This is a genomic window from Flavobacterium sp. MMLR14_040 (assembly GCF_033657265.1).
Classification (GTDB): Bacteria; Bacteroidota; Bacteroidia; order Flavobacteriales; family Flavobacteriaceae; genus Flavobacterium.
Genome location: NZ_JAWVWO010000002.1, coordinates 460,402 through 558,408, shown reverse-complemented (window position 1 = coordinate 558,408; position 98,007 = coordinate 460,402). Strand labels below are relative to the sequence as shown.

The window sequence follows — 98,007 nt, the reverse complement described above, 5'->3', positions numbered from 1 at the left end:
CAGAGTAGTTAAGCCCGCCTGCGCAGATGGTACTGCAGTTATGTGGGAGAGTATGTCGTCGCCTTTCTTTGAAAAACCCTATCCAAAACGGATAGGGTTTTTTGTTTATAAAGAGTTTTTGATTTGTACACTACCCACATCAAAGTCTATATCCTACAATTTCTTATTCTGTATTATTATAATTGTAAATTTGTTGCTTTAATTATTTTAGGAAATGAGAGAATTAATTGATGTAATAAATGCTTTTCAAGAATTAGATTTTGAAACTGAAGAAGCTATAAAGAAATATTTTATTGTAGAAAGATTTAAAAAAGACCAGTTCATTATTGAAGAAGGTAAGGTATGCAGTAAAATATATTTTATTAAATCTGGTGTAGTTCGTAGATTTTCTTTAGAAGATGGCATAGAAGTTACAAAATGGATTTATACAGATAATCAGTTTGTAACTTCTTTAAGTAGTTTTTTTGAGCAGAAGCCTTCATTCGAGAGTTTACAAGCTTGTGAAGAAACTATTGTTTATTCCTTACTATATTCAGATGAATTGATTCTATTGAAATATCCTTTGTTTTCGCAGTTTCATATCAAGCAGCTCAGACTTTATCTTTCTAAAATTAATGAGTTTCACCATATATTCAGGATTATGAATGCGCAGGAAAAATATGAATATTTACTGGAATCATTTCCACAAATTATTTTAAAAGCCAAATTAAAACATATCGCTTCACTAATTGGAGTTAGTCAGGAAACCATAAGTAGAATTAGAGCTTCGATTAATTGACTTTAGATCAATAAAATTCATTTATTTTTTTTCAACATTTGCCATTATTAAATAAATGGAAATTGGAAAAAAATATAATAGGAAAAGCAATAATCGGTAAGAATGTGCATATTGGCAACTTTTGTACAATTGATGATGATGTAATAATTGGTGATAATACCTGGATTGGTAATAATGTTTCTATTCTTAAAGGAGCTAGAATTGGAGAAAGTTGTCAAATACATTCGGGAGTTATACTAGCTGGAATTCCACAAGATTTAAAATACAACGGTGAAAACACGTTATTAGAAATAGGTAATAATAATATTATACGTGAATTTGTAACTATCAACAAAGGTACTTCATCAAAAGGAAAAACATTTATAGGGAATAACAACTTGATAATGGCTAATGCGCATATCGGACATGATTGTTTTATTGGAAATAATTGTATTATAGGATTTAGTGTTGGTATAGCTGGTGAAGTCAAAATAAGTGATTGGGTAAATATTAGCGGTTTAAGTGCCATTCACCAATTTTCAATTATTGGCAAGCATTCCATGATAAGTGGATTAAGTCGTATTGTAAAAGATATTCCGCCATATATAACCGCAGGACGTGAACCTTTAAGGTATGTTGGTTTAAATCTTGTTGGTTTGAAAAGGCGAGGCTTTACAGTAGAAAAAATAAATGAGTTAAAAGATATTTATAGAATCCTTTTTCAAGAGAATAGAAATACAACCCGGGCTTTAGAATTTATAGAGAATACGTTTGAAAAAACTATGGAACGGGATGAAATTATTGGTTTTGTAAAATCATCAAAAAGAGGAATTATTAAAGGCTTTAATTCTTAATCTTTTCACTTAAATCCTTTTTTCAAAATTGAATTTGCATTCTTAGTTTTTTTAGAAGGTAAAATTGAACAACATTGATCATTTTCAATCATAGGATTCCAATCTTCTTCAAAATTGTTGGCCGTTGTACTTTGAGCTGCAAATATTTTTTCTTTAATATATTCCAAAGCTTCAGTCTTATTTAATTGATGTGACCATGAAATACGATTTTTAGAATTGTAACCCGGACCATAACAGTCATATTCAGCATAAAAAGTAGTCTTCCAATTATTGTACGCTTTATGTTCAGGATCTTTTGACCATACTGACCAGCCTTCAGGTATAATATGTAATTCTTCATAACAGTGAATAAAAACTACATTTGCACCAGCTCCCCATGGTCTTCCTAAAGAAACTTTTGTAGCAGCTTCTTTTGCATACGGCATTATAACACAATCTTTAAATACAAAGCCATACTTGTTTTTTCCAACATCCTGATTACTGGCTGTAATGTATGAATCTCTTTTGCTTTGTATAAAACAGTTTTCAAATAAAGCGATACCCGAGCCAAAAATAAAATCTGTAGTACCGTCAATGATACAATCCTTAATATATGTCCTTTTGTTTGCCTTAAGATAAAAAGTGTCCTGAAAGCCGCTTATTTTGCAATTGTGAAATATAGTTCTGTCGCCATTTACCATTAAAGCAACTGCCTGACCTCCTTTTTTATATTGTAGCAAATTACTGTCTATAGTATTTTCAAAAGTGATATTTTCGGCATAAAAATCATTTGCTTCAATTAGTGTACTGAATGATTTGCTAGTACCACCGGCAATTTCTGCATAATCATCATAACTAAGAATTGTATTTTCATAGGATTCTCCGAGTAATGTCACATTTTGTTTGGCTGAAATTAATTTTAGTTTTTCTTTGTAAATTCCAGCTTTTACATAAATAATAATACGTTTTATGCTATTGTCAGGAACGGCATCAAACGCATCTTGCACCTTAGTAAAATTTCCACTTCCATCTTTAGCAACAATGATGTCGTAAATCTGCTTGTTTTTTTGTGAAAATAATGCATTGCTAAAAACAAATACAAGTATAGAAATGGTTTTAATTATTTTTTTCATTTTGAGTACAAGAATTTAATTATAAAAGAATTCCCAAGCTAATCTAACTTGGGAATTATAAATCAAATTAATTATTGAGAAACGACATTTTTTACTTTATGTCCAAACACTCCAAAATAAAGAATGATAGCAAAGCATATTAGTGGAATAATATACCCTGATTGAATGTCATCGTGCTTCATATCAATTAAAGTTCCCATTCCATATGGTAAAATTGCACCACCTACGATTGACATCACCAGCCATGAAGAACCAGTTTCTGTATTTGATTTTAATCCAACCAATCCTAGTGAAAAGATAGTTGGAAACATAATTGACATAAAAAATCCAATTCCACCAAGTGCATAAATTACATAAATTCCAGTTCCGTAAATTGCTACCAAACAAAGAAAGATACTAATAACACAATAGATTGAAAGCAAGACGTAATCTTTTACGAACTTCAAAAAGAAAGTTCCAATAAAACGGCCGGCCATAAAAAGGAAGCCATAAATACCCAAATAATATCCTGCAGTTTTTTCATCTAATCCTGCTCCTTGTTGCGCAATTCTAATAAAAAAGCTCGTGATGCAAACTTGCGCACCTACATAGAAGAATTGTGCAACAACCGCCCAACTTAAATGAGAAAATTTTAAAACAGAGAAAAAACCTGGTTTAACTTCAACTTCTGTGTGTTGTGGTTTCATCGAAGGTAAATGCATAAAGTAGAACAATATGGCGACTAGAACCAACACACTTCCCAAAATGATATAAGGTAATTTTACAGCAGAGGCTTCTTCTAATAAGTAAGCTGCTTTTGTAGCATCCGGCATCGCTGCCATTTGTTCTGGTGTATGTGTTTTTCCCGATAAGATAAATAACGAACCAACAATTGGTGCAACCATTGCCGCTAAGCCGTTAAATGACGCTGCTAAATTCAATCTTTTTGAAGATGATTCCGCAGGTCCTAAAATAGCAGCGTATGGATTTGCACTTGTTTCTAAAATGGTCAATCCACATCCAATTACAAATAAGGCAAACAAGAATAATTCGTATGTTCTCGTATTTGCGGCAGGAACAAATAGAAAAGCTCCAGTCGCAAAAACTAGTAGTCCGGTAATAATGCTGTTTTTATAACCAAACCTTTTAATCAGCATTCCAGCAGGAATCGCCATTATAAAATAGGCAAAAAACACAGCAGTGTCAATTAAAGTAGATTGACGATTGTTTAATTCACATGCTTTTTTAAGATGCGGAATTAAAATAGAATCCAGATTATGTGCCATTCCCCAAAGGAAAAATAAACTGGTAATTAAAATAAAAGGCAAAAGATATTTATTTCCTGTTCCTTTTTCTGAAGTGGCGGCTTCATGTTGATCGCCTGTTTGGTTGGTTATTTGCATTAGATAGTTTTTTTGTTAAAGGTTCAGAGACGCAATGGTTCAAAGGCTCAGAGGTAAAAGCTAATTCTAGTTGATCAACTTTGTTCCTTTGTCACTTTAAATCTTTGTACCTCAAATTAAAGATTCTTTTTAACTAATAATAAGTGATCGCATACAAGAACCACCTCACCACGTTGATTGATAATTTCTACATGTTCTGTAACGGTTCCCATATCTGGTTTTTTGGCTTCTCCTTTTTCAGAAATTGTAATTTCAGAATGAATAGTGTCGCCAATATGAACCGGTTTTACAAATCGCATTCTATCGTATCCCTTAGAAAAAGCTTCAGGATTTATTTCTGATGCGGTCAGACCTATTCCGATACTAAAAACCATAGTTCCGTGCGCAATGCGTTGTCCGAAAGGTTGTGTTTTACACCATTCTTCATCCATGTGATGTGGAAAAAAATCTCCGGTATGACCTGCGTGAACCACAAAGTCGGTTTCCGTTATAGTTCTTCCAAAAGTGACGCGCTTGTCGCCAATTTGATAATCTTCAAAAAAGGTTGATTTGAAATACATAGTTTTTTTATTTTTCTTTCACCATATAAGTTATATAAGTTCATTTAATCACTTTGTGTGAAGCTTAAAAGAGCTTATTTAATTAGTGGTTTATTAATTCTTTTGATTGCAACTTATATGATTTTAAATTTTTCTTTGCGCCAATTGAGTAAAATGAATTTATATAACTTATATGGTAAAATATAATTCATTAAGTGAAACTCCGCCGCTTTCATTACTAATGTAACAAGCTTCTACAACTTTCATGGTGTCTAAAACATCTTGAACGCTTGCCAACAATTTGGTATCGGAACCTTCTTTGAATCGCATTAGGTTTGACATCGTTCCGATAAAAGCTTCGGGAAACCATGATCCTTCCAATTCGATTTTTTTCCATTCGTATTCGCCATTTTTATTTTGTAATGAATATTCAAATTCGTCTGGCAAACCATCAGGATAATTCATTAATAAACCCATTTTTGCTTTAATAGCACCTTTTGTTCCTTCCCATTTAATATAACTTTCTTCGTGTTTTGGACCAAAATGGTGATCGTGGTTTGTATTAATTACAACATGTTTATCTTCTCCGTAATCTAAAATAATCGTCGATCGGCTTGAGGATAATTTTTTTAAAGGATGTTTCGCTGTTTTTGCCATCACACTTTTTGGATTTCCTAAAAAAGAACGAATGCAATCGATATAGTGAACACTGTGAAAAAGAATTTCCAATCTTGGATGTTCCTTAATAAGCGGAAACAATTCCCAAGGTGTATTCACGGTAACTTTAAACTCTAAATCATACAAATCGCCTATAATTCCCTCATTGACTAAATGCCTTGCAGCGCTTACAAAAGAGGCAAAACGCAATTGAAAATTGATTCCGGCAACTAATTTTTTTCTTTCACAAACGGCAACAATTTCTCGGGCTTGCGCCAAATCATTTCCCATTGGTTTCTGAATAAGTACCGCCGCACCATCAGGAAGTTGTTCCAGAATTTCGATGTATTGATCAGGCAGCACCGTAATATCATAAACAGCATTTGAAGGCGCATTTTTTACGGCATCAGCCACATTTTCAAAAACATGCTCAATTTTAAATTGTTTTGCCAGATCATGCGCTTTCGAAATCGTTCTGTTTGTAATGCCAAAAACGTTAAAACCCGCCATTTCATAAGCAGGCAAATGGGCATCTTTTACAATTCCGCTTGCGCCAATGATGATAATGGGTTGGTTTGTTTCCGGTAACTTAGGTTTATATGGAATATTCATATCTAATATTTTTTGAGTTAATCTTTTGTCAAAGTTTAAAACTTAACAAAGATGTCAGTTCGCTATATTTTGAATTTCATTTTGAGTTTCTTCTAATAATTTTTCTGATGAAATATCACATTCAATTGCCTTCAAAACCATTTGGTCTATTAACTCCGCGACTTTTGGCCAAACCGGAGTTTGTGGTAAAGTCAAGGCATTTTCGTGAAGCATTTCAAGTTTATGATAAAACGGAATCATTTTGTTGATTTCTTCATCTTTCCAGGTTGATTTTCTACAGCCAATTCCACCTTCATTTGTCAATAATTTATCGCTTTCTGGAGATGTGGCAAATCGTAAAAAATCATAAGCAAGTTCTTTCTGTTTACTTCCAATGCCAATTGTATACAACCAATAAACATTTAGAGATGCTGTTTTGTGATTTGGGTAGAAGGGAAGTTCCGCAATATCAACTTTGCCTTTTACTTTTGATTCTTCTATTATTTCACACATTGACGCAAAACCAAACCAATTAATTGCCATTGCGGCTTGTCCTTCGGCGAAAGCCAAACCCGCTTCTACAGAACCAAAACTTTTTGATTTTGGATGCACTGCATTTTTATTGTTTACAATATTTCTATAAAAATCCAGCGCTTCAATTGCTGCAGTTTGATTGATATTAATTTTATTTTGATGATCTAATAACGATCCGCCTCGTGTCCATAATTGCAGGCAAAAATCAAAAACCATATTATGTCCATCGGGATAATTGGCAAAAACACAGCCGTGTAGATTCTCTTCCGGACGATTAAAAAACTCTGCTATTTGAACAAATTGGTCCCATGTTTTTGGGGGATTTAGTTCATAGCCAAATTGATTTTTAAAGTTTTGTTTTTCGGTTAAATCTTCAAATAAATCTTTTCTAAAAATTACGCATTCCGGACCATCGTGAAAAGGAAGTCCGTAAACGCTATTATTTATTTTCTGTAATTTTAATAGAGATTCGTGCCATCCTTCCGGATAATCCTGCGGAGGATTTTGGTCGATAAAGGATGTTAAATCCAGAACCGCTTTTTCATTTGCAGCATCAAAAATCCAATCAGTATTAATATGTGCAATATCCCAGGTTCCGTTTTTTAAACCTTTTTTAGTTATGGTTTCTTCATAAAGATCATGTAATTCAAGAGGGATCATTTCGGCTTCAGCCTGAATATTATTTTTGAGGCAAAACAAATCCCATAACTTTTGAAGCGTGCTCTCAAAAGGATCAAATTTTCTAACTGCAATTTTTATTTTTTTCATTTATACAGCTATAAATTCTTTAATAATCTTTTCATTATCCTGACCTAATTTGGGAGAACCTTTTCCCGAAGTCAAATATTCGCCATCAATTTTAATCGGACATCTTGTGGTTTGGTACGAATACCCATCCAGCATTTCGACTTTTTGTGTAAAATCTAAAACTTTAAAACCTTCTTCGGCAAAAAGTTGTTGATAGTTTAAAACTCCGGCACACCAAATATCTGCCGGTTCTAAAATATTTAACCAAAAATTGGTGTCTTGAGTTTGTAAATGTTCTGCCAGAATATTTTTGATTTCATCTCTTAAATGAAATTTATTTTCGGGAAATTGTAACAAAGCATCACATTTTAAAAGTGAAGCCAAAACCGGAATTGAGCCCATCGCCAAAGCTAAAAATCCATTATTGGTTTTATAAATTCCGTAAGGCGCACCCAAATAAGCATGTGCATTATTGGTTTTAGTTCGAACAGGCAATTCGCCACCATCATTAAAAAATGTGGTAATAGTTTCAAATTGAAAATCAAAAGCAGATTCTAACATACTCACCTGAACACAAGCTCCGACATTTTGCGTCGCTTTTCGATATAAAGCCGCTAAAATTCCTTGTGCCAAATGAGCTCCCGCCAGCATATCGACAATTGATAATCCCATCGGTACCGGACCATCTTCCTGATTTCCGCTCAGCCAGGTCAACGCTGTAAGAGATTGCAATAACAAATCCTGTCCGGGTAAATCTTTTAAATTTGGATGATTGCCAAAACCAGAAATCGATCCGTAAATTACATTTGGATTTATTTCTCTAACTGCTTCATAACTCAATCCCACGCGTTCCATCACGCCAGGTCTGAAATTATGCATGACAACATCGGCCTTAGCCAATAATTTTTTTAATTTTTCGAGTTCTTCGGGTTGTTTAAAATCAATGGCGAACGATTCTTTATTTCTGTTAATGGTATGAAAAACAGAAGATTCTCCGTTCATAATCAAATCAGAAGTATATAAAGTTCTGCAAATATCTCCCGTTCCCGGTTTTTCAATTTTTATAACGCGCGCACCCAAATCAGCCAAGCGTAAACTCGCCGACGGACCAGAAAGAAACTGGCTAAAATCTACTATTAAATAATCTTCTAATGGTTTCATCTATTCGCTTAAAAATTGTTCGTGTATTTTTATATTATCTTCTCCAACAGATGGAGCGGCTTTTGTGCTGGTTAAAATTTTTCCGTCAAGCTGAATGGGACTTCTCGTTGTAACTAATTTTTCTCCGGCAGAATTCTGAACCGTTTGTTTCAATTGTAATTCATTTACAAAAGATTGATTGTCTAATTCCTCATAATTGAGAACTTTTCCGCACCAGATTCCTTCTTTCTGAAGCAAATTCAACCAATAATCCGAAGTTTGAGTTATTATTTTTTCGGCTAATAATTCTCTGATTTCATCTCTAAAAGTAAACCAGTCTTGTTTATCAGCATATTTCGTTAAATCAACTCCCAACGTATTTCCAATAAAAATTAAATCGCCCATTGCGAGCGAAATAAAACCATCCTGAGTTTGATAAACACCATAAGGTGCGCTCAAAAATGCATGCGCACTTCCTTTTATATCGCCTCTTTGCGGTAATTGTCCACCATCATTTAAGAAGGAAGTAATCGCTTCAAATTGTACGTCCAAGACAGATTCTAATAAACTTACTTCCACCAAAACACCTTTTCCGGTTTTGGCTCTTTTCAACAATGCCGCTAAAATTCCCTGAACAAAATGATTACCGCACATTAAATCGGCTACAGCCAAACCAAACGGAACCGGTCCCTGACTTTTTCGACCGCTTAACCAGCTCAATCCGGAAAGCGATTGCAACAATAAATCCTGTCCGGGTTTCTTAGCCCACGGGCCAATATTGCCGTAACCTGTAATTGTCCCGTATATTATTTTCGGATTAATAGTTAGGGTTTCATTAAAATCCAAACCTATTTTTTCCATCACGCCAGGTCTGAAATTATGCGTCATAATATCCGCTTTGGCTATTAATTTTTTAATGAGAATTAAATCTTCAGGATTTTTAAGATCGGCAGCAAAAGATTCTTTATTTCTGTTAATCGTATGAAATAGTAAACTGCTGTCGTCAACAAAAAGATCTTTGATGCTTAATTGTCGGCAAGCCTCGCCTTTTATTGGTCGTTCAATTTTAATAACGCGCGCACCTAAATCGGCCAATTTTAATCCGGCAGAAGGTCCCGCCAAAAATTGGCAAAACTCTAAAACAACTAATCCTTCCAGTGGTTTCATGCTGTAATTAAATTTAGGGATTTCGCATAAAGCGAATTCATTACTTCTAAAACCAAATCTTCATCTCCGCCTTTCATCAAATAATCACGAACCACATCGCCCGCATGATCCTGGAAATACATATGTCCCGAATATCTTGGACGCAAAAATGCTCGTTCTAAAGCAGGTAAAGTGTTTTTGAAATAATCATGTGTTACCGAATTAATCCTTTTACTTTTCCAGGCCTGAAGATGCCCCGGTTGTCCGCCATTATCAGCAAAAATATTTTGTTGTGTATGAGAAGATCCTGTGAATTCAGCATATTTAATTGCTTCGGGAATGTGTTTGCTAAAAGAAGAAACTGCCAATCCGGTTCCGCCCAAAGAGCTAATCATGGGCTGATTATTCAAACGAACTAAGTCATAAAAATGAAGCAATTTTTTACCATAACCCGTTCTCGAATAATTAGAATATCCGTAAGCAAATGGGCAATAGGCAATTTCATCTGAATTGACCATGGCTTCATAAACCTGAATCGGGTTTCGGTTAAAATTTGCAGGATCTATTAATTGAGCTAATTCCCGAAACATTTGTAAAGCTTTTTTTCCTGTTTCCGGAGAAATTACTTTTTCTGTAGATTGAAATGGAGCTTCGCCCAAACTACAGCAAAACATATAAAAACTCATTAAAACATCAACCGGAATTCCTGCAAAAGCAACCAATCCTTTTTTGGCAAGAGCCAATAATTCATCGTAAGTCTGCGGTACCTTTAATCCTTTTTTTTCTAAAATATCCAAACGCGCCGCCGCAACCGGAGTGGCTGCGTCAATTGGCAACGCCCATAGTTTTTCGTTAAAAACGTAGCTTCCGTAAGAACGTCCAACTGTATTTAATTCCTGATCTTTTATATATTCTGATGATAAATAATCTGATAAAGGCAAAATGGTTTTTGAGTGTGCACCAAAGCCTGTCCAAGGGTGATCGATTACAAGCAAATCAAATCTTTTGGCTAAATCTTCGATAGAAGCATCGGCGAATTCTTGTAAACTTCTTTTCTCCCAGGTAATTTCAACTCCGGGATTTAGTTCTGTAAATCGCTGAGCTGTAGCAACCATTGGTAATAAACCTCTTGTATGATTCCAGGTTATCCCTTTTAATATCGTCATTTTGGTAAATTTATAGTGATGATTTTTATTTGAAAAAATAATAAATGTAAAAAATACAATTACAAAAATAGAAATAAGATTGAATTGAACAATAGCTGGAGAGTTTATTAACACTGATTTTTTGAAGTATGTTAATCTTAATGGTAATTTTTTTACAAACGGTGTAAAAAATGTTATAATTTATTAAAGTTTACTCATTTTAGGGCATTCATATGAAAATATATCTCAAATATTAATATTAAAATATACTTTTGTAATTGTGGTTTTTACATTTATTAAATTAGAATGATTTTTTGAATGCTAGAGCTACATCAAATACTAAATGACTTAATAATTATAACATGTTTTCATTAAAAAATAAAAAAGCGGTAGTAACCGGAGGAGGCAGCGGAATAGGAAGAGCGATTGCAACTTTGTTCGCAAAACAAGGAGCAGAAGTTCATATTATAGATTTAACAATCGAAAGCGCTCAGGATGCATTAGACGAAATTTTAAAATCGGGTGGAAGTGGTTTTTCTTATGCTTGTAATGTGGCAAATCAGGAAGAAGTAAAAGCAACATTCGAGAAAATAGGAAATATTAATATTCTTATCAATAATGCCGGAATCGCTCATGTTGGAAAAGTAGATACAACGCCAGCAGCTGATTTTGATCGTGTTATGGATGTCAATGTAAAAGGAGTTTATAACTGTTTGTTTGCGGCAATTCCACAATTCAGACTTTCAAATGGAGGTGTAATTATCAATATGGCATCCATCGCGGCGTGGGTTGGTATTCCGGATCGTTTTGCTTATTCAACAGCAAAAGGTGCCGTAATGGCCATGACATTATCTGTTGCAAAAGATTATATAGGAGAAAATATTCGTTGTAATTCAATTTCTCCCGCAAGAGTTCACACCCCATTTGTTGATGGCTTTATTTCGAAAAACTACGCAGGCAAAGAAGCAGAAATGTTCGAAAAATTATCACAATCGCAACCAATCGGCAGAATGGGGAAACCAGACGAAATCGCGGCTTTGGCTTTATACTTATGCAGCGACGAAGCCGGATTTATCACAGGCTGCGATTACCCAATCGACGGAGGATTTATCAAGTTAAATAACTAGCTAAGATACTAAGTTGCTAAGGTTCTGAGATACTAAGTTAAAAAAACAGAGCCTTTGCATATTAGTACTTTAGCATCTTAAAAAATAAATGAATTATATTAATAAAGTTGCTAAGTTTTTAAGTAGCTAAGAAAAAAACTTAGCATCTCAGAACCTTAGCAACTTAGTAACTTAAAAAAAATATGAAATTAATACGTTTTGGAGAAATCGGAAAAGAAAAACCGGGAGTTTTAATTGGTGAAAAAAGATATGATGTTTCGTCAATTGTAACAGACTTTAACGAAAGTTTTTTTGAAGAAAATGGTTTAGAAAAATTACAAAAAGCATTAGAAAGCAATCCGACTTTACCAGAAGTTGATGCAAATGTACGTTTAGGTTCTCCGGTGGCGAGACCTTCAAAAATAATCTGTATCGGATTGAATTATGTAGATCACTGTAAAGAAACCGGTGCACCAATTCCAACCGAACCTATCATCTTTTTTAAATCAACAACTTCATTATGTGGTCCTGACGATGATGTAATTATTCCAAAAAACAGTGTAAAAACAGACTGGGAAGTGGAACTTGCATTTGTAGTAGGAAAAAAAGCAAGTTATGTTGAAGAAGCAGAAGCTTTAGATTATGTTGCAGGGTATGCTTTATTGAATGATTATAGTGAAAGAGAATTTCAAATCGAGCGTGGCGGACAATGGGCAAAAGGAAAAGGATGCGACACTTTTGCGCCTCTTGGACCGTTTTTGGCGACAAAAGATGAAGTAAAAGATGTTGATAATTTATCAATGTGGCTTAGTGTGAATGGTAAAAAATACCAGAACAGTAACACGTTGAACTTAGTTTTCAAAATTCCATTTTTGGTACATTATTTAAGTCAGTTTATGACATTACTTCCTGGTGATATCATTAGTACAGGAACGCCTCCGGGAGTTGGTTTGGGTATAAAACCAGATCCAATTTACCTAAAAGCGGGTGATGTTGTAGAACTTGGAATCGAAGGCCTGGGTACAAGTAAACAAACTGCGGTGGCTTACAAAAAGTAATTATAAACTCGTTTGGTGTAATTATTTTTAACACATAGAAACATAGATTTTGTATACTCAAAAAGACGTTTCACTAGTTTTAATAAACATAGCTATGTGTGGAAACTAGTTTCTTTTATCTTCTTTTTTAGAAGAAAAACCTATGTTTCTATGTGTTTGAATTTTAATGCATTATGCTTAAGGGAGTTAAAAAAAATTTAAGATGAAATTTATAGTATGTGAAAAACCACAGGAATTTATTCTGAAAGAAAAACCAATTCCCGAACCAAAAGACGGAGAAGTTTTACTGAAAATAAAAAGAATAGGAATTTGTGGTACTGATATTCACGCTTTTGGCGGAACGCAGCCTTATTTTGAATATCCAAGAATTTTAGGTCATGAACTTGCCGCAGAATATGTAAAAGGAAATGCCAAAGGCTTTGAACCTGGCGATAAAGTAACTTTTATTCCGTATTTCAACTGTGGAAAATGTGTTGCCTGCAGAAACGGATTGACGAATTGCTGCGTAAATATTAAAGTTTTCGGAGTACATATCGATGGCGGAATGGCAGAATATGTAACTATTCCGGAGCAATATTTACTTCACGGTCAAGGTCTTGATTATGATCAATTGGCATTGGTTGAACCATTGGCAATTGCAGCACACGGAGTTCGAAGAGCGGATGTAAAACCAACCGATACTGTTTTAGTAATGGGCGCAGGACCAATTGGTATAGGATTGATTCAGTTTGCTAAAATAGCAGGAGCAAAAGTAATCGTGATGGATATCAACGAGTACCGATTGAATTTTTGTAAAGAAGAACTTCACGCAGATGAAACAATAAATCCTTTACACGACGATGTTGCTCAAAAACTGGCAGAAATTACAAATGGCGATATGGCCAATGTTGTGATTGATGCAACAGGAAACAGAAACGTCATGAACAGTGCTTTCAATTATATTTCGCACGGTGGAAGATTTGTTTTGGTCGGACTTCAAAAAGGAGAATTGAGTTTCAGTCATCCTGATTTTCATAAAAGAGAATCAACGTTAATGAGCAGCAGAAATGCGACTATTGAAGATTTCGAATATGTAATGGATTGCCTGAAAACAGGAAAAATTGATCCAAAAAAATACATTACACACCGAACCAATTTCTCCCAAATGATTACCGATTTTGGACAATTAATTGATCCAAAAAATAATGTAATTAAAGCGTTGATTGAGATAGAATAAAAGTATAGTTTAAATTAAAGTTTCACGAACAGTTTGTCATTCCTAGGAACGAGGAATCTCCGCGAGAAAATCGACAAAGATTGGCGAAATTCCAGAAGGAGCTTCTTACGGAGATCCTTCCTTCGTCAGGATGACAAAACTGAAAAAAAATTAAACACATAGAAACATAGTTTTTATTCGAGAAAAGTAAATCAAAAGAAACACGTTTCTCACACATAGCTATGTTTGTTAATGCAAGTGAAACGCCTTTTTTAGCGTAAAAGAAATCTATGTTTCTATGTGTTTAAAAAAAACTAACTATTTGCTAAACCCTTAAATAACCACAAAAAATGGATTTAAATTTAAAAAATAAGATAATCGTTGTTTCTGGTTCTGCTGGAAAACAGGGAAGCATCGGAGAAACGATTCTTAACCGAATTGCAGATGAAGGCGGAATTCCTGTAATAGTGGACAGAAACAACAGAGGTTTTGCTTACGCAGAAGCCATTCAGAAAAAAGGAATTGATGCATTATTTGTACAAACAGATGTTACCAATCCTGATGAAGTGGAAAATGCCGTAAAGAAAATCGTGGAGAAATACGGAAGAATTGACGCGGTAATAAACAACGTTGGTGTAAATGACGGCGCAGGTTTAGATTCGACTTACGAACAATTTATGGATTCGTTGAAACTGAATGTAGTAAGTTATTTTTTATTGGTAAAATATGCACTTCCATACCTAAAAGAATCAAAAGGAAATATTTTGAATATTGGTTCAAAAGTTGCTTTAACCGGGCAAGGCGGAACTTCAGGTTACGCTGCTGCGAAAGGTGGAGTTTTAGGATTAACGAGAGAATGGGCGGTTGATTTAATTCAATTTGGAATTCGTTCGAACGCGATTATTATTGCCGAAAGTTATACGCCGGCATACGAAGACTGGATTGAAACATTACCCGACGGCGAAGCGGTTTTGAAAAAAATCAATAAAAGTATTCCGTTTGAGGGAAGAATGACCAAAACAGAGGAAATTGCAGATACGGCACTTTTCATAATTTCAGATCGTTCTTCGCACACAACAGGACAATTTGTTTTTGTTGATGGTGGATACGTGCATTTAGATCGAGCATTAATCAACGATGTAAATTAAAAATCATGAACCGAATTGATGCACATCAGCATTTTTGGAAATTCGATCCCGTAAGAGATAGCTGGATTGATGAATCGATGCAGAAAATTCAAAGCGATTTTTTGCCCGAAGATCTTTTACCGTTGCTTCAGGAAAATCAGTTTTCAGGTTGCGTCGCTGTTCAGGCAAGTCAGTCAGAAGACGAAACTAATTTTTTAGTAAATCTGGCAGCAAAAAATGATTTCATAAAAGGAGTTGTAGGTTGGGTCGATTTGCGCGGTGTAACAATCGAAGAACGATTAAATCATTTTTCTTCCAATAAAATAATTAAAGGATTTCGACATGTTGTTCAGGGCGAGCCCGATGATTTTATGCTGAGAAAAGATTTCCAAAACGGAATCTCAGCTTTAAAACAATTCAATTTCACCTACGATATTCTCATTTTTCATCGGCAATTACCCGCTGCGATAGAATTGGTAAATCAGTTTCCGGATCAGCCTTTTGTGATAGATCATATTGCAAAACCCGATATAAAATCAGGCGATATTTTGTCTTGGAAAAAAGGAATTCAGGAAATTTCAAAGGCTGAAAATGTCTTCTGTAAAATCTCAGGAATGGTCACAGAAGCCGATTGGAAAAATTGGAAAACCGATGATTTAAAACCTTATTTAGATGTTATTTTCGAAAATTTTTCTGCCGATAAATTAATGTTCGGATCAGATTGGCCGGTTCTCAATGTAGCTTCCAATTATGCACAAGTTGTAAAAACTTTAGAAGATTATATGGCTCAATTACCTGTCGAAAATCAGAATAAAATTTGGTATGAAAATGCAATATCATTTTATAAGCTTTAATGCAAAAGCAGTTAAAAGTTTTAAAAAAAAAGCCTTCAGATTGATAAAATTTGAAGGCTTTTTTCTGTTTTTAGCAATTAATTTTTAGAATTTCTATAGATAAGGTCTATTTTAAATTTATTTCAGAAAGTTCATTTTCAGCTTCTTTTTTTACAGATTAATTTGCTCAGTTTCTATCTAATTTTCATGTATTTACGCATGTTTTTGAGAATTCTTTTTCATCAATTTTAATACTCTTTTTATATCTGCATTAATTGTTAATATTTAGTTTTCAGTTGAATAGCTTCGTTTTGATAAAGGATAGTACAGGATAGTTATGTTTTTTACATTCTCTTATTTTACACAACAAGATTACAACCAAAACAATTATAGATGTCGAATACAAATACCAAACATATGAATTTTAAGCACGTGAGCTACCTTTGGGATGAGGCCAAAGCAGCAGCCTTGGCAGGGGATGAAGTAGCGCTTTTCATTTATCGTTCTAATTTACTTGGAGCCGATTTAAGATTGACCAATTACGGAGGAGGAAATACTTCGGTAAAAATCACCGACAAAGATCCTTTAACGGGAGAAAGCTCAGAAGTAATGTGGATCAAAGGATCAGGAGGCGATATCGGAACCTTGACAAAATCAGGCTGTGCGGCATTGTATTTAGACAGGCTTCGTAATTTGGAAAATGTGTATAGAGGCATTGAATTTGAAGATGAAATGGTGGAACTTTTCAACCACTGTATTTTTGATCTGGCTTCAAAAGCACCATCGATCGACACACCATTACACGGATTTTTACCCTTCAAACATATCGACCACTTGCATCCTGATGCGGCTATTGCAATCGCAGCGGCCAAAGACGGAGCCAAAATTACCGAAGAATTATTTGACGGAGAAATTGGCTGGGTAGGCTGGCAGCGCCCGGGTTTTGACCTTGGATTACAACTGAGATCTTGCCTTGAAGAAGCAGAAAAAAAAGGGAAAAAATTAAGAGGTATTATGTTAGGCTCCCACGGACTTTTTACCTGGGGCGATACTTCATACGAAAGTTACATCAACACTCTTGAAGTAATCGAGAAATGTGCCACTTACTTAGAAGATAACTACGGAAAAAAACGTCCTGTTTTTGGAGGACAAAAGATAAACAGTTTACCGGAAAACGAACGTAAACTAAAAGCCGCGAAAGTGGCTCCGATTTTGAGAGGATTCTGCTCGTCAGAGCGCCAGATGATTGGACATTATACCGATGATGCAAGGGTTTTGGAATTCATTAACTCCAATGATTTAGAGAAATTAGCGCCGCTAGGAACATCTTGTCCGGATCACTTTTTAAGAACCAAAATCAGTCCATTAGTTCTGGAATTGGATTCAAACGAAGATTTATCGGATGTAAACGCCATCAAAGCAAAATTACAACCGGCTTTTGAAGGCTACAGAGCCATGTACAAGGATTATTACAACAAATGTAAAAAAGATAATTCACCGGCAATGCGTGACCCAAATCCTGTGGTAATTTTATATCCTGGAGTGGGAATGTTCACTTTTGCCAAAGATAAAACAATGGCACGTTTGGCATCAGAATATTATGTGAACGCGGTAAACGTCATGAAAGGTGCAGAAGCGGTTTCAGAATATACCTCACTTCCACATCAGGAAGCTTTTGATATCGAATATTGGTTATTGGAAGAAGCAAAATTGCAAAGAATGCCAAAACCAAAAGCACTTTCAGGAAGAGTTGCCCTTATCACCGGTTCAGCCGGAGGAATAGGAAAAGCAATCGCCAAGAAATTTGCTCAGGAAGGCGCTTGTGTTATCATTAACGATATCAATGAAGAAAGACTCGATGAAGCTACAAAAGACTTCATAAAAGCTTTTGGAAAAGATGCCATATCCAGTACATTATTGAATGTTACAACTGAAAGCAGTACAGAAAAAGCCTTAGACGAAGCCTGTTTGGCTTTTGGAGGAGTGGATATTGTGGTAAACAACGCTGGAATCAGCATTTCAAAATCTATCGCAGAACATACGCTCGAAGAATGGGACAGATTATACGACATTCTGGTTAAAGGACAATTTATAGTTTCAAAAGCCGGAATCGAAGTAATGCGTAAACAGGGATTCGGTGGAGACATTGTAAACATTGTATCGAAAAACGCAGTTGTAGCGGGACCAAATAACCCAGGTTACGGATCGGCAAAAGCGGCCCAGGCACATTTAACGCGTCTTATGGCTGCGGAATTGGGCGCAGATAAAATCCGTGTGAATACGGTAAACCCTGATGCCGTAATTTCAGATTCCAATATTTGGTCTGGAGGCTGGGCAGAAGGACGTGCAAAAGCATATGGCATTACGGTGGAAGAACTGCCGGCGTATTACGCCAAACGCACACTATTAAACGAAATCATATTACCCGACGATATTGCCAATGCATGTTTTGCTTTTGTGGGCGGTTTACTGGATAAATCGACAGGAAACGCACTAAACGTAGACGGCGGTGTATCAATGGGTTTCTATAGATAAAAATAGTTTTTTTTTTAAGTTTGTTTAAGCAAAAGTGGTTTTTTGTGATCTAGCGTCCGGCATTGTCGGACGTTATTTTTTTATTTGAAGCTTATTTTTTTACCGCAAAGACCGCAAAGATTTTTATCCAGGAATGCTTTTGAAAAGCAAAAAAGTTCGCAAAGCTAAGTCAATAGCTTTGCGAACTTTGCCTTTATATATAAAAACTAAGAGTAAAAAAACCTTGCGCTCTTTGCGGTAAAAAAATAATGTGTAAAAAACACACTTATTTTAACGATTTGCAGGAAGGTACAGGACACTTATATTTTAGTCTTACTTTAAATTGCTACCAATTAGTGATAAAAATGTTAAAATAGTTGAGAATATAAGTTTTTGATTCATAAAATTTATAGTTTGAATTATTTTTAAGCATTATAAAATTAAAAAGACAAAATGCGTTTATCAATCCTACATAAAATATTTCTAGCTTTTTTAGTAACATTTTCTGTTGCTTCCGCTTCGGCTGCTGAAATTTGGGTTTCAACAACCGGAAAAGATACAAATCCTGGTACAAAAGAAAATCCCTTGGCAACCGTGCATATGGCAATTAGAAAAGCCAGAGAATTGCGTCGCCTAAAAGATCCTTCTATAAAAGATGGTATTCATATTATAGTTCAAAATGGAACGTATTATTTAAATGAACCCTTGTTTATAAGACCCGAAGATTCCGGAACTGCCGAAAGTCCAACGACAATTGAAGCGGATATAAATGCAAGACCAATAATTAGCGGAGGTTTTGAAATTAAAAACTGGAAAAAAGGCGCAACGATAAATGGAGTAAAAAAAGCAAATATTTGGGTAGCCGATGCACCTCAAAAAGCAGGTGAAATTATCAATTACAGACAACTTTGGGTTAACGGAAAAAAAGCCATTAGGGCCAAAAGTACATCTGGAAACCAAATGGACAGAATTCTTTCTTGGGATTCTGCAACAGAAACTTGCTGGATTCCTTTTAAAGATAAATCCATAAAGTACGAACCCGGAATGGAAATGTTTATCATTCAATGGTGGTCAACGGCTAATCTTCGAATCAAAAATATTGAAGTTCAAAAAGACAGTGCAAGACTTTCATTTGAACAACCAGAAAGTCGTATTCAAAGCGAACATCCGTGGCCGGCGCCGTGGATTTCAAAAAATAACGGAAATTCAGCCTTCTTCTTAAACAACGGAGTCTCCATGTTGAACGAACCTGGCGAATGGTTTTTGGATAAAAAAAATGCCAAAATCTATTATATACCGAGAGAAAGAGAAGATTTAACTTCAGCAAAAGTTACGGTTCCGGTTCTGGAAAATTTAGTCGAAATGAAAGGAACAATCGATTCTCCGGTTCATCATTTTAATTTTAAAGGAATCTCTTTTCAATACAGCAACTGGCTTCGTCCTTCACAACAAGGTCATGTGCCATTGCAAGCCGGAATGTATTTATTGGATGCTTATAAATTGAAAGTTCCCGGAACTCCAAATCAGTCAAATCTGGAAAATCAGGGTTGGGTTGGAAGACCAAGAGCAGCCGTTGAAGTTAATTATGCTCATAACAATCAATTCGAATCTTGTCGTTTTGAACATTTATCTTCAACCGGATTAGATTTCAATAAAGGCACAAATCACAATATAATTAAAGGGAATTTATTTAAAGATATTGGCGGAAACGCTATGAGTATTGGTGTTTTTTCTGAAGAAGCTTTCGAAGCCCATTTACCATTAATAATCAAAGACGAAAGAGAAATTTGTTCCGATGAAACAATTGCGGACAATTTAATCACCAACGTTGCCAACGAAGATTGGGGATGCTTAGCAATTGCAGCGGGTTTCGTAAAAAATCTAACGATTGAACACAACGAAATTTCGGATGTTGCCTACAGCGGAATTTCAATGGGCTGGGGTTGGACACACACTAAAAATGTGATGGAAAACAATAAAATCCTCGGAAATAAAATTCATCATTATGCCAAACATTTGCATGATGTTTCTGGAATTTACACACTTTCATCTCAGCCAAACAGCCGAATAGAAGAAAATTATATTGATAAAGTGTACAATAGTCCATACGCACACGATCCGTTTTTGTGGTTGTATTTGTATACAGATGAAGGAAGTGAAGGATTCACCATTAAAAATAACTGGATTGCCGAAAAGAAAATCCTAAAAAATCATAATGGTCCAAAAGGAAATATTTGGGAACGTAATGATCCATATGTAAGCACGAAAATAAAAGAGGCTGCCGGAATCAGAGCACCATACAAAGACTTAGAAAAAGAGGTTGTAATCGATGAAAAATGGGGAATGCAGGAAATGCCAAAACCGTATGCGATCGAATTAATAGGTTCTGATTTTGATATTGAAAAAATCAAATCGACTTTGGTTGGCTTTAGAATTGTGGGTCAGGAATTGTACCAATGGAAAAATCATTTGGTGATTTACGGAAAAATGAATCAGCCGGAAAGAACAAAAAGAAAACTGGCTTTGGCTTTTCCTTCTTTAGAAATTAAAATCTATGATAATCTGGTTTACGATTTCCAAAATTTTGAAAGATGTAAAGATTCTAAGCCGGCATCAGAATGGGAAAATATTGTTTTAACAGCCAATTTAGTGGATGATCCAAAACTGCAAAAAGAGTATGTAGATTATCATATCACACAATTTGAAAAATGGCCGGAAATTGCAAAAGGATTCTGTAATGCCGATTTTCAGCAATTGCAGGTTTTCAAAAACGGAAGACAATTGATGTTGGTAATCAGTATTCCGAAAGGTGAAAATCTGGATAAACTGAATCCGAAAACAACAGAAAATAATCCACGTGTAGACGATTGGAATAATTTAATGAAAAAATACCAAACCGGAATCGAAGGCGCAAAACCAGACGAAACCTGGATTTTTCTAAATAAAATAAATTAAAATATTTAGCCACAGATTAAAAGATTAACACAGATTAAAAATCTTTTAGAATCATTTAATGTGTGGCAAAAAAAATAAATTCAAAGTTGAAAATAGGCTTTTAGACAGAATCTAAAATCTAAAATCAACAATCTAAAATATATATTCATGTTAAAAATTGCCATTTTAGGTCTCGGAGAAGGTCGAAGTACAATGTCGGCAGCTTTAAAAAGCTCAAAATTAGAGCTTGTAAAAGTATGCGACAGAAATGAAGAATTGTGCAAACAAAGAGCAAAAGAATTTGATTTTCATTCGTACACAACAAATTACGATGATTTATTAAAGGATTACGCAATTGATATCATTGCCATTTATACACCGGATCATCTACATGCCGATCATGTAAAACAAGCCTTACTTCACGGAAAACATGTAGTTTGTACAAAACCTTTTATCGATAATCTTGCCGATGCAAAAGAATTACTAACCTTGAGCGAGAAAACAGGAAAGAAAGTTTTTATTGGTCAAAGTTCACGGTTTTTTGAACCGGCGAAAAGACAAAGAAATGATTTTGAAGCAGGAATAATCGGTGATTTAATTACAATCGAAGCGCATTATCACGCCGATCATAGATGGTTTTTAGAAAAAGAATGGTCGTTATTGCAATCTTTCAAATGGCTTTATGGCGGTTTAAGCCATCCTGTAGATTTCATCAGATGGTATTTGCCCAATATTGAAGAAGTGATGGGCTACGGAATGATTAGCAGCAACGGAAGTGTGGCGGGATTAAAAAATGAAGATACAATGCATTTTATTTTCAAAGCAACCGATGGAAGAATTGCGCGCGTTAGCGGTGTGTACACATCACCAACACAACCCGCACAAAGAGATAGCGGAATGAGTACAATTTTACGTGCAACCGAAGGCGCAAGCCAGGCCGATTATCACGAATTGCGTTATGCTATTACAGACAAAACTGGCGAAGAAAAAGTAATAACCTGGGGCGATGCGACCTTAAAACATTATTTCCGTTTTGAAGGACAAAGTCACCACGCAGGAGAATATCAAAATTATCTGGAATATTTTGTGGATAGTATCGAACAAAATTTCACGGCCTATCCTGACATGAAAGAAGGTATCGGAACTGTGGCTTTATTACAGGCAATGGACAAATCTTTACAAACCGGACTGCCAGTTAAAATAGCTGATGTTTTAAAAGAATATGAGCTATGAACAGTATTTACGATAAGTTAACCACCTTAGATTTTATCATTGTTGCCGTTTATTTAGTAGCCTTATTAATTATTGGTTACGTGGTAAGTGTCAAGCAAAGCAAGAAAAACGAAACACTTTTTCTGGCTGGGAATTCCTTAAAATGGTACAGTATCGGGTTTAATATGTGGGGAACCAATGTTGGTCCGTCCTCCTTATTGGCCTTCGCGAGTATTGGTTATGCAACCGGAATTGTAGCCGGAAATTTTGAGTGGTATGCTTTTGTTTTCTTACTGCTTTTGGCCATGGTTTTTGCACCGCGTTATATTGCGAGCAAAGTCAGCACTATGCCGGAATATATGGGAAAACGTTATGGCGACAGTACACAAAATATTTTGGCCTGGTATGCTTTAGTAAAAATCCTGGTAAGTTGGTTATCGTTAGGACTATTTAGCGGAGGAATTTTGGTACGCCAAATTCTCGGAATTCCGATGTGGCAAAGTGTTACCGTTTTAGTTATTTTCTCGGGAATTTTTACTTTTGCCGGAGGTTTGAAAGCCATTGCAAAAGTGAATGTTTTTCAGATGCTTTTATTAATTGTTGTTTCACTTACATTATCTTATTTAGGATTACAAAAAGTGGGAGGCATCGGCGCCTTAATTGCCAAAACGCCTCCTAATTTCTGGAATTTAGTACAACCCGCAAGCGACGCACATTATCCGTGGCCGGCTATTTTGTTGGGATATCCGGTTGCGGCGGTTGCTTTTTTCTGTACCGATCAATCAATGGTGCAGAGTGTTTTGGGCGCGAAGAATTTGGAGCACGGACAATTGGGCGTAAATTTCATCGGCTGGCTGAAAGTATTGGCTTTGCCTTTGTTTATTTTACCGGGAATTCTGTGTTATGTTTTATATCCGGAATTAGGCAAAAATTCTGATCTGGCATATATGACAATGGTGACTAATTTATTCCCAAGTGGAATGAACGGTTTGGTAATTTGTGTCATGATTGCCGTTTTGGTGGGAACAATTGGTTCATCACTAAACGCATTAAGTACCGTTTTTACCAATGATATTTATGTAAAGAAAATAAATCCGACAGCGACTATCAGGGAACAAATTAAAATTGGACGCATTACAATTGCAGCCGGATGTTTATTCGCTATTTTGATTGCCGTTGCCATTGATAATATAAAAGGACAAAATTTGTTCAATATTTTTCAGGCCGTTTTAGGATTTTTGGCGCCTTCATTATCTGTAGTTTTTCTTTTGAGTATTTTTTGGAAACGTACCACAAAAAAAGCTGTAAACGCAACATTATCCTGGGGATCCGCTTTTAGTTTATTTGTTGGAGTTTTATATTTATGGGTTTTTCCTGCTGATAAATATCCGGTTTGGCCTCACTTTTTATTAATTTCATTTTACATTTTTGCTACATTATTAGTATCAGCCATTATTATTTCATTAGCAGATAAAAATCCTGAGATTAATTTTTCAGATGAAACTGATATTCCTAAAACTAGTAAGAAAGTCAAATTGTTGTTTGGTTTATTGGGATTGACGATTTTGGCTTTGTATTTGGTTTTTAATGGGAATTAATCTCAAACTATTTATTCAACATGGCCAGTGGTTTCAACCAGGGGAAACATAATATGATAAACGTGATGTTTCCCCTGGTTGAAACCACTGGCTATGTTTAGATAATAATTAAATAAAAAAAACACATAGCTTTTCAATTTTAGAAAACTATGTGTTTTTTTATGAATGAAATGCCTTTTAAACCACTTTTGCTATTTGTGTGTTTACACGAATATTATTAAGAGCGCTCAAACCTGGTGTTTCATAAGTGTTAAACTCTAAATTAACGCCCGGTCTAAATATCAGACAATGTGTTGAACCTCCAAAATGGAACATCCCCAGCTCGTCGCCTTTTTTTACAATGTCGCCAGCTTGTACTTTTATTTCGCAGCTGGAAACTTCTGCCATACCCACAGGCATTACACACATAAGTCCAATGGCCGGATTGTCTGCCTCAATAAATATAACTGCTCTGGTGGCAACTGCAGTTAAAAAAGGCTGTGAATTGTTGGGAGCACTCGAATCGGCTCCCTCTGGATTGTAAAAACCCTGATATAGATTTTCTAAATAATAAGAACCGTTTATAACAGCCGTTTTTACGATTTTACCGTTTACAGGACTGTGCCAGCGGTGGTAGCTTAAGGCACTCAAAAATGCTTGATAAACTGTTCCTCCATCAAACTGGGGTGCTAATTCATCAAAATTCATCATGTTTTCTAACGAATAAGGCTGTCCTTTTAACCAAAATTGATCCGACAAAGCTACGTTAGTTGCCACTTGCAAAGGTGCCGACTCACAGGCATTTACAATAATGGAATCATCATTGGGCTGAGTAACAGGGCGCACATTTGGGCAAAACAATCTAGTAAAAAAATCGTCCCAACTATTGAATCCATAATATACGTCTGAAGGGTCAGACTGAAAAACATCAGAAAATGTGGCGTTGGCAGGAATAGGATTCGGTTCTAGACCTAAAGCTTCCTGAGCAACTTGCATCATTTCGGATTGTGCTAATTCGCTTAACCATGCAATTACGTTTTCTGTAGGGTCATTTTCTATCAAAACATATCTGGAATCTTCCGAAATCAAAAATTTAGACCAATAGTTTAATATTTTTTTTAACTGCTGATTGACCAATGTGTTTGAAAAAACATCATACCCAAAATTGGTTGCCATTGGCCAGGCTAAAAGTGCATTAATAGGAAAGCCAATCATGCCTGCAGGTGTTTGATTTCCTGGAGCACCGGTTTGGTAAGCTTCGGGAGCAGTTTGCATAATTCCGTTGAGTAAAACAAGGAAATCCTCAAAAGTGATAGGCTCCGGTTCCCAAAGTAAAGGGGTTCTTTGTTTTAAGAAATGAGCTTCGGCAAACATTCCCTGCACATTCGCGTACAACACAGGATCTGAATACACTAGATTTTGAAATTCCACAATTTCAGGAATAAGCGGTGTTGGATTTTTTTTGGTATTTTTTTTGATTTTCAGAATCCAATCTTCGATAATTTGTGGGTTTTGGGGTAACCAACCTCCCAGTAATTGTTTTGCTTTGATAAATTTAGTTGTTTCCATAGTCTTTTGGATTAAATTTATAACGAAGGTATTTTAGAAAATAAGCCAAAAATTTTAAATAGTTACAGGAGCTTATTTTTGTGTTATGAAGAGCTATATTGTTGATAGGAAACTAAAGACTGTGAAAATATCATTTAAAAAAAACAAATAGCATCTCTACAGAATGCTTTATATTTTTTGTGAATTGCCCCCAGTTTTAACTGGAGGTATATGTAATAAGAATGGAAAAAGGCTTTAGCCAAATATCTATAATTTAGCTAAAGCCTTTTGAGCTTATATTATTTCTCATCCAGCTAAAGCCGGAGGCAATTAAAAATTAATTTTCAACTTTCTTTCTCTTCTCCAAATTAGGTAAAAATCCAGTAATAACTCCAATCAAAGGCAGAAACGCACAAATCTTAAATACATATTCAATACTCGTTGCATCGGCGATTTTTCCTAAAATAGCAGAACCCAAACCCCCCATTCCAAAAGCGAATCCAAAGAAAAGGCCGGCAACAAGTCCAACTTTCCCAGGCATTAATTCAGTGGCATAAACTAAAATGGCAGAGAATGCAGAGGAAAGAATAAGGCCAATGATTACAGATAAAGTTCCAACCCAAAATAAAGAAACATAAGGCAATAACATGGTGAAAGGAGCAACGCCTAAAATTGAAACCCAGATTACATATTTTCTACCGAATCTATCTCCAATTGGTCCGCCAATTAAAGTTCCGGCAGCAACTGCACCCGAAAATAAAAATAAATAAACCTGAGATTGCTGAATGCTGATGTGAAATTTATCGATCAAAAAGAAAGTGTAATAACTTGTAATACTGCTCATATAGAAGTATTTCGAGAAAATTAAAACCAATAAAATGATCAGTGAAGTAGTTACAGTTCTTTTCGATAAATGATGTGTTTCAATTTGATGAGATGATTTATTGGCATTTCTTAAAGATAAATGCTCGCTGTACCAAAGTGCAATTTTATACAAAGCAAAAATCCCAATAATCGCGATAATACAAAACCAAGCCACAAAAGATTGTCCGTGTGGAATAACGATAAATGCCGCCAACAAAGGTCCAATAGCACTTCCTGCATTTCCTCCCAATTGAAAAATAGATTGCGCCAATCCTTTTTTTCCGCCCGAAGCTAAATGCGCAACCCTTGAAGATTCCGGATGAAAAATCGAAGATCCAATACCTATTAAACTAACTGACATTAACAAATAAGTAAAGTTTGTAGCAATCGAAACCAGAAAAAGCCCAACCATTGTAAAACACATTCCAATTATTAAAGAAAAAGGTTTTGAATTTTTATCCGTATACATTCCCACAAAAGGCTGTAAAATCGAAGCAACAATTTGATAAGTAAAAGTAATAATTCCGATTTGAGAAAAACTTAAATTAAAATTTTCCTTTAAAAGCGGATAAATCGAAGGAACAACAGCCTGTAAAAGGTCATTAATTAAGTGAGAAAAACTAATGATGAATAAGATCGAATAAGTGGTTTTTTTAAGTATATCAGGATTTGCTTTAATAGTGTCCATGAGTTATTTTTTGATTTTTAAATAAGTTAAAAACAACAGCTGTATTATTTTTTACAAAGGTCAAAAGAATATTTGTGTCAGAATTGCTATATTTGGACAATGAATAACCAGATTCGGACATATCGATTAGCACAGGATTATGGATACCAATTGAATCCATCGATACCTGTTATAGGTTACACTGAAATGGTTAACAATGAAATGTGTATCTCGCACTCGCATCCCAGAGGGCAGCTTATTTATGCTACCCGTGGTGTAATGAATGTTGTGGTTGGAAATAATATTTGGGTTGTGAATCCGCTACAGGGCTTGTGGCTTCCTGGTGGCGTAGAACATCAGGTAACTTTTCAGAAAGACGTTAATTATTACAGTGTTTTTATCGATCCGTCGGCAATGAAAGGATTACCAATAAACAGTTTTTCCTTTGATATTCCGATGTTTTTAAAACAGCTTATTTTTAAAATTATTTCTTTTGGAACTGATGGAAATCTTACCCCTTCACAACGAAGAATCAGCGATGTTTTTTTAGATGAATTAGCTTTAATTGAACCAAGTGCCACTTTTTTGCCAACAACCAATCACGAAAGATTACAAAAAGTAGTTGAACTTTTACTGAACGATGTTGCAAGTAAAAATACGATTGATTATTACGCCGAGATCTCCTTTATGAGCACCAGAACTTTATCCCGATTATTTATTAAAGAATTGGGAATGAACTTTAGCGACTGGCGCACCCGATTAAAATTATTAGAAGCCATAAAACGTTTGGGCGAAAAACAATCCATAAAAGAAATCGCTTTTAATTTGGGTTACGAAACCACAAGTGCTTTTATTTATATGTTTAAAAAGCATTTGGGGAAAACACCTTCCAATTATATTTTAGAAGATCAAAACGATTCGGAAAAGATGATTGCTTAAATCATAATCCTAAATCAGAACGTGGATAAAACGAATTTACTTCGTAAAGACGCTGATAAAAACGAATTTATATTTTATAGAATAAAAAAAAATCGCATCAATCCGTGTCTTCGCGATAAAATCTGTTTCATCAGTGTTCATTAAAAATTTCAACATCGTTTTTTTTAGTACTAAAAAAGTGATAACTCATAATTTTTCCCTTAAATAATTATCAAAAATTCCTGTTTGTTATGAAATAACAGGACACTACAGGTTGGCAAATGTGGAAATAACACTTATCTTTAGCTCCAAAAAAAGATAAATGCAAAGCCGATTTTCCATATTTAGATTTTTGTTTGTTTGTGTTATTTTATTTCCTGTGGCTTTTTTGTTCGCTCAGGAAAAAACAAAAGAAGCGACATGGATCTGGTATCCAGGTGATTTTGAAGTTTTGTTAAGCAATAAAATGCAAGTAAGACGTACCGAACGAGAAGCAGTATTTCCGCCGCTTTGGCAATATTACAGTCCATATGCCTTGGTAACTTTTCAAACAGAAGTAGATATTCCACAGTCAGACGAGGTAAAAATTTATACAGAAGGATCTTTTCAATTACTTTTAGATGGCGTTCAGGTTTATGGACAGCCAAAATCATTAAAAATCCCTGCCGGGAAACACAAAATTTCGTTTAAAGTATACAATCAGGAAGTGCTGCCGGCTATTTATATTGATGGTAAATATGTAAAATCGGATACATCCTGGAAGGTGACCAATGAAGATAAACTTTGGATTGACGAAACAGGGAAAGCACAACAATCAGGCACACCATGGATGCCTGTTGGTTTCTGGAATTTCAATTCACCGGAAAGTAAACCTTCTGAATTTAAACTCACAACCAAACCTTTAAGTGCAAAGAAAATAGAAAAAATAGGAACTGGTCAATTAGTAGATTTTGGTAAAGAAACTTTTGGTTATATCAAAATTCACGGTTTAAAAGGAAAAGGGAAAGTAGCACTTTATTATGGTGAATCTCGTGAAGAAGCGCTCGATTCTGCCAAATGTGAAACCTTAGATCATTTGTCTTTTGATGGAAAACAATCTGAAACTTACACACATGACGGATCAAAAGCATTCCGCTATGTTCAGGTACAAGCAGATGCAACGGTCAAATATGATTCTATTTCGATGCTTTATGAATATTTACCATTAGACTATCGTGGTGCATTCAAATCTTCGGATGAACAATTGAATCAAATTTGGGATGTGTCGGCTTACACGATGCATTTAACAACTCGCGAGTTTTTTATAGACGGGATTAAACGCGACCGTTGGGTGTGGTCTGGTGATGCTTATCAAAGTTATTTAATGAATTATTATTTATTCTTTGATTCGGCTTCGGTAGAACGAACGTTGTTAGCACTTCGAGGAAAAGAACCTGTAACGGCACATATTAATATCATTATGGATTATTCGCTGTATTGGTTTGTAGGTGTTTACGATTACTATTTGCACACGGGCGATACGAAGTTCATTAAAACTTTTTATCCACGAATGAAATCATTGATGGAATTCTGTTTAAAAAGAAGAAACACAAACGGATTCCTGGAACCATTAGAAGGTGATTGGGTTTTTATTGATTGGGCAGACGGATTACCAAAAACCGGAGAGGTTAGTTTTGAGCAAATGCTTTTAGCAAGAAGTCTTGAGGCCATGGTAGTTAGTGCAGAAATTGCAGGTGAAAAGGATGACCAAAAACAGTATCAAAAATTAGCTGATGATTTAAAAACAAAATTGTATGATGTGTTTTGGGACAAGAAAGAAAACGTCATGAAACACCAGCGAATAGATGGTAAAATGCAAAATATAGTAACCAGATACGCTAATATGTTCGGTATTTTCTTTAATTATTTTGATGAAGAACAAAAGCAAAGTATAAAAAAGAAAGTTTTACTCAATGATGATATTCTTAAAATTACAACACCATACATGCGTTTTTATGAGTTGGAAGCCTTATGTGCGATGGGCGAACAAGATTATGTGTTGAAAGAAATGAAGGATTATTGGGGAGGAATGTTAAAAGAAGGCGCAACTTCTTTCTGGGAAGAATACAATCCAACCAAAAAAGGAACAGAACATTTAGCAATGTACGGACGCCCTTATGGAAAAAGTCTCTGCCATGCCTGGGGTTCCAGTCCAATTTATTTATTAGGAAAATATTATTTGGGTATAAAACCAACTGCTCCCGGTTATGCTGAATATGAAATAAAACCTAATTTAGGTGGCTTACAATGGATGCAGGGAAAAGTACCAACACCAAATGGTGAAGTTGAATTGTATTGCAGCACCAAAGAAATCAAAGTAAAAGCAGCGGAGGGCGAAGGAAAATTGATTTTCGAAAGTTCAGGCAAACCAAAAACAAATTCAGGAACGATTACAACATTGGCTAAAAATAAATATCAATTAATTGTTCAGCCGAATATGGAGTATAAAGTGAGTTATAAAGCGATTTGAGTTCTTGGCAATTAGTTAAATATCTAGTCTGTCATTCCGACTGAAAGGAGGAATCACACTCGTAACCACAAAGATTGTCGACTATTGTTGCGGAATTTCTAGTGCGATTTCTCCCTTTGGTCGAAATGACAAAAAGTAAAAAATAAAAACCAATGTTTTCAAAAAACACAAAATACAATTTCAAATTAAAAACAGCTTTCTTAATGCTGTTGATCATCTGTATTCAAGCTTCAGCACAAAATTCAAGCTGGACACCAGCATCTTTTGAAATTGTAAAATCAAAATACAAAACTTTCAAAACAACACAATATGCTCATGTTTTTTCAGGCAGCAAAAATAATATTGTTCGTTTAGCACCGGATTTGCAAGATTTACAAGGTATTCAACTTCCTTTAGAATCATATAAAAGCGGAACAAATTCTCCTTTACAATTAAAATTTAGAGAGCCTGTTAAGGTTATAGTTGGTATTTTTCAGGAAAACAATTCAGAATATCTTCAGTCAAATAAACTTGAAAACGCAAAATTGGTTTTAAAAAACGGATTAACCATTACAGGATTACCTTCGGTGAATGTATATGCACTTTCTTTCCCAAAAGGAAAACAAACAATAAATCCTGGAACTGGATTATTTGCAATTTTGGGAGTTATAAAAGATACCCAAAAATTAAGCTTCAGAAATGCAGAATTGCCAGACGGTAAACTTTGGAATCCGACTTTTATAGTCGAAGGATTTTCAGATGAAAAACCACTTTTCGAAATTGTCGGTGGAGAAAACAAAGCTGTTGTAGACGAAGGAATGCCCGGAACTGAAGGGATTCAGGGTGGTTTTGAAGGCGGAAGAGTAGTAAAAGTGGGCGAAACATATCATATGTTTCCAACAGAAAGAGCCGGAGAAATAGGAGTTGACTATTATTATGATCGTGTAAAAACCCGAATTGGACACTGGACAAGTAAAGACGCCATTCACTGGAAGAGAGAATCAACAATTTATCAGGCAAGCGGAACTTACGCCATAACCGAAGACGATAACCCAATGAATGATCGCCGTGCCGCAATTTGGTCGTACATGCCGGTTTTTAACGAAAAGGCAAACAAATGGTACGGCTATTATTTAGCTTACACGGTGAGTAAAACGATAGAACCAAATCATTCTTTCGGAAGAATCTGGCGTTGCGAATCAACTGTTGACGGAATCAATGGAATTGGCGGTCCGTATAAAGATATGGGAATCATAATGGAACCGGGATTAGACTCAGAACCATGGGAAGGACGTCAAGGCGTGGCTTCTTTTTTTCCGTATAAAGTGGGCGATAAATATTTTGGATTTTACAGCGGCGCTTACCCTTTTAATTCATGGGCAGATTATCCGAAGAAAACCGGAAAAGGCTGGTTTGTGGCTTTGGCCGAATCAAAAAGTTTAGAAGGTCCGTGGTCGAGAATAAAAGACGGAAGCAATCCTATAAAATCAATGCATCCGTTTTTTGTAGAAAATCCAATTGTGAGTCAGTTGCCAAACGGTTTGTACATCGCCGTTTTTGATGGAGGCCCGGACGGTTGGGGACATCATTTACCGAATATGATGGGTTATTCCTTATCAAAAGATGGGAAAAACTGGAGTGAAGCAAGATATCTTCCCATAGAAACAAAAGTCGATAAATGGTGGGATATCATGAGAACGCCGCTTTGCCTAATCCCCGAAGGGAATGACGTTTACACAATTGTATACGCTGCCATAGATTTGAAAAAAAGATTTCACCCAATGGGAATGGTAAAAGTAAAGTTAAACAAAGACGTAATGGAATCTCGATTGAAAGATTTAGAATAAAGAGCAGAGAACCAAGAGGAAAGGAAAGAGGAAAGAGTCAAGAATATAGAGAATAGAATATAGAGAAACTTTGCGACTCCGCGGCTTTGCGAGATTATTTCACCAACTTGGATTCATAAAGATTAAAAAAAACTTAGGGCCTTAGCGCCTTCGTGGCAAAACAACATAACGAATGAAAATTAAATACCTAATCATCACCATTACATCACTTTTCCTCACCAGTTGCGCAACGACTAAATATAAGAAAAGAGAAATCAACGAAACCGTTATGCAGGAGATTTACAACGAAATCAAAACGCCTTATAAATACGGTTTGGTAATGGTGCCAACAGACAACTCATACAAAATGGATTGTCCGAGCGTTTTCAGAAAAGACGGAAAATGGTTTATGACGTATTTAATTTACGATGGAAGAGGTTACGAAACCTGGCTGGCAGAAAGTGATGATTTATTACATTGGAAACATTTAGGAAAAGTAATGTCTTTTTCAGAAAATGAACAACATTGGGACGTTAACCAAAAAGCAGGATATATTTCATTGCAAGACCCAACCTGGGGCGGAAGCTACGAATGGGAAAAATACGATGACAAATATTGGATGAGTTATTTTGGCGGAAACACCAAAGGTTACGAAGCCGGAGTTCTTTCAATCGGGATGGCATACACGAAAGAGTCGCCTACAAAACCGCATGAATTTCAAAGATTAGAAAATCCAGTTTTAACACCAAAAGATAAAGACGCCAAATGGTGGGATAATAGTACCATGTACAAAAACAGTGTGATTAGTGATAAGGACAAAGTTACAGGACACAATTTTATCATGTATTACAATACCCGTGGGGATAGTTTAAATCCTGCTAAAGGCGCAGAGCGCATTGCTATGGCTGTGTCAAACGATATGAAACACTGGGAACGTTATGGGGATAAACCTTTAATCAATCATCATAAAGGAATCTCAGGAGATGCCTATATTCAGCGTATTAATGATACTTGGGTGATGTTTTATTTTGGAGCTTTTTGGACGGGTTGGAATCAGGGTGCATTTAACCGTTTTGCCGTTTCAAACGATTTAATTCACTGGAACGACTGGAAAGGCGAAGATTTGATCAAATCATCTGAACCTTATGATGATATGTTTGCGCATAAATCATTCGTAGTGAAGCATGATGGTGTCGTGTATCATTTTTATTGCGCCGTAAACAAAGCCGAACAAAGAGGAATTGCAATTGCAACTTCTAAAGATTTAGGGAAAAGCGAAATGAGTTTCGTTGCGCCGCCAGGGAAAAAAGAGAAGAAGAAATAGTTTTCAGTCGCAGTCGCAGTTTACAGTGGTGGTGATTAAAGATGTAGTCCCTACGGGACATTTAGTTAGAGGGTAGTTTTTTTACCAACATTAAATTCCTAACGGAATATCTCGTAGAGATTAAATATTGGTAGCAAAATATTATTCGCAAAATGAATTTTGTCCCGTAGGGACTACACAAGATAAGTAGGCAATAATGAATAATATAAAAATAATGTCAATTCATATTCATCAATTTTTCAGGTTTCGATTTTCGATTCACAAATTGCATTTCACCTTTTACATATTACTTCTAACAATTAGCGCACAAGCACAATTGGTTACAGGTGAACCTGCCGGAGTGCCACGTGTTCCGCAAAAATACAGCAATGTGCCTTGGGAAAATCCGTTGATAACAAGTATCAACAGACAAGCAGCAAGGGCAACAGGATATTCATATAATTCTGTGGCAGATGCTTTGGAAGGAAACAGAAATAAAAGCAGAATTAAAATATTAAATGGCGAATGGGATTTCAAATTTGCCAAAAACCTTCAGGAAGCACCGCAGGATTTTTATAAGGATGAGGTAAAAAACTGGGATAAAATCGAAGTGCCATCCAATTGGGAATTGAAAGGATACGGAATGGCGATTTATAAAAGTGCCGTGTATTCGTTTCGCCCTGTGAATCCGCCTTTTGTTCCTAAAGACGATAATCCGATTGGGTCGTACCAACGAAAATTTACGATGCCGGAAAATTGGGATGGCATGAACGTTACGCTTCACTTTGGCGGTGTGAGTTCTGCTTTTCAGGTTTGGATAAATGGCGACTTTCTGGGTTATGGTCAGGACAGTTTCAATTCATCAGAATTTAACATTACACCTTACCTTAAAAAAGGAGAAAATATTTTATCAGTTCGTGTTTTTCGTTACAGCGACGGTTCTTACTTAGAAGATCAGGATCACTGGCGTTTAAGCGGAATTCAGCGTGAAGTTTACATTATGGCTGAGCCTAAATTACGTATTCAGGATTTCTTTTATCAGACCAAATTAGACAAACAATATAAGGATGCCGTCTTTCAATTGCGTCCGAGATTGGAGAATTTTACCGGAGACACGATCAAAAATCACACTTTCGAAGTACAATTATACGATCCTCAGAATAAACCTCTATTCGACAAACCATTAAGCAGAAAAGCAATTGATATTATCAGCGAAGTTTCTCCGCGACTGGACAAAGTACGTTTTGGTTTTTTTCAGGAAACAATCAAAAATCCTTTAAAATGGAGTGCCGAAGAACCAAATTTATATACTTTGATTATGACGCTCAAAAATCCTGACGGAAGTATTAGCGAAGTGAAAAGCTGTAAATTAGGTTTTCGTTCGATCGAATTCTCGAAGACGGACGGTAAAATGCTCATCAACGGAAAAGAAACTTATGTATATGGCGTAAATCATCACGGGCATCATCCCGTTCGCGGTGAGGCAGTCAATCATCAGGATTTGGAAGAAGATGTGAAATTGATGAAAAAATTCAATTTTAATTTTGTGCGTACCAGTCACTTTCCAGACGATCCTTATTTCTACGAATTGTGCGATAAATACGGATTAATGGTGATGGACGAAGCCAATCTGGAAACGCACGGATTAGGTGGTTTTTTAAGTAACGACCAACAATGGACACACGCGTATTTAGAACGTATGACCCGAATGGTGGAGCGCGATAAAAACCATCCAAGTATTGTAATGTGGAGTTTGGGTAATGAAGCAGGAAAAGGTCCAAACCATGCAGCTATGGCTGGTTGGACACACGATTACGATATTACACGTCCGGTGCATTATGAACCAGCACAGGGAAATCCGAGATTAGAAGGCTATATTGATCCGCTTGATCCTCGTTATCCAAAAACAGTCGATCATTCACATCGATTTGAAAATCCGCAGGATGAACCTTATGTAGATATTGTAAGTCGTTTTTATCCGGGTGTTTTCACCCCTAAATTTTTAGTAGATCAAAATAAAGATACACGACCAATTCTTTTTGTGGAATATTCGCATTCTATGGGAAATTCAACCGGAAATCTAAAAGAATTATGGGATGAATTCCGCTCAACACCAAGAGTAATTGGAGGCTGTATCTGGGATTTAAAAGATCAGGGTTTGCTTAGAAAAGATCCAAAAACCGGCCAGGAATATTTGGGTTACGGAGGCGATTTTGGAGAGAAAAAACACGACGCCAATTTCAATATCAACGGACTTGTTGCGGCAGACGGCCGACCAAAAGCGGCAATGTATGAAAACAAATGGATTTACCAGCCTGCCGTTTCCAGTTTAGATTCTGATTCTAAATTAAAAATCCACAACCGTCAGGTGGTTCAAAATTTGAGTGCTTTTATTCCAGTTATAAAAATTCTTGAAAACGGAAATATAATTAAAGAAGTAGTTTTAAAACCGATTGATATTTCGGCAGGAAGTGATTTTGTTTTAGATGTAAACAAATATCTTCCGAAGATGAAACAAGATGCGGAATATTTTCTGAACATCGAATTTCAACTTCAAAAGGATGAGTTTTGGGCTTCGAAAGGATATGCCGTTTCAACAGATCAGTTTCTTTTGAAAAAGAAAGAAGCACCAACATCAATTTCCAATTCAAAAGAAAAAATAGTAGTTTCAGAAACCAATACAGCATATAACATTCAAGGTAAAAGCTATCAAATCAGTATTAGCAAGACAAATGGTGCTTTGACTTCCTATAAATTTAATAATGACGAACAGGTGTTTGCTCCGTTATTACCTAATTTCACGCGACCACTTACGGATAATGACCGCAAGGGATGGAAACCTCACAAAGTACTGAAACAATGGTATAATGCTGTTCCGAAATTGATGGACGTTGAGATGGAAAAATCAGATAATGAAATTAAAATTAGCAGTAAATATGAAGTGATTAAGGACAGTGCGCAGGTTTATGTCGATTATGTGATAAATTCAAGCGGAATTATTGTGGTCAATTACAAATTACAAGCCAATAAAAAGTTACCTAATATTCCAAAAGTCGGAATGCAAATGGGCGTTCAAAGACAATTCGACCAAATTTCGTGGTACGGAAAAGGAGAACTGGAAAATTATTGCGATCGTAGCTTCGGGTTTACTGTCGCAAGATATTCGTTACCAATAAATCAGTTTACGGAGCCTTATATCAAACCTCAGGAAAACGGAAACCGTACCGAAGTGAGATGGATGTCATTAACAAATCCATCAAAAAATAAAGGTTTATTAATTTTGACAGAAGATAAAGTTTTACAAATGAGCGCGTGGCCGTATACACAGGCAAATTTGAATGAAGCCAAACACACTTTTGATTTAAAAGATCCCGGTTTCTTAACTTTGAATATCGATTTATTGCAAATGGGAGTGGGAGGAAACGACAGTTGGTCGCCGGTTGCAAGACCAATCGAAAAATATGAGATTCCGTCAGGAGATTATGAATACAGTTTTTATCTGGTTCCGTTTTCAGCAACGAAAAATGGATTGGAAGAAAATTTGAAGAAGTTTAAATATTAGTAATGGATCATTTTAAAAATAAATGACACAAGAAATTCAACACAAATTATCAAACATAGCCCGAGCGTCCCAATGGTTGAAACCATTGGCTATGTTTTATAATGACAAATTTAAATCCCACAGGTTTGTAAAACCTGTTAGGTCTTTACTATTAATAAGTATAGGTTGTCATCTCGACGAAGGAGAGATCACACTAGTGGTTCGACAAAGATTGGCCATCCTCTGTGCGGAGTTTCGTGTGTGATCCTTCCTTCGTCAGGATGACAAAAAAGAAAAAATAAACAATACAATGTTTCAAAAAAAATACCTTTTTTTAATGTTACTTTTTGTGGGAATCCTTTCCGCACAGGAACTTCATAAAAAAGAAACAACCGAGTTTCAGCCTACAATCGAATCCTCAAAACCTTGGGTATATTGGTATTGGATGAAATCGGCATATTCTAAAGCGGGAATTACAGCCGATTTGGAAGCGATGAAACAAGCCGGAATTGCAGGCGCGTATTTAATGACCATTAAAGGCCCGGCAAATCCGCCCTTAATAGATCCGCCGGTTTTGCAATTAAGTCCTGAATTTTGGGATATGATTCATTGGGCTTTTAAAGAAGCCAACCGATTAGGTTTAAAAATGGCTTTTCATGGAGCCGATGGTTTCGCCGTTGCCGGCGGTCCCTGGATTACGCCGGAAATGTCAATGCAAAAAGTGGTTTGGTCTACGACAGAAGTCGACGGTGGAAAATCGATTAATACAAAATTACCCGTTCCGGAACATTACAAAGACTATTATAAAGACATCGCAACTTTTGCCATTCCGATAAAAGAATATCAAACTAATTCACAACAACAATTACCAAAAGTTGCGACTTCAAACAATACAGATGCCTCATTTTTGGCTGATCCTAAAAAAGAGGAGAATTTCAAATTTGCCGAAAAAGGTTGGATTCAATATCAATTTGAAAAACCGTTTACATGCAAATCAATCGTGATTGAAACAAAAGGAAGAGATTTTCAGCCACAACGTTTAATTATTGAGGTGAGCGATGATGGAGTTAATTTTAAATTCCACGAAAGATTGATTGCTCCACGTCACGGTTGGCAGGATATGGATTTTGCTCACACACATACCATTACACCCGTTACAGCAAAATATTTCAGATTTGTGTATGATCCTGCTGGTACAGAACCTGGTGCTGAAGATTTGGATTTTGCAAAATGGAAACAGAATTTGAAAGTGAGTAAAATTACGCTTTCAAATCAGGCATTGATTGATAATTTCGAAGGAAAATCAGGAGCCGTTTGGCGTTTAAGTCCGGAAATTTCTGCAAAACAAATTCCGGATTCTGATTCATTCAAAAAATCGCAAATTACTAATATTTCAAATTTTGTTGATGCCAATGGAAATTTGAACTGGAAAGCACCCAAAGGAAAATGGAAAATTATCCGAATGGGACATACTTCAACCGGACATGAAAATGCTACGGGTGGAGCAGGAAAAGGTTTGGAAGTAGACAAATTTAATCCCGAATTAATTCGTTTTCAACTCGATCATTGGTTTGGTGAAATGGTTCGCACAATTGGACCTGATTTGGCGGCTAAAACTTTAGAAATCTTGCATTTTGATAGTTGGGAATGCGGAAGCCAAAACTGGTCTTCGGTTTTTCAGGCTGAATTTCAAAAAAGACGAGGTTATAATTTAGTTGATTATTTGCCTGTAATGGCGGGAATTCCAATTGAAAGTGCCGATGTTTCAGAGAAAGTTTTGTATGATGTTCGTAAAACAATTGCCGAATTAGTAGCGGATAATTTCTACGGAACTGTTGCCCAAATTGCTAAAGAAAACAACGTAAAATTAAGTTCAGAAAATGTTGCGCCAACAATGATGAGTGATGCTTTATTGCATTATAAATATGTTGATTATCCGGGAGGAGAATTTTGGCTAAAAAGTCCAACGCACGACAAACCTTTTGATATAATTGATGCCATTTCTGGCGGACATATTTACGGAAAAGATATTATTCAGGCAGAATCTTTCACGGCTTTGCGAATGGATTGGGACGAACACCCGGGAAATCTAAAAACAGTAGCAGACAGAAATTATGCTTTGGGAATTAACCGATTATTTTACCATGTTTTTGTTCATAACCCTTGGACAGATCGAAAGCCCGGAATGACTTTAGACGATATCGGAACTTTTTTCCAAAGAGATCAAACCTGGTGGAAACCCGGAAAAGCATGGTTTGAATATTGTCAGCGTGTTCAGTTTCAATTGCAAAAAGGAAAACCGGTGATCGATTTAGCTGTTTTTATTGGCGAAGATTTGCCTTCGCGTTCTTTTGTGCCGGATCGTTTAATGCCGTTTATTCCGAATGTTTTTGGTGCGGCAAGACTGGAAAGCGAAAAAATACGTCTCGAAAATGAAGGTCAGCCAACAGCAAAAATGCCTAAAGAAGTCACGTATTCTAAAAATATTACTGATTTATCGCAATGGGTAAATCCATTAAATGGTTATCAATACGATTCATTCAATGCAGATGTTTTAATAAATAATGCTAAAGTTGTAAATGGAAAAGTTTCGTTTGGTAGCGGAATCGAATACGGTGCTTTATTATTTCCTGGAAGTCATAAAATGGCTCCGAATAAAATGATTTCTTTGGCTGCAGCCGAAAAAATGTTGGAACTAATAAAAGAAGGAGCAACCATTTTTGTTGATGAGAAACCGAATTTGCAACCGGGTATGCATTCTAATGAAGATCATGAAAAATGGCAGAATGTTATTGATGAAATCTGGACAAATAATGCCAATACATCTTCATGGAAAATCGGAAAAGGAACCATTATTAAATTGCCGTATTTAGGAAATGATTTTGCATCAATCGGAATTGAGCAAGATGTTTATTTTCCAAAATTAAACCGAGCCGATTCAGAAACTATTGCATGGACGCACAGAAAATCTCAAAGTGAAGAAATCTATTTTCTTTCGAATCAAAAAGCAGAAAAAAGAAGTTTCGAAGCCTCTTTTCGCTTAAGCGGGAAAATACCGGAATTGTATAATCCTGTAACGAATAAAACGACTATTTTATCTGATTGGAAAATAGAAAACGGTAGAACTAGTATTCCGATTGTATTAGAAGCAAATGAATCTTGTTTCATCATTTTTAAAGAAAAAACTAAAGAAGCGTCTTCAAATAAAAAGCAAAATTATGTTGATTTAGAAACAGTTCAGACTTTAGATGAAAATTGGGAATTGCAATTTGATGTAGAATTTCACGGACCAAAAGAAATTATTAAGACAAACAAGCTTTTTGATTGGAGTACTTCTGATAATGATAAAATTAAATACTATTCCGGAACTGTTATTTATAAAAAAGGTTTCGTCTGGAAAGGAAAAACCAACGAGAAATTCTGGCTTGATTTAGGATCAATTGCTAATATTGCTGAGGTAACTGTAAACGGAATTAACTGCGGAACAATTTGGACTTTTCCCTACAATGCAGATATTTCTGAAGCCTTAAAAAAAGGAAAAAACAGCATAGAAATTAAAGTAACCAATACATGGGCAAACCGATTAATTGGTGATGAAAAATTGCCAAAAGAACAAAGATTAACGTGGACAACAGCGCCTTTTAGATTACAGGAAGGAATTTTATTAAAAGCGGGATTGTTAGGGCCAGTTACTATTTTGAAAGAAAAAAAAGAAAAAGAAATAGCCACAGATTAAAGGAATTTTACAGATTAAAAATCCTTTTAAATCTTTTAATCTGTGCCAAAAGAAAATGAATATTAAGTAGGAACATGTCGCTCCTACGGAGCTATTTTTCGAGGTGTTTCTTTTTATAAACATATCGTCCCGATGGTACGAAAAAGCTCCGTAGGAGTGAAATATTTATAGAAAAAAACATTTAAAGATTGGTTTAGCTCCAGAGGAGCGACATATCTAGATAATTTAAAGAATAAAATAAAATGAAAGATTTTAAACACATTTTTGTTGCCTTAATTGCGCTTTTGGCAAGTTCCCAAATCAATGCAAAAATCAAATTACCTGCGTTGTTTTCAGATAATATGATACTGCAGCAAAAATCAAACGCACCAATGTGGGGCTGGGCAGAAAAGAATGGAAACGTGATTATTAAAACATCATGGAATTCTAAAAGCTATAAAGCAAAAGCCGACAATCAGGGAAAATGGAAAGTGGATTTACAAACCCCAATTGCCGGCGGACCATTTACAATTGAAGTTACGGAAGGGACAGAAAAAGTAACGGTGAAAAATGTTTTGATTGGCGAAGTTTGGTTGTGTTCAGGACAATCGAATATGGAAATGCCTTTGAAAGGATTTCAGGGGCAGCCTGTAAAAAATGGCAATGAAATTATCGTAAGATCAACCAATAAAAATATTCGTTTAATCACAATTCCGCGTGCGACGGTATTAGAACCTTTAACTAATTTTGAAGGAAAATGGGAAGTGGCTTCTCCAAAATCAGCATCAAATTTTAGTGCGACGGCCTGGTATTTTGGTTCGCTTTTACAGGAAGTTTTAGATGTTCCGGTGGGATTAATTCATGTTTCGTACGGAGGTTCAAGTATGGAAGCGTGGATGAATCAGGAAATGCTAAAGGATTTTGCAAGCGCTAAAATTCCAACAACAAAAGAAGAATTGGCAAAAGATCCAAATCGTATTCCGACAACTTTATTTAACGGAATGCTTTCGCCTGTAATTGGTTACGGAATCAAAGGCTGTATTTGGTATCAGGGCGAATCGAATTACGAAAGAGCTGCTGAGTACAAAGAACTGATGAGAAAAATGGTAAGCAGTTGGAGAGCGTTGTGGAAACAAGGTGATTTTCCGTTTTATTACGCTCAGATTGCGCCGTTTAATTATGCGCAATTCCATCCAAAAGACTATTTAGAAAAATACAATTCGGCTTATTTAAGAGAAGCACAATTGAAAGCTTCAAAAGAAATTCCGAATTCGGGAATGGCAGTTTTAATGGATGTTGGTGAAGAAAATAATATCCACCCGATGGATAAAGAAAAAGGTGGAAACCGATTGGCTTTTCAGGTTTTGGCAAAAACGTACGGAATTGAAGGTTTCGAATTTGAGAGCCCGAAATATAAGTCAATGGAAATAAAAGATGGTTCGGTAACGGTTTCTTTTAATGATGTTGCGAACGGAATTACATCTTATGATAAAGAAGTTACGGGCTTTGAATTGGCGGGAGAAGACAAAATATTTTATCCTGCTAAAGCTGTAGTGAGAAGAAAATCTGTGGTTTTGACTTCTGATAAAGTCGCAAAACCAGTTGCGGTAAGATATTTATGGAAAGATTTTGCAAAAGCTGAATTGTTTAGTGGCGGCGGTTTGCCGGTTTCGTCTTTTAGGACGGATGAATGGTAATTTCTGCACGCTCCTGCAAGGTTTTCAAAACCTTGTAGGTGTCTGATTCGAACACTGGAATCTAAAATAAATACCTACAAGGTTTTGGAAACCTTGCAGGAAACGTAAAAAAATGAAAAACAAAATTTACATATTCTTTTTCTTCATTACGCTTTTCGCGAAAGCGCAAATTCCTGTGCTTGAAAATTACAATCAAGTCTGGAATAGACAAAGCCAAAATTCATCAGAATCGATGCCTTTAGGCGGTGGCGATATTGGTATGAATGTTTGGGTAGAAAAAGGCGATCTGTATTTTTATTTTTCTCGTAGCGGAACTTTTGATGAACATAATGCATTATTAAAATTGGGTCGCGTAAAAGTGAGTTTAACGCCAAATCCATTTAAGGATAATGAAGGTTTTAGGCAAGAATTGGTTTTAAAAGACGGTTATATTTTAGTTGCTCAGAATAATACCAAAATCAAACTTTGGGTTGATATTTTTAAACCCGTAATTCATCTGGATTTAGAAAGTACAACGCCGCTTAAAATGACGGCTTCTTATGAAAGCTGGCGTCATTTCAATCGTCCTTCAAAAGGAAAAGCAAACAATGCGAATTCATATAAATGGGCACCGCAGGGAGAGATTTTTACCTTTAAAGATTCTGTTTCATTTGAAAATAATGGTGTCAAGTTTTATCACAGAAATAGGGAACAAACCGTTTTTGATGTTGCCGTCAAACAACAAAAAATGGAATCAGTAAAAGATCAAATGATGAATCCATTGGTAAATCTGACTTTTGGTGGATTCATGACGGGAACTAATTTGAAGTCTGACAGAACGTATTCAGGAAAATATCAGGATACCGATTTTAAAGGATATGCACTTTCGAGTATAAAACCTTCGAAGAAAGAAGAACTTCAAATTCATTTGTTTACGAATCAATCTTTGGAACGATCTTCTTGGGAAAACGGTTTGCAGCATCAAATTTCGGACTATAAAATCAACTCCCAGAAAGCAGAAAAAAATACGAGCAATTGGTGGAATAATTTCTGGAACCGCAGTTTTATTTATATCCAAAAAAGTAATTCTGCTGAAAAAGATTCCGTTTATCAAATCGGAAAAAATTATCAATTGTTCCGCTATATGTTAGGATGCAATGCTTACGGAAAATATCCAACCAAATTCAACGGCGGATTATTTACTGTTGATCCGGTTTTTACCAATCCGGATTTAAATTTCACACCCGATTTCAGGAATTGGGGAGGCGGAACAATGACGGCGCAAAATCAGCGATTGGTTTATTTTCCGATGCTAAAAAGTGGTGATTTTGATATGATGAAATCGCAATTGGATTATTACCTGAGCTTGCAAAAAAATGCCGAATTGCGTTCGCAGGTGTATTGGAAACACGGCGGTGCAGCTTTTACAGAACAATTAGAAAATTTTGGCTTGCCAAATCCAGCCGAATACGAATGGAAACGCCCCGCAGATTACGATCCGGGAATGGAATATAATGCGTGGCTGGAATATGAATGGGACACGGTTTTTGAATTCTGCCAAATGATGCTGCAGCAAAAAGAATTTGCACAAGAAGATATTCAAAAGTACAATTCCTTCATTATAAGCTGTCTTCGATTTTTTGATGAACATTATCAATATCTGGCCAAACAAAGAGGCAGAAAAGCATTGGATGGAAATGGAAAACTGATTTTATTTCCTGGCTCAGGTGCCGAAACTTATAAGATGGCCAATAATTCAAACAGTACCATTGCCGCTTTGCAGGTAATTACGGAAAAGCTTTTAAACCTTTCGGCCGAACAATTATCTAAAGAAGAAGTGGAATATTTAAAAGGTTTTCAAACCAGAATTCCGCCTTTGAATTTTGGTACAATCGAAAATCACAAAGTTTTAGTTCCGGCAAAATCGTGGGAAAGAGTGAATAATTCTGAAGTGCCACAATTATATCCCGTTTATCCGTGGGGAATTTATGGTGTTGGAAAACCAGATTTAGAAACGGCTTTGAATACCTGGAAATATGATGCCGATGCCATGAAATTTAGAAGTCATGTTGGCTGGAAGCAAGACAATATTTTTGCTGCAAGATTAGGTTTAACCGAAGAAGCAGCAAAATACAATCTATTAAAAATGAGTGATTCAGGCAGAAGATTTCCGGCATTTTGGGGTCCGGGTTTCGACTGGGTTCCGGATCATAATTGGGGAGGCGCAGGAATGATCGGTATACAGGAAATGCTTTTGCAGGAAGCAAATGGAAAAATTTATCTTTTTCCGGCATGGCCAAAAGACTGGAATGTTCATTTTAAATTACGTGCCACTCAAAATACAATTATTGAAGTTGAACTTCAAAACGGAAAAACAAAAATTATAAATATAAGTCCGAAAGAAAGAGAAAAAGATATTATAAATCAGCTCGGGATTTCGATAGAAGAAAAGAAAAAATTACACTAACTAGTAGCACCAACCACAATGATCAAAAAAATAATAAGCGCCGCAGCCTTGTGCCTTTTTTTAGCCACAAACGCACAGGCGCAATCTTCTGAAAAACAAATTGTAAAAGTTGATTTTGATTTTTCGGGACGAAGAGTTGAAGAAGTAGGCGACCCAAATTATAGTTCATGGCCCATAACCGAACAAACCGAAGCGGAGAAATCTTTTAATAATGTAACATTCAAATTAAAAGGAAATTTTTCTTCGAAATGGTTTAAGGTCGGAATGAGCGCACCATTTTACAGTCGGTTAACAAGTGACGGTTTGGTTACGGATAAAAGTCTGGAACTTACCATCAGCAGATTAAAATCAGGACAACATTCGCTACTGACTTTTCATAATACTTTTGACAAAATCGACGGAAAAACATTTGCGCCGATAAAAATTTATGTAGATAATAAATTGGTTGAAACCATAATTCCTACTAACAGAGAGACTTCGACTATTAATTCTGCTACGGCGTACATTGAATTTAAGGCGCAGGCAGGAAAAAATGTGGTGATTCGTTTTGAGTTAGACTCAAAAGCACCTGATTTAATTCAGCAAATGATCATTAACGGATTTGAAATTGATACGCCAAATCTTAAAAAACAAGCACATACGCCAAAACCGGAAAACCGAGACGAACATGTTGTTTTGGGTGATAAATTTATGCTGAACTGGAAAGCTTCAGGCGATGCCGTTTCTCATCATTTATTTTTTGGAACAGATCAAAAAGCAGTTACAAATGCAACTGAAAAATCACCGGAATTTAAAGGAAAACAAACCGATACAAAATTTGCGGTTTCAGATTTATACAGCATGACAACCTATTACTGGCGTGTTGATGAAGTTGATGCAAAAGGAAATACAACTTTGGGAACCGTTTGGTCATTTAAACCTGCACAATTGGCTTTTTCGGGAGCAGAAGGTTACGGACGTTTTTCCGTGGGTGGAAGAGGCGGAAGAGTTGTTGAAGTTACCAACTTAAATGACAACGGTCCCGGAAGTTTCCGAAATGCGGTAAATGAAGGAACCGGTCCAAAGACAATTGTATTTAATGTTTCGGGAAATATAAAATTAGAAGATCGTTTGGTTGTCAATAATCCGTACATCACAATTGCCGGACAAACAGCGCCGGGTGAAGGAATTACGATTAGCAAAGCGCCGGTTGGTTTGACCGGAAATGATGGTATTATCCGATTTTTGAAAGTGAGAATTGGAAGTGGAAAAACCTACGACGGAATGGGACTTACAGGTGCCAATCATAGTATTATAGATCACTGTTCGATTAGCTGGACAATCGACGAATCATTCAGTTCGCGTAGTGCGCACAATATTACTTTACAACGAACTTTAATTTCTGAAGCGTTGAATGTTGCCGGACATGACAAATATGAAGTGGGAAAAATGCACGGTTTTGCAGCAACGATTGGCGGCGATATTGCTAGTTTTCACCATAATTTACTGGCTCATAACTACGGAAGAAACTGGAGTATTGGCGGCGGTTTAAACGGAGACGGATATTATACAGGAAGACTGGATATTAGAAATAATGTCGTTTACAACTGGGGACAAAGAACAACTGACGGAGGTGCCAATGAAGTAAATTTTGTGAATAATTATTATAAACCAGGCGTTTCAACTAAGTATTTTTATGCTTTAAATGCGCAGCATGAAGGTGTTGGAAAAGGAATGCAGCGTTATTATTTTGATGGAAATATTATGCAGGGTCATTTTGATGAAAAAAATCAGGAGAAAGGCAGAACATCTACTATTTCGCACAATGAAATTGTAAAATATGAGACGTTTGTTGATAAGCCATTTTTTGAATCTTATGTAAAAACAGAAACGGCAAAAGGCGCTTACAAAAATGTCCTTTCGGATGTTGGAGCGAGCGAACCATTTTTTGACAAACACGATAACCGAATTATTGAAGAAACTTTAAAAGGAACTTTTACTTATAAAGGAAGCAAAAGCGGTTTAGGGGGAATGATCGATTCTGAAAAAGATTTAGGAGATTTAGGTGAATATGCAAGTGAAAAACGTCCTGAAAATTGGGACACAGATCATGACGGATTGCCAAATTGGTGGGAAACTGCAAAAGGTTTAAACGAAAATTCTAAAGCAGACGATTTTGCAGATACGAATCTTGATGCAGACAAAGATGGTTTTACACAACTGGACGAATATTTAGACTGGATGGCACAACCACATTTCTTTATTAATTCAGGTGAAACGAAAGGACTTTCTGCACAGGATTATTTTAAAGGATATGAAAACAAGCCAGTTTATACTTTTTCAGATCTTAAAAATGGAAAGGTCGTTTTAAAAGGAAAAGACATTCAGTTTACGGCAATAGAAAAAGGATTTGCTTCGGTTGTAATTACTGTCAAAGATGCTGAAGGAGATTCGATGAGTCGAACTATAAATTTCTTTGTAAAATAATGGCACGCGGATGACACGGATTTAAACGGATTGTCGCGGATTTTAAATAATAATGCGATTAAAAGAAATCTGCTCAATCTGCCAAATCTGAGAGCGAATTATTCCACGCAGATTTAGCAGATAAAAAATCCGCGATAATCCGCGTTTTGCTTTAGCAATCCGTATCATCCGCGTACCAATTCATCATCACAATACAAAATATTCAAATGAAAAAGAATATCATCATATCAACGTTTTTAATTTCAACTTCATTTTTTGCTCAGAATAAAGGTTTAGTTGCCAATTCAAACAGCCCGTATTCTAAATTGCAAAGTGTAAGTTTAGAAGATGTAAGATGGACAGATGGTTTTTGGAAAGAACAATTTGATGTTGAAACCAAAAACACATTGCCTTATATGTGGGATTTGTATCATAACGATTCGATTTCACATGCTTATAAAAATTTTGAAATTGCAGCAGGAGAAAGCAAAGGAACGTTTAAAGGGCCTTCTTTTCATGACGGAGATTTTTATAAAATTTTTGAAGGAATGGCTGCAACATATGCCGTAACCAAAGACAAGAAGTTAGACGCAGAAATGGATAAAGCCATTGCGCTTTTTGCAAAAGTACAGCGCAAAGACGGTTATATTCACACGCCGGTTTTGATAGATGAGCGATGGGGAACTTTAGGCCCGGAAGAAGTTAAAAAACAATTGGGTTTTGAGAAATACAATATGGGCCATTTAATGACGGCAGCTTGTATTCATTATCGCGCTACCGGAAAAACTAATTTTTTGGATATTGCAAAAGGCGTTGCAGATTATCTGTATAATTTCTACAGAAAAGCTTCACCAGAATTGGCGCGAAATGCCATTTGTCCGTCGCATTATATGGGAATTGTCGAAATGTATCGTACAACCAAAAATCCCAAATATCTGGAATTGGCTAATAATCTCATTGATATTCGCGGAACCACAAATGATGGAACGGATGATAATCAGGACAGGATTCCGTTTAGACAGCAAACCACTGCAATGGGTCACGCTGTTAGGGCAAATTACCTTTATGCCGGTGTTGCCGACTTATATGCCGAAACCGGAGAAAAAAAATTATTAGACAATTTAGAATCTATTTGGGATGATGTAACCTATAGAAAAATGTACATAACTGGAGCTTGCGGCGCTTTGTACGATGGAGTTTCGCCAGACGGAACATCTTATAATCCAACCGATGTGCAGAAAATTCATCAGGCTTACGGAAGACCGTTTCAGTTACCAAATGCTACGGCTCACACAGAAACCTGCGCCAATATTGGAAACGTTTTATGGAATTGGCGAATGCTTCAAATTACGGGTGATGCCAAATATGCGGATATTGTGGAGTTGGCACTTTATAATAGTGTTTTATCAGGAATGAGTTTAGAGGGAACAAAGTTCTGTTACAATAATCCGTTGAATGTTTCTAAAGATTTGCCTTTTAAGCAAAGATGGAGCAAGGAACGTGAAGGCTATATTGCACTTTCTAATTGTTGCGCACCAAACGTGACCAGAACTATTGCTGAGGTTAGTAATTATGCGTACAGTTTTTCAAAAGAAGGATTGTATGTGAATTTATACGGAAGTAATTCTTTAAAAACAACTTTACCAAACGGCGAAAAAATAGAAATAGAACAGCAAACGAATTATCCCTGGGATGGAAAAATTACTTTGAAAATTATAAAAGCCCCAAATTCAGCATATGATTTTTTACTCAGAATTCCGGGTTGGAGTCAAAATGCGGAAATTTCAATAAATAATAAAAAATTAAATGCTGATGTTGTTTCGGGAACTTATTCGAAAATAAATCAGAAATGGAAAAAAGGAGATATTATCGAATTGAATATTCCAATGCCGGTTGAATTAATGCAGGCAAATCCTTTGGTGGAAGAAATAAAAAACCAAATTGCCGTAAAAAGAGGTCCAATTGTTTATTGTTTAGAGTCAAATCAGCTTCCTGCAAATACAAGTATTAATGAGGTTGTTTTAAATGCTAATTCTCAATTTACAACAAGTTTTATAGAATTAAATAATAGAAAACTGCTGACTATAAATACAACTTCAATTATAGATCAGAACTCAGATTGGAATAAAAAGCTCTATCAGCCTTTATCTGCGAATAAAACTAAAGAATATAACTTAAAATTGATTCCATATTTTGCTTGGGGAAATGATGGGAAAAGCGAAATGACGGTTTGGATGTCATATTAAAAGTTTATATTAAACGATTACAAAATGCTATTAATAAGAATTTACGGTTAAAAGTTAAAATGCTTAATAAATATCAATAAAAATTAACATTTGGTCTTTTAAAGAATGGTTTTTTATTTTCTGTAAGTTTTTTATTCAGATTTGTATTGTTTATTTTAATTCTTTCTTATAAAAATATTAAATGTAATGTGTTTAAAGTCAGTGATAGACGGACTGTTTTTTAATGAATAAATAGCTTACAATTAATTTTGCTGATTATTTTTCGGTTTTCTACTCAAAAAAGGTTTGGATATTCAATAATGTTCAAACCTTTTTCTTGTTTTTTTCTGTACGTACATTTTTTCTTTCTTTTTTTTATTAATATTGTTTTTTTAGATAGTTTTTTTTCAGATAATACTATTGAAACAGGATAGCACAGGACACTTGTAATACGCAATCGTTATATTTTTGGATCACAAATAAATAAATGTATTTTTAACATTTAACCTTTTAATGTTAAAACAATCAGAATACAATATTTTTTTTATTTGAAAAACTGACTAAACTAATAACCTAACCAAAACAAAAACATTTATGAAACAAGCACTTTTAAAGAGATGTAGTTTTCTTTTGTTTGCACTAATGAGCATAGTGAGTTATGCTCAAACTTCAAACACTGTAACCGTAACCGGAACAGTTACTGATAATGTATCAGGATTGCTTCCCGGGGTGAATGTAACAGAGAAATCTACAAAGAATTCGGTTACGACTGATTTTAATGGTTCATATTCAATTAAAGTTAAGCCAAATGCAACTTTAGTTTTTTCTTTCATCGGAATGAAAAAACAAGAAGTAGCCCTTGCAGGTCGTACAATAGTAAATGCTAAACTAGCAGAAGATTCTAATGAATTGAATGATATTGTAGTTATTGCATATGGTACACAGAAAAAGAATAATATTACAGGAGCTATTGTAAATTTAAAACCGCAAGAGTTTCAGGATTTACCTGTGTCAAATTTATCTGAAGCATTGAGAGGTTTGACTCCAGGCTTAAGTGTATCAGGAGGAGCAGGTCGCCCAGGTGATGCTGCCGCTATTGCGATACGTCAAAATTTCGGGTTTTCAAAAGATGGTAATTCAGGTGTTCCATTAATAGTTATTGATGATATGGTTCAAATTGATCCTGCAAATGGAAAACCAACATTGGATACCTTTAACCAATTGGATCCTTCAGAAATTGAAAGTATTACAATCCTAAAAGATGGTTCTGCTGCAATTTACGGATCTAGGGCTTCCCAAGGAGCTGTTATCGTAAAGACCAAAAGAGGGAAATCTGGAAAACCATCGTTTACTTATTATAGTCAATATGCATTTAATGATGCAGTAAGCCATGCTAAAACAATGAATGCTTATGAGCATGGAATTTGGAAGAATAGATTTTTGAATTCTAATTTGGAAGCTGATAAAACTAAATATTTTTCTGCTGCAGAGCTTGAGCAAATGAAAGGTTTGGATTATGACTGGCTTAAAGAAGCTTGGAAACCAGCTATACAGCAAAGACAATCACTTTCTGCAAGTGGAGGAACTGAAAAAGCAACTTATTTTGCAGGTATTACCTACTTTGATCAAGGTCCTAACTTAGGAGAACAAGATTATAAAAAATGGAATTTCAGAACTGGAACTACTATAAAAATCTCTAAAGATTTAGAATTTTCTGCTTCGGTTTCGGCTATTACAACTGATGTCACTAAATCATTCTCTAAAGGATCAGCGAATTTAAATGACAGCAGTTTTGGTTCTTTAGGAGCAGGAGAACAAGCAGATTATGGTTATCTATTACACATGCCTAAATACATTCCTTGGGAAACTACAGTAAATGGCAAAACATATTGGATGTCTCCTTTTGCGCGTACAGATCGTAATTTAGGAAGTGCAAATTCTAACACGACTATTGCAGGATGGAACTACTTTGCGGGTTTAGATGCTGGAAAACAAATAGAAGAGCAGTTTTCATATAATGTGAATCTGTCCCTAGAATATAAACTGCCATTTCTAAAAGGCTTAAGTGTAAAAGGAAGTTTTGCAAGAAGCCAATCTAGCAACTATACAGAGCAATATCAATTGCCTTATGATTTAGCGAGAATAACAAATTACCAGTTAGCTGATAATCATTTAGAAAATCCTAATTCATTATACGCTGTTGAAACAAATACCCGTGGTTCTAGAGTTTATTATACTACAGATTTGGATAAATTAGTGCAGGCAAACTTTTTTGCAACATACGCTAGAACTTTTGGTAATCATAATGTATCTGCGATGTTCGGTTATGAGCAATCAGAAGCATGGAACAAAAATGTTCGTTTGGCTTATGAGGGAACATCAAAAGACTTTTTAGGAAATAGTACTACTGCCGGACCGATAAGTACAAACTCGCAGGCTGTAAAAGTAGAGTCAGGAACACAGTCTTATTTAGGACGTGTAAACTATAGTTTTAAAGACAGATATCTTGTTGAGTTTATTTTTAGAAGTGATGCTTCTACTAAATTTGCTCCGGAAAATTACTGGGGCTTTTTCCCAGGCGCGCAATTAGGATGGGTTGTATCTAAAGAAGATTGGTTTACCGATAACGTTTCCTGGATAAATAATTTCAAAATACGTTACTCAATTGGAAAAACTGGTAAGGATAATATTGATTACTGGAGATGGTTGCAATTTTATGAGCCATTGCCAGACAAAGGAGCTCAATTTGGATCTAACGGAGGTCTTTTAGGAGGAGGAATTACGCCACGTCCAAATCCAAATAGAAATGTACATTGGGATACTACTATTCAAAATAACCTTGGTTTTGATCTTGCTTTCTTAAAAAACAGATTACAAGTTACAACTGATTTTTATTATAATAAATCTTCAGAGATGCTGATCGGATTAGCTGGGGAAGCAGGTACGCCAATTACTGTTGGAGGTGGTTTTGCCGAGGTAAACTACGCAGCTGTGGACGCATGGGGATCTGAATTTAGTTTAAATTGGAATGATAAAATAAAAGATAATTTTAGTTATAATGTTGGAGTAAATTTCGGATTTAATAATAACGAGGTTAAAAAATATCCTGAAATTGCCAGAACTGATGCCAATACTAATATAACACAAGTCGGTAACTCTACATTTTTCCCAGTATGGGGATTCAATACATGGAAACAAACTTCAACTGGTGATGGTATCTTAAGAACAGACGAAGATGTAGCTAATTATTGGAATTATTTAACAGAGAGAGCAACTGTTGTAGGAGGTGTTCCTTCTTATATGGGTATTACTAACGTAGCCTCTATGCGTAAAGGGATGCTAGCTTATGAAGATACGGCAGGTGTTTATAACGCATCAACAGGAACTCAGGCAGGAGCTGATGGTAGAATTATGAGAAATGAGGATTATGTTAAGTTGGCAAACAACAATAGAACATACGGTTTTACAACTAACATGGGTTTCAAATATAAAACGGTTTATTTCAAAACGCAGATTCAAACTACTTGGGGAGGTTACAATTCTATTGATTTAGTAAAACAAGGTACTTCATCTGCTCATAATGATTGGGCTCATGAATCTTTCTGGAGAGACATGTATGACGCTACTGATAATCCTAACGGTAAGTATCCTAATATGGGACAACAAGACTATATTTTTGCTCCATCTGATTTTTGGCAATTAAATACTTTTAGATGTGTAATTAGAAATATCACTGTAGGATTTGAACTTCCAAAAGAAGCAATGAAACAGCTAAATATTCAAAAAGCTACTTTAGGAATTACAGGTAACAACCTTTGGGATTTGTATAATCCTTATCCAGATCATTATAGAAATATGTATGATGATTCATCTTCCAGATATCCAACACTTAGAACCTGGTCAATTAATTTGAATGTGTCATTTTAATTTTAATTAAAAAACAATTATGAAAGCAAAATTTTGTACATATATAATGATGATTCTTTTAATGGTATTAGGAGTTTCATGCAGTGATGACTTTTTAGAAGATAAAAAGCAATATAAATATTACGATGAAGAATTCTTTAAAAGTGAAGAACGTGTTAATTGGTATGTAAACAATTTATATTACGACTTTTTTGATGGGTATAAAACACCTACAGCAGTTCTTGTAGGATCTTTTACTACTACTCAAACTACTTATACAGAAGAAATAGGTGGTATTTCGGATATGATTAATCCAAATATAACTTTAGACAACGCGGCTAATGGATCGGGTTATTTCGGAAAAACATTAGTTGAGAACCCTTCTAATGATCCTTATAACAGGATTAGAGATTGCAATGTGATGTTGGAAAGAATTGATGTAGATGGAGCTAATTTGAGTGAAACATTCCGTAATCAGATTAAAGGGCAAATGTATTATTTACGTGCTATTCAATATTTCGATTTAATGCGTACCTATGGTGGCGTACCAATTGTAACAACTGTTCAAACACCTTCTAAAGATGATCCTTCAATAAAAATACCAAGAGCAACAGTATCTGAATTAGTTAATCAAATTGTTGCCGATCTTGATTTAGCTGCGAGTTTATTACCACGTACATGGCCAGCAAGTGATTACGGTCGTTTTACAAAAGGCGCAGCGATGGCTCAAAAATCACGCGTTTTATTAACGTATGCAAGTCCGTTATTCAATAAAAATTGGGATTCTGCACCAGATCGTTGGGATGCTGCTTTAGCAGCGGGATTAGCAGCAGAAACAGAATTAACAGCAGCTGGTAATAGTTTATATGGAACAACTGCAAAAGATTGGGAAAGAATGTTTTATATTAATGATAATGCATTCATATCTGAAGCTATAGTTGTTAAACTTTTGGCAAGCAGTACCACAGTTGCTACTTCTTTACAGTCAAATAACTCTTGGGAAAGATCAATTAGATTAGCGAGCCAAGGCGGACAAGGAAGTGGAGGAGTTGATGCTCCACAAAGTATGATTGATTTATTTCCTATGGCTAGCGGAAAAAGACCTACTGCTACAAATAATTATGATCCATTCTTATTTTTTAGAGACCGTGACCCGCGTTTTTACAGAACATTTGGTTTTTCAGGAAGTTACTGGCCTTATAATAATAGTTTGACTACAGCTGCGGCACCTACTGTTTGGGCATATAGATGGTCAACGAATGCTACTACCGGTGTAGCTTACAGTACTGGAAATGATGTAGCGAGTCCTGCTTTTATTCGTAAAATGTCAAGTCCTACAGTAAGTAATGCATCTAATTTTCAAATTTCAGGAACAGATATTATCGAATATCGTTTTGCTGAGTTAGTATTGAATATTGCAGAATGTTATGCTGCTAAAGGTGACATTGGTAATACTATTGCTTATTTAGGAAGAATTCGTAAACGTGTTGGAATTCCTGCTACAGATAATTACGGAATAGGTACACTGGCAGACAAATATACAGCTCTCGAAGCTTGTCTATATGAGCGTAGAGTTGAGTTGGCTTATGAAGGAAAACGTTTCTGGGACGTTCAAAGATGGATGCTTTATAGTGACGATGCTTCAATTAATGATGCAACAAATTCTAAACTAGGTATTCCGGTAATAAACGGCACTCAGCGTATTGGAAATTATTTACATTATAAAAATGGAACAAGTGCTGCAGGTACAGATCCTTTAGCTAATGCCCGTGCTTCTATTTCTGTTGATCCGGACGCAGCAAACTTTCAAGCTCAAATTACTGCTTTATCAACTTTTTATACTAATAATTTTGAATTGCGTTCTCCTCCAACACCTATGGATCAGGTTGGTGGTATTGCAACTCCTATTTTATGGAGACCAAATTATTATGTAATGGGACTTAATCAGACTGCTTTGGTTGGTAATCCTTGGTTAACACAGACTATCGGATGGAAAGATGGAAATGGTGCTGCAGGTACTTATAATTTCCAAGAATAAAATAAATTATATTGAAATGAATTATTAAAACAATTTCACCTGTATTTCTAAAAAATACAGGTGATTTGTTTAAAAAGAATTACCATAATTAAAAATTAGTATGAAAAATTTCACTTTATCGGCTCTTTTCCTATTGTTTTTAGGAAGTTTCCAATGTTTTGCGCAGTATCCCAAAATAAGTCCCGAAGTTCAGGCACAATCCAAAGTTATTATGGATGAAGCTCAGAAACGTTCAGACGAAGCCTGGGAAAAAGCGCTTGTAATTATTGAGGAAGAAGCCAAGCATGGAAAACCATTTATTCCATGGGCGTCGAGACCAAATGATTTGCCACAAGCAGAAATTCCTGCTTTCCCTGGTGCTGAAGGAGGAGGGATGTACACTTTTGGAGGACGTGGCGGAAATATTTACACCGTTACAAGTCTTGAAGACAGCGGACCTGGAACTTTACGTGAAGCGTGCGAAAAAGGTGGAGCAAGAATAATAGTTTTTAATGTTTCAGGAATTATCAGAATCAAAAGTCCGCTAATTATTCGTGCACCTTATATTACTATTGCAGGACAAACAGCTCCTGGCGATGGAATTTGTGTAGCAGGAGAATCAGTTTGGATCAATACACATGACGTAATAATCAGACATATGCGTTTCCGCAGAGGAGAAACTTTCGTAGGTCGTCGTGACGATGCCATTGGAGGAAATCCAGTTGGAAATATCATGATCGATCACGTTTCTGCAACTTGGGGATTAGATGAAAACATGTCTATGTACAGACATATGTACAGTCCGGGTCCGGGTTATCAGGATGTAAAAGTAGGTACAGTAAATATTACAATTCAAAACAGTTTATTCGGAGAAGCTTTAGATACTTACAACCACGCTTTCGGGAGTACTTTAGGCGGAGAAAATTGTGCTTTTATTAGAAACATGTGGGCAAATAATGCCGGTAGAAACCCTTCAATTGGATGGAACGGAATTTTCAATTTTGCAAACAATGTAGTTTTCAACTGGTACAACAGATCTACAGATGGTGGTGATTATACAGCAAACTACAACATCATGAACAACTTTTACAAACCAGGTCCAGTAACGAATTTAAATGAGCCAATTAGCTACAGAATCTTAAAACCGGAATCAGGAAGAAGTAAATTGCCTTATATGGTTTTCGGAAGAGCTTATGTAAACGGAAACATTGTAAACGGAAATGAAAAAGTAACCAAAGACAACTGGGATGGCGGAATTCAAATCGAAAATAAAAAAGGTGAATTAATGACTTATGATGAAGCCAAAGTTTATTTCGATAAAATGAAATCAGACAAACCTTTTCCAATGCCATGGTTTCGCCCATTCATGAAAGCTGATGAAGCTTATGAATATGTATTGAAAAATGTTGGAGCAACGTTGCCAATCAGAGATAAAGTAGACGAAAGAATCGTAAGAACCGTAAAAACAGGAGTTCCTGAATATGCAAAAGGATTAGAGAAAAAAGAATTCTATCAGTTCGAACACAGACGTTTACCAATGGATTCTTATAAAAAAGGAATTATTACAGATATTTCTCAGGTTGGCGGATATCCGGAATATAAAGGAAAACCATATGTTGATACAGACAAAGATGGTATCCCTGACAAATGGGAGAAAAAACACGGATTAAATCCAAATGATCCTGCTGATGCCAAACTAGATTCAAACAACGACGGATATACAAACATCGAAGATTACATTAACGGAATCGATCCAACTAAAAAAGTAGACTGGAAGGATTTAAGCAATAATCAGGAAACCTTAACAAAGTCTTTACAAGATTAATTTAAAAAGAAAAATCAGCTAAATCTGCCAAATCTGCGTGAGAAAAAAATTAGCACGCAGATTTAGCAGATCACGCAGATTTAGTGATTGTAATTTATAATTTATTAAAAATGAAATCAACAAAAAAAATAAGTGTGTTATTAATGTTATTCTTATGCATTAGCGCAATAGCACAAAAAAAATTAGATCCGGTATATATCAACGTTACCAACGAAAGAGCTGCTAAAATTGTAACTAAACTTGCTTTGGCAAATCCTGAAAAAGAAAAAACAGTTACAGAAATTATCGCACAGCAATTTAGAGACTTAAGCGAAATTCAGGATGGAAGAGATGCTGAAATTAAAAAAATAAAAGAAGACAGCAGTTTGTCTAAAGAAATACAAAATGAAAAAGTTGATAAATTAAAAGCAACTGCAGATAAAGAGATTGAAAAATTGCACAAATCTTATTTGAAAAAATTAGGAACGCAATTATCTGAAGAAAAAATAATAGCAGTAAAAGATGGAATGACCTATGGGGTATTGCCAATTACTGTTGCGGGTTATAACGATATGCTGCCAAATTTAACGGCAGAACAAAAAGATTATATCTACAAAGCTTTAGTCGAAGCCAGAGAATTTGCAATGGATGGGGGATCATCTAAAGAAAAACATGCTTGGTTTGGAAAGTACAAAGGAAGAATCAACAATTATTTATCAAAAGCAGGTTACGATCTAAATAAAGAAAGTGCCGATTGGCATAAGCGTTTGGAAGAACGAGAAAAAAATAAAGTAAAAGACACAACTTCAAAAGAATAATTTAAGTTTTAGGCTTTCGCCGAAGTATAAATTGAAGTATAAATTTCAGAACCTATTTCTCATGCAAACTATTTTTTCCAAAAATACTCTGAAACGAACAATAATGGTTATTTCATTTTGTTCTTTCTTTTCTTCCGCATATGCGCAATATCCCGAAATTCCAAAACCGCTTCAGGATAAAACCGATGCAATTTTGGCCGATGAAGAAAAAAGATTAGCCGAAATCTGGACAAGCAATTATAATATTATTCAGGCCGAAGCAAAATTGGGACGTCCGTATTTACCGTGGGCCTCTTATCCAAAAGATTTTGTTCATGCCGATATTCCTGCTTTTCCGGGAGCAGAAGGCGGCGGCGCTTTTACGCCAGGTGGAAGAGGCGGAAAAATATTTGTAGTAACAAGTCTGGAAGACAGTGGAAAAGGAACTTTTCGTGAAGCTTGTGAAGCCGTTGGAGCAAGAACAATCGTATTTAATGTTTCAGGAATTATTCAGTTAAAAAAGAGAATCAGCATGCGTGCTCCATATGTTACCATCGCAGGTCAGACTGCTCCCGGTGACGGAATCTGTATTGCCGGAGAAACATTAGAAATTGATACACATGACGTTATCATCAGATACATGCGTTTTCGCAGAGGCGCTACAGAAGTTACCCGTAGAGATGATGCATTGGGCGGAAATCCAATCGGAAATATTATCGTAGACCATTGCTCTGTAAGCTGGGGATTAGACGAAAATATTTCTTTATACAGACATCAGTTTCAGGCCAATGATAAATCAAAATTAGAAAAATTACCCGCTTGTAATATTACCATCCAAAACACCATTTCATCAGAAGGTTTAGATACATATAATCACGCTTTCGGAAGTACAATTGGTGGATTAAACAGCACATTTATGCGTAACTTGTGGGCTGATAATATTTCAAGAAATGCGTCTATTGGAATGTATGGTGATTTTAATTTTGTGAATAATGTGATTTTCAATTGGTGGAATCGTTCTCTTGACGGAGGTGATTATCGTTCGATGTTCAACATCATCAATAATTATTTTAAGCCGGGACCAATTACACCAACAGATCAGCCAATTCGTTACAGAATTTTAAAACCTGAATCAGGATATATGAAACCACAAACATATGGAAGAGCCTATGTTGACGGAAATTATATCGTTGGTTCTCCAGAAGTTACAAAAGACAACTGGAACGGCGGCGTACAATTGGAAGATCACTCAGAAGCGGAAACCAAAAATTATTTAGCGTTAATTAAACAGCCAAAACCGTTTTCGATGCCAAACATTACCATCATGAAAGCAGAAGAAGCGTATGAATTTGTACTGAATAATGTTGGTGCAATCCTGCCAAAAAGAGATGAGGTCGACGAAAGAATAATCAAACAAGTTCGCACCGGAAAAATTGAAGCTAAAGACGGTTTAGAAAATGCAATCGGCAAGGAATTTATTAAAAGAAGATTACCTGCTGACTCTTATAAAAAAGGAATTATCACGAACCCAAATCAGGTTGGAGGATATCCGGAATATAAAGGAAAAGCATATAAAGATTCTGATAATGATGGAATTGCAGATGCCTGGGAAAAGAAATTTGGCTTAAATCCAAATGATGCCTCAGATGCCAATAAAGATACAAACGGTGACGGTTATACCAATATTGAAAAATATTTTAATAACATAGATCCAAAAGAAAAAACAGACTGGACAAAATTTGAAAATAATACGGATACATTATCAAAAGTATTATTGCAGTAAAGTCTTAAATTTAGTCTCAGGGATATTCTCAACGCAAACCTGACAGGTTTTAAAACCTGTCAGGTTTATAAACACAAAGGAAATCCTCAAAGTTTTTGTCATTTCGACGGAGGAGAAATCTCCGCGAGAAGCTCGACAAAGACTGGATTCTCGTTGAGGAGTTACTTGCGGAGATTTCTCCTCCGTCGAAATGACAAGATTGTGGAAATGTAAAATTATAAAATAGTATTAAATTGAATTTTACCCAACTAAAAAATAGAATCTCACTTCAAAAAGATAAAATAATTTTATCTGGTTTTGCGGTGTTTTTCAGTATTATCGGGACAGCACAAACCACATTTCCAGACATCGTAAAAACCAAAGAAGGAAAACTTTCTTTCACCACAGACACAAAAGGAAATCAAATTCCTGATTTTTCGTATGCCGGATATATGGCTTCGGAAAAAGCGATTCCGAATGTGGAGAATAAAATTTTTGTTCCGAAACAAGAAGAAGATGCAACCCAAAGAATTCAGGCGGCGATTGATTATGTCAGTAATTTAAAACCAAATAAATCAGGTTTTCGAGGCGCTGTACTTTTAGACAAAGGAATTTTTAAAATCAGCGGAAGCTTATTCATCAGAAAATCAGGAGTGGTTTTACGCGGAAGCGGAAACAATGAAAACGGAACCATTCTTTTAGGAACCGGATTAAAAAGAGAAGCTGTAATCAGAATTTTAGGAATTGATGATAAAAAGTTAGGAGAAACTTTCGAATTCAATACCAATTATACACCGCTTGGAACCAAAACAATTCAATTAAAAAATGCATCAAAATTAAAACCATCGGATGAAATTATCATCACAAAACCTTTAACCGCAAATTGGATTAAGGAATTAAAAATGGATGATTTTGGCGCAGAAACCGGTTGGATTGGTTGGAAAAAAGACGATTGGGATATTTCATGGAACAGAATTGTAACCAAAATTAATGGAAACGAAGTAACATTAAACGCTCCGTTAACCATGACTTTGGATGACGTTTACGGAACTGCAAAAGCAACGACCTATTCATGGTCAGGACGAATTGAGCAAATCGGAATCGAAAATGTCCTTTTGAAATCAGCTTATGATACTTCAAAACCAAAAGACGAAGAACACAGATGGTTTGGAATTACCATCGAAAACGCAAAAAATGCGTGGATAAAACAAATCAATTTTAAGCACTTTGCAGGTGGAGCAGTTTCACTTTTAAAATCGGCACAGCAAATTACGGTTGAAGATTGTATAGCAACCGAACCCGTTTCTGAAATCGCAGGTTTTAGAAGACATACTTTTTATACAGAAGGTCAGCAAACTTTATTTCAACGCTGTTATTCTGAATACGGTTACCATGATTTTGCTGTGGGCGGATTTGGAACAACAGGTCCAAATGTATTTATTCAATGCGAATCGTATTTGCCTTTTAATAATAGCGGCGCGATTGGCAGTTGGGCCACCGGAGTTTTATTTGAAGTTTCGTATATCGACGGTCACGCTTTGAGTTACAACAACAGAGAACAAAACGGTCGAGGCGCAGGCTGGACGGCAGCAAATAGTGTTATTTGGGAAACTTCGGCATCAAAAATAGAATGTTATAATCCGCCAACGGCACAAAACTGGGCTTTTGGAGTTTGGGGCGGCATCATGGCTGGCGATGGTCATTGGAAAGAAGTAAACGGACATATTAATCCGAGAAGTTTGTTTTATGCACAGTTAGAAAACAGACTGGAAAAACTCCCTGTAAATCCTCATATTTATGATCTGGGTTCAGAACCTTCATCAAGTCCGGCTGTGGAAGTGGCGCAGGAATTAACTAAAAATTCGGTTGAACCAAAAGAAAGTTTAATCGAATGGATTGCAGAAGTTTCGAAATTAAATCCAATTGATACAAACAATTCAGGTGTTAAAAATGCGAATGATTTAAAGATAAATTCGGTACAAAATACTAGTACAAATACAAAAGTAACCACAATAAACGGCTGGCTTACTTATGATAATAAAGTAATCGCCGGAAACCGACTAAGCGTTCCGTGGTGGAGAGGAAGTTTGAGAGACAGTGATATTTCGAAGTCATTGCCGGATATTACCAGATTTGTTCCGGGAAGAACCGGAACCGGATTTACAGATAATATCGACGAAGTTTCTGATTATCTCACTTCTAAAAATATGGTCGCCTTAGAACATAATTACGGTTTATGGTACGAAAGAAGAATGGACGATCACGAACGTGTTCGCCGTTTTGATGCCGATGTTTGGCCACCATTTTACGAACAGCCCTTTGCGAGAAGCGGACAGGATTTTGCCTGGGATCAATTAAGTAAATACGATCTGACAAAATTCAACGATTGGTATTGGGATCGCCTGTCACTTTTTGCTGATTTGGCCGAAACCAAAGGACAATTGTTAATCAATCAGCAATATTTTCAGCATAATATTATCGAAGCCGGAGCGCATTGGTCGAGTTCGCCGTGGCGTTCTGCAAACAATATAAACAGCACCGGATTTCCTGAACCGCCACCATATGCAGGAGACAAACGTATTTTCATGGCAGAACAATTTTATGATGTTACGAATCCGGCGAGAAGAAAATTGCATGAAGGATTTATTCGTAAATCTTTAGAAAACTTTCAGGAAAACAGCAATGTAATCCAGTTAACAAGTGCGGAATATACAGGTCCGCTTCAATTTATGCAATTTTGGATTGATGAGGTTGAAAAATGGAAAGACGAAACCGGTAAAAAAGCAATCATTGGTTTAAGTGCCACAAAAGATGTTCAGGATGCTATTTTAAGTGATGCAAAAAGAGCCAAAACAGTAGATGCAATTGATATTCGATATTGGTACTATAAAGAAGACGGATCGGCTTATGCGCCGGAAGGAGGCAAAAATCTAGCACCAAGACAACACGCCAGAAAACTCAAAACCGGAAAAGAAACAGACGATCAGGTCTATCGCGCCGTTCGTGAATACCGCGAAAAATATCCTGAAAAAATCATTCTATATTCAACAGATGGTTCGTCAAGATTTGGATGGCCGGCTTTAATGGCAGGAGCGTCATTGCCAAACATTCCAAAAATTAATCTTCCTGAGTTTTATTCCGCTTTAAGCGAAATGAAATTAGTTGCCGGAAATACATTTTCAGACAATATCTGGACATTAGAAAATGTTGGAAAAAGTTATCTTTTTTACATCAAAAATGAAAAAGAAGTTTCAATTGATCTTTCTGCATACAAAGGAGATTTTGAAGTGTACGCAATCAACGCTGCAAACGGAAATTTCACTAAAAAAGCAAACATCAAAGGCGGAAAAATAAGTACAATTCCAGCTTCTGAAATTAAAGAAAAAGTATTGTTTATAATTAAAAAATAATAGCCCGCGGATGACACAGATTAAACGGATTAGCGCAGATTAAAGGAATTAAAAATTAAAAATCTGCACAATCTGCGAGAAATAAAAAAGAACCAGTGTAAACCAGTTCAATCCGTCAAACCCGTGGCCCAAAAAACATAATTTCAAAATAAACCAAAATGAATCTGAAAATTAAATATCTATACGCCATTTGTATAAGCTTTTTGCTAACAGCGCAAAGCGGATATTCTCAATCTGCAGAAAAAACAAAAGGCACTTTACCAAAAATTAAAGTGTCAAAAAATCAGCATTATTTCGTAACCGAAGACGAAAAACCATTCTTTTGGTTGGGCGATACAGGCTGGCTGGCATTTGGAAAATTAGACAGAGAAAGCATAAATAAATATTTTCAGGATCGAAAAACAAAAGGATTCAATGTTGTTCAGGTGATGGTTTTACACAATATAAACGCAGTAAATGTTTATGGAGATGCCGCCTTGATAAACGAAGACGTTTCTAAACCTTTAACCACTGCAGGAAATAATTTCAATAATAAGGATGAATACGATTATTGGGATCACGTAGATTTCACTTTGGATGTTGCTCAGAAAAATGGAATCTACGTTGCAATGGTTCCAGTTTGGGGAACAAATGTTTCAAAAGGAAATAAAGTCAACAAAGAACAGGCAGAAAAATATGCGAAGTTTTTAGCCGACAGATATAAAAACAGAACCAATGTGATTTGGTTAAATGGAGGCGATACGCACGGAAATGAGTTTATGGATATTTGGAACGCCATCGGAAACACATTAAAAACAAATAATCCGGATCAGTTGGTGACCTTTCACCCTTTTGGAAGAACTGATTCTTCTGAAAATTATCATAATGCAAGCTGGCTGGATTTTAACATGTTTCAATCAGGTCACAGAAGATACGATCAGGATTCAATAAAAACGAATTTCAAAGAAGACAATTACAAATTTGTTCAGCGAGATTTAACTTTAAAACCAACAAAACCAGCGCTTGACGGAGAACCATCTTACGAAGGAATTCCGCATGGCTTGCACGATACTTTACAGCCAAAATGGACGGATAATGACGTTCGCCGTTACGGATATTGGTCAGTATTTGCCGGAGCTGCAGGTTATACATACGGTCATAATGCCGTAATGCAAATGTTTAGAAAAGGCGATAAACCAGCCTACGGAAACAAAGAATTATGGAGTTCTGCCATCAACGCGCCCGGAGCCGGACAAATGGTTTATATTAAGAAACTGATGTTAAGTTTTCCGTATTTAGAAAGAATTCCGGATCAAACCTTAATCGCCAATCAAGGAGAAAAATACGATTATTTGGTTGCCACAAAAGGAGAAAAATACGCTTTGATTTACACGTACAACGGTAGAAAAATCATCCTGAATATGGGAAAAATTTCCGGAGACAAAGTAGATGCAAGTTGGTATAATCCCAGAAATGGAAAAGAGACAAAAATTGGAATTGTAGATAATAAAGGAACAAAAGAATTTCAGCCACCAGCAGATAAAAAAGATGGAAATGACTGGGTTTTGATTTTGAGATCGAAGTAAGAAATATTTTTTTAACCGAGCAGTTTTGTCATCCTGATGGAGGAAGGATCACACACAAAACTCTACAAAGATTGACGAAGTACTATGCGGAGCATCTAGTGTGATCCTTCCTCCATCAGGATGACAAAAAACGAGTGTAAATCTGCATACCAAAAACCAAAACTATGAAAAATATACTAATCATATTCTTCTTCATCACAGGACTAAACACCGCTTTCGCAAACGACGGCTGGTTAAACATCCTAAACGAAGGAGGAAATAACAAAGGAATAAAATGTACCGAAGCCATTCAGAATGCTATTGAAAAAGCATCAAAAAATGGAGGAGGAACCATTTTTTTCCCTTCCGGGGAATATTTAACGGGTGCTTTAAAATTAAAAAGCAACATTACGATTCATTTAGATTCGGGAGCGCTTTTGAAGTTTTCAGACAATTTTGATGATTATTTGCCTTATGTAGAAATGCGTTATGAAGGTTTGGTGATGAAATCTTTTTCGCCATTATTTTATGCCAAAGACGCTGAAAATATCACCATTACAGGAAGAGGCGTAATTGACGGACAAGGAAAAGCATGGTGGAATGAAGTGTACCGAATTGAAACCGCAAAAGGCCCGATTCCCGAAACCAAATACCAAAAAATGTGGACAGAGCAAAACAAAGGAATTGTCTATGAGCCTTACTATAAAAGAACGATCGACAAACACTTTTTTCGTCCTTCTTTCTTTCAGGCGTATGGCTGTAAAAATATTTTAATCGAAGGCGTTACTTTTCAAAATTCACCTTTTTGGACGATAAATCCTGAGTTTTGTGATAATGTGACCGTTACCGGAATTTCGATTTTTAATCCGCATTCACCAAATACAGACGGGATTAATCCTTCGTCTTGTACCAATGTTCATATTTCGAATTGTCATATCAGCGTTGGAGACGATTGTATTACGATTAAATCAGGCAGGGATGCGGATGGCCGTAAATACGGAAAAGCGACAGAAAATGTTACCATCACAAATTGTACGATGTTAAGCGGTCATGGTGGTGTTGTTATTGGAAGTGAAATGTCGGGCGGAATCAAGAAAATTACGATTTCAAATTGTGTTTTTGACGGAACCGATCGCGGAATACGCATCAAATCAGCTCGTGGTCGTGGTGGAGTTGTAGAAGATATTCGCGTTGATAATATCGTGATGAAAAATATCAAGGAAGAAGCGATAATCCTGGATTTGTTCTACGATAAAGATAATGCTGCAGAGCCCGTTACAGAACGTACCCCAACTTTTAGAAACATTCATATCAGTAATGTTACGGGTGGAAATGTAAATAAAGCGGGATTCGTTCGCGGAATTTCTGAAATGCCAATTCAAAATATTTCTTTGTCCAATATTAATATGGATGGCAAAGAAGGTTTTACGGTCAATACAGCAACAGATATTGAATTCCATGATGTAAAAGTAAATGCATCAGTGGGTTCTTCTTTCAAAATATTAGATGCTAAAAACCTTATTTTAGATAATGTTGGTTCATCAACACCAATAAAAGGAGTTCCGGTGATCAAGATTGATAATGCGTCGAATATTATGATCAACAATAATTTTCCTTTTAATGCAACTGATGTTTTTATTGAAGTTGATGGAAAAGAAACAAAAAATATTTTCCTGAAAAACAATGTATTTAATAATGTAAATACGGTTGTGAAAAGAGGAGCAGCTTTAGATAAAAAAGCAATTACAGAATAGCATAATAATAGAACACTAATTTCACAGATTTGCACCAATTCAATTTGTGTTAATTAGTGAAATTAGTGTTTAATTAAACAACATGAAAAAAGTATTCATCATAATAATCTGTTTCGTTTTTGCGATAAGTTATTCGCAGAAAAAGAAAGAACTATATCTTTTTACGTCGTTTAGAGAACCGGCGACCGAAGGTTTGTATCTGGCTTACAGCGAAGACGGCTATAATTGGAAAGGTCTTGAAGGATCATTCTTAAAACCAGAAATCGGAGCCAGTAAAATCATGCGCGACCCGTCCATCACAAAAGGAGCCGACGGAATGTATCACATGGTTTGGACAACAGACTGGAAAGGCGGAAATGGTTTTGGATATGCAAGTTCTAAAGATTTAATTCATTGGTCACAACAGGAATATATTCCCGTAATGAAAAACGAACCGGAAGTGGTAAACGTATGGGCGCCGGAAATTTTTTATGATGATGTTAAAAAAGAATACATTATTATCTGGGCATCGACAATTCCATTCCGATTTGAAAAAGGAGTGGAAGAAGAAAAAAATAACCACAGAATGTATTATGTAACAACTAAAGATTTTAAAACATTCTCTGATACAAAATTATATTATGATCCAGGTTTCAGCGTAATCGACTGCGTGATTGTAAAGAAAGGTAAGAAAGATTATGTTTTGGTTTTGAAAGACAATACCAGACCCATGCGCAACATAAAAGTAGCCTTCGGAAAATCACCTTTAGGGCCATTCGGAAAAATTTCTGAACCGTTGACGGAATATTTATCAGAAGGACCAACAGTCGTGAAAGTTGGCGAAAATTGGTTGTTATATTATGATAATTACGGCTCAAAAAATTACAAAGCTTTGAACACTTCAGATTTTGTTCATTTTGAAGATGTTTCGTCAAAAATAAGTCTTCCCGAAGGACACAAACACGGCACAATCACGACAATTTCTGAAGAAGTTTTAAATGGATTAATTGAAAGAAAATAAAAGATAAGGCCACAGATTCCACAGATTGAAATGATTTTTTCTAGCATTTAAAATTAAAATTTAAATCTGAAAAATCTGCGTAAAAAATTGTAAGAGTTAAAAGAGATTTTAATCTGTGAAATCTGTGGCAAAAAAATAAAATATAAATGATTACTTTCCACAACATAAAAATCAACATCATAACTACAGCCACATTTTTTTTGGCTTGCGCTTCTGTAAATGCGCAAAACGATACCGTGCGTTATGTTGGTAAAACACTTTCAAATGTAGATTATCATCATGGGCAATTGAGTCCGGCGGTTGGGGTTCACGCTACGCAGATTATGCGCGCAAGCCGTGAACATCCGGAAAAAGCAGATGGTTTTGGATGGACATACAACCACCAGCCCACGATGGCGTATTGGAATGACACATTTTATCTGCAATATTTAAGTGATCCTGCGGGAGAACATATTCCGCCGAGCCAGACATTAATTATGACTTCAAAAGATGGAGTGACGTGGAAAATGCCAAAAGTAATTTTTCCTATTTATCATATTCCTGATGGATGGAAAAAAGAAGGTGTTGAAGGTATTGCCAAAAATCTGGATGCCATTATGCACCAGAGAATGGGTTTTTACACATCAAAAGACAAACGACTTTTTGCTTTGGCGTATTACGGAATTGCAATGGATGAAAAAGACGATCCAAACGACGGAAAAGGAATTGGACGTGTAATTCGTGAAATCAAAAAGGACGGAAGTTTTGGCGAAATTTACTTTATCAGATATAATAAATCGTGGGATAAATCGAAATCGGTTTTTCCTTTTTATACGCAGGCAAAAGACAAAGGTTTGAAAAAAGCCTGCGAAGAAATACTTTCTGATCCTTTGATTTTACAGCAATGGGTTGAAGAAGCCGATCGTGATGACGAATTAATTCCACTAAAAAAGCCTTATAAAGCACTTAGCTCTTATCATTTACCAAACGGTGATGTGGTTGGCTTATGGAAACACGCTTTGACTTCGATCAGTAAAGATGGGGGAAAATCATGGGAATATATGCCTGTTCGTGCACCCGGTTTTGTAAACAGCAATGCCAAAATCTGGGGACAAAAAACGTCTGATAATCGTTATGCGACTGTTTATAATCCATCAGAATATCGTTGGCCATTGGCAATTTCGACAAGCGATGATGGTTTAAATTACAAAGATTTATTATTGGTTCACGGCGAAATTAGTCCGATGCGTTATGGTGGAAACTACAAATCTGCCGGTCCGCAATACGTTCGAGGAATTTCTGAGGGTGACGGCATTCCGCCTGACGGAAAACTTTGGGTAAGTTACAGCGTTAATAAAGAAGATATTTGGGTAGCGTCGATTCCGGTTCCGGTTACAAGTGTTGTTACTGAAAATGCGAATGATATTTTTAACGAACTTCCCGACGGACAAGAATTAAAGTTGTGGAATACCTATGATTTGTCGTGGGCTTCAACCAAGATCGAAAAAAAAGACGGCAAAAAATGGCTAACTTTAAGAGATCAGGATTATTTTGATTATGCTCGTGCTGAACGCGTTATTCCGTTTGCAGAGAAAATGGAAGTCACTTTTACCGTTAGACCGGAACAAAACAATCACGGTTTATTGCAGGTTGAATTTCAAAATAAACAAGGATTGCCTGCCGTAAGATTAACGTTTGATGCTGATGGACAATTAAAAACAAAAACCGGAGCTCGTTTTAATACCATCGCCAAATATGAAGCAGGAAAAGAATATAAAGTAAATGTAAAACTGAACGTTAAAACCCGTTCGTACACGGTAAAAGTAAACGACGAAAAAGAATCAACAAGAATATTTTATGCGCCGGTAGATGGTTTTGAAAGAATTATGTTCCGCACAGGTGAACAGAGATATTCTCCAAATCCGGACACAGCACCGGACACGGATGATTACGATGATCTGCCTCAAACCGGAAAATTAATTCCCGAAGCAGTTTTTAATATTCAGTCGTTGATTACGAAAAAGTTATAAAGTATGGAACGCGGATGACACGGATTCGCTAAAGCGAAGACACGGATAAAACGGATTTTTTTATTTTAATGAGAATAAAAAATCAATTTTAAAAATCCGTTTTTATCCGCGTTTTTACGAAGTAAATCCGCATCATCCGCGTTCAAAAATCTCAACATAAGAAATGAAGAATTTCAAGAACATATTATTCTTTTTTTGCCTTTTAGTTACTTTCATTTCGAATGGACAAATTGCTGCTGAACATTTGACTTGCGAAATGACTGAAAATCCGTTGGCTGTAATTCAAAACCAACCCAGATTCAGCTGGCAATTGGTCGCAAAAGAATCGAATACAACACAAATTGGGTATCAGATTTTGGTTGCTTCATCCGAAGAAAAACTAAAAAATGACGAAGGTGATATCTGGAACAGCTTAAGAGTAAACTCTTATCAAAATTTGCATATCGCTTTTGGCGGAAGCCCTTTAAAACCGGAAACCAAATATTTCTGGAAGGTTAAAGTTTGGAATCAGGAAGGTGAAATGTCGAAATGGAGTAAAGCCGCTTTTTTCAGAATGGCTTCAAACGAATCCGATTTAAAACCAACCTGGATTGGCGCGATTACAAAAGCAGACAGCCATTTGCCGGAAGGCAGAAATTACCATTCGGCAACTTATAAAAGAGAAAAAAAAGATGCTATAATCAATGCTTCAGATTCTTTGTCACGCAGAAGTATTATGCTTCGAAAACCTTTTAAGATTGCAAAAGAAATCAAAGAAGCCGTAGTTTATATTTCCGGTTTGGGTCATTATGAATTAACAATTAACGGAAAGAAAATTGGTAACAGCGAGTTTGCGCCTTTATGGACAGATTACGACAAAACTGTCAATTACAATACTTATGAATTATCGGCAAAAGAATTGCAAAAAGGCGAAAATGTAATTGGCGTTCTTTTAGGAAACGGAATGTACAATACGCTTGCCGAAAGATATACTAAGTTTTTTGTAAGTTTTGGTCCGCCCACTTTATTTTTCAAAATGAAAGTGGTTTACAAAGACGGCTCAGAAGAAATCATAAAATCAGATGAAAGCTGGAAATATAGCAAAAGTCCGATCACGTATAACAGCATTTTTGGAGGCGAAGATTACAACGCCAACTTAGAACAAAAAGGCTGGGATAAAAAAGGATTTAAAGATTCAAACTGGAAGAAAATTGTTGTTCAGGAAGCGCCAAAAGGAGTTTTAAGAGCGCAGACCGCACCGCCGATTACGATTCAGAAACAATATGATGTTGCGGCAGTTAAAGAACTAAAACCTAACTTTTTTGTTTTTAATATGGGACAAAATCTTTCGGGATTTACGACTATAAAAGTAAAAGGAAAAAAAGGGCAAACCGTTCGCGTTTGGGTTGGTGAAGGTTTAAATGATGACGGAACAGTTGGTCAGGGAAGATCTGGAAAACCTTATTATTACGACTATATTTTAAAAGGCGAAGGCGTAGAAGAATGGCAGCCAAAATTTAGTTACTACGGATTTCAATATGTTCAGATTGAGAACATCAATTATAAAGAAACGAAGGATAAAAACCTGCCAACGTTAGTAGATTTAAAATCAAATTTCATTTATAATTCGGCGGGAGAAGCAGGAACTTTTGAATCTTCTAATGAAATTTTTAACAAAGCGCATGAACTGATCAATAACTCTATAAAAAGTAATTTTCAAAGTGTTTTTACTGATTGCCCGCAACGCGAAAAATTAGGCTGGCTGGAAGAAATTCACTTAAACGGGCCGGGTTTAATGTTCAATTATAATCTTGAAAGTTTTATTCCGGCAACGATGCAAAACATCGCTGATGCACAAAGAGAAGACGGTTTGATCCCGACCATAGTTCCTGAATATGTGGTTTTTGGAGGCGATTTTACCGATTCACCGGAATGGGGTGTAACCGGCGTAATTCTGCCCTGGATGTATTATGAATATTACGGCGATGCTTCTTTATTGGAGAAATATTATCCGGTCATGAAAAAGTACGTGGATTATTTAGGCACAAAAGCAAAAGATCATATTGTGTCACACGGTTTGGGCGATTGGTACGATTACGGAACGCACGCGGCGGGATATTCCAAAAATAGCCCGATTGCACTTTCGGCGACTTCACATTATTTTTATGGAGCAAGTTTGGTAGCAAAAGCTGCAAAATTGTTGAACAAAACAGAAGATATTGAGAAATATGAAACTTTGGCTTTAGATATAAAAAATGCTTTTAACAAGGAATTTTTTAATCCGGAAACCAAACAATATGGTACAAACAGTCAGTTTAGTAATGCTGTTCCCGTTTATATGGATATCGTAGAACCGCAATATAAAGCGGCTGTAATGCAGAATTTATTATCAGATATAAAAGCAAAAGGCGACAGATTAACAACGGGCGATGTTGGAAATCGTTATTTGTTTCAGGCTTTGGCAAAAAATGGCGAAAACGAAACGATGTACAAAATGAACAATCATTATGATGCGCCGGGTTATGGTTTTCAAATCAAATTTGGCCTGACCACTTTAACCGAACAATGGGATCCGCGCAAAGGAAATTCATGGAATCATTTTATGATGGGACAAATCGAAGAATGGTTTTACCAAAGTTTAGCCGGAATTGTTCCCGATCCTGAAAATCCGGGTTTTAAACATTTCTTTATTCAGCCGGAAGTGGTTGGCGATATGACTTTTGTGAAAGCAACTTACAAATCTGTTTATGGAAATATAGCTTCGGAATGGGAGAAGAAAGACGGGAAATTAATTCTGAAAGTGGAGATTCCGGTGAATACATCGGCAACCATAAAATTGCCAATTGCAGCGGGTACAGAAGTAAAAGTAAATGGAAAAGTAACGAAATACCTGAGATTTGGATCAGGAAAATATACAATTGAGTGTGAAATTTAGAACGCAGATGACACTGATTCGCTAAAGCGAAGACGCGGATTTAAGCGGATTTTTTATTCGCTTTATCAAAAAAAAACAGATAGTAAAAAAATCCGCGTAAATCTGCGTTTTTACGAAGTAAATCTGTGTCATCCGCGTTCTTTTTTCAACCCAGATAAACACAATAAAATGATGAAAGTTAAAATATACATATTATTATTTTTCGCAGTGACAATCTCAAACGCACAAATAACGTCTGATGAAAATTATAGAAAACCAGTTTCAGAAACCTTAAAAAAGATTGAAACTATTTTTCATGTGACAATCAACGACGACCGGGGTTTATTAAAAGGAAAAGAACTGGATTATGCAGATTGGAGAATCGAACCAGGAAATTTACCAATCTCGTTGACGAATATTTTGGCGCCATTTGAATTAATGTATTTCAAACAGCCGGACGGAACTTACATCATCAGAAAATATGAAAACCATAAAGTCTCGGTTGATAAAGGAAAAGAGCGATTGGATTATCTGAAAAGCCTTTATTCTACTAAAGAAGAATGGGAAAAACGTAAAACGGAGTTAAAAGCTTGTATGATCACTTCATTTGGTTTAGACAAGGCGCCCCCAACACCAAAGTCTAAGCCACTTTTAACTCCAAAAAGAATTTATAAAGATTACAGTGTCGAAAATATCGGATTGGAAATTCTACCGGGTGTTTATGTAACGGGTTCGATTTATAAACCATATCCTTTCAACAAAAAAACGCCGGTAATTTTAACTCCGGATGGGCATTTTGGAGACGGAAGATATCGAAAAGACGAACAATATCGTTGCGCCATTATGGCCAAGATGGGAGCGATTGTTGTGAGTTACGATTTGTTTGCGTGGGGAGAATCTTTGCTTCAGTTTCCGGAACAAACGCATAGAAACAGTATTGCATCAACGGTTCAGGTTTTAAGCGGAATCCGTTTATTGGATTATTTGTCAACTCAAAAAAATGTGGACATATCTCGTGTTGGCGTTACAGGCGGTTCAGGCGGTGGATCTCATACGATGTTTTTAGCGGCAATTGATGACAGAATTACGGTTTCTGCTCCGGTTGTAATGGTTTCTTCTCATTTTTCGGGAGGATGTCCTTGTGAAAGCGGTCGTGGAATTCACCTTTGCGGAAATGGAACAAACAATGCCGAAATTTCTGCTATGATGGCGCCAAAACCACAATTAATTGTTTCTGACGGAAAAGACTGGACATTGGCGGTTCCTGAATTGGAATTTCCTTTTATCCAAAGAACTTATGAATTGTACGGTAAAAAAGATTTGGTAGAAAATGCTCATTTTGCAAAAGAGGGACATGATTTCGGAGTTTCAAAACGTATGGTTTTGTATCCGTTTATGGCTAAATATTTAGGCTTGGATATAAATAAAGTCAAAAATGCAAAAGGCGAAATCGACGAATCGACTTGTGTAATTGAACCTTATGATAAATTATATGTTTTTGGAAATAAAGCCGAAAATTTACCTAAAAATGCTTTGAAAGATATCGACAAATTATATGAAATGTTTGGCGAGAAAAATAATAAGATTTACGAAGTTAAGAAGTAAAAATAAACACAGATTACACTAATTAGCACGAATGTTAGTGAAATTATTAGAGCATCGTATTTCGTGTTAATTAGTGCAATTCGTGTTAAAAATGAGAAAGTATATGAAGTTAAGAAATAGAATATCGCTTATTTGTTTTGGTTTAGTACTATTTGGAGTTCAAAATATAACGGCTCAAAATAATAGTGGTTTAAAACTTTGGTACGATAAACCAGCTGCAATCTGGAACGAAGCGCTGCCTTTGGGTAACGGACGTTTGGGCGCGATGGTTTTTGGAGATCCGGCGGTGGAGCGTTTACAATTGAACGAAGAAACCATTTGGGCAGGTTCGCCAAATAGTAACGCACACAATAAATCAATAAAAGCTTTGCCAATTGTTCGTCAGTTAATTTTTGATGGAAAGTTTGATGAAGCACAGGAATTGGCGACTCAGGATATTATGTCACAAACCAATGACGGAATGCCGTATCAGACTTTTGGAAGCGTTTATATTTCGTTTCCGGGACATCAAAAATATACTAATTATTATAGAGATTTAGATATTGCCAATGCTACGGCAAAGGTGAAATATACAGTAAACGGCGTTGAATTTACGAGAGAAATTTTGACTGCATTTTCAGATCAGGTAATTGCGGTTAAATTATCAGCCAATAAACCGGGACAAATTACCTGTAATGTTTTCATGAACAGTCCGATTGATAAAACGGTTGCTTCAACTGAAGGAAATCAAATTATACTTTCAGGTTTAGGGACAAATTTTGAAGGGGTAAAAGGCAAAATCAAATTTCAGGGAAGATTAACGGCTAAAAATAAAGGCGGAGAAATTGATGCGAGCAATGGCGTTTTAAGTATTAATAAGGCTGATGAAGTAACTTTATATATTTCGATTGCAACGAATTTTAAAAATTATAAAGATATATCGGGCGATGAAATTGCAAAAAGTAAAGATTATTTGGCGAAAGCCGAAACCAAAGATTTTGAAACGATAAAAAAAGCGCATGTTGATTATTATCAAAATTTCTTCAACAGAGTTTCTTTTGATTTAGGAACAAACGAGGTGGCAAAGAAACCAACAAACGAAAGAATCAGAGATTTCTCGAAACAATTCGATCCACAATTAGCGAGTTTATATTTTCAGTTTGGGCGTTATCTTTTAATTTCGAGTTCACAACCGGGTGGGCAACCTGCGAATTTGCAAGGAATTTGGAATGATATGGTTACGCCGCCGTGGGACAGTAAATACACGACAAACATCAATGCCGAAATGAATTATTGGCCTGCACAGGTAACCAATCTTCAGGAAATGCATGAGCCTTTTGTTCAAATGGCAAAAGAATTAAGTGTTACGGGTGCCGAAACAGCCAGAATGATGTACAATGCCAGCGGTTGGGTTTTACACCACAATACCGATATTTGGCGTGTTACCGCTCCGGTTGATTCGGCAGCCTCAGGAATGTGGCCAACTGGCGGTGCGTGGGTTTGTCAGGATTTATGGGAAAGATATTTGTATACTGGTGATAAAAAATATCTGGAAGAAATTTTTCCTATCATGAAAGGAGCAGCAGATTTCTTTCTTGATTTTATGGTTATTGATCCCAATACAAAATATTTAGTTGTAGTCCCTTCAAGTTCTCCTGAAAATACACATGCGGGCGGAACCGGAAAAGCAACAATCGCTTCTGGAACAACAATGGATAATCAGTTGGTTTTTGATTTGTTTACGCATGTTATTGAAGCTTCCAAATTGGTTTCACCAGATGGAAATTATACTAAAAAACTAAGTGAGGCGTTGGCGAAAATGCCTCCAATGAAAGTGGGAAAACACAGTCAGTTACAAGAATGGCAGGACGATTGGGATAATCCGAAAGACAATCATCGACACGTTTCGCACTTGTACGGATTGTATCCAAGTAATCAGATTTCGGCAGTGAAAACACCAGAATTATTTGAAGCGGCCAAACAATCGCTAATATACAGAACTGACGAATCTACAGGTTGGTCGATGGGCTGGAAAGTAAATTTATGGGCCAGATTATTAGACGGAAATCACGCCTATAAATTGATTCAGGACCAATTGCATTTGGTAACGGCCGACCAAAGAAAAGGCGGCGGAACGTACCCAAATATGTTAGATGCGCATCAGCCGTTTCAAATTGATGGAAATTTTGGATGTACGGCAGGAATCGCCGAAATGCTGATGCAAAGTCAGGAAGATGCAATTCATTTATTGCCGGCTTTACCAACTGTTTGGAAAGATGGAAGTATTAAAGGTTTGGTTGCCAGAGGCGGATTTGTAATTGATTTGACCTGGAAAAACAATAAAGTTTCTGAACTAAAAATTTATTCTAAAATTGGAGGATATTGTCGTTTGAAAGTGGAGAATATTTTAAGCGCAGGAAAAGGAGTATCTATTAAAAAAGCAAAAGGGAAAAATACGAATCCGTTGTTTTATGATGTTGAAGTGAAGAAACCAATTCTATCTGAAAAAGCGAATTTAAAGAAAGTTGTGTTACCAAAGTATAATGAATATGATGTTCAGATGAAAGCTGGGGAGACTTATACTTTTAAAGGGAATTAACATTGAAAGCGTATAGACCTGACAGGTTTTAAAAACCTGTCAGGTCTAGCTCTGTGTGTCATTTCGAGGAACGAGAAATCACATCCAGAGAGCAACGAACTGTATGGTTACGTTATGTGATTTCTCGTTCCTCGAAATGACAAATTGGTGTGAATAAACGGAAAGGGACAGCACGATTCTCCGTGGCGAACACGCCCAAAGAATTTTAATAATAATTTGAATATGTTACATTTTAAACACAAAATAATCGCTTTTATAATCCTGATTTCAACTTTAAACACAAGTTGCAAATCCGGAATAAATACTTCTACGAAAAGTTCAGCTGCAATTCTAAAATCAGAAAATTACAAACATTATGTTGATTATTTCAACACGATGGAAGATGAGAATTTAAAATTTGCGATTCCGAATGATTCGGCTTGGGTTTGGATGGAAAAAAATATTCCGTTGTTTGAATGTCCACAGCAAAATTTTGAGGAGATTTATTATTTCCGTTGGTGGAGTGCGCGTAAACATATCAAGAAAACGCCACAGGGATTTGCGATTACAGAGTTTTTGGTAGATCGTTCTTATGCTGATAAATACAATATGATTAGTTGCGCTTTGGGACATCATATTAATGAGTTTCGATGGGTTCATGATCCGCAATATTTGGAGCAGGACGTTCATTTATGGTTTAGAGGAAATGACGGAAAACCAATGAAAAAACTTCGAACTTTTAGCAGTTGGACGGCGGATGCTTTGTATAACAGGTATTTAGTAAATAAAGACGACAAATTTTTATTGGATATGTATCCGGATTTGGTAGCGGAATATGCAGCTTGGGAAGGAGACAGGAAACGCAAAGATGGATTGTTCTGGCAGTTTGATGTAAAAGACGGAATGGAGGAATCGTTGAGCGGTGCCAGAAAATTTAGAAATGCGCGCCCAACAATTAACAGTTATATGTTTGGAAATGCAACCGCTTTGGCGAAAATTTCAAAACTAAAAGGCGATGCAATACAAGAAAGTTATTTTGAAGCAAAAGCAGATACGCTTCAAAAATTAGTGGAGACAAAACTATGGAATGCTAAAAGTGAATTTTTTGAAACGTTTACAGAAAAAGATACTTTAGCGCAAGTGAGGGAAGCCATCGGATTTATTCCATGGTATTTTAATCTTCCTAAAAAAGGAAAAGGTTTCGAAAAAGCGTGGGAACAGATTAAAGATGAAAAAGGATTTTCGGCACCTTTTGGTTTAACAACAGCGGAGAGAAGAAGTCCGCGTTTTAGAACACATGGAACAGGAACCTGCGAATGGGACGGTGCGATATGGCCTTTCGCGAGTTCTCAAACCCTGACCGCTTTGGCGAATGTTTTGAATAATTATGATCAGAATTTCGTTGCGAAAACGGATTATTTCAAGCAAATGGATTTGTATGTGCAGTCGCAATATTACCGTGGAAAACCTTATGTTGGCGAATATCTTGATGAAACAACAGGATATTGGTTAATGGGTGATAGAGAAAGAAGCCGTTACTACAATCATTCGACTTTTAACGATTTGATGATTACAGGTTTGGTTGGTTTACGCCCGAGAGCGGATGAAAAGATAGAAGTGAATCCGTTGATTCCACAGGAAAAATGGGATTGGTTTTGTCTCGATAATATTTTGTATCACGGCAATATCATTACCATTCTTTGGGATAAAAGCGGAGAAAAATATCATAAAGGAAAAGGATTTAGAATTTTTAAAAACGGTAAAGAAATTGCGATTTGTGAGAAATTGGAGAGACTGGTTTCGGAGTAAATTTTCAAGAGCTTCGGAGAAGCAAAATATTTATAGCAAATACAGACCTGAATGAAAAGCTCCAGCGGAGCAATAGATTAGGAATTATTCCGCCCCGCTGGGGCTTAATGAACTTACGATTATAAAATCTATAAATATATCGTCCCTTTGGGACTTTACATTGCTTAAACTAAAATTATGAAAAAGTTTTTTTTACATACAACATTCATCATCATAACCTTGATTTCTTTTTCGGCGAAAGCCCAAAATAAAATCAGCGTTACCAATTTGCAATGCGAAATGCTGAACAATCCTGAAGGAATTGATGTTGTAAAACCAAGATTGAGCTGGCAAATTAATGCAGATGTAAATGATGTAAAACAAACTTCTTATCAAATTTTGGTGGCTTCAACTTTGGAAAATTTAAATTCAAATAAAGCAGATTTATGGGATAGTGGAAAAATAGAAAGCGACGAATCTGTCAATATTATTTATAAAGGAAAAAAGCTGAACGACAGACAAAATGCATTTTGGAAAGTAACAGTCTGGACGAATAAAGGCGAAATTCAATCTAAAGAAAGCGCTCATTTTAGTATGGGAATTTTAAATTATGCCGATTGGAAATCGACACGTTGGATTGGTTATGAAAAAGCTTCTGCCGGAGATAGTATTTCTCAATATTCAAAATTGTCTGCACGTTATCTACGAAAAGAAATCAACTTAAAAAAACAAGTCAAAAATGCTAAAGTTTACATAATGGGTCTAGGACTTTATGAGTTGTACATTAACGGAAATAAAATTGGCGATCAGGTTTTGGCACCGGTTCCTACAGATTATACGAAGAATGTAAAATACAATGTTTTTGATGTGACTTCGCAATTGAAAGAAGGCAAAAACATGCTGGGAACGATTTTAGGAAATGGACGTTTTTTTACGATGCGTCAGGATTACAAGCCGTATAAAATTAAAACTTTTGGTTACCCGAAAATGGCTTTACAGCTTTTTGTTGAATATCTAGATGGAACAAAAGAAGTAATAAGAACTGATGATACATGGAAAATAACCACAAACGGACCCATTTTATCGAACAACGAATATGACGGCGAAGAATATGACTCCCGAAAAGAAATGAAAAATTGGGACACAACCAATTTTGATGATAAAACTTGGTTAACAGCAGAATATGTTCAGGAACCAGGTGGTTTTTATGAAGCACAAATGACGCCTAATATGAAAATAATGGGCGAAGTAAAACCAATTTCCATCAAGCAAACGCCAAAAGGAACTTATATTTTAGATATGGGGCAGAATATGGTCGGCTGGCTGCAATTGAAAGTAAAAGGAAAAAGCGGCGATAAAATCAGGTTAAAATTTGCAGAATCATTACAAGCCGATGGTTCTTTATATATCGACAATTTGCGTGATGCAAAAACTACCGATGTTTATACTTTAAAAGGCGAAGGCGAAGAAATTTGGGAACCAACTTTTGTATTTCACGGATTCCGTTTTGTAGAAGTTTCAGGATTTCCGACAAAACCAACTGTAGATAATTTTGTTGGAAAAGTGGTTTACGATGACATCAAAACAATCGGAACTTTTGAATCTTCGGATGCTGTGATGAATCAGATTTTTAAGAATGCCTATTGGGGAATTCGAGGAAATTATAAAGGAATGCCAATCGATTGCCCGCAACGAAACGAACGCCAGCCTTGGTTGGGCGACAGAACAACGGGAGCTTATGGCGAAAGTTTTTTATTCGACAATCAAACTTTGTATGCCAAATGGCTTGACGATATTAAAAATGCACAAACGGCAGATGGCGGAATTCCGGATGTTGCGCCGGCGTTTTGGCGTTATTACGGCGATAATGTAACCTGGCCGGGAACGTATATTACGGTTGCCGATATGTTGTATCAGCAATTTGGAGATAAAAAAGTAGTCGAAAAACATTATCCATCCATGAAAAAATGGATTGTTTATATGGAAGAAAATTATTTGGTTAACGGTTTAATGACCAAAGATAAATACGGAGACTGGTGCGTTCCGCCGGAATCTTTAGAATTAATTCACTCCAAAGATTCTACCAGAACAACGAATGGGGAACTAATTGCAAGTGCTTTCTATTATCATTTACTGCAAAAGATGAAAAAGTTCGCTGCTATTAATGGAACAAATTCGGAAGATATTCAATATTATGATTTACTTTCTGAGAAAATAAAAACGGCTTTTAACGCGAAGTTTTTCGATTCAAAAACAAATAAATATGCGAATAATACGGTAACAGCAAATTTGCTTCCATTGACTTTTGGAATGGTTCCTGAAAATCTTCAGTCAAAAATATTTGACAATATTGTGCATGAAGTTGAGGTAACCTACAAAGGCCATATTAGTACGGGCGTTATTGGAACTCAGTTTTTAATGCGAACATTATCTCAATTCGGAAGACCGGATTTGAGTTACAAACTAGCTTCGAACAATACTTATCCGAGTTGGGGTTATATGGCAAAAAACGGCGCAACTACAATTTGGGAATTATGGAACGGAAATACAGCCGATCCTAAAATGAATTCGCAAAACCACGTGATGCTTTTGGGCGATTTATTGATTTGGTATTACGAAAATATGGCCGGAATCAAGAACAATCCTGAAACTCCGGGTTTCAAACAAATTATTATGAAACCTGATTTTGAAACCGGATTAACTTTCGTAAACGCTTCTTACGAATCAATTTACGGATTGATTAAAAGTGACTGGAAAAAGGCTAAAAACAAGCTCGACTGGAAAATAAATATTCCGGCAAATAGTTCCGCAATAATTTATCTGCCAACCTCTAATGCTTCGGCTGTAACTGTTAATAATCAAAAATTAAGTGCTGCTTTTTCATCTTCTTATAAAATTGAAAACAACAATTTGGTTCTCAATTTGTCATCCGGATCTTACGCTATCGTCGTAAAGCGTTAATTTTAGACAATTCGGGACAGTACAGGATACATCGTTAAATTTTTAGTGTTATTTTTACACTTAATAAATATTTTTGCCTAAAAAAATATTAGGAATGTATTTATAATCCAAAATTTTAATTCAAAATAAAATTAAGAATGAAGATCATAAAATTGACATTTGTCTTGTTTGGACTTTTCCTTTTAGGAAGTTGTAAGTCGGCTTTAGAAAAAAAGACGTGGAAAGAAGGAATTTTAGTTGATGAATTTATCTACGATAAAGCGCCTTATCCGTCTTGCCACGCTGTAACAATTGTCGAAGCAACAAATGGCGATTTAGTAGCTTCATGGTTTGGAGGAACAAAAGAAAGACATCCTGATGTTTGCATTTATGTAAGTATAAAGCCGAAAGGGAGTGATAAATGGGGTGAAGGAGTTCAGGTTGCTGATGGCGTTATGAAAGAAGGGCCAAGATTACCAACATGGAATCCGGTTCTGTATCAAATTCCGGGTGGTGATTTAATGCTTTTCTACAAAATTGGACCAAAACCATCAGAATGGTGGGGCGTAATCAGAACTTCATCTGATGGAGGAAAAACCTGGTCTGAGGCGAAAAAAATGCCTGATGGATTTTTAGGACCAATCAAAAATAAACCTGTTTTATTAAGCAACGGAACTTTATTATGTCCGTCAAGTATTGAAGGCGACGGTTGGAGACTTCGCATGGAATCTACTCCGGATTTCGGCAAAACGTGGGTAATGGGTGATACACTTCCAAGAGGAAAACAAAAAATCAATGCTATTCAACCTAGTATTTTATTTCATAAAGATGGCAGTATCCAAGCCATTGGAAGAACCAGAAACAGAGCTATTTTTAGCACATTTTCTAAAGATAACGGAAAAACCTGGTCGGATGTAGAATTAATTGGTTTGCCAAATAACAACTCAGGAACCGATGCCGTAACTCTTAAAAACGGAAAACATTTATTGGTTTACAATCACGTTTTACCTCCGGGAACAGAAGCAAAAGGACCAAGAACACCTTTGAATGTTTCAATTTCTGATGACGGAATCAATTGGAAGGCAGCTTTGGTTTTAGAAGATTCAAAAATAAGTCAATATTCATATCCATCAATGATTCAAAGTTCTGACGGAATGGTGCATATTGTTTATACATGGAGAAGAGAAAAACTGAAGTATGTAAAAGTTGATCCAAGTAAATTAAAAGCACTTCCAATCAAAAACGGAATCTGGCCCGGAGAACAAAACAAAGTTGTAACCGCTGTTAAGGCGGAAGAGGAATAAGATTTAAAAAAATTAACCATTAAGATATTAAGTTTCATTAAGCTTAATTTTCTTAGATTATAAAGTAAGGTTATTAAGCAGCACTACGCTTAACTTCCTTAATATCTTAATGGTAAAAACTAATATTTATGAATTTAGCTCATTTCAAGAGAAGCAGTATTATCGCAATCTTCGCAGTTTTATCCTGCTCAATCAACAGTTGCGCAACGGCTCAGTCATCAAAAAACAAACAGCAATATAAAGTTGCGGTTTGCGACTGGATGATTTTAAAAAGACAAAAATTAGGCGCTTTTGGTTTGGCAAGCGAAATCAAAGCCGACGGAATAGAACTGGACATGGGCGGTTTAGGAAAAAGACCAACTTTTGACAGCAAATTGGGAGATCCCGTTGAAAGACAAAAGTTTCTCGATAAATCTAAAGAATTGCATGTGGGAATCAGTTCTATTGCCATGTCCGGATTCTATGCGCAGTCTTTTGCCAAAAGAGAAGCCATCGAACCCATGATTAATGATTGCGTAAAAGCAATGAAAGACATGAAAGTAAAAGTAGCTTATCTTCCGTTAGGAACAGAAAGTGATTTGGTTAAAAATCCGGAATTACGCCCGATTATTATCGAAAGACTAAAATGGGCAGGAAAACAAGTGGGTAAAATTGGAGGTGTAATTGCAATTGAAACTTCATTGAACGCTACAGAAGAGAAAAAATTACTGGAAGAAATAGATTCTAAATACATCAAAAGTTCTTTCAATTTTGCAAATGCCGCAGACAACGGAAGAAATATTCCATCGGAACTAAAAATATTAGGTAAAAAACATTTGGCTCAAATTCATGCTTCGAATACAGATAAAGTCTGGCTTGAAAATGATACGATGATCAACATGCCGGAAATCAAAAAAACACTCGACGAAATGAAATGGAGCGGTTGGTTAATTGTAGAACGTTCTCGTGACGTAACACAAGTGCATAACGTAAAAGCCAATTACGGCGCAAATGTGGCGTATTTGAAAAAGATTTTTCAGAATTAATACTTAACGTTAGACCTGACAGGTCTTTAAAACCTGTCAGGTCTCTAATCGGATTTTTGTTGTCATCCCGAGGAACGAGGGATCTCCGCAAGAAACTCTACAAAGATTGGAATCTCGTTGCGGAGCTACTTGCGGAGATTTCTCCTCCGTCGAAATGACAAACTTGTTCAATAAATTACAATACAATGAAATATTTTACTTTACTTTTTTTAACCGTCTATACCACTTTCGCGACAGCGCAAAATATTACCATTGTTAGTGATTCAAAATCGCCAAGAGTGCAGTTTGGAGTGGAGAAATTATCTGAAACTTTATCTCAAAAAGGATTCAAAGTAATTGCTTCTGACAAAATAAATAAGAAAGATAAAGTCATTGTTATTGGCGAAAAAGGAACTGATTTTTGGAAACAAAGTGCAAAATCAGCTAAAATCGACGATAGTAAATTAAGCAGGAAAGAAGGATTTCAAATTCGCACGCAAAAAAATATCATTTACATTGAAGGAACCGATGCTTCAGGAGCTTTATATGGTGCAATGGAATTGGCAGACCGTATTAAAAGTTCAGGCGAAATTCCATCAGAAATTAATATCGACGATAGTCCGGAAATGGTTTTGAGAGGCGCTTGTATTGGAATGCAAAAAACGACTTATCTTCCGGGAAGAGACGTTTATGAATATCCGTATACGCCGGAAACTTTTCCATGGTTTTACGATAAAAAACTTTGGATAAAGTATCTTGATATGATGGTCGATAACAGAATGAATTCTTTGTATTTATGGAACGGACATCCTTTTGCATCCTTGGTCAAACTAAAAGACTATCCTTTTGCACTTGAGGTAAGCGAAGAAGATTTCAAAAAGAACGAAGAAATTTATAAATTCTTAACTGAAGAATCTAATAAAAGGGGAATCTGGGTGATTCAGATGTTTTATAATATCATCGTTTCCAAACCTTTTGCAGAACATTATAAAATTAAAACTCAAGATCGTTCAAGACCAATTACGCCCGAAATTGCCGATTATACGAGAAAATCTATTGCGGCTTTTATCGAAAAATATCCAAATGTTGGATTATTGGTTTGTTTGGGAGAAGCTATTAATACCGTTGATGATGATGTAGAATGGTTTACCAAAACCATTATTCCGGGCGTTCAGGATGGTTTAAAAGCATTAGGAAAAACAAACGAACCGCCAATAATTTTGCGTGCTCATGATACAGATGCGCCTTTGGTAATGGAAAAATCGCTGCCATTGTATAAAAATTTATACACGATGCATAAATACAATGGCGAATCGTTAACCACTTATACACCAGGCGGACCGTGGGGAGAAATTCATAAAAAATTAAGTGCGCTGAATTCTGTTCACATTTCAAATGTACATATTTTGGCAAATCTCGAACCTTTCAGATACGGTTCGCCAGAGTTTATCCAGAAAACAGTTCAGGCGATGCACAGTGCGCACGGAGCAAATGCGCTGCATTTATATCCGCAGGCCTCGTATTGGGATTGGCCGTATTCTGCCGATAAAACAAAAACAGGCGAACGATTACTGGAAATGGATCGCGACTGGATTTGGTACAAAGCCTGGGCAAGATATGCCTGGGATAGTAAAAGAGACAGAAACGAAGAGGTTAAATTCTGGGATAAAGATTTAGCGGCTAAATACGGAACAGATACAGAAGCAGCCAATAATATCCAAAAAGCATATGACCAATCTGGTGAAATCGCTCCAAAAGTATTAAGACGTTTTGGAATTACAGAAGGAAATCGTCAGACGTTACTTTTAGGTATGTTCGAAAGCCAGCTGGTAAATCCGGCGAAATGGCGTGTTTATCCTGGATTTCACGAGTCGTGTGGTCCGGTTGGTGAATTGCTTTTGGAATATTCTAAAAAAGAGTGGAATCATGAACCGCATGTAGGTGAGCTTCCAACGCAGATTATTGCCGAAATAACAGAACACGGAAGACTGGCTGTTGAAGCAATTGACAAAGCAGAACAAAGTGTAACAAAAAACAAAGACGAATTTTTGCGCCTTAAAAATGATATGCATAGTTATAAGGCTTTCGCCGATTTCTTTTCAGAAAAAGTAAAAGCGGCATTATTGGTTTTAAGATATAGTTTTTCCAATGATATTTCAGATTTGGATAAAGCGCTTCCTCATTTAGAAAAAAGCATCGAATATTACGAAACATTAGTAAATTTAACCAAAGACAGTTATCTATACGCCAACAGTATGCAAACGGCACAACGCCGGATTCCGATTGGCGGCGATGACGGAAATAATAAAACGTGGGCAGAATTGTTACCGCATTACGAACGTGAATTGGTTAATTTTAAAAGAAATTTAGAGTTGCTAAAATCATCAAAAGATGGTAAAATTGCAACCAAAGAAGGAAAACCGTGGCAAACCGCAGAAGTAACTTTACTAAGCGAGAGCAAAGGAACTTATGCCGTAAAAAATGGCACAAAAGTGTATGGAACACCAATTTCTGAATTGACAAAAATAGCTCCGGAATTGCAAAACCTAAAAGGAATTGCATTTGATGAAGGATCGCAAAATGAAAACGGAACACATCTGAAATTCAAAAATACCAAACCTGTAAAATTGGTCGTAGGTTATTTCAATTCAGATCAAAAAAGATTTTTGTTTCCGCCAAGTTTAGAAACAGATGCCGCCGGAAATGCTTACGGTCAGGCCGAAGTAATTTTAGCAAGCGCCATGAATCTTAAGGAATTGCCTCGTGTAAACATTCATACCTATACGTTTCAGCCAGGAGAAAACGAGTTGAATTTAGGAAAAGGAAGAGTGCTGATTTTAGGATTTATAGACGCCAATCAAACCATAACGCCTCGCGATGTGGGTTATATTGATGCGGGAGAAAAAGGTGCGATTGACTGGTTGTTTTATTAATGTAAATAATTTGGGCGTGCCCCTCCGGGTCGGGCTGTACGTTCCCGCTTTTTGTGAGGCGAAGAAAAATCGCCTCACAAAAGAGCTCCACTGCCATCCCTCACGCGAACTCGAAGTTAATTTAGACCTGACAGGTTTTAAAAACCTGTCAGGTCTAATGAAGAGAAATAAAAACACACAATCTTGTCATCCCGAGGAACGAGGGATCTCCGCAAGAAGTTCGACAAGATTAGATTTTCGTTGTGGAGTTACTTGCGAAGATTTCTCCTTCGTCGAAATGACAAAAAAATGAAAAATACACTTTCCTGCAAAGGTTTTCAAAACCTTGTAGGTATTCAAAGTCAACGTTATAAAAATTAAACCTACGAGGTTTTGAAAACCTCGCAGGATCAAAAAAACATGAAGAAAGCATTTTTTTTTATTTATTTTTTTTTAGTTTTTTGCTCTGTTCAGAGCCAGGTGAAACATGCGTCAGCGGAATTACGTAGAGAAATTTCGCTGAATTCATCTTGGGAAACTATCATCTTAAATAATCCTGTTCAGCAAGATGAAAATTTTGTAAACAATCCCAAAATTGATTCGCAATGGCAAAACGTAAATGTACCCCACAACTGGGATCAATATTACGGTTACCGCCGAATGAAACATGGCAATTTGCACGGAACTGCCTGGTACCATAAAACTTTTAAAGCTGACAAAAAAGACAAAGGCAAACGCCTTTTTTTGTATTTTGAAGGAGTTGGTTCGTACGCTTCAGTTTGGGTAAACGGGAAAAAAGTCGGTTCCCATAAAGGGGGAAGAACCACTTTTACAATCGATATTACAAACGCCGTTTCTTTTGATGGGGAAAATAAAATAATGATCAAAGCCGATCATCCATCGTTTATTGCAGATCTTCCGTGGGTTTGTGGTGGCTGTTCCGGCGAATGGGGATTTTCTGAAGGTTCTCAGCCGCTTGGTATTTTTAGGCCGGTTACTTTAGTTGTTACTGATGAGGTGCGCATTGAACCTTTTGGCGTTCATATCTGGAATGACAAATCAATTTCTAAAGAAAAAGCGATTCTGCATACCACAACAGAAATCAAAAATTACGGAAAATCAAATCGGAACTTAACGATCGAAAATGTACTTTTTGATGCTGCAGGAAAGCAAGTTGCTATAAGTAAAAGTGATATCAGAAATATTGCCGGAGAAACAAAAGAAATAACACAGACACTTCCGGAAATTTTAGATGCAAAATTGTGGTCTCCGTCAAGCCCTTATTTATATGAATTAGTGACTTCGATTTTCGAAAATGGAAAGAAAATAGACCAGGTAAAAACGCAATACGGAATTCGTTGGGTAAGTTGGCCCGTTAGCCGTGACGGAAAAGACAATCGTTTTTATATTAATGATGAACCTTTGTTTGTAAACGGAATTTGCGAATATGAACATATGATTGGGAACAGTCATTCGTTTTCAGATGAACAAATTCACGCCAGAATCGAGCAGATAAAAGCCGCTGGATTTAATGCGTTTCGAGAAGCGCATCAGCCACATAATTTATTATACCAAAAAGAATTAGACGAAAACGGGATTTTGTTTTGGAGTCAGTTTTCGGCACATATTTGGTATGATACGCCAGAATTTAAAGAAAACTTCAAAACCTTATTGCGCGAATGGATTAAGGAACGCAGAAACAGCCCGTCGGTCGTGATGTGGGGATTACAGAATGAAAGCACGATTCCGAAGGAATTTGCAGAAGAATGCACCAAAATCATTCGCGAAATGGATCCGTTATCTGCTTCTCAAAGAATCGTAACCACCTGCAATGGTGGAGAAGGAACAGATTGGAATGTGGTTCAAAACTGGTCTGGAACTTACGGAGGTGATCCGTCAAAATATCATCTCGAAATGAGCACACAACTCTTAAACGGAGAATATGGCGCATGGCGAACTGCAGATTTACACACCGAAGGAGAATTTGATCAAAAAGGAATTTTGAGCGAAAACAGATTTTCGCAACTAATGGAAATCAAAGTCCGCGAAGCCGAATCGGTAAAAGATAAAATAGCGGGACAATTTAACTGGCTTTTTGCGTCGCACGAAAATCCGGGGCGTTCTCAAAACGGAGAAGGTTTTCGCGATATAGACAAAGTTGGGCCTGTAAATTACAAAGGACTTTTTACGGTTTGGGGCGAACCTCTGGATGCGTATTATATGTATCGCGCCAATTATGTTTCGAACAAAACAAATCCGATGGTTTATATTGTTTCGCATTCATGGCCAAGTCGTTGGGATTCGGCAGGAATAAAAAACGGCATTGATATTTATTCGAATTGCGATGAAGTTGAGTTGTTCAATGATGTCAATAAAAGTTCATTGGGCAAATTGAAAAATCCGGGATTAGGAAAACATTTTCAATGGAATAATGTCAATATTCAATACAATGTTTTGTACGCCGTGGGTTATGTAAACGGAAAAGCGGTTGCGAGAGATTATGTGGTTTTGAACACACTTCCAAAAGCACCAAATTTAAACGAATTATATACAGATCAGGCTGATATTACAAAATCAAAAAAAGAATACAATTATATTTACAGAGTCAATTGTGGAGGTTCTGAATTTACAGATTCTTCTGGAAATACCTGGTTTACCGATACACACAAAAACGGACAATATACTTGGGGATCGTTATCATGGACAGATAAATTTGAGAAATTACCCGATTTTTATGCGAGCCAAAGAACTACTTTCGATCCAATTTCGGGAACAAAAGATCCTGAATTATTTCAAAGTTTTAGATACGGAGTTGATAAATTAAGTTATGAATTTCCTGTTGCCGATGGCGAATATTTGGTCGAATTGTATTTTGCAGAGCCTTGGTACGGAACCGGCGGCGGATTTAATTGCAAAGGCTGGCGTTTGTTTGATGTTGCCATTAATGACAATGTTGTTCTAAAAGATTTTGATATTTGGGCAGAAGCCGGACATGATAAAGCTTTAAAGAAAACCTTTTTGGTAAAAAGCAAAAACGGAAAAATCAGCATTCATTTTCCCAATGTAAAATCGGGACAGGCAATCATTTCTGCCATTGCAATCGGAACTAAAAAAAGATTTGAAAAACCAGCAGACACTTCGCCAAAAAATATTCAGAATCTGGTTTTAAGTTCTTATGATAAAACGATTAACAGAGTTGCATCGTGGTTGGGTACAAATTCCAAACAATATTCAGATGCTGATGTTGTTTTTACACAATTGCCTTCTGAAGTTTTTGGAGCAGATTATTTGCAGTTTTCAACCAAATCAAAAGTTTCGGGTTCGTTTACAGTTAAAGAAGATTCGGATGTTTATTTTTTGATTGATAATAAAATAAAAACACAATTTGCCTGGTTAGCTGACTATAAAAAATCAGAGGAAATGGCTAAAAATACTAGTAATATTGAGTTTGGTATTTTTTCGAAAAAAGTAAAAAAAGGAGAGAAAGTTACCTTCGATAATTCAGAAGTTGTGAATTCGATTATTGTAGTTCCAACTTATGATATGGGCGAAAAAGATGATTCGCGTCAGACTTTAGTTCTCGAAGCAGAAAATGCCAAAACAACCGGAACTGATATTGTAAAAGGAAATTTTAAAAAAGCCGATTATATTGAGTTCACAAAAAAGACAAATAACAGCATTGAGTTTGAAGTAAAACCCGGAGTTGCCGGAATTTATTTGATGCGTTTTAAGTTCATGAACAGAAACGAAACACCATTAAAAGTAAAATTCAAAATGGAAGATGCATACGGAATTATGATGCGAAATGATACAATCGAATTTTTTCCTTCGCCAGAAAAATGGAAAGTTTTGAATACGACTTCCGGAGGATATATAAATGCGGGAACGTATAAAATTACTTTAGAAGGAGATGATTTGAAAGGGTTGATGTTGGATAGTTTTGAGTTTCAGTAACGAGGTTTTGCCACGAAGGCACAAAGGCTCTAAGGTTTAATAAAGATTTTTATTGTAGAGACGCACAGCAGTGCGTCTACGTTCCAATTTTCAGGCTGAGCGAAGTCAAAGCCCCACAAAGTTTGCCTCATTTTTGTCATTTCGACGGAGGAGAAATCTTCGCGAGAAGCTCGACAATGATTGGATTACAGTTACGGAGTTACTTGCGAAGATTTACTTCGTCTGTTCGCTATCGCTCGGGTCTCCTCCGTAGAAATGACAAAGCGAGACGTAAATTAGAAAAGAATAAAAAAATAATTGTAATGATTAAACATAAAAACATTCTACAAAAAATAACAATTGCATTAGCATTATTGCTTACTACAACATCTTTTTCACAAGGAAAAAAAGCCAGAATTATCGAAGATTTCAATAAAAACTGGAACTTCAAATTGGGAGATCATCCGGAAGCGATTAATTCAAATTTTGACGCGAAAGATTGGAGAAATCTGCAATTGCCGCACGATTGGAGCATTGAAGGCGCTTTTGACAAAGACAGTAAAACAAAACAGGCGCAGGGATTTTTACCTGCTGGAAAAGGCTGGTATCGAAAAACGTTTACAGTTCCGGCAAGTTTTAAAAGCAAAATAATTTGGATAGAATTTGATGGTGTTTTTAAAAATAGTGAGGTATTTATCAACGGACATTCGTTAGGAATTCGCCCGAACGGTTATATTTCATTTTCTTATGATTTATCTGAGTTTTTAAATTTTGGTCAGCCCAATATTATCGCTGTAAAAGTCGATAATGATGCACAGCCTAATTCGCGTTGGTATACAGGATCAGGAATTTACAGAAATGTGCGTTTGGTTATTGCCGAAAAATTGCATGTTGACGAATGGGGAACTTTTGTTACAACGCCGGAAATTTCAAAAGAAAAAGCTTCGGTTCATTTGGAAGTTAAAATTAAAAATGCTTCGGAAAATCAGAAAGAGTTTAAATTGGTTTCTTCTATTTTGGACAAGAAAAATGATGAAGTTGCTAAAGTTGAATCCATAGAAAAAATTGTCTCAAATTCATCTTCAACAACGACTCAGAATTTTACTTTAAAAAAACCGATTCTTTGGGATACGGAAAATCCATATTTGTATAAAATTGTGACTAAAATTTATGAGAAAGAAACTTTAGTCGATAATTATGAAACACCGCTTGGAATTCGTTTTTTTGATTTTGATGCCGAAAAAGGGTTTTCTTTAAACGGAAAACCAACGAAAATTTTAGGTGTTTGTCTGCATCATGACAATGGTGCTTTGGGTGCGGTTGAGAACATTCATGCGGTTAAACGAAAGTTGGTTTTGATGAAAGAAATGGGCGTAAATGCTATTCGAATGTCACATAATCCGCATTCGTTAGAAATGATGCAATTGTGCGATGAGATGGGTTTTATAGTTCAGGATGAAGCTTTTGATGTTTGGAAAAAGAAAAAAGTAACCAACGATTACCATAAAGACTGGGATGCGTGGCATAAAAAAGATTTAGAAGATTTTATTAAAAGAGACCGCAATCATCCATCGGTTATGATGTGGAGTATTGGCAACGAAATCCGCGAACAATTTGACAGTACGGGAATTGCGATTACGAAAGAATTGGCGAAAATTGTAAAATCGTTAGATATAACGCGTCCGGTAACTTCTGCTTTGACAGAGAATGTAATTGAGAAAAATTTCATTTATCAATCCGGTGCTTTGGATCTTTTGGGATTCAATTACAAACACGAAGATTATAAAGATTTTCCAATTCGTTTTAAAGGACAAAAAATAATTGCTTCAGAAAGTGTTTCGGCTTTGGAAACGCGCGGACATTATGATTTTCCTGCAGATGGAATTAAAGCGTGGCCTCCAAAACATGGCGCTCCTTTTGACGGAAATGCAGACTGGACCGTTTCGGCTTTCGATCAGGTAAAATCGTATTGGGGCGCGACGCACGAAGAGAATTGGAAAACCATCAAGAAACAGGATTTCATGGCGGGAACTTTTATCTGGACTGGCTTTGATTATATCGGAGAACCAGATCCATATCCGTATCCGGCGAGAAGTTCTTATTTCGGAATTGTAGATTTGGCGGGCTTTCCAAAAGATGTTTATTATATGTACCAAAGCGAATGGACAACAAAACCGGTGTTGCATATTTTTCCGCATTGGAACTGGAAAGGGGGACAAGAAGTTGATGTTTGGGCGTATTACAATAATGCCGATGAAGTTGAATTATTCCTTAACGGAAAATCTCTCGGAAAAAAAGCAAAACAAAACGACGATTTGCATATTTCATGGCGCGTAAACTTTGAGCCTGGAACTCTAAAAGCCATTTCGAGAAAAAATGGAAAAGTGGTTTTAGAAAAAGAAATTCATACTGCCGGAGAAGCTTTCAAAATAGATTTATCAGCAGATAAAAAAGTGATCAAAAATGATACTTATGATTTGGTTTATGTAACGGTTTCTATTGCTGATGCAGCTGGAAATCTTTTGCCAAATGCAAATGATTTAATCAATTTTGAAGTTTCTGGCGGAGGAAAATTAGTTGGTGTTGATAATGGTTATCAGGCGAATCTGGATTCTTTTAAAGCTAATTCGTGTAAACTTTTTAATGGAAAATGTATTGCGATTATTCAGTCGACTGGAAAGAGAGAAACGATAAAAATTAAGGCTTCGACGGGTACTTTGCAAACTTCTACAATTGAAGTTAAAGTGGATTAATTATTGCCGCAACGTTTTTGAACCATATAAGTTATATTAAGTAGATTTAGATTTTTTCTTAAGTGTACTTATATAACTTACATGGTTTATTTTTTATGTTTAACTAATCCAGGTTTCCCATTTTTGAATTATTAGCCATTTCCCATTTACTTTTTTCAAATATATGGCTTTTCCAGTTCCGCAAAGGCTTCCACAATGATAACCTAATTGAACGTATGCTTTCTGTCTGTCAAGAGAAAGAACCGGAATAGTCATTTCATAAAATCTAAATGGACGAACTTTTTTATTCCTTATTATTGCTTTTTCAATTGTGGTTGAGTTCAACTTATTAATTAAATCCTTTTCAATTTTTAGTTTTTCCGGATTTGAATTTTGTTCTAATAGATATAGAGAATCTTTAGATGAAAAAAAACTTTCTTCTTTTATCGTACTATTTATTAATTCAGTAATATAGATATCCTGAGGTGGTGGAGGTAGATTTAATCCATCATTTCTTTTTTCCGGAATGTAGATATTTAATCTCTTAAGTTCACTGCAAAACATTGTTGAGTCTTCATTTTTCGAAAGCACATTCAAGCTGTCCTGAATTATTATTGCTTCAACAATCTGGTTGATATTTTTAATTTCTTCTAATGCAATGTTAGTTTTTTCTTTTTTCTTTTGGCAACTGCAAAAAGCAATAATTATAATGGTGTAGAGTGTTATTTTTTTCATGTATCTGTTAAGATTATATTTTGCGTTAAAGTAAAAGTAGAGAATTAACTTAAAAAATTAACAAAGAGTTTTAGATGTTAAGATTGTACTTGCAGATTTTATAAAATAACTTATTTTAGCATATAAATAATATTTTAAAAGCCGTAAAATGATTTGTACCATTTATTCTCATAATGTTGGATTTGATACTATTAAAGAATTAATCCTGTCCAGCTTTCCAAAAGGAAATACTGTCATTAGCAATCAGGATGGATTTGATATCATCGATCTTGAAATAAAAGGAGGAATTCTGGGTTCTTCAAAAAAAATAAAAATTTCTTATCGCGAAAGACTTAAACCTTCTTATCAAATTCCAGAAATCAATGATTCTGCTTTAACAGCAAATTTAAAAGGACTTTACGGCTATGTAGATTCTTTGCCAACAGTAAATGAAAAAGTAAAAGATTTGTTTCTTCATAAAATACAAACCCTGAATTGCGAGTTTTCGATCATTCAGGAAAAAGGCGAGTTAAAAGAGTTAAAAACAATAATAGGAAATATAGCAAACGAATTTGATGCGGTTTTATTTGTTCAGCCTGATACGGCTATCAGTAAATCTAGCGGGCAGCATTTTTTAGACAAGAATTTAAATCTGATTATTGACGGTGAAGGAAATTGTGAAATTGATGAATTAGATGTCAAAATCAATTCGGTTTACTTTGATGGAGATCAAAATGAACTGGAAGAAGATCAAAAAAACAGAAAAGAAAATAACGAAAAAATTCTGGAAGCAAAAGGCATAAAAATCAACAAACACCTGCCTTGCATAGAATCTGAAGCTGAAACAACAATAAGAACACCAAAAGAAATTGCGCAAAGAGTAAGTGTTTTGGCAATGACAAATTTAGTAGCGTTTAGTAGTATTGATCCGGATGTTGCGATAGATTATTTGCAGAGTTATAATCTTTGGGATTTTACTACAGAAGGAGAAAAAGAGTTTTTGGAAGATCCTACAGACGATAAAAAAGCACAGGAAACCTGGAAATGTGAAGGAATCTGGACGTTAATGTGGGCTTTGAAAAAAGTGGAGAATCTCGATTTTCCTGATGCGTTTTGTAACCTCGAAAACATAAGCCCCGAGGATTATCCTGTAGGTCCGGATAAAGACCCAAACGATTTCATAAACGCCATAACTTCAATACGATCTAAAAGTGAAATTTTGGATGCTGATGATTTGTATTACAGATACAATTGGGCTTGTGTCGACGAAAGAATTAATGGCAGAGAAATCGAAGGCATAAATCCGGGAATTGTTTACGAAAGACAATATGCCTTAAATTGGCTTATAAATTATATGGGGCAGGATTGGGATTCTATTAGTTGTGATACCTAAAAGCAAAATTAAAAACATACATTAATTTGGAAACATTTAAAAATTCTGCAATTTTAGAAGAAATAGAAGTTAAGACAAGTATGTCTGTTAAGACTGCTGTAGTTGTTATGTCTACTGGTTTTGTTGTTTTAATGATTTATAAACTTCCAGACGAGCTTTTTCAATGGGAGAAATTTAATCCAAACGAAATTGCAACAATTGCTTTTATGGCTATTTTTACGCTGTTCGTTTTTTCGTGGTTATGGCTTTTAGATGATAAACCAAAATTTAAAATTAATAAACAAGGTTTTTGGATTAGAAAAACAATTCTTCCGTTTTCTTCTCTTGAATTGATTGACTGGGCAGATATTAGACACTTTGAATATAATTCGGAAAGGCAAAAAAACAGGACAAGCTTTTTTTTAATTATCTATAGAAAAGAAAGTTCAAAAACAAATAAAATAGAATTGAGCGAAGTTGATCAGCGCAAAGAAGATATTGTATCTGTCATTAGAAAATTTTCTACTATTATGAATTATGTCGACCGATTGAAAGTAACGCAATAATAATTTATCAAATTCTCCTTTCAGCTATAAAATGACAAATAACACCAACCCGTAAAACCAATTTAAACTAGTAATTACATGAATGAAACATTCAAAATTAAATCGACCGGATTTGATGAAATAAAAAAACAATCCATAAGAAGAGCAGTGCCCATTTTATTAATTGCAATGATTTTTGGAATTGCAATTCCTTTTTTTAATTCAGAAAATAAAGAAGATGTATGGTATGTCTTGCCATTTGTACTTCCAATTATGATTTTTGCACTTTGGTCAGGAATTAACAAAGGCTTAAAAAGACAAAAAATGTTGTTTGAAAGTTATTTGCTAATATTTTCAGAAAATGCTATAGTAAGAGAACAAGCTAATACGCCAATAGTTAGCATTCAGATTGACGAAATTAAATCAATTATAAAAGACAAAAAAGGAGGTTATAGTATAAAGGGAAAAACGGCTGTTGATACTATTTTAATTCCTGCTCAAATTGAAAACTATGAAAAACTTGAAATTTTATTTGATCAAATTAAACCAATTGATGTAACGCAACAATTGCCATTTGCTGAAAAATATAAATTTCCTATTGCTATCATAATGTTAGGAAGCATGGCCACGGTTTACGTTTCATTGAATAAAATTCTTGTTGGAATTTGTGCCCTAATTTGTTGTACGCTTTTTATTTGGTTTTTTATTGAAATTAGAAAAAATAAAAATATGGACCATAAATCAAAACGAGTTGGATATTATTTGCTTTTCATTTTACTGTCTATTCTTGGTGTGACCTATATGAAACTTACAACTAACTTTTAAAATTTGTTTTTAAGTTATAATTATTCAAACTCCATTAGCAATAATGGAGTTTTTTATGCTCGCCATTTTGCTAATAAAAGCCACGATTTTTTTGTTAATACCCTCATAACTCATTTCCCTCTGTCATATCTATAGTTTTTGGATGTAGGCTAACCAGTTGTAAAACGATGGCAGTAACCACTACAAATAACAGAAGTACAAAAACGTGTCTCATTCCGCCATTATCAGCCGCTTTTCCTAAAAATTCGGTGATAACAGCCCCGGCCGAAATACCCACAAAATTCATAATCCCGTATCCGGTAGCCCTGTAACGAGGCGCAACAAACTGACAAAGAATAGGCATATTGTTGGTGTCGTATATTCCAAATCCAAGTCCAAAAAGGATAGCGCCAAGAATAATAGCTTCTATTTCACTAAAGTTACCAAATAAAAACAATGCCGGAATGGTAAGAAACAATCCGATTGCGCTGGTGTAAATTCTTCCTTTAAGATGTTTCATCACCCATTTATCTGAAATGGCCCCACCAATTAAAACGCCAAAAAAGGAAGACATCGAAATGGTTACCGTTGCAATTGGTCCCGCCAGAGACATATCTAAATGTAAAGTTTCAGTAAATAAGGTAGGTAACCAGTTTTTGGCTGCCCAACCCGGTAAGCTTGGCGCGGAGAAATAAAAGAGTAAAACCCAAAAGGATATATTACCAAATAACATTCCCAATCCTTTGAACATTTGCCTAAACTCAAAGTTGAGAGATGACTTTTTGGTAGGATCAAAAAAGTAAGTTTTCTTTTCTTGTAGAAAGAATATCAATATTATACTGTAAAGAACTCCCAGTAAACCTACGGAGTGAAAACTGAAATGCCACGAAAAATGCTTGGAAATAGTGGCTCCAAAACCGCCCAGCGCCTGTCCTAAATAAATTCCGGTGGTATGAATTGCAATAGCAAAAGAGCGTGTTTTTTCCTGATGGTAATCTGCAATTAAGGATAATGCCGCCGGAATATAAAAAGCTTCACTAAAACCCATAATGCCACGC

The 98,007-nt window shown here is 35.9% G+C and carries 57 protein-coding genes (1 of these 57 only partly in view); 45 read left to right on the top strand and 12 right to left on the bottom strand.

What is annotated here, in order from left to right:
- The 3 genes from SD960_RS05165 to lpxA form a co-directional block, all read left to right on the top strand.
- On the top strand, nt 1–202 hold a 202-nt coding region (locus SD960_RS05165), incomplete at its 5' end, for a hypothetical protein (RefSeq protein ID WP_318801280.1).
- A 12-nt stretch (nt 203–214) separates the two neighbouring features.
- Nucleotides 215–778, top strand: a complete 564-nt coding sequence (locus SD960_RS05160) for a Crp/Fnr family transcriptional regulator (protein WP_318801279.1) — start codon at nt 215–217, stop codon at nt 776–778.
- Between the two features lie 62 nt (nt 779–840).
- On the top strand, nt 841–1,611 hold the full coding sequence (gene lpxA, locus SD960_RS05155; protein WP_318801278.1) for an acyl-ACP--UDP-N-acetylglucosamine O-acyltransferase: 771 nt from the start codon (nt 841–843) through the stop codon (nt 1,609–1,611).
- 5 nt (nt 1,612–1,616) lie between these two features.
- On the opposite strand, the gene SD960_RS05150 is transcribed toward lpxA, so the two are convergent.
- The 8 genes from SD960_RS05150 to SD960_RS05115 all read right to left on the bottom strand — a co-directional run bounded on the left by SD960_RS05150 (nt 1,617) and on the right by SD960_RS05115 (nt 10,625).
- Nucleotides 1,617–2,723 (bottom strand): pectinesterase family protein, encoded by a 1,107-nt coding sequence (locus tag SD960_RS05150; RefSeq protein WP_318801277.1) that lies wholly within the window; start codon nt 2,721–2,723, stop codon nt 1,617–1,619.
- Between the two features lie 71 nt (nt 2,724–2,794).
- Complete coding sequence (fucP, locus tag SD960_RS05145) at nt 2,795–4,105, bottom strand: L-fucose:H+ symporter permease (protein WP_318801276.1); 1,311 nt, start codon at nt 4,103–4,105, stop codon at nt 2,795–2,797.
- 116 nt (nt 4,106–4,221) lie between these two features.
- Complete coding sequence (locus SD960_RS05140) at nt 4,222–4,665, bottom strand: MaoC/PaaZ C-terminal domain-containing protein (RefSeq protein ID WP_026983107.1); 444 nt, start codon at nt 4,663–4,665, stop codon at nt 4,222–4,224.
- A gap of 168 nt (nt 4,666–4,833) precedes the next feature.
- Nucleotides 4,834–5,913 (bottom strand): Gfo/Idh/MocA family oxidoreductase, encoded by a 1,080-nt coding sequence (locus tag SD960_RS05135; RefSeq protein WP_318801275.1) that lies wholly within the window; start codon nt 5,911–5,913, stop codon nt 4,834–4,836.
- Nucleotides 5,914–5,967: 54 nt separating this feature from the next.
- The gene (locus SD960_RS05130; RefSeq protein WP_318801274.1) at nt 5,968–7,194 is read right to left on the bottom strand and encodes a sugar ABC transporter substrate-binding protein; all 1,227 of its coding nucleotides are present in this window, start codon (nt 7,192–7,194) and stop codon (nt 5,968–5,970) included.
- Nucleotides 7,195–8,334, bottom strand: a complete 1,140-nt coding sequence (locus SD960_RS05125; protein WP_318801273.1) for a CaiB/BaiF CoA-transferase family protein — start codon at nt 8,332–8,334, stop codon at nt 7,195–7,197.
- Nucleotides 8,335–9,480, bottom strand: coding sequence for a CaiB/BaiF CoA-transferase family protein (locus SD960_RS05120; RefSeq protein WP_318801272.1), 1,146 nt, complete (start codon nt 9,478–9,480; stop codon nt 8,335–8,337).
- Nucleotides 9,477–10,625, bottom strand: a complete 1,149-nt coding sequence (locus tag SD960_RS05115; RefSeq protein WP_318801271.1) for an ABC transporter substrate-binding protein — start codon at nt 10,623–10,625, stop codon at nt 9,477–9,479. The genes SD960_RS05120 and SD960_RS05115 overlap by 4 nt, the downstream gene beginning before the upstream one ends.
- A gap of 341 nt (nt 10,626–10,966) precedes the next feature.
- Here SD960_RS05115 and SD960_RS05110 point away from each other — a divergent pair, with 341 nt between their 5' ends.
- The 9 genes from SD960_RS05110 to SD960_RS05070 all read left to right on the top strand — a co-directional run bounded on the left by SD960_RS05110 (nt 10,967) and on the right by SD960_RS05070 (nt 24,181).
- Entirely contained in the window at nt 10,967–11,731 is a 765-nt protein-coding gene (locus SD960_RS05110) for an SDR family oxidoreductase (protein WP_318801270.1), read from the top strand.
- 182 nt (nt 11,732–11,913) lie between these two features.
- Nucleotides 11,914–12,768, top strand: a complete 855-nt coding sequence (locus SD960_RS05105; RefSeq protein ID WP_318801269.1) for a fumarylacetoacetate hydrolase family protein — start codon at nt 11,914–11,916, stop codon at nt 12,766–12,768.
- Between the two features lie 202 nt (nt 12,769–12,970).
- Nucleotides 12,971–13,984, top strand: coding sequence for a zinc-binding alcohol dehydrogenase family protein (locus SD960_RS05100; RefSeq protein WP_318801268.1), 1,014 nt, complete (start codon nt 12,971–12,973; stop codon nt 13,982–13,984).
- 329 nt (nt 13,985–14,313) lie between these two features.
- Nucleotides 14,314–15,111, top strand: coding sequence for an SDR family oxidoreductase (locus tag SD960_RS05095; protein WP_318801267.1), 798 nt, complete (start codon nt 14,314–14,316; stop codon nt 15,109–15,111).
- Between the two features lie 2 nt (nt 15,112–15,113).
- Complete coding sequence (locus tag SD960_RS05090) at nt 15,114–15,944, top strand: amidohydrolase family protein (protein ID WP_318801284.1); 831 nt, start codon at nt 15,114–15,116, stop codon at nt 15,942–15,944.
- A 372-nt stretch (nt 15,945–16,316) separates the two neighbouring features.
- A complete protein-coding gene (locus SD960_RS05085; RefSeq protein ID WP_318801266.1) occupies nt 16,317–18,458 on the top strand; it encodes a bifunctional aldolase/short-chain dehydrogenase in 2,142 nt (713 codons plus the stop codon).
- Between the two features lie 432 nt (nt 18,459–18,890).
- Nucleotides 18,891–21,392, top strand: coding sequence for a right-handed parallel beta-helix repeat-containing protein (locus tag SD960_RS05080; RefSeq protein ID WP_318801265.1), 2,502 nt, complete (start codon nt 18,891–18,893; stop codon nt 21,390–21,392).
- Between the two features lie 147 nt (nt 21,393–21,539).
- The gene (locus SD960_RS05075) at nt 21,540–22,604 is read left to right on the top strand and encodes a Gfo/Idh/MocA family oxidoreductase (RefSeq protein WP_318801264.1); all 1,065 of its coding nucleotides are present in this window, start codon (nt 21,540–21,542) and stop codon (nt 22,602–22,604) included.
- The gene (locus SD960_RS05070; protein WP_318801263.1) at nt 22,601–24,181 is read left to right on the top strand and encodes a sodium:solute symporter; all 1,581 of its coding nucleotides are present in this window, start codon (nt 22,601–22,603) and stop codon (nt 24,179–24,181) included. Before SD960_RS05075 ends, SD960_RS05070 begins: the two co-directional genes overlap by 4 nt.
- A gap of 177 nt (nt 24,182–24,358) precedes the next feature.
- Here SD960_RS05070 and SD960_RS05065 read toward each other — a convergent pair whose 3' ends face one another.
- Nucleotides 24,359–25,729 carry a phophatidylserine decarboxylase associated domain-containing protein gene (locus SD960_RS05065; RefSeq protein ID WP_318801262.1) on the bottom strand — a complete coding sequence of 457 codons (1,371 nt, stop codon included), beginning with the start codon at nt 25,727–25,729 and terminating at the stop codon, nt 24,359–24,361.
- Between the two features lie 316 nt (nt 25,730–26,045).
- Entirely contained in the window at nt 26,046–27,260 is a 1,215-nt protein-coding gene (locus SD960_RS05060; RefSeq protein ID WP_318801261.1) for an MFS transporter, read from the bottom strand.
- 99 nt (nt 27,261–27,359) lie between these two features.
- Here SD960_RS05060 and SD960_RS05055 point away from each other — a divergent pair, with 99 nt between their 5' ends.
- The 30 genes from SD960_RS05055 (at nt 27,360) to SD960_RS04910 (ending at nt 93,535) form a co-directional block, all read left to right on the top strand.
- Nucleotides 27,360–28,178: a helix-turn-helix transcriptional regulator gene (locus tag SD960_RS05055; RefSeq protein ID WP_318801260.1), complete on the top strand. Its 819-nt coding sequence runs from the start codon at nt 27,360–27,362 to the stop codon at nt 28,176–28,178.
- A gap of 301 nt (nt 28,179–28,479) precedes the next feature.
- A complete protein-coding gene (locus tag SD960_RS05050; RefSeq protein ID WP_318801259.1) occupies nt 28,480–30,666 on the top strand; it encodes an alpha-rhamnosidase in 2,187 nt (728 codons plus the stop codon).
- 152 nt (nt 30,667–30,818) lie between these two features.
- Nucleotides 30,819–32,492: a hypothetical protein gene (locus SD960_RS05045; protein ID WP_318801258.1), complete on the top strand. Its 1,674-nt coding sequence runs from the start codon at nt 30,819–30,821 to the stop codon at nt 32,490–32,492.
- Nucleotides 32,493–32,664: 172 nt separating this feature from the next.
- The gene (locus SD960_RS05040; RefSeq protein ID WP_318801257.1) at nt 32,665–33,795 is read left to right on the top strand and encodes a glycosylase; all 1,131 of its coding nucleotides are present in this window, start codon (nt 32,665–32,667) and stop codon (nt 33,793–33,795) included.
- A gap of 214 nt (nt 33,796–34,009) precedes the next feature.
- Nucleotides 34,010–37,336, top strand: coding sequence for a glycoside hydrolase family 2 TIM barrel-domain containing protein (locus SD960_RS05035; RefSeq protein ID WP_318801256.1), 3,327 nt, complete (start codon nt 34,010–34,012; stop codon nt 37,334–37,336).
- 328 nt (nt 37,337–37,664) lie between these two features.
- Nucleotides 37,665–41,051 (top strand): glycosyl hydrolase, encoded by a 3,387-nt coding sequence (locus SD960_RS05030; protein WP_318801255.1) that lies wholly within the window; start codon nt 37,665–37,667, stop codon nt 41,049–41,051.
- A 242-nt stretch (nt 41,052–41,293) separates the two neighbouring features.
- A complete protein-coding gene (locus SD960_RS05025; protein WP_318801254.1) occupies nt 41,294–42,727 on the top strand; it encodes a sialate O-acetylesterase in 1,434 nt (477 codons plus the stop codon).
- A 112-nt stretch (nt 42,728–42,839) separates the two neighbouring features.
- Nucleotides 42,840–45,173 (top strand): DUF5703 domain-containing protein, encoded by a 2,334-nt coding sequence (locus SD960_RS05020; protein WP_318801253.1) that lies wholly within the window; start codon nt 42,840–42,842, stop codon nt 45,171–45,173.
- Between the two features lie 18 nt (nt 45,174–45,191).
- Nucleotides 45,192–47,639: a T9SS C-terminal target domain-containing protein gene (locus SD960_RS05015; protein ID WP_318801252.1), complete on the top strand. Its 2,448-nt coding sequence runs from the start codon at nt 45,192–45,194 to the stop codon at nt 47,637–47,639.
- Nucleotides 47,640–47,845: 206 nt separating this feature from the next.
- Nucleotides 47,846–49,864 (top strand): glycoside hydrolase family 127 protein, encoded by a 2,019-nt coding sequence (locus SD960_RS05010; protein ID WP_318801251.1) that lies wholly within the window; start codon nt 47,846–47,848, stop codon nt 49,862–49,864.
- A 573-nt stretch (nt 49,865–50,437) separates the two neighbouring features.
- The gene (locus SD960_RS05005) at nt 50,438–53,770 is read left to right on the top strand and encodes a SusC/RagA family TonB-linked outer membrane protein (RefSeq protein ID WP_318801250.1); all 3,333 of its coding nucleotides are present in this window, start codon (nt 50,438–50,440) and stop codon (nt 53,768–53,770) included.
- Nucleotides 53,771–53,789: 19 nt separating this feature from the next.
- A complete protein-coding gene (locus SD960_RS05000; protein ID WP_318801249.1) occupies nt 53,790–55,787 on the top strand; it encodes a RagB/SusD family nutrient uptake outer membrane protein in 1,998 nt (665 codons plus the stop codon).
- Between the two features lie 100 nt (nt 55,788–55,887).
- Nucleotides 55,888–57,591, top strand: coding sequence for a polysaccharide lyase (locus tag SD960_RS04995; RefSeq protein ID WP_318801248.1), 1,704 nt, complete (start codon nt 55,888–55,890; stop codon nt 57,589–57,591).
- Between the two features lie 110 nt (nt 57,592–57,701).
- Entirely contained in the window at nt 57,702–58,388 is a 687-nt protein-coding gene (locus tag SD960_RS04990; protein WP_318801247.1) for a DUF3826 domain-containing protein, read from the top strand.
- Between the two features lie 103 nt (nt 58,389–58,491).
- Nucleotides 58,492–60,150 carry a polysaccharide lyase gene (locus tag SD960_RS04985; protein WP_413230374.1) on the top strand — a complete coding sequence of 553 codons (1,659 nt, stop codon included), beginning with the start codon at nt 58,492–58,494 and terminating at the stop codon, nt 60,148–60,150.
- A gap of 233 nt (nt 60,151–60,383) precedes the next feature.
- Entirely contained in the window at nt 60,384–63,539 is a 3,156-nt protein-coding gene (locus SD960_RS04980; protein ID WP_318801245.1) for a DUF6298 domain-containing protein, read from the top strand.
- Between the two features lie 158 nt (nt 63,540–63,697).
- The gene (locus SD960_RS04975) at nt 63,698–65,104 is read left to right on the top strand and encodes a glycoside hydrolase family 140 protein (RefSeq protein WP_318801244.1); all 1,407 of its coding nucleotides are present in this window, start codon (nt 63,698–63,700) and stop codon (nt 65,102–65,104) included.
- A 164-nt stretch (nt 65,105–65,268) separates the two neighbouring features.
- The gene (locus SD960_RS04970; protein ID WP_318801243.1) at nt 65,269–66,837 is read left to right on the top strand and encodes a glycoside hydrolase family 28 protein; all 1,569 of its coding nucleotides are present in this window, start codon (nt 65,269–65,271) and stop codon (nt 66,835–66,837) included.
- A gap of 82 nt (nt 66,838–66,919) precedes the next feature.
- Nucleotides 66,920–67,837 (top strand): glycoside hydrolase family 43 protein, encoded by a 918-nt coding sequence (locus SD960_RS04965; RefSeq protein ID WP_318801242.1) that lies wholly within the window; start codon nt 66,920–66,922, stop codon nt 67,835–67,837.
- A gap of 146 nt (nt 67,838–67,983) precedes the next feature.
- Nucleotides 67,984–69,846: a six-hairpin glycosidase gene (locus tag SD960_RS04960; protein WP_318801241.1), complete on the top strand. Its 1,863-nt coding sequence runs from the start codon at nt 67,984–67,986 to the stop codon at nt 69,844–69,846.
- Nucleotides 69,847–70,009: 163 nt separating this feature from the next.
- Nucleotides 70,010–72,760, top strand: coding sequence for a glycoside hydrolase family 78 protein (locus SD960_RS04955; RefSeq protein ID WP_318801240.1), 2,751 nt, complete (start codon nt 70,010–70,012; stop codon nt 72,758–72,760).
- A 168-nt stretch (nt 72,761–72,928) separates the two neighbouring features.
- Complete coding sequence (locus SD960_RS04950) at nt 72,929–74,344, top strand: acetylxylan esterase (RefSeq protein ID WP_318801239.1); 1,416 nt, start codon at nt 72,929–72,931, stop codon at nt 74,342–74,344.
- 103 nt (nt 74,345–74,447) lie between these two features.
- Nucleotides 74,448–76,922 carry a glycoside hydrolase family 95 protein gene (locus SD960_RS04945; RefSeq protein WP_318801238.1) on the top strand — a complete coding sequence of 825 codons (2,475 nt, stop codon included), beginning with the start codon at nt 74,448–74,450 and terminating at the stop codon, nt 76,920–76,922.
- A 222-nt stretch (nt 76,923–77,144) separates the two neighbouring features.
- Entirely contained in the window at nt 77,145–78,710 is a 1,566-nt protein-coding gene (locus SD960_RS04940) for an MGH1-like glycoside hydrolase domain-containing protein (protein ID WP_318801237.1), read from the top strand.
- Between the two features lie 177 nt (nt 78,711–78,887).
- Nucleotides 78,888–81,650 carry a glycoside hydrolase family 78 protein gene (locus tag SD960_RS04935; RefSeq protein WP_318801236.1) on the top strand — a complete coding sequence of 921 codons (2,763 nt, stop codon included), beginning with the start codon at nt 78,888–78,890 and terminating at the stop codon, nt 81,648–81,650.
- A 137-nt stretch (nt 81,651–81,787) separates the two neighbouring features.
- On the top strand, nt 81,788–82,933 hold the full coding sequence (locus SD960_RS04930; protein WP_318801235.1) for a sialidase family protein: 1,146 nt from the start codon (nt 81,788–81,790) through the stop codon (nt 82,931–82,933).
- Between the two features lie 128 nt (nt 82,934–83,061).
- Complete coding sequence (locus SD960_RS04925) at nt 83,062–83,958, top strand: sugar phosphate isomerase/epimerase family protein (protein WP_318801234.1); 897 nt, start codon at nt 83,062–83,064, stop codon at nt 83,956–83,958.
- A gap of 185 nt (nt 83,959–84,143) precedes the next feature.
- Entirely contained in the window at nt 84,144–86,870 is a 2,727-nt protein-coding gene (locus SD960_RS04920) for a glycoside hydrolase family 20 zincin-like fold domain-containing protein (RefSeq protein WP_318801233.1), read from the top strand.
- Between the two features lie 399 nt (nt 86,871–87,269).
- Nucleotides 87,270–90,803 (top strand): malectin domain-containing carbohydrate-binding protein, encoded by a 3,534-nt coding sequence (locus SD960_RS04915; RefSeq protein ID WP_318801232.1) that lies wholly within the window; start codon nt 87,270–87,272, stop codon nt 90,801–90,803.
- 302 nt (nt 90,804–91,105) lie between these two features.
- Nucleotides 91,106–93,535 carry a sugar-binding domain-containing protein gene (locus SD960_RS04910; RefSeq protein WP_318801231.1) on the top strand — a complete coding sequence of 810 codons (2,430 nt, stop codon included), beginning with the start codon at nt 91,106–91,108 and terminating at the stop codon, nt 93,533–93,535.
- Nucleotides 93,536–93,634: 99 nt separating this feature from the next.
- On the opposite strand, the gene SD960_RS04905 is transcribed toward SD960_RS04910, so the two are convergent.
- A complete protein-coding gene (locus SD960_RS04905) occupies nt 93,635–94,249 on the bottom strand; it encodes a hypothetical protein (RefSeq protein ID WP_318801230.1) in 615 nt (204 codons plus the stop codon).
- Between the two features lie 148 nt (nt 94,250–94,397).
- On the opposite strand from SD960_RS04905, the gene SD960_RS04900 reads away from it, so the two are divergent.
- The 3 genes from SD960_RS04900 (at nt 94,398) to SD960_RS04890 (ending at nt 96,970) form a co-directional block, all read left to right on the top strand.
- A complete protein-coding gene (locus tag SD960_RS04900) occupies nt 94,398–95,621 on the top strand; it encodes a DUF4272 domain-containing protein (RefSeq protein WP_318801229.1) in 1,224 nt (407 codons plus the stop codon).
- Nucleotides 95,622–95,647: 26 nt separating this feature from the next.
- On the top strand, nt 95,648–96,166 hold the full coding sequence (locus SD960_RS04895; protein WP_318801228.1) for a hypothetical protein: 519 nt from the start codon (nt 95,648–95,650) through the stop codon (nt 96,164–96,166).
- 78 nt (nt 96,167–96,244) lie between these two features.
- Entirely contained in the window at nt 96,245–96,970 is a 726-nt protein-coding gene (locus tag SD960_RS04890) for a hypothetical protein (protein ID WP_318801227.1), read from the top strand.
- A gap of 103 nt (nt 96,971–97,073) precedes the next feature.
- Here the strand turns inward: SD960_RS04890 and SD960_RS04885 are convergent, their stop codons facing one another.
- Nucleotides 97,074–98,007: the 3' portion of an MFS transporter gene (locus SD960_RS04885; protein ID WP_318801226.1), read on the bottom strand. 329 nt of this gene lie beyond the right edge of the window; 934 of the gene's 1,263 nt are visible here — the last part of the coding sequence; its start codon lies beyond the right edge, outside the window; the stop codon is at nt 97,074–97,076.

Excerpts from the sequence above, each read along its gene's own strand:
- SD960_RS05160 (WP_318801279.1), top strand. The coding sequence starts at position 215 with ATGAGAGAATTAATTGATGTAATAAATGCTTTTCAAGAATTAGATTTT.
- SD960_RS05150 (WP_318801277.1), bottom strand. The coding sequence starts at position 2,723 with ATGAAAAAAATAATTAAAACCATTTCTATACTTGTATTTGTTTTTAGC.
- fucP (WP_318801276.1), bottom strand. The coding sequence starts at position 4,105 with ATGCAAATAACCAACCAAACAGGCGATCAACATGAAGCCGCCACTTCA.
- SD960_RS05140 (WP_026983107.1), bottom strand. The coding sequence starts at position 4,665 with ATGTATTTCAAATCAACCTTTTTTGAAGATTATCAAATTGGCGACAAG.
- SD960_RS05135 (WP_318801275.1), bottom strand. The coding sequence starts at position 5,913 with ATGAATATTCCATATAAACCTAAGTTACCGGAAACAAACCAACCCATT.
- SD960_RS05130 (WP_318801274.1), bottom strand. The coding sequence starts at position 7,194 with ATGAAAAAAATAAAAATTGCAGTTAGAAAATTTGATCCTTTTGAGAGC.
- SD960_RS05125 (WP_318801273.1), bottom strand. The coding sequence starts at position 8,334 with ATGAAACCATTAGAAGATTATTTAATAGTAGATTTTAGCCAGTTTCTT.
- SD960_RS05120 (WP_318801272.1), bottom strand. The coding sequence starts at position 9,480 with ATGAAACCACTGGAAGGATTAGTTGTTTTAGAGTTTTGCCAATTTTTG.
- SD960_RS05115 (WP_318801271.1), bottom strand. The coding sequence starts at position 10,625 with ATGACGATATTAAAAGGGATAACCTGGAATCATACAAGAGGTTTATTA.
- SD960_RS05110 (WP_318801270.1), top strand. The coding sequence starts at position 10,967 with ATGTTTTCATTAAAAAATAAAAAAGCGGTAGTAACCGGAGGAGGCAGC.
- SD960_RS05105 (WP_318801269.1), top strand. The coding sequence starts at position 11,914 with ATGAAATTAATACGTTTTGGAGAAATCGGAAAAGAAAAACCGGGAGTT.
- SD960_RS05100 (WP_318801268.1), top strand. The coding sequence starts at position 12,971 with ATGAAATTTATAGTATGTGAAAAACCACAGGAATTTATTCTGAAAGAA.
- SD960_RS05095 (WP_318801267.1), top strand. The coding sequence starts at position 14,314 with ATGGATTTAAATTTAAAAAATAAGATAATCGTTGTTTCTGGTTCTGCT.
- SD960_RS05085 (WP_318801266.1), top strand. The coding sequence starts at position 16,317 with ATGTCGAATACAAATACCAAACATATGAATTTTAAGCACGTGAGCTAC.
- SD960_RS05080 (WP_318801265.1), top strand. The coding sequence starts at position 18,891 with ATGCGTTTATCAATCCTACATAAAATATTTCTAGCTTTTTTAGTAACA.
- SD960_RS05075 (WP_318801264.1), top strand. The coding sequence starts at position 21,540 with ATGTTAAAAATTGCCATTTTAGGTCTCGGAGAAGGTCGAAGTACAATG.
- SD960_RS05070 (WP_318801263.1), top strand. The coding sequence starts at position 22,601 with ATGAACAGTATTTACGATAAGTTAACCACCTTAGATTTTATCATTGTT.
- SD960_RS05065 (WP_318801262.1), bottom strand. The coding sequence starts at position 25,729 with ATGGAAACAACTAAATTTATCAAAGCAAAACAATTACTGGGAGGTTGG.
- SD960_RS05060 (WP_318801261.1), bottom strand. The coding sequence starts at position 27,260 with ATGGACACTATTAAAGCAAATCCTGATATACTTAAAAAAACCACTTAT.
- SD960_RS05055 (WP_318801260.1), top strand. The coding sequence starts at position 27,360 with ATGAATAACCAGATTCGGACATATCGATTAGCACAGGATTATGGATAC.
- SD960_RS05050 (WP_318801259.1), top strand. The coding sequence starts at position 28,480 with ATGCAAAGCCGATTTTCCATATTTAGATTTTTGTTTGTTTGTGTTATT.
- SD960_RS05045 (WP_318801258.1), top strand. The coding sequence starts at position 30,819 with ATGTTTTCAAAAAACACAAAATACAATTTCAAATTAAAAACAGCTTTC.
- SD960_RS05040 (WP_318801257.1), top strand. The coding sequence starts at position 32,665 with ATGAAAATTAAATACCTAATCATCACCATTACATCACTTTTCCTCACC.
- SD960_RS05035 (WP_318801256.1), top strand. The coding sequence starts at position 34,010 with ATGTCAATTCATATTCATCAATTTTTCAGGTTTCGATTTTCGATTCAC.
- SD960_RS05025 (WP_318801254.1), top strand. The coding sequence starts at position 41,294 with ATGAAAGATTTTAAACACATTTTTGTTGCCTTAATTGCGCTTTTGGCA.
- SD960_RS05020 (WP_318801253.1), top strand. The coding sequence starts at position 42,840 with ATGAAAAACAAAATTTACATATTCTTTTTCTTCATTACGCTTTTCGCG.
- SD960_RS05015 (WP_318801252.1), top strand. The coding sequence starts at position 45,192 with ATGATCAAAAAAATAATAAGCGCCGCAGCCTTGTGCCTTTTTTTAGCC.
- SD960_RS05010 (WP_318801251.1), top strand. The coding sequence starts at position 47,846 with ATGAAAAAGAATATCATCATATCAACGTTTTTAATTTCAACTTCATTT.
- SD960_RS05005 (WP_318801250.1), top strand. The coding sequence starts at position 50,438 with ATGAAACAAGCACTTTTAAAGAGATGTAGTTTTCTTTTGTTTGCACTA.
- SD960_RS05000 (WP_318801249.1), top strand. The coding sequence starts at position 53,790 with ATGAAAGCAAAATTTTGTACATATATAATGATGATTCTTTTAATGGTA.
- SD960_RS04995 (WP_318801248.1), top strand. The coding sequence starts at position 55,888 with ATGAAAAATTTCACTTTATCGGCTCTTTTCCTATTGTTTTTAGGAAGT.
- SD960_RS04990 (WP_318801247.1), top strand. The coding sequence starts at position 57,702 with ATGAAATCAACAAAAAAAATAAGTGTGTTATTAATGTTATTCTTATGC.
- SD960_RS04985 (WP_413230374.1), top strand. The coding sequence starts at position 58,492 with ATGGTTATTTCATTTTGTTCTTTCTTTTCTTCCGCATATGCGCAATAT.
- SD960_RS04975 (WP_318801244.1), top strand. The coding sequence starts at position 63,698 with ATGAATCTGAAAATTAAATATCTATACGCCATTTGTATAAGCTTTTTG.
- SD960_RS04970 (WP_318801243.1), top strand. The coding sequence starts at position 65,269 with ATGAAAAATATACTAATCATATTCTTCTTCATCACAGGACTAAACACC.
- SD960_RS04965 (WP_318801242.1), top strand. The coding sequence starts at position 66,920 with ATGAAAAAAGTATTCATCATAATAATCTGTTTCGTTTTTGCGATAAGT.
- SD960_RS04960 (WP_318801241.1), top strand. The coding sequence starts at position 67,984 with ATGATTACTTTCCACAACATAAAAATCAACATCATAACTACAGCCACA.
- SD960_RS04955 (WP_318801240.1), top strand. The coding sequence starts at position 70,010 with ATGAAGAATTTCAAGAACATATTATTCTTTTTTTGCCTTTTAGTTACT.
- SD960_RS04950 (WP_318801239.1), top strand. The coding sequence starts at position 72,929 with ATGATGAAAGTTAAAATATACATATTATTATTTTTCGCAGTGACAATC.
- SD960_RS04945 (WP_318801238.1), top strand. The coding sequence starts at position 74,448 with ATGAAGTTAAGAAATAGAATATCGCTTATTTGTTTTGGTTTAGTACTA.
- SD960_RS04940 (WP_318801237.1), top strand. The coding sequence starts at position 77,145 with ATGTTACATTTTAAACACAAAATAATCGCTTTTATAATCCTGATTTCA.
- SD960_RS04935 (WP_318801236.1), top strand. The coding sequence starts at position 78,888 with ATGAAAAAGTTTTTTTTACATACAACATTCATCATCATAACCTTGATT.
- SD960_RS04930 (WP_318801235.1), top strand. The coding sequence starts at position 81,788 with ATGAAGATCATAAAATTGACATTTGTCTTGTTTGGACTTTTCCTTTTA.
- SD960_RS04925 (WP_318801234.1), top strand. The coding sequence starts at position 83,062 with ATGAATTTAGCTCATTTCAAGAGAAGCAGTATTATCGCAATCTTCGCA.
- SD960_RS04920 (WP_318801233.1), top strand. The coding sequence starts at position 84,144 with ATGAAATATTTTACTTTACTTTTTTTAACCGTCTATACCACTTTCGCG.
- SD960_RS04915 (WP_318801232.1), top strand. The coding sequence starts at position 87,270 with ATGAAGAAAGCATTTTTTTTTATTTATTTTTTTTTAGTTTTTTGCTCT.
- SD960_RS04910 (WP_318801231.1), top strand. The coding sequence starts at position 91,106 with ATGATTAAACATAAAAACATTCTACAAAAAATAACAATTGCATTAGCA.
- SD960_RS04905 (WP_318801230.1), bottom strand. The coding sequence starts at position 94,249 with ATGAAAAAAATAACACTCTACACCATTATAATTATTGCTTTTTGCAGT.
- SD960_RS04900 (WP_318801229.1), top strand. The coding sequence starts at position 94,398 with ATGATTTGTACCATTTATTCTCATAATGTTGGATTTGATACTATTAAA.
- SD960_RS04890 (WP_318801227.1), top strand. The coding sequence starts at position 96,245 with ATGAATGAAACATTCAAAATTAAATCGACCGGATTTGATGAAATAAAA.